The organism is Mesorhizobium sp. M9A.F.Ca.ET.002.03.1.2, from assembly GCF_003952365.1.
Classification (GTDB): Bacteria; Pseudomonadota; Alphaproteobacteria; order Rhizobiales; family Rhizobiaceae; genus Mesorhizobium.
This window is the reverse complement of record NZ_CP034443.1, coordinates 4,977,217-5,088,779: the sequence shown is the minus strand read 5'-3', so window position 1 is coordinate 5,088,779 and position 111,563 is coordinate 4,977,217. Positions and strand designations below refer to the sequence as shown.

At 62.2% G+C, this 111,563-nt stretch carries 112 protein-coding genes, 4 tRNA genes and 5 pseudogenes (2 of these 121 only partly in view); 86 read left to right on the top strand and 35 right to left on the bottom strand.

Features of this window, described 5'->3' with window-relative positions:
* On the bottom strand, window positions 1–604 hold the 5' portion of the coding sequence (gene panB / locus EJ066_RS24670; protein WP_126042560.1) for a 3-methyl-2-oxobutanoate hydroxymethyltransferase. The gene continues 239 nt to the left of window position 1, outside the view; only the first 604 of its 843 coding nucleotides appear in the window; its start codon is at window positions 602–604; the stop codon falls past the left edge of the window.
* 250 nt (window positions 605–854) lie between these two features.
* Between panB and EJ066_RS24665 the strand changes: the two genes are divergently transcribed.
* From EJ066_RS24665 to EJ066_RS24650, 3 genes are all read left to right on the top strand, one after another.
* Entirely contained in the window at window positions 855–1,253 is a 399-nt protein-coding gene (locus tag EJ066_RS24665; RefSeq protein ID WP_126042558.1) for an NADH:ubiquinone oxidoreductase subunit NDUFA12, read from the top strand.
* Between the two features lie 333 nt (window positions 1,254–1,586).
* Window positions 1,587–1,976: a DUF2155 domain-containing protein gene (locus EJ066_RS24655; protein WP_245455232.1), complete on the top strand. Its 390-nt coding sequence runs from the start codon at window positions 1,587–1,589 to the stop codon at window positions 1,974–1,976.
* Window positions 1,977–2,081: 105 nt separating this feature from the next.
* On the top strand, window positions 2,082–2,450 hold the full coding sequence (locus EJ066_RS24650; protein ID WP_126042556.1) for a hypothetical protein: 369 nt from the start codon (window positions 2,082–2,084) through the stop codon (window positions 2,448–2,450).
* A gap of 11 nt (window positions 2,451–2,461) precedes the next feature.
* On the opposite strand, the gene aat is transcribed toward EJ066_RS24650, so the two are convergent.
* The 6 genes from aat to EJ066_RS24620 all read right to left on the bottom strand — a co-directional run bounded on the left by aat (window position 2,462) and on the right by EJ066_RS24620 (window position 7,804).
* On the bottom strand, window positions 2,462–3,079 hold the full coding sequence (gene aat / locus EJ066_RS24645; protein WP_126042554.1) for a leucyl/phenylalanyl-tRNA--protein transferase: 618 nt from the start codon (window positions 3,077–3,079) through the stop codon (window positions 2,462–2,464).
* Window positions 3,080–3,108: 29 nt separating this feature from the next.
* Window positions 3,109–4,452: an acetyl-CoA carboxylase biotin carboxylase subunit gene (accC, locus tag EJ066_RS24640; RefSeq protein ID WP_126042552.1), complete on the bottom strand. Its 1,344-nt coding sequence runs from the start codon at window positions 4,450–4,452 to the stop codon at window positions 3,109–3,111.
* Window positions 4,453–4,471: 19 nt separating this feature from the next.
* Window positions 4,472–4,930, bottom strand: coding sequence for an acetyl-CoA carboxylase biotin carboxyl carrier protein (gene accB, locus EJ066_RS24635; RefSeq protein WP_126042550.1), 459 nt, complete (start codon window positions 4,928–4,930; stop codon window positions 4,472–4,474).
* Between the two features lie 26 nt (window positions 4,931–4,956).
* Window positions 4,957–5,391, bottom strand: coding sequence for a type II 3-dehydroquinate dehydratase (gene aroQ / locus EJ066_RS24630; protein ID WP_126042548.1), 435 nt, complete (start codon window positions 5,389–5,391; stop codon window positions 4,957–4,959).
* Window positions 5,392–5,533: 142 nt separating this feature from the next.
* Complete coding sequence (locus EJ066_RS24625) at window positions 5,534–6,337, bottom strand: DsbA family protein (RefSeq protein ID WP_126042546.1); 804 nt, start codon at window positions 6,335–6,337, stop codon at window positions 5,534–5,536.
* Between the two features lie 72 nt (window positions 6,338–6,409).
* Window positions 6,410–7,804, bottom strand: coding sequence for a M48 family metalloprotease (locus tag EJ066_RS24620; RefSeq protein ID WP_126042544.1), 1,395 nt, complete (start codon window positions 7,802–7,804; stop codon window positions 6,410–6,412).
* Between the two features lie 191 nt (window positions 7,805–7,995).
* On the opposite strand from EJ066_RS24620, the gene EJ066_RS24615 reads away from it, so the two are divergent.
* Together EJ066_RS24615 and EJ066_RS24610 are read left to right on the top strand one after the other, a co-directional pair.
* Entirely contained in the window at window positions 7,996–9,144 is a 1,149-nt protein-coding gene (locus tag EJ066_RS24615; protein ID WP_126042541.1) for an aminotransferase class I/II-fold pyridoxal phosphate-dependent enzyme, read from the top strand.
* A gap of 10 nt (window positions 9,145–9,154) precedes the next feature.
* Entirely contained in the window at window positions 9,155–10,084 is a 930-nt protein-coding gene (locus EJ066_RS24610) for a glutaminase (RefSeq protein ID WP_126042539.1), read from the top strand.
* Between the two features lie 76 nt (window positions 10,085–10,160).
* Here EJ066_RS24610 and rsgA read toward each other — a convergent pair whose 3' ends face one another.
* On the bottom strand, window positions 10,161–11,222 hold the full coding sequence (gene rsgA, locus EJ066_RS24605; protein WP_126042537.1) for a ribosome small subunit-dependent GTPase A: 1,062 nt from the start codon (window positions 11,220–11,222) through the stop codon (window positions 10,161–10,163).
* Between rsgA and EJ066_RS24600 the strand changes: the two genes are divergently transcribed.
* The gene (locus tag EJ066_RS24600; protein WP_126042535.1) at window positions 11,170–11,673 is read left to right on the top strand and encodes a hypothetical protein; all 504 of its coding nucleotides are present in this window, start codon (window positions 11,170–11,172) and stop codon (window positions 11,671–11,673) included. The genes rsgA and EJ066_RS24600 overlap by 53 nt on opposite strands.
* Before the next feature lie 165 nt (window positions 11,674–11,838).
* Here EJ066_RS24600 and EJ066_RS24595 read toward each other — a convergent pair.
* A pseudogene (locus tag EJ066_RS24595) lies at window positions 11,839–14,782 on the bottom strand (Rne/Rng family ribonuclease).
* Window positions 14,783–15,442: 660 nt separating this feature from the next.
* On the opposite strand from EJ066_RS24595, the gene EJ066_RS24590 reads away from it, so the two are divergent.
* The 6 genes from EJ066_RS24590 (at window position 15,443) to EJ066_RS24565 (ending at window position 23,032) form a co-directional block, all read left to right on the top strand.
* The gene (locus EJ066_RS24590) at window positions 15,443–16,750 is read left to right on the top strand and encodes an N-acetylmuramoyl-L-alanine amidase (RefSeq protein ID WP_126042533.1); all 1,308 of its coding nucleotides are present in this window, start codon (window positions 15,443–15,445) and stop codon (window positions 16,748–16,750) included.
* Between the two features lie 323 nt (window positions 16,751–17,073).
* A complete protein-coding gene (locus tag EJ066_RS24585; RefSeq protein ID WP_126042531.1) occupies window positions 17,074–19,530 on the top strand; it encodes a penicillin-binding protein 1A in 2,457 nt (818 codons plus the stop codon).
* 143 nt (window positions 19,531–19,673) lie between these two features.
* Window positions 19,674–20,805, top strand: a protein-coding gene (gene prfB, locus EJ066_RS24580; protein WP_126042529.1) for a peptide chain release factor 2 whose coding sequence is annotated in 2 segments (ribosomal slippage) — window positions 19,674–19,739 and window positions 19,741–20,805 — 1,131 coding nt in all. Because the reading frame shifts where the segments join, the coding sequence is not laid out codon by codon here.
* Window positions 20,806–21,249: 444 nt separating this feature from the next.
* Window positions 21,250–21,636, top strand: coding sequence for a hypothetical protein (locus EJ066_RS24575; RefSeq protein WP_126042527.1), 387 nt, complete (start codon window positions 21,250–21,252; stop codon window positions 21,634–21,636).
* A 196-nt stretch (window positions 21,637–21,832) separates the two neighbouring features.
* Complete coding sequence (locus EJ066_RS24570) at window positions 21,833–22,201, top strand: GFA family protein (protein ID WP_126042525.1); 369 nt, start codon at window positions 21,833–21,835, stop codon at window positions 22,199–22,201.
* A 180-nt stretch (window positions 22,202–22,381) separates the two neighbouring features.
* Complete coding sequence (locus EJ066_RS24565) at window positions 22,382–23,032, top strand: OmpA family protein (RefSeq protein WP_126042523.1); 651 nt, start codon at window positions 22,382–22,384, stop codon at window positions 23,030–23,032.
* Between the two features lie 63 nt (window positions 23,033–23,095).
* Here the strand turns inward: EJ066_RS24565 and EJ066_RS24560 are convergent, their stop codons facing one another.
* On the bottom strand, window positions 23,096–23,368 hold the full coding sequence (locus EJ066_RS24560; protein WP_126042521.1) for a DUF2798 domain-containing protein: 273 nt from the start codon (window positions 23,366–23,368) through the stop codon (window positions 23,096–23,098).
* Between the two features lie 33 nt (window positions 23,369–23,401).
* The gene (locus EJ066_RS24555) at window positions 23,402–24,283 is read right to left on the bottom strand and encodes an NmrA/HSCARG family protein (RefSeq protein ID WP_126042519.1); all 882 of its coding nucleotides are present in this window, start codon (window positions 24,281–24,283) and stop codon (window positions 23,402–23,404) included.
* A 125-nt stretch (window positions 24,284–24,408) separates the two neighbouring features.
* Here EJ066_RS24555 and EJ066_RS24550 point away from each other — a divergent pair, with 125 nt between their 5' ends.
* The 3 genes and pseudogenes from EJ066_RS24550 (at window position 24,409) to EJ066_RS24540 (ending at window position 26,296) form a co-directional block, all read left to right on the top strand.
* On the top strand, window positions 24,409–25,302 hold the full coding sequence (locus tag EJ066_RS24550) for a LysR family transcriptional regulator (RefSeq protein WP_126042517.1): 894 nt from the start codon (window positions 24,409–24,411) through the stop codon (window positions 25,300–25,302).
* Between the two features lie 24 nt (window positions 25,303–25,326).
* Window positions 25,327–25,443: pseudogene (locus tag EJ066_RS32190) on the top strand (cell envelope biogenesis protein OmpA); the annotation flags it as partial.
* Window positions 25,444–25,687: 244 nt separating this feature from the next.
* Complete coding sequence (locus EJ066_RS24540; protein WP_126042515.1) at window positions 25,688–26,296, top strand: hypothetical protein; 609 nt, start codon at window positions 25,688–25,690, stop codon at window positions 26,294–26,296.
* A 67-nt stretch (window positions 26,297–26,363) separates the two neighbouring features.
* Here EJ066_RS24540 and EJ066_RS24535 read toward each other — a convergent pair whose 3' ends face one another.
* Together EJ066_RS24535 and EJ066_RS24530 are read right to left on the bottom strand one after the other, a co-directional pair.
* Entirely contained in the window at window positions 26,364–27,962 is a 1,599-nt protein-coding gene (locus EJ066_RS24535) for a DEAD/DEAH box helicase (protein ID WP_189644357.1), read from the bottom strand.
* 191 nt (window positions 27,963–28,153) lie between these two features.
* Entirely contained in the window at window positions 28,154–28,927 is a 774-nt protein-coding gene (locus EJ066_RS24530) for an NAD kinase (protein WP_126042513.1), read from the bottom strand.
* A 284-nt stretch (window positions 28,928–29,211) separates the two neighbouring features.
* Here EJ066_RS24530 and EJ066_RS31515 point away from each other — a divergent pair, with 284 nt between their 5' ends.
* The gene (locus EJ066_RS31515) at window positions 29,212–29,361 is read left to right on the top strand and encodes a hypothetical protein (RefSeq protein WP_162457874.1); all 150 of its coding nucleotides are present in this window, start codon (window positions 29,212–29,214) and stop codon (window positions 29,359–29,361) included.
* Between the two features lie 52 nt (window positions 29,362–29,413).
* Here EJ066_RS31515 and EJ066_RS24525 read toward each other — a convergent pair whose 3' ends face one another.
* The 5 genes from EJ066_RS24525 to EJ066_RS24505 are packed head-to-tail and all read right to left on the bottom strand — an operon-like array spanning window position 29,414 to window position 33,960.
* Window positions 29,414–30,172 (bottom strand): MBL fold metallo-hydrolase, encoded by a 759-nt coding sequence (locus EJ066_RS24525; RefSeq protein WP_126042511.1) that lies wholly within the window; start codon window positions 30,170–30,172, stop codon window positions 29,414–29,416.
* A 3-nt stretch (window positions 30,173–30,175) separates the two neighbouring features.
* Window positions 30,176–31,183 (bottom strand): ABC transporter ATP-binding protein, encoded by a 1,008-nt coding sequence (locus tag EJ066_RS24520; RefSeq protein WP_245454972.1) that lies wholly within the window; start codon window positions 31,181–31,183, stop codon window positions 30,176–30,178.
* 52 nt (window positions 31,184–31,235) lie between these two features.
* Window positions 31,236–32,018, bottom strand: a complete 783-nt coding sequence (locus tag EJ066_RS24515; RefSeq protein WP_126042507.1) for an ABC transporter permease — start codon at window positions 32,016–32,018, stop codon at window positions 31,236–31,238.
* Between the two features lies 1 nt (window position 32,019).
* Window positions 32,020–32,865 carry an ABC transporter permease gene (locus EJ066_RS24510; protein WP_126042505.1) on the bottom strand — a complete coding sequence of 282 codons (846 nt, stop codon included), beginning with the start codon at window positions 32,863–32,865 and terminating at the stop codon, window positions 32,020–32,022.
* Window positions 32,866–32,871: 6 nt separating this feature from the next.
* A complete protein-coding gene (locus EJ066_RS24505) occupies window positions 32,872–33,960 on the bottom strand; it encodes a spermidine/putrescine ABC transporter substrate-binding protein (protein WP_126042503.1) in 1,089 nt (362 codons plus the stop codon).
* A gap of 91 nt (window positions 33,961–34,051) precedes the next feature.
* Here EJ066_RS24505 and EJ066_RS24500 point away from each other — a divergent pair, with 91 nt between their 5' ends.
* Complete coding sequence (locus tag EJ066_RS24500; RefSeq protein ID WP_126042501.1) at window positions 34,052–34,666, top strand: TetR/AcrR family transcriptional regulator; 615 nt, start codon at window positions 34,052–34,054, stop codon at window positions 34,664–34,666.
* A 133-nt stretch (window positions 34,667–34,799) separates the two neighbouring features.
* Window positions 34,800–35,366: a DUF2569 family protein gene (locus tag EJ066_RS24495; RefSeq protein ID WP_126042499.1), complete on the top strand. Its 567-nt coding sequence runs from the start codon at window positions 34,800–34,802 to the stop codon at window positions 35,364–35,366.
* A gap of 52 nt (window positions 35,367–35,418) precedes the next feature.
* On the opposite strand, the gene EJ066_RS24490 is transcribed toward EJ066_RS24495, so the two are convergent.
* From EJ066_RS24490 to EJ066_RS24475, 3 genes are all read right to left on the bottom strand, one after another.
* Window positions 35,419–36,057 (bottom strand): cupin domain-containing protein, encoded by a 639-nt coding sequence (locus EJ066_RS24490; RefSeq protein WP_126042497.1) that lies wholly within the window; start codon window positions 36,055–36,057, stop codon window positions 35,419–35,421.
* A 563-nt stretch (window positions 36,058–36,620) separates the two neighbouring features.
* Window positions 36,621–36,941, bottom strand: a complete 321-nt coding sequence (locus EJ066_RS24480) for a DUF2934 domain-containing protein (protein ID WP_126042495.1) — start codon at window positions 36,939–36,941, stop codon at window positions 36,621–36,623.
* A gap of 158 nt (window positions 36,942–37,099) precedes the next feature.
* Window positions 37,100–37,175, bottom strand: a tRNA-Thr gene (locus tag EJ066_RS24475).
* 156 nt (window positions 37,176–37,331) lie between these two features.
* On the opposite strand from EJ066_RS24475, the gene EJ066_RS24470 reads away from it, so the two are divergent.
* Window positions 37,332–37,499 carry a hypothetical protein gene (locus EJ066_RS24470; RefSeq protein WP_126042493.1) on the top strand — a complete coding sequence of 56 codons (168 nt, stop codon included), beginning with the start codon at window positions 37,332–37,334 and terminating at the stop codon, window positions 37,497–37,499.
* 194 nt (window positions 37,500–37,693) lie between these two features.
* Window positions 37,694–37,999 carry a BA14K family protein gene (locus tag EJ066_RS24465; RefSeq protein ID WP_126042490.1) on the top strand — a complete coding sequence of 102 codons (306 nt, stop codon included), beginning with the start codon at window positions 37,694–37,696 and terminating at the stop codon, window positions 37,997–37,999.
* A 195-nt stretch (window positions 38,000–38,194) separates the two neighbouring features.
* On the opposite strand, the gene bhcR is transcribed toward EJ066_RS24465, so the two are convergent.
* Window positions 38,195–39,013: an HTH-type transcriptional regulator BhcR gene (gene bhcR / locus EJ066_RS24460; protein ID WP_126042488.1), complete on the bottom strand. Its 819-nt coding sequence runs from the start codon at window positions 39,011–39,013 to the stop codon at window positions 38,195–38,197.
* Window positions 39,014–39,216: 203 nt separating this feature from the next.
* On the opposite strand from bhcR, the gene gcl reads away from it, so the two are divergent.
* The 3 genes from gcl to EJ066_RS24445 are packed head-to-tail and all read left to right on the top strand — an operon-like array spanning window position 39,217 to window position 42,730.
* Window positions 39,217–40,998 (top strand): glyoxylate carboligase, encoded by a 1,782-nt coding sequence (gene gcl / locus EJ066_RS24455; protein ID WP_126042486.1) that lies wholly within the window; start codon window positions 39,217–39,219, stop codon window positions 40,996–40,998.
* Window positions 40,999–41,020: 22 nt separating this feature from the next.
* Window positions 41,021–41,818, top strand: coding sequence for a hydroxypyruvate isomerase (gene hyi / locus EJ066_RS24450; RefSeq protein WP_126042484.1), 798 nt, complete (start codon window positions 41,021–41,023; stop codon window positions 41,816–41,818).
* Window positions 41,819–41,842: 24 nt separating this feature from the next.
* Window positions 41,843–42,730, top strand: a complete 888-nt coding sequence (locus tag EJ066_RS24445) for a 2-hydroxy-3-oxopropionate reductase (RefSeq protein ID WP_126042482.1) — start codon at window positions 41,843–41,845, stop codon at window positions 42,728–42,730.
* A gap of 83 nt (window positions 42,731–42,813) precedes the next feature.
* Here the strand turns inward: EJ066_RS24445 and EJ066_RS24440 are convergent, their stop codons facing one another.
* A complete protein-coding gene (locus EJ066_RS24440; RefSeq protein WP_126042480.1) occupies window positions 42,814–43,656 on the bottom strand; it encodes an RNA methyltransferase in 843 nt (280 codons plus the stop codon).
* Between the two features lie 200 nt (window positions 43,657–43,856).
* Here EJ066_RS24440 and EJ066_RS24435 point away from each other — a divergent pair.
* Together EJ066_RS24435 and EJ066_RS24430 are read left to right on the top strand one after the other, a co-directional pair.
* Window positions 43,857–43,941, top strand: a tRNA-Tyr gene (locus tag EJ066_RS24435).
* 88 nt (window positions 43,942–44,029) lie between these two features.
* A tRNA-Gly gene (locus EJ066_RS24430) sits at window positions 44,030–44,103 on the top strand.
* Between the two features lie 146 nt (window positions 44,104–44,249).
* Here the strand turns inward: EJ066_RS24430 and EJ066_RS24425 are convergent.
* On the bottom strand, window positions 44,250–44,723 hold the full coding sequence (locus EJ066_RS24425; RefSeq protein ID WP_126042478.1) for a YidB family protein: 474 nt from the start codon (window positions 44,721–44,723) through the stop codon (window positions 44,250–44,252).
* Between the two features lie 159 nt (window positions 44,724–44,882).
* On the opposite strand from EJ066_RS24425, the gene EJ066_RS24420 reads away from it, so the two are divergent.
* Window positions 44,883–45,128, top strand: a complete 246-nt coding sequence (locus tag EJ066_RS24420) for a GlsB/YeaQ/YmgE family stress response membrane protein (RefSeq protein ID WP_126042476.1) — start codon at window positions 44,883–44,885, stop codon at window positions 45,126–45,128.
* Window positions 45,129–45,365: 237 nt separating this feature from the next.
* On the opposite strand, the gene EJ066_RS24410 is transcribed toward EJ066_RS24420, so the two are convergent.
* Entirely contained in the window at window positions 45,366–46,001 is a 636-nt protein-coding gene (locus EJ066_RS24410; protein ID WP_245454971.1) for a peptidoglycan recognition family protein, read from the bottom strand.
* Between the two features lie 149 nt (window positions 46,002–46,150).
* Here EJ066_RS24410 and EJ066_RS24405 point away from each other — a divergent pair, with 149 nt between their 5' ends.
* Window positions 46,151–46,966, top strand: a complete 816-nt coding sequence (locus tag EJ066_RS24405) for a sulfotransferase family 2 domain-containing protein (RefSeq protein ID WP_126042472.1) — start codon at window positions 46,151–46,153, stop codon at window positions 46,964–46,966.
* Window positions 46,967–46,983: 17 nt separating this feature from the next.
* Here the strand turns inward: EJ066_RS24405 and EJ066_RS24400 are convergent, their stop codons facing one another.
* A complete protein-coding gene (locus EJ066_RS24400; RefSeq protein WP_189644355.1) occupies window positions 46,984–47,457 on the bottom strand; it encodes a GFA family protein in 474 nt (157 codons plus the stop codon).
* A 43-nt stretch (window positions 47,458–47,500) separates the two neighbouring features.
* Window positions 47,501–48,292, bottom strand: coding sequence for a DMT family transporter (locus EJ066_RS24395; RefSeq protein ID WP_245454970.1), 792 nt, complete (start codon window positions 48,290–48,292; stop codon window positions 47,501–47,503).
* 397 nt (window positions 48,293–48,689) lie between these two features.
* Between EJ066_RS24395 and tuf (EJ066_RS24390) the strand changes: the two genes are divergently transcribed.
* The 13 genes from tuf (EJ066_RS24390) to rpoC all read left to right on the top strand — a co-directional run bounded on the left by tuf (EJ066_RS24390) (window position 48,690) and on the right by rpoC (window position 65,563).
* Window positions 48,690–49,865 (top strand): elongation factor Tu, encoded by a 1,176-nt coding sequence (gene tuf / locus EJ066_RS24390; RefSeq protein ID WP_126042470.1) that lies wholly within the window; start codon window positions 48,690–48,692, stop codon window positions 49,863–49,865.
* 168 nt (window positions 49,866–50,033) lie between these two features.
* On the top strand, window positions 50,034–51,722 hold the full coding sequence (locus EJ066_RS24385) for a hypothetical protein (RefSeq protein WP_126042467.1): 1,689 nt from the start codon (window positions 50,034–50,036) through the stop codon (window positions 51,720–51,722).
* A 110-nt stretch (window positions 51,723–51,832) separates the two neighbouring features.
* Window positions 51,833–52,318 carry a group II truncated hemoglobin gene (locus tag EJ066_RS24380; RefSeq protein WP_126042465.1) on the top strand — a complete coding sequence of 162 codons (486 nt, stop codon included), beginning with the start codon at window positions 51,833–51,835 and terminating at the stop codon, window positions 52,316–52,318.
* A gap of 2 nt (window positions 52,319–52,320) precedes the next feature.
* The gene (locus EJ066_RS24375; RefSeq protein WP_126042463.1) at window positions 52,321–52,869 is read left to right on the top strand and encodes a putative glycolipid-binding domain-containing protein; all 549 of its coding nucleotides are present in this window, start codon (window positions 52,321–52,323) and stop codon (window positions 52,867–52,869) included.
* A 69-nt stretch (window positions 52,870–52,938) separates the two neighbouring features.
* Window positions 52,939–53,014: transfer RNA gene (locus EJ066_RS24370), tRNA-Trp, on the top strand.
* A gap of 372 nt (window positions 53,015–53,386) precedes the next feature.
* Window positions 53,387–53,590, top strand: coding sequence for a preprotein translocase subunit SecE (gene secE, locus EJ066_RS24365; RefSeq protein WP_126042461.1), 204 nt, complete (start codon window positions 53,387–53,389; stop codon window positions 53,588–53,590).
* A 27-nt stretch (window positions 53,591–53,617) separates the two neighbouring features.
* On the top strand, window positions 53,618–54,145 hold the full coding sequence (nusG, locus tag EJ066_RS24360; RefSeq protein ID WP_126042459.1) for a transcription termination/antitermination protein NusG: 528 nt from the start codon (window positions 53,618–53,620) through the stop codon (window positions 54,143–54,145).
* Window positions 54,146–54,317: 172 nt separating this feature from the next.
* Window positions 54,318–54,746, top strand: a complete 429-nt coding sequence (rplK, locus tag EJ066_RS24355) for a 50S ribosomal protein L11 (RefSeq protein ID WP_126042457.1) — start codon at window positions 54,318–54,320, stop codon at window positions 54,744–54,746.
* A gap of 4 nt (window positions 54,747–54,750) precedes the next feature.
* A complete protein-coding gene (gene rplA / locus EJ066_RS24350; protein ID WP_126042455.1) occupies window positions 54,751–55,449 on the top strand; it encodes a 50S ribosomal protein L1 in 699 nt (232 codons plus the stop codon).
* A gap of 388 nt (window positions 55,450–55,837) precedes the next feature.
* The gene (gene rplJ, locus EJ066_RS24345; RefSeq protein ID WP_126042453.1) at window positions 55,838–56,356 is read left to right on the top strand and encodes a 50S ribosomal protein L10; all 519 of its coding nucleotides are present in this window, start codon (window positions 55,838–55,840) and stop codon (window positions 56,354–56,356) included.
* 54 nt (window positions 56,357–56,410) lie between these two features.
* Window positions 56,411–56,788, top strand: a complete 378-nt coding sequence (gene rplL, locus EJ066_RS24340; protein ID WP_023680442.1) for a 50S ribosomal protein L7/L12 — start codon at window positions 56,411–56,413, stop codon at window positions 56,786–56,788.
* 248 nt (window positions 56,789–57,036) lie between these two features.
* Complete coding sequence (rpoB, locus tag EJ066_RS24335; RefSeq protein ID WP_126042451.1) at window positions 57,037–61,173, top strand: DNA-directed RNA polymerase subunit beta; 4,137 nt, start codon at window positions 57,037–57,039, stop codon at window positions 61,171–61,173.
* 193 nt (window positions 61,174–61,366) lie between these two features.
* Window positions 61,367–65,563, top strand: a complete 4,197-nt coding sequence (gene rpoC / locus EJ066_RS24330; RefSeq protein WP_126042449.1) for a DNA-directed RNA polymerase subunit beta' — start codon at window positions 61,367–61,369, stop codon at window positions 65,561–65,563.
* Between the two features lie 160 nt (window positions 65,564–65,723).
* Here rpoC and EJ066_RS24325 read toward each other — a convergent pair whose 3' ends face one another.
* Window positions 65,724–66,659, bottom strand: a complete 936-nt coding sequence (locus tag EJ066_RS24325) for a Gfo/Idh/MocA family oxidoreductase (protein ID WP_126042447.1) — start codon at window positions 66,657–66,659, stop codon at window positions 65,724–65,726.
* Window positions 66,660–66,809: 150 nt separating this feature from the next.
* Complete coding sequence (locus tag EJ066_RS24320) at window positions 66,810–67,091, bottom strand: transcriptional regulator (protein ID WP_126042445.1); 282 nt, start codon at window positions 67,089–67,091, stop codon at window positions 66,810–66,812.
* 463 nt (window positions 67,092–67,554) lie between these two features.
* Between EJ066_RS24320 and rpsL the strand changes: the two genes are divergently transcribed.
* The 41 genes and pseudogenes from rpsL (at window position 67,555) to EJ066_RS24115 (ending at window position 97,864) form a co-directional block, all read left to right on the top strand.
* Window positions 67,555–67,926, top strand: a complete 372-nt coding sequence (rpsL, locus tag EJ066_RS24315) for a 30S ribosomal protein S12 (protein WP_126042443.1) — start codon at window positions 67,555–67,557, stop codon at window positions 67,924–67,926.
* Between the two features lie 85 nt (window positions 67,927–68,011).
* The gene (gene rpsG / locus EJ066_RS24310) at window positions 68,012–68,482 is read left to right on the top strand and encodes a 30S ribosomal protein S7 (protein WP_008875664.1); all 471 of its coding nucleotides are present in this window, start codon (window positions 68,012–68,014) and stop codon (window positions 68,480–68,482) included.
* Between the two features lie 29 nt (window positions 68,483–68,511).
* A complete protein-coding gene (gene fusA, locus EJ066_RS24305) occupies window positions 68,512–70,602 on the top strand; it encodes an elongation factor G (protein ID WP_126042441.1) in 2,091 nt (696 codons plus the stop codon).
* A 66-nt stretch (window positions 70,603–70,668) separates the two neighbouring features.
* Window positions 70,669–71,840: pseudogene (gene tuf, locus EJ066_RS24300) on the top strand (elongation factor Tu).
* Window positions 71,841–71,906: 66 nt separating this feature from the next.
* Window positions 71,907–72,215: a 30S ribosomal protein S10 gene (gene rpsJ, locus EJ066_RS24295; RefSeq protein WP_006205468.1), complete on the top strand. Its 309-nt coding sequence runs from the start codon at window positions 71,907–71,909 to the stop codon at window positions 72,213–72,215.
* A gap of 94 nt (window positions 72,216–72,309) precedes the next feature.
* Complete coding sequence (rplC, locus tag EJ066_RS24290; RefSeq protein ID WP_126042439.1) at window positions 72,310–73,059, top strand: 50S ribosomal protein L3; 750 nt, start codon at window positions 72,310–72,312, stop codon at window positions 73,057–73,059.
* Window positions 73,059–73,679, top strand: coding sequence for a 50S ribosomal protein L4 (gene rplD, locus EJ066_RS24285; RefSeq protein ID WP_126042437.1), 621 nt, complete (start codon window positions 73,059–73,061; stop codon window positions 73,677–73,679). The genes rplC and rplD overlap by 1 nt, the downstream gene beginning before the upstream one ends.
* On the top strand, window positions 73,676–73,969 hold the full coding sequence (locus EJ066_RS24280) for a 50S ribosomal protein L23 (RefSeq protein WP_006205465.1): 294 nt from the start codon (window positions 73,676–73,678) through the stop codon (window positions 73,967–73,969). The genes rplD and EJ066_RS24280 overlap by 4 nt, the downstream gene beginning before the upstream one ends.
* 22 nt (window positions 73,970–73,991) lie before the next feature.
* A complete protein-coding gene (gene rplB, locus EJ066_RS24275) occupies window positions 73,992–74,825 on the top strand; it encodes a 50S ribosomal protein L2 (RefSeq protein WP_095488566.1) in 834 nt (277 codons plus the stop codon).
* 16 nt (window positions 74,826–74,841) lie between these two features.
* Window positions 74,842–75,120, top strand: a complete 279-nt coding sequence (gene rpsS / locus EJ066_RS24270) for a 30S ribosomal protein S19 (RefSeq protein WP_006205463.1) — start codon at window positions 74,842–74,844, stop codon at window positions 75,118–75,120.
* Between the two features lie 2 nt (window positions 75,121–75,122).
* Complete coding sequence (gene rplV / locus EJ066_RS24265; protein ID WP_006205462.1) at window positions 75,123–75,512, top strand: 50S ribosomal protein L22; 390 nt, start codon at window positions 75,123–75,125, stop codon at window positions 75,510–75,512.
* Complete coding sequence (gene rpsC / locus EJ066_RS24260; protein WP_126042435.1) at window positions 75,512–76,237, top strand: 30S ribosomal protein S3; 726 nt, start codon at window positions 75,512–75,514, stop codon at window positions 76,235–76,237. The genes rplV and rpsC overlap by 1 nt, the downstream gene beginning before the upstream one ends.
* Window positions 76,238–76,264: 27 nt before the next feature.
* Entirely contained in the window at window positions 76,265–76,678 is a 414-nt protein-coding gene (gene rplP, locus EJ066_RS24255) for a 50S ribosomal protein L16 (protein ID WP_023799290.1), read from the top strand.
* A gap of 13 nt (window positions 76,679–76,691) precedes the next feature.
* Window positions 76,692–76,892, top strand: a complete 201-nt coding sequence (gene rpmC, locus EJ066_RS24250) for a 50S ribosomal protein L29 (RefSeq protein ID WP_126042433.1) — start codon at window positions 76,692–76,694, stop codon at window positions 76,890–76,892.
* A gap of 11 nt (window positions 76,893–76,903) precedes the next feature.
* Window positions 76,904–77,143 (top strand): 30S ribosomal protein S17, encoded by a 240-nt coding sequence (gene rpsQ, locus EJ066_RS24245; RefSeq protein ID WP_023799288.1) that lies wholly within the window; start codon window positions 76,904–76,906, stop codon window positions 77,141–77,143.
* An 82-nt stretch (window positions 77,144–77,225) separates the two neighbouring features.
* Window positions 77,226–77,594 (top strand): 50S ribosomal protein L14, encoded by a 369-nt coding sequence (gene rplN, locus EJ066_RS24240; protein WP_006205457.1) that lies wholly within the window; start codon window positions 77,226–77,228, stop codon window positions 77,592–77,594.
* A gap of 12 nt (window positions 77,595–77,606) precedes the next feature.
* Window positions 77,607–77,921 (top strand): 50S ribosomal protein L24, encoded by a 315-nt coding sequence (gene rplX / locus EJ066_RS24235; RefSeq protein ID WP_013531428.1) that lies wholly within the window; start codon window positions 77,607–77,609, stop codon window positions 77,919–77,921.
* Complete coding sequence (rplE, locus tag EJ066_RS24230) at window positions 77,914–78,492, top strand: 50S ribosomal protein L5 (protein ID WP_126042431.1); 579 nt, start codon at window positions 77,914–77,916, stop codon at window positions 78,490–78,492. The genes rplX and rplE overlap by 8 nt, the downstream gene beginning before the upstream one ends.
* A gap of 27 nt (window positions 78,493–78,519) precedes the next feature.
* The gene (rpsN, locus tag EJ066_RS24225) at window positions 78,520–78,825 is read left to right on the top strand and encodes a 30S ribosomal protein S14 (protein ID WP_126042429.1); all 306 of its coding nucleotides are present in this window, start codon (window positions 78,520–78,522) and stop codon (window positions 78,823–78,825) included.
* 12 nt (window positions 78,826–78,837) lie between these two features.
* Window positions 78,838–79,236, top strand: coding sequence for a 30S ribosomal protein S8 (gene rpsH / locus EJ066_RS24220; protein ID WP_126042427.1), 399 nt, complete (start codon window positions 78,838–78,840; stop codon window positions 79,234–79,236).
* Window positions 79,237–79,277: 41 nt separating this feature from the next.
* Window positions 79,278–79,811: a 50S ribosomal protein L6 gene (gene rplF / locus EJ066_RS24215; RefSeq protein WP_126042425.1), complete on the top strand. Its 534-nt coding sequence runs from the start codon at window positions 79,278–79,280 to the stop codon at window positions 79,809–79,811.
* A gap of 85 nt (window positions 79,812–79,896) precedes the next feature.
* Window positions 79,897–80,256 carry a 50S ribosomal protein L18 gene (gene rplR, locus EJ066_RS24210; RefSeq protein ID WP_126042423.1) on the top strand — a complete coding sequence of 120 codons (360 nt, stop codon included), beginning with the start codon at window positions 79,897–79,899 and terminating at the stop codon, window positions 80,254–80,256.
* Window positions 80,257–80,331: 75 nt separating this feature from the next.
* Window positions 80,332–80,895 carry a 30S ribosomal protein S5 gene (rpsE, locus tag EJ066_RS24205; protein WP_126042420.1) on the top strand — a complete coding sequence of 188 codons (564 nt, stop codon included), beginning with the start codon at window positions 80,332–80,334 and terminating at the stop codon, window positions 80,893–80,895.
* Between the two features lie 25 nt (window positions 80,896–80,920).
* A complete protein-coding gene (gene rpmD / locus EJ066_RS24200; protein ID WP_006205449.1) occupies window positions 80,921–81,118 on the top strand; it encodes a 50S ribosomal protein L30 in 198 nt (65 codons plus the stop codon).
* A gap of 22 nt (window positions 81,119–81,140) precedes the next feature.
* Window positions 81,141–81,614: a 50S ribosomal protein L15 gene (rplO, locus tag EJ066_RS24195; RefSeq protein WP_126042418.1), complete on the top strand. Its 474-nt coding sequence runs from the start codon at window positions 81,141–81,143 to the stop codon at window positions 81,612–81,614.
* Window positions 81,615–81,805: 191 nt separating this feature from the next.
* A complete protein-coding gene (gene secY / locus EJ066_RS24190; RefSeq protein WP_126042416.1) occupies window positions 81,806–83,146 on the top strand; it encodes a preprotein translocase subunit SecY in 1,341 nt (446 codons plus the stop codon).
* Window positions 83,143–83,763 (top strand): adenylate kinase, encoded by a 621-nt coding sequence (locus EJ066_RS24185; protein ID WP_126042414.1) that lies wholly within the window; start codon window positions 83,143–83,145, stop codon window positions 83,761–83,763. The genes secY and EJ066_RS24185 overlap by 4 nt, the downstream gene beginning before the upstream one ends.
* Window positions 83,764–83,954: 191 nt before the next feature.
* The gene (gene rpsM / locus EJ066_RS24180; RefSeq protein WP_023799280.1) at window positions 83,955–84,323 is read left to right on the top strand and encodes a 30S ribosomal protein S13; all 369 of its coding nucleotides are present in this window, start codon (window positions 83,955–83,957) and stop codon (window positions 84,321–84,323) included.
* A 156-nt stretch (window positions 84,324–84,479) separates the two neighbouring features.
* A complete protein-coding gene (gene rpsK, locus EJ066_RS24175; protein ID WP_023799279.1) occupies window positions 84,480–84,869 on the top strand; it encodes a 30S ribosomal protein S11 in 390 nt (129 codons plus the stop codon).
* A 101-nt stretch (window positions 84,870–84,970) separates the two neighbouring features.
* Window positions 84,971–85,981 carry a DNA-directed RNA polymerase subunit alpha gene (locus tag EJ066_RS24170; RefSeq protein WP_006333400.1) on the top strand — a complete coding sequence of 337 codons (1,011 nt, stop codon included), beginning with the start codon at window positions 84,971–84,973 and terminating at the stop codon, window positions 85,979–85,981.
* A 116-nt stretch (window positions 85,982–86,097) separates the two neighbouring features.
* Window positions 86,098–86,529 (top strand): 50S ribosomal protein L17, encoded by a 432-nt coding sequence (gene rplQ / locus EJ066_RS24165; RefSeq protein WP_126042412.1) that lies wholly within the window; start codon window positions 86,098–86,100, stop codon window positions 86,527–86,529.
* A gap of 192 nt (window positions 86,530–86,721) precedes the next feature.
* Window positions 86,722–88,208 (top strand): annotated as a pseudogene (locus EJ066_RS24160) (DegQ family serine endoprotease).
* A 51-nt stretch (window positions 88,209–88,259) separates the two neighbouring features.
* The gene (locus EJ066_RS24155) at window positions 88,260–89,570 is read left to right on the top strand and encodes a replication-associated recombination protein A (RefSeq protein WP_126042410.1); all 1,311 of its coding nucleotides are present in this window, start codon (window positions 88,260–88,262) and stop codon (window positions 89,568–89,570) included.
* 152 nt (window positions 89,571–89,722) lie between these two features.
* Window positions 89,723–90,685, top strand: a complete 963-nt coding sequence (locus EJ066_RS24150) for a GAF domain-containing protein (protein WP_126042408.1) — start codon at window positions 89,723–89,725, stop codon at window positions 90,683–90,685.
* Window positions 90,686–90,826: 141 nt separating this feature from the next.
* Complete coding sequence (gene adh, locus EJ066_RS24145; protein ID WP_126042406.1) at window positions 90,827–92,344, top strand: aldehyde dehydrogenase; 1,518 nt, start codon at window positions 90,827–90,829, stop codon at window positions 92,342–92,344.
* Window positions 92,345–92,504: 160 nt separating this feature from the next.
* Window positions 92,505–92,630 (top strand): annotated as a pseudogene (locus tag EJ066_RS32180) (fluoride efflux transporter CrcB); the annotation flags it as partial.
* Window positions 92,631–92,766: 136 nt separating this feature from the next.
* Window positions 92,767–93,747 (top strand): RluA family pseudouridine synthase, encoded by a 981-nt coding sequence (locus tag EJ066_RS24135; RefSeq protein WP_126042404.1) that lies wholly within the window; start codon window positions 92,767–92,769, stop codon window positions 93,745–93,747.
* A 19-nt stretch (window positions 93,748–93,766) separates the two neighbouring features.
* Window positions 93,767–93,970 carry a hypothetical protein gene (locus EJ066_RS24130; protein WP_126042402.1) on the top strand — a complete coding sequence of 68 codons (204 nt, stop codon included), beginning with the start codon at window positions 93,767–93,769 and terminating at the stop codon, window positions 93,968–93,970.
* A complete protein-coding gene (locus EJ066_RS24125; RefSeq protein WP_126042400.1) occupies window positions 93,970–94,887 on the top strand; it encodes a DMT family transporter in 918 nt (305 codons plus the stop codon). The genes EJ066_RS24130 and EJ066_RS24125 overlap by 1 nt, the downstream gene beginning before the upstream one ends.
* Before the next feature lie 11 nt (window positions 94,888–94,898).
* Window positions 94,899–95,690: an ATP12 family chaperone protein gene (locus EJ066_RS24120; RefSeq protein ID WP_126042398.1), complete on the top strand. Its 792-nt coding sequence runs from the start codon at window positions 94,899–94,901 to the stop codon at window positions 95,688–95,690.
* Between the two features lie 287 nt (window positions 95,691–95,977).
* A complete protein-coding gene (locus tag EJ066_RS24115; protein WP_126042396.1) occupies window positions 95,978–97,864 on the top strand; it encodes an MFS transporter in 1,887 nt (628 codons plus the stop codon).
* 98 nt (window positions 97,865–97,962) lie between these two features.
* Here EJ066_RS24115 and EJ066_RS24110 read toward each other — a convergent pair whose 3' ends face one another.
* The gene (locus EJ066_RS24110; protein WP_126042394.1) at window positions 97,963–98,160 is read right to left on the bottom strand and encodes a DUF2735 domain-containing protein; all 198 of its coding nucleotides are present in this window, start codon (window positions 98,158–98,160) and stop codon (window positions 97,963–97,965) included.
* Window positions 98,161–98,481: 321 nt separating this feature from the next.
* Here EJ066_RS24110 and EJ066_RS24105 point away from each other — a divergent pair, with 321 nt between their 5' ends.
* A complete protein-coding gene (locus tag EJ066_RS24105) occupies window positions 98,482–99,519 on the top strand; it encodes a glutamine synthetase beta-grasp domain-containing protein (RefSeq protein ID WP_126042392.1) in 1,038 nt (345 codons plus the stop codon).
* 139 nt (window positions 99,520–99,658) lie between these two features.
* On the opposite strand, the gene glnA is transcribed toward EJ066_RS24105, so the two are convergent.
* Window positions 99,659–101,068, bottom strand: a complete 1,410-nt coding sequence (glnA, locus tag EJ066_RS24100) for a type I glutamate--ammonia ligase (protein WP_126042389.1) — start codon at window positions 101,066–101,068, stop codon at window positions 99,659–99,661.
* Between the two features lie 54 nt (window positions 101,069–101,122).
* Complete coding sequence (locus EJ066_RS24095; RefSeq protein ID WP_006205430.1) at window positions 101,123–101,461, bottom strand: P-II family nitrogen regulator; 339 nt, start codon at window positions 101,459–101,461, stop codon at window positions 101,123–101,125.
* A 380-nt stretch (window positions 101,462–101,841) separates the two neighbouring features.
* On the opposite strand from EJ066_RS24095, the gene EJ066_RS24090 reads away from it, so the two are divergent.
* Window positions 101,842–103,374 carry an NAD(P)H-hydrate dehydratase gene (locus EJ066_RS24090; RefSeq protein ID WP_126042387.1) on the top strand — a complete coding sequence of 511 codons (1,533 nt, stop codon included), beginning with the start codon at window positions 101,842–101,844 and terminating at the stop codon, window positions 103,372–103,374.
* Complete coding sequence (locus tag EJ066_RS24085) at window positions 103,371–105,374, top strand: hypothetical protein (protein ID WP_126042385.1); 2,004 nt, start codon at window positions 103,371–103,373, stop codon at window positions 105,372–105,374. The genes EJ066_RS24090 and EJ066_RS24085 overlap by 4 nt, the downstream gene beginning before the upstream one ends.
* A 32-nt stretch (window positions 105,375–105,406) precedes the next feature.
* On the opposite strand, the gene EJ066_RS24080 is transcribed toward EJ066_RS24085, so the two are convergent.
* A complete protein-coding gene (locus tag EJ066_RS24080; RefSeq protein WP_126042383.1) occupies window positions 105,407–106,939 on the bottom strand; it encodes an acyl-CoA carboxylase subunit beta in 1,533 nt (510 codons plus the stop codon).
* Between the two features lie 390 nt (window positions 106,940–107,329).
* Between EJ066_RS24080 and EJ066_RS24075 the strand changes: the two genes are divergently transcribed.
* Window positions 107,330–108,739 carry a DEAD/DEAH box helicase gene (locus EJ066_RS24075; protein WP_126042381.1) on the top strand — a complete coding sequence of 470 codons (1,410 nt, stop codon included), beginning with the start codon at window positions 107,330–107,332 and terminating at the stop codon, window positions 108,737–108,739.
* Between the two features lie 109 nt (window positions 108,740–108,848).
* Here EJ066_RS24075 and EJ066_RS24070 read toward each other — a convergent pair whose 3' ends face one another.
* Both EJ066_RS24070 and EJ066_RS24065 read right to left on the bottom strand, forming a co-directional pair.
* A complete protein-coding gene (locus EJ066_RS24070; protein WP_126042379.1) occupies window positions 108,849–109,823 on the bottom strand; it encodes an alpha/beta fold hydrolase in 975 nt (324 codons plus the stop codon).
* A 97-nt stretch (window positions 109,824–109,920) separates the two neighbouring features.
* Window positions 109,921–110,742: an SDR family oxidoreductase gene (locus tag EJ066_RS24065; protein ID WP_126042377.1), complete on the bottom strand. Its 822-nt coding sequence runs from the start codon at window positions 110,740–110,742 to the stop codon at window positions 109,921–109,923.
* Window positions 110,743–110,954: 212 nt separating this feature from the next.
* Between EJ066_RS24065 and EJ066_RS24060 the strand changes: the two genes are divergently transcribed.
* On the top strand, window positions 110,955–111,563 hold the 5' portion of the coding sequence (locus EJ066_RS24060) for a cysteine synthase A (protein ID WP_126042375.1). It continues 426 nt past the right edge of the window; only the first 609 of its 1,035 coding nucleotides appear in the window; it begins with the start codon at window positions 110,955–110,957; its stop codon lies off the right edge, out of view.

Below are 111,563 nucleotides of genomic sequence, written 5' to 3'. Positions count from 1 at the left end.
GCCGGGTGAGGTCGGCGGCGACGGCTTCGACCGTGCCTTCGATGACCACCGAAAACGCGCCGGCCTTTTCGACAGCGTCCGCGTCGCGAAAAAGGGCGGCCACATTCTCCTGCGTCCGGCCCTTGATCCTGTAGCCGCCGTCGCTCTCCACCGATTGCGGCTGCAAGCCGATATGCCCCATGACCGGAATGCCGGCAGCGACGATCGCCGCAATCTGCCGGGCGACTGCGACGCCGCCCTCCAGCTTGACGGCCTGGCAACCGGTCTCCTTGGCGATCCGACGTGCAGAGGCGACGGCTTGGCGCGCCGTATCCTCATAGCTTCCGGCCGGCATGTCGACCACCACGCAAGCCCTGGCCGAACCCCGCATCACCGCTTGTCCATGAGCGATCATCATCTCCAGCGAGGCGCCCAGCGTGGTCTTGTGGCCATGGAGGACCATGGCGACGCTGTCGCCGACCAGAAGCAGGTCGACGTGATCGTCCAGCAGGCGAGCGACAGGGTAGGTATAGGCGGTGAGGCAGACAATCGGCACGCCGCCCTTGCGCAGGCGAATGGAGTTGGCGCTGATCCGCAGTTCGGGGTCGGATGCGTCCGCGGCCATCTTTACCTCCCTCAACCGTCGCCAGGCTGGATACAGCACCGGGCGAGCAGAGCTTTAGAAAGACGAGGCAGCCTTGGCAAGGCATGCGCCGCCGCGAACGTGAAGGCTTGCATCGGTTTCACGTCAGCATTTGCGCGGCACTTGCGGCAAAACCCTTGCCTTCGCTATAGGCTGACGCCATAAGCAGGAAACAGGCGCCGCCGCTGCCGCTGCGCGAGACTTGCCACGAGGACTTGCCAAGAGGACTTGGATGAAAACTTTCCTGCTGCAGTTTTTCACATGGTGGAACAGCCAGACGCTGGGAACGCGCTTTCACACCTGGCGGCATGGCAAGAAGGTCGGACAGGACGAGGCTGGCAACGTCTATTACGAAGGTGGTGTCGATTCGGAAGGCCGCACCCGCCGCTGGGTCATTTATAGCAACTATTCGGAAGCTTCGATGATTCCGGCCGGCTGGCATGGCTGGATGCATCATCGCGTCGATGCCGCGCCGCCGAGCGACAACTACAAGCCACGCGAGTGGCAAAAGCCGCATCAGCCGAACCTTACCGGAAGTGCCGCCGCCTATCGCCCCAAGGGTTCCGTGCTGACCAATCAGCACCGCCCGCAGGTGACGGGCGACTACGACGCCTGGACGCCGGGGTCGTAGCCGCCGCTCGTCAAGGTGCGGATCGGTCCTTTATCGCCACAATTGGCGTTTAGTTGCTTGCCGATCTGACAGCAGCGACTAGCCTTGGGCGCGACAGAATCACCCGGGCGCAAACCACCGGACCCTTGCATGAGCATTTTCAGCCGAATCTCGATAGGCGGACTGACGGCGGCCGCCGCTTTTGCCGCTTGCAGCATGGCCGTTGCACAGGCGCAGGAGGCGCCAGCGGCACCGGAGGCATGGGAGGCGCCGGCGGCACCGGAGGCATGGGAGGCGCCGGCGGCACCGGAGGCATGGGAGGTGCCAGCGGCACCGGAGGCATCGGAGGCGCCAGTGGTACCGGAGGCATCGGAGGCGCCAGTAGCGCCGGCGGCACCGGAACGGATCACCAATCCCGTCGCCGAATTCGCCGGCATCGACAAGATCACCGGCCGCATCATCACCTTCGATGTCTATATCGACGAGACGGTGCAGTTCGGTGCTTTGCAGGTGACGCCGCGCATCTGCTATTCGCGGCCGCAAACCGAAGAGCCGAAGACCGATTCCTTCGTCGAGGTCGACGAGATCACGCTCGACCGGAAAATCCGCCGCATCTTCACCGGCTGGATGTTTGCCGAAAGCCCCGGCCTCAATGCCGTCGAGCACGCCGTCTATGACGTCTGGCTTAAGGCATGCAAACAGAAGTCGGATGTGCCGGCGCCCGACGCGGCCAAGGCCAATTAGAACGCCAGGCGCACGGGATCGGCTGTTCGGGATCGCACGCTGAGTCTTCTGGAACCGCCCTGTTGTCCGTGCGTTGGTAGTGGCTGGCGTGCGGAGGATGTCCCCATGATGGCCAACAAAGGCGAGCTTCTCGAGCTCGAAAAAGGGTTCTGGACGGGCGACGCTGCCTATTTTAAAGCCAATGCCGACACCGAATGCCTGGTGGCTTTCCCTCAGATGGCGCAGGCGATGAGCAACGCCGATCTGGCCGAAACCGCGACGGATCCGAACCGCTGGCGCGATCTCGATGTCGAGCTCAAGGGCATCATCGAGCCGGGCAGCGACATTGTCATGCTAACCTATGAGGCGCATGCCACTCGCGACAATGGCGAGCCTTATGCGGCGCTGGTCAGCACCGGCTATGTCCATCGCGCAGATGGCTGGAAGATGATGTTCCACGCGCAGACGCCTCTAGAGCCCGTCGCAAAAAACTGACCTGCCGCAGATCATGGGAAAAAGATCGCTTCGCCCTTCAGCGCGTCAGCCAGCATCTTTTCGTATCTGCCTCTCGGCACGTCGACCGCGCCGAAGCGTTTGAGGTGCTCGGTGGTGAACTGCGTGTCGAGCAGCGCGAAGCGCCGTTCCTTCAGGCGCTCGACCAGATGCACCAGGCAGACCTTCGACGCATCCGTTTCCCTGGCGAACATGCTTTCGCCGAAGAACACCCGGCCGAGCGATACGCCGTAGAGGCCACCAACGAGCCGACCCTCGCGCCAGGCTTCGACCGAATGGCAATGGCCCATCCGATGGAGCTCGACATAGGCTTCGCGGATCGGTGCATTGATCCAGGTCGACCGGCGTTCCTCGCGCCTCTCGGCGCAGCCGTCGATGGTCGCCTCGAAGTCGAAATCGAAACGGATGTCGAACAGGTTTTTCCGGATCACCTTCCTCAGGCTCTTGGGCGCGTGGAAACCGTCAAGCGGGATGATGCCGCGCGTTTCCGGCCTTACCCAGAACACTTCGGGATCGGTGGCGCTTTCGGCCATCGGAAAAACGCCCGAGGCATAGGCCTTGAGCAACAGGTCGGTCGGGATGCGATAGCCTGGCGCGTAGGGACGGGTCATCGCGTTATCATATTCTATAAGTTCACGCCCTAATCCTCTTCGGCCAGATATTTTTCCAGCCAGTGGATGTCATACTCGCCATTGGCAATATCGGCATTGCCGACGAGATCCCGGAACAGCGGCAGCGTCGTCTTGATGCCGTCGACGACGAATTCGTCAAGCGCCCGCCGCAGCCGCATCATGCATTCGACGCGGTTGCGGCCGTGCACGATCAGCTTGCCGATCAGGCTGTCGTAGTAGGGCGGGATCTTGTAGCCGGAGTAAACGCCGGAATCGACCCGGATGCCGAGCCCGCCCGGTGTGTGGAAATGGGTGATCGTGCCGGGCGAGGGGGTGAAGGTGCGCGGATCCTCGGCATTGATGCGGCATTCGATGGCGTGGCCCTGGAAGCGGATATCTTCCTGGCGCACCGAAAGCCCGCCGCCCGAGGCCACACGGATCTGCTCATGCACGAGGTCGATGCCGGTGATCGCCTCCGTCACCGGATGCTCGACCTGCAGGCGGGTGTTCATCTCGATGAAGTAGAATTCGCCGTTCTCGTAGAGGAATTCTATGGTGCCGGCGCCGGAGTAACCGAGATCGGCGATAGCCCTGGCACAGACGCCGCCGATATGCGCGCGCTCCTCGGCGTTGAGCGCCGGCGAGGGCGCTTCCTCCCAGACCTTCTGGTGGCGACGCTGCAGCGAGCAGTCGCGTTCGCCGAAATGAACGCCGCGGCCGGCACCGTCACCGAACACCTGCACCTCGATGTGGCGCGGTTTTTCCAGGTACTTCTCGATGTAGACGGCGTCGTCGCCGAACGCAGCACCGGCTTCCGAGCGCGCCGTCTGCAAGGCGACTTCAAGATCGGCCTCGCTGCGCGCCACCTTCATGCCGCGCCCGCCGCCGCCGGCCGATGCCTTGATGATCACGGGATAGCCGATCTCGGCGGCGATACGCTTTGCTTCCCTTTCCTCGGTGACCGCGCCGTCGGAGCCGGGCACCACCGGAATGCCGAGACGCTTTGCGGTGCGCTTGGCCTCGATCTTGTCGCCCATGACGCGGATGTGATCGCCGCTCGGGCCGATGAAGGTGATGTTGTGCGCGGCGAGGATATCGGCGAATTTGGCATTCTCCGACAGGAAGCCGTAGCCGGGATGCACCGCGTCGGCGCCGGTGATCTCGCAGGCGGCGACGATCTGGTGGATGTTGAGGTAGCTGTCGCGCGACGGCGGCGGGCCGATGCAGACGCTCTCGTCGGCGAGCCGCACATGCATTGCGTCGGCATCGGCGGTCGAATGCACCACCACGGTCTGGATGCCGAGCTCCTTGCAGGCGCGCAGCACCCTCAGGGCGATTTCGCCGCGATTGGCGATGAGGATTTTCTGGAACATTTTTCGCCTGTTCCCGGCTCTACTCGATCACGACGAGCGGCATGCCATATTCGACCGGCTGCGCATCTTCGAACAGGATCGCCGTCACCGTGCCGGCGCGGGGCGAGGGGATCTGGTTCATCGTCTTCATCGCCTCGATGATCAGCAGCGTCTGGCCTTCCTTGACCTGCTGGCCGACCTCGATGAACGCCTTGGCGTCGGGCGACGGCGCCAGGTAGGCGGTGCCGACCATGGGCGAGGCCACCGCATTCTTGGAGACGTCGGCCGCTGCCGGGACGACCGCGGCCGCCGGCTGCGCTGCCGGCGGCGCATAGGCGGGCGGCGAGGCGGCGACCGCATGGACGGCCGGCGCCTGTCGCGACACGCGCACCTTCAAGTCGCCCAGCTCGACCTCGATCTCGGTGAGGTTGGTGTCGTTCAGTATGCCCGCCAGATCGCGGATGAGCTGCTGGTCAACACCGTTTTTCTTTATCGACATTTTCGAGCCTTCTGTTTGTTGGCCGGTCATAGGCGTGCGGCAAGCGCCTGCAGCGCCAGCGTGTAGCCGAGCGGCCCGAACCCGCAGATCATGCCGACGGCGACCGGCGAGACCATGGAGACGTGGCGAAATGATTCCCGCGCATGGATGTTGGAAAGATGAACTTCGGCGACGGGCAATGGCGCGATGGAGCGGATGGCGTCGTGAATGGCGATCGAGGTGTGGCTGTAGGCGCCCGGATTGATGACGATGCCGACAGCCTTGTCGGCGGCTTCCTGTATCCAGTCGACGAGGTCGCCCTCATGGTTCGACTGACGGAAATCGATCTCGAGCCCAAGTGCCGCACCCGCCTGCTTGCAATCTTCGGCGATCGCGGCAAGCGTCTTGCCGCCATAGATGCCTGGCTCGCGCTTGCCGAGCGCGTTGAGATTGGGACCGTTCAGGACGAAAACCGTTTTCAAAATGCCGACCTTTCCCGGCGCCGGCATCAACTGGCGCACTGGGCCTCTATAATGGGCTTAAACGCCTGCGAAAAGAGCGCAAGTGGGTTCTTTCGCTGTCCACAACAGGTGGGAAATGGCCTGCGCCGAAGCCAGTGATCGATCAGAGTGCGGCCTTGGCAGCCTCGATCTTCTCCGCCAGCACTGCCTGCCCGAGCGCTCCGAACACCACCTCGTTGCCGACCACATAGGAGGGCGTTCCGGTGATGGCCAGCTTGTTGGCAAGGTCATAGGTCTTGGAGAGGGCCTCGGCGATCGACGGGTCCTTCATCTTCTCGCGCAGCTTTGCCTCGTCGGCGCCGAGCGAAAGCGCCACCTTGATGGCCGCCGCTTCGGTGGCGCGTCCCTGGCCGCCGAGCAGCGCGTTGTGGAACTCGCCGTATTTCTCCGGCATCATCAGGTGGAAGGCCATCGAGACGACGCTCGCCTTCTGCGAATCCGGGCCGAGGATCGGGAACTCCTTGAGCACGAAGCGCAGGTCCGGATCGGCTGTCGTCAGCGCCTGCATGTCATCGATGGCGCGTTTGCAGTAGCCGCAATTGTAGTCGTAGAACTCGACGATGGTGACCTTGCCGTTCGGATTGCCGACGACGCCGTCGAAGGTCGAGTTGAAGATCTCGTCCTTGGCATCCTTGATGACATTGAGGCTGGCAATCCTCTGCGCCTCTTTCTGCTTGGCCTCGAGCGCTTCCTGCGCCTCCAGCAGCACTTCCGGGTTCTTCAAGAGATAGTCGCGGATGATGCCCTCGACTTCCGTGCGGTCGACCTTGGTGTCGGCGGATGCCGCCTGGGCGATCTGCGCGGCATCGGCCCTTGCCGTCTGCGGATTTCCGGTCACGAACCCGAAACCCAGCATGGCGAGAGCGACCGCCGTTCCCGTGGTGCCCAGCAGAATTGCCTTGTTCATTGTCCCTAATCCTCTCGCCTGATTTCCGCACCGATTGGTCCGACTATATGTCACCGCGCACGGCCGGAAAGTTCACTTTTTCTTGCCTGATGGTGCATAGTTTATGATGTCCTGCGCGCGGACCCAGCCCGGCTCACCGCGCTTCATTTTCATCTGCGCACGCATAGCGAAGATTTTGGCATCCTTGTAGGCGCCGGAATAGAAATGGCCCTCAGCGGTTGCAAGATCCGCGGCCGGGATGTTGCCGAGCTCGCCATAGGCCTGCGCCAGATAGCGGTATCCCGCGGTGTTTTCCCGGTCTCGCCCGAGGCCTTTGTTGATCTGCACCACCGCTTTCTCCAGGGAATCGGGCGTGCCGGTGGCCATCAGTGCCTGGCCGTAAGAGACCAGCAGCAGTCCGGATCGCGCCGGATCGAGGTTGACGGCCTTGGCGAAGGCTTCCGCGGCATCCCTCGGTCTGTTCGCCTTCATCAGGATGTCGCCGCGCAATTCCTGGAAATAGGGATTCTTCGGTTGTTGCTTGATCAGCGCGTTGGTCCTGGCAAGCGCCTTGGCCAGATTGCCGTAAAGATAGGCCGTCTGCGCGTCGCCATATTGCGAGGCGAGGCTGCCCGGGTTCTTGCGCATCAGCCGCGATGCGGCGGCCTGGCCTCCCATATAGGCGGCGATCTTGATGCGCATCATGTCGTGCCGCTGCTGCAGCGCCGGCGAGTCGACCTTGTCGACGTAAGGGCTCTTCTTCACCAGCACTTCGAGATTGGAGATGCGGTCCCGCGGTATCGGATGGCTGATTCGATAGGGATCGACCTGCGCCCCCGACAGCGACAACGCGCTCTGGAAGCGGTCGAACGTCTTCAGCATGCCTATGCCGGACTGGCCGGTGGCATTGAGATAGGTTATCGCCGAGCGGTCGGCGGTCATCTCTTCGGTGCGCTGATAGGCGAGGATACTGCGCTGCGCCATCTCGCCGCCGCCAGCCGCAACACCCATGCCGGCGCCGGCGAGGCCCCGGCTGTTGGTGGTGGCGCCGGCGACCATCGCGCCAGCGCCAAGCAGCGTCGCGATGATGGCCATCGTCTTGGCGCGTTCGAGCTGGTTGCGCAATTTTTGCTGGTGCCCGCCGGCAATGTGGCCGGCTTCGTGCGCGATGACTCCGATGATCTCGTTGGGCGTCTCCGCCGTCATCAAGGCGCCGGTGTTGATGAACATGCGGCGCCCGGCAACGAAGGCGTTGAAGCTCTGATCGTTGACCAGCACGATGTTGACGCCGTCTTCCGGCAGGCCCGCCGCCTTGAAGATCGGCCGCGCGTAATCGCGCACCAGCGCTTCGATCTCGGCATCGCGCACCACCGGCACGTTTTGCGCGAAGGCGCTGACCGTGCCGGTCACAGCGACCGTCGCGGCAAGCGAAAGCGTCGCGAAGACGCGCGCTGCCCTGGCAATCGTCGATTTGGGTCGGCTCAACATGGCAGGTCCACTGGTAGACGAGCAGGCGAAGGATGAAAAGTCAGCACTGAAACTTTACTGAACTTGTGATCCTCACATCAATCGGGCATTTGTGCGGCGCGGGCGCCAAAGCTTAGGCGCTGGCAGTCGGCAAGGCCGACCCAGGGGCCGACCCGGGGGCCGACCCAAGGGCCGACAAGAAATGAGGTCAAATGGTTGTATCGCTTTCGCGTCGCGGTGAAGTCGAGCCGTTCCACGCCATGGACATTCTGGCTGAAGCGAATCGGCTGAAGGCCAAGGGCGTGCCGGTCGTTTCCATGGCCGTTGGCCAGCCGTCCGACCCGGCGCCGGCCGGGGTCAGGCAAGCGGCGGCGAACGCATTGAAGATGGGTCGCATCGGCTATACCGATGCGCTGGGTCTGGCCAGCCTGCGCAAGGCGATCGCCGAGCACTATGCGGACCACTACGGGCTCGATGTCCCGCCCAGCCGGATCGCCGTGACCACCGGATCCTCGGCCGCCTTCAACCTGGCGTTTCTGGCGATGTTCGATCCGGGCGACCGCGTCGCCATCGCCGCACCCGGTTATCCGGCCTATCGCAACATCATGGCCGCGCTCGGCATCGAGATCGTCGAGATCGAACTCGACGGCGATGCCTATCTCCACGCCGAACACCTGAAGGCCGCTCATCGCGACAAGAAGCTGAAGGGCGTGCTGTTCGCCAGCCCGGCCAATCCGACGGGTGCGGTGATCCCCGCCGACGAGCTGTCGGCGCTGGTGACGACGGCCGAGGAGCTCGGCATCGCCGTGATCTCCGACGAGATCTATCACCGGCTGGCTTACGCCGCGCCGGACACCACGGCGCTTGCCTGCGGCCCGGATGTGACGGTGATCAATTCCTTTTCGAAATATTACTGCATGACCGGTTGGCGCATCGGCTGGATGGTGCTGCCGGAACAATTGGTGCGGCCGGTCGAGCGCATCGCCCAGAGCCTCTACATCTCACCGCCGGAACTGTCCCAGATCGCCGCGATCGAGGCGTTCAAGGCGACCGGGGAATTGGAGGCGGTGAAAGCGCGCTATGCCTGGAACCGCGAGCTTTTGATGAAACGCCTGCCCGAACTCGGCTTTGCGCTGGCGGCCCCGATGGACGGGGCCTTCTATGCCTTCTGCGATGTCACCAGGCACACCAACGACAGCATGGCCTTCGCGCGCAGGATGCTGGCCGAGGCGCATGTGGCGGCGACGCCCGGCCGCGACTTCGATCCGCTTCAAGGCCATCGGACCATGCGCTTTTCCTATGCCGGCAGCCACGATGAGATGGTCGAGGCGATGGTGCGCATCGAACGCTGGCTCAAGTAACGGGACGCGAATGCCGGGACTCGAACAGGCTTTGACAGAAATTGCCGCCGAAATGGCGGAGCGCACGGATCGCGGCGACGTCGCGACCTACATTCCCCAACTCGGTAAGGTCGATCCGAAGAAGTTCGGCATTGCCGCCGTGACAAATGACGGTCGCGTGCTGGTGGCGGGCGACGCCGATGAGCCGTTTTCGATCCAGAGCATTTCGAAGGTGTTCACGCTGACATTGGCGCTCGGCAATGTCGGCGATGCGCTGTGGCAGCGTGTCGGGCGCGAGCCTTCGGGCAACCCGTTCAACTCGATCGTCCAACTCGAGCACGAGAACGGCATTCCGCGCAATCCGTTCATCAATGCCGGCGCCATCGTCATTTCCGACATCCTGCTCGCCGGCCACCAGCCGCGCGAGGCGATCGGCGAGATACTGCGCTTCATCCAGTTCCTGGCCGACGACGAGACCATCATAATCGACCGCGAGGTCGCGGCTTCGGAACGCGCCACCGGCTTTCGCAATCTGGCGCTTGCCAACTACATGAAATCCTTCGGCAATCTCAACCATGCGCCGGACCTGGCGCTGGGCGTCTATTTCCACCATTGCGCCATCGCCATGAGCTGCCGGCAACTGGCCTTGGCCGGCCGCTTCCTCGCCAATGGCGGCAAGAACCCGGCGACCGGCCATTCCGTGGTGTCGGCCGAGCGCGCGCGCCGCATTGGCGCGATGATGCTGACCTGCGGTCACTATGACGGCTCCGGCGATTTCGCCTTTCGCGTCGGCATTCCGGGCAAGAGTGGCGTCGGCGGCGGCATTTTGGGGATCGTGCCGGGCGTGGCCTCACTTGCCGTATGGTCGCCCGGCCTCAACGCCAACGGCAATTCCAGGCTGGGGTCGATCGCGCTGGAAAGACTGGCGAAGATGATGAACTGGTCGGTCTTCGCGCCGTAGAGCCTGTGATTCCAATTAGCCGAAATTGCCGCAGAGCTGACGAATGGCTGCGCGGGAGAATGGAACGCGCCGCCCGTCACTCCCTGCGGCGCGCACGTTTGTCGTTCATGGCGTTCCTGGTCATTTTGCCGAAAGCTTTGCTGCGGGCGCGCCGATCGGCAAGGCTTTCGCTGTTATAGGCCTCTTCCGCGGCGAGTTTTCGCCACCGCTTGACGCGGTCCGCTTCAAGCTCTCCCGTTGCGATCGCCGCCTGTATCGCGCAGCCGGGCTCCGCCTGGTGCCGGCAGTCGCTGAAGCGGCAGCCTTGCGCAACGGCGACAACGTCGGCGAACACGTCGTCGAGCCCCGACTTCAGGTCGGTGAGCTGAAGTTCGCGCATTCCCGGTGTATCCAGCAGCCAACCACCGGCCGGAAGCCGGTGCAGGGCACGGCTGGTCGTCGTGTGCCGTCCCTTGTTGTCGTCTTCGCGGATGCCCTGCGTGGCGATGCGGCCGTCGCCCGTCAGGGTGTTCACCAGCGTCGATTTGCCGACGCCGGACGAGCCGACCAGCGCGACCGTCTGGCCGCGTGCGCACCAGGGCAACAGGCAGGCTACGCTTTCCGGATCCCGTGCATCCACCAATTCGACCAGCAGCCCCGGCAGGAGCCTTGCCGCCGGGCGGACGAAATCCTGCGGATTGCCGGCCTGGTCGGCCTTGGTCAGCACGATCACCGGCGTCACTTCCGCCTCTCTCGCCAGCGCCAGATAGCGTTCCAGCCGCGCCGGGCTGAAATCCTGGTTGCAGGACGACACGATGAACAGCGTATCGACATTGGCGGCGATGAGCTGGAGCTTTCGCCCGGTTCCGGCGGCGCGCCGCTTGAACAGGCTGCGCCGCCACAGGAGGCGTCTCGGCCTGAGTGTTCCGACGTCGAGCAGCAGCCAGTCGCCGACCGTGGCGGTGGATTCCTCGTCGTCCGGCGTTTCCACGAATGGCGGGATCAGCGTGTCGATGGCCGGCCCGGCCACATGCATGCGGTCGCGATGGACCGCCATCACCCGCACGGGCAGGGCAGGGACGGAAGGGTCGAAGTCGAGTTGGGAGGTGAAAAAGGAATTCCAGCCGAAATCGGCCAGTTCGGATATCTGTGATGTCATTGTCTCGTACCAGTTTGTGTCGCCGAAGAGGGACACACCAAGAAAAACCTCTCCGCGCGCGGCAGAGGCGTCAGGGATTCGGCTGGTCCGAGAGAAAGAAGGGGCCGCCCGTCAGAAGGGTCGGCCTGAAGGCGTCATTGCGCCGCTATCCGGCTCTCCCAGCCGGTTGTTTCATAACGACAATCATAAAAGCCCTCCTTTTCGTCCCCTGCATTCGGGCGGCAGTATGCTTGCGGAACGCGGTCTAGTCCAGCACCGGCTCCGCATCAAGCTCGGTTCGATCGCGGTTGATGTCTTCCTTATCTCATCTATGTTTGCCGCGTTCGTCGAAGCGGCGCCCAACGTCCGTTGGAGTCCGTATTCCGCATTCTTCGATCCGGGCGTTGCCTGGCACACTCCGGAAATCGAGGAACCGCGCACCCCCACCTTCGCACCTCAGCAGACGGACTAACCACGGCCGACCCCCATGGATGGCGATGAGTCAGCTTGTGTGCGGCCGTGGCTCTCCCTCTGAAAAGGAGGCGATCATGACTAAATTAGGCAAGAAAATCCCGCGCCGCCTTTGGACAGCGCGGGATTCTTTTGATTATGAGATCAGGTTAAACCACTAAAAATATTAGAAGAAACCTTTCTTCTGCCACCAGCCGGCACGCTTCGGCTTCTCCTCGGTCTTTGCCTCGTCGGCAACAGTCGAGGACACGATCGGCACAACCGGAGCATCTACCGGTACAGGCTTGCGTCGCGACGGGCGGACCTTCGGCGTTTTTTCGACGGCGGCCGCGGCTGTTTCCTCCGAAACAGCCGCGAGAGGCTCCGCAGAGGCTTCCGGCTCGGCAACCGGCGCCTCGGCGACGATTTCCGCCGCAGCCTTCTTCGGCTTGGTGGCGCGACGCGGCTTCTTCGGCTTCTCGACGCTCGGCGTGTCGTCATTGGCCGGAGCAAGGGCCACAGGCTCTTCGACCGGCGTTGCTGCCACCTCCGGCTCGCTGGAGACGGCTACACCCTCCAGGACTTCGCTCTCGGAAGCGTCGGCCGACTCGGAAGCGTCGGCCGACTCGGCAGTGCCGGCATCGACCACGCCGTCGCCGTCTTCACGGCGATTGCGCTTGCCGCCGCGCTTGCCGCGCCGGCGCTTCTTGCCCTGACCGTCATCCGAAGCTTCCACCGCCTCAGTGACGCCGACCTGCGCCTCGTGGTCTGCTCCAGTGTCTTGCTCAGTCACAGCTTCGGCAACGCCATCCGCTGCCGCCGAGACATAAGCACCTTCCACAGGGGTGCCGTGTTCGCGGTCGCGATCCTTGCCGCCACGCCGTCTGCGGCGCTTGCGGCGCTTGCGGTCGCGGCCTTCGCCTTCCTCGCCGGATCTCGGCTGTTGCTGCGGCTGCTGGCCGGGGCGCGGCTGCTCCGTTTCTGCAGCGGCTTCGTCTTCCCTCCTCGGCGTTCCCTTCGGGCTCTTCCGCCGACATGCGTATCATCCGTGTCTCGACAAAGCCTTCCGGCTTTTCCGCCAGCGCGCCGCGGAAGATCGCATAATGCTGGGCGCCGACCGTGTCGTCGGCTTCGACGGTGACGGTCAGGCCGAAGCGGCTTTCGAGCTCCACCAGCGTGCCACGCTTGTGGTTGAGCACATAGAGCGCGGTCGCCGCCGGCGTCCGCACCGTGATGTGACTGCGCGAATCCTTGAGCAGGAATTCCTCGATCGCCCGCACCACCATCAGCGCGACAGACGAATCGGAGCGCACATGGCCGGTGCCGCCGCAATGCGGGCAAGGCTTCATCGTCGATTCCAGCACGCTGGCGCGGATGCGCTGGCGCGACATCTCCATCAGGCCGAAATGCGAGATGCGGCCGACCTGGATGCGGGCGCGATCGTTCTTGAGGTGATCCTTCAGCCGCTTCTCGACCGAGCGGTTGTTGCGGTTTTCCTCCATGTCGATGAAGTCGATGACGATCAGGCCGGCGAGATCGCGCAGCCTCAGCTGCCGTGCGACTTCCTCGGCCGCTTCCAGATTGGTGTGGAGCGCCGTGTCTTCAATCGAGTGCTCCTTGGTGGAGCGGCCCGAATTGACGTCGATGGCGACCAGCGCTTCGGTCTGGTTGATGATGATGTAGCCGCCGCTCTTCAGCGTCACCTGCGGCTGCAGCATGCGGTCGAGCTGCGCCTCGATGCCATTGCGCACGAAGATCGGCGTCGTGTCGCGGAACGGCTGCACGACCTTGGCGTGGCTCGGCATCAGCATGCGCATGAAGTCCTTGGCCTCGCGGTAGCCCTCTTCGCCGGAGACCAGGATCTCGTCGATGTCCTTGTTGTAGAGGTCGCGCACCGAGCGCTTGATCAGGCTGCCTTCCTCGTAGACCAGGGCAGGGGCCGTGGATTCCAGCGTCAGATTGCGGACGTTTTCCCAAAGCCGCATCAGGTATTCGTAGTCGCGCTTGATCTCGGCCTTGGTGCGGCTCTCGCCGGCCGTGCGCAGGATGACGCCCATGCCCTGCGGCACTTCGAGATCGGCGACGACCTCCTTCAGCCGCTTGCGGTCCTGTGCGTTGGTGATCTTGCGCGAAATGCCGCCGCCGCGCGCCGTGTTGGGCATCAGCACCGAATAGCGGCCGGCAAGCGACAGGTAGGTGGTGAGCGCCGCGCCCTTGTTGCCGCGCTCTTCCTTCACGACCTGCACCAGAAGGATCTGCCGGCGCTTGATCACTTCCTGGATCTTGTATTGGCGGCGCATCGGCTTGCGGCGGTTGCGCGCTTCTTCCAGCGCATCCTCGGCGCCGACCGATTCGACCTCATGGTCGTCGGAATGCGAGGACTGCACCTCTTCCAGCATGCCGCGATCATTGTCGGTGGACGTAGCGTCGCCGGCCTGCTCCGCCTGCGGCACCGCTTCGGAAATCACATCCGCATCGATGCTGGTGGCGATCGAATTGGGTCCGCCTTCGGAAGGCCCAGCCTCACCGTTATCAGTCTCGCCGTCACCGGTCTCATCGTTACTGGCAACATCCTCGTGGCTGGCGACATCCTCGCGACGTTCCGAAGTCTCGGCCGCCATGTCCACAGTTTCGGAAACGGCATCGACGCTCTCCGTGATCGCGTCCTCGCCGTTCTCGTTGTGTTCGCCGCCCTCATCGGATTCGGCAGAGTCGACCGCACCTGCATCGCGCTTGTGCTCGCCTCGATCGCGGCTCTTACCGCCGCGCCGGCGTCCGCGCCGCCCGCGATCGCGACTCTGGCGGTCGTCGCCTTCGCCGTCCTCGCCGTCCTCGTCTTCAGCTTCCTGCGCTTCCGCGCGCAGCAGCGCCTGACGGTCGGCGACCGGAATCTGGTAGTAGTCGGGGTGAATTTCACTGAAGGCGAGAAAACCGTGACGGTTGCCGCCATATTCGACAAAGGCTGCCTGAAGGGAGGGTTCGACGCGGGTTACGCGGGCGAGGTAGATATTTCCTTTGAGCTGCTTCTTGTCCTGGGATTCAAAGTCGAATTCTTCAATACGGTTACCGCGAACGACGACAACACGTGTCTCCTCCGGGTGGGAGGCGTCTATCAGCATCTTGTTGGGCATTATTTCGTTTCCCTCCGGCAGCCGTCATCGGTCGCAGCTTGCGGGGCAAGGCCCGCCGCTGCGGATGAACATGGGTGCCGGACATCTGAACGTCCGCCGGCCGCTGCCTGAGCGTCATGACGGTGCCGCCCGCAGCCATAATGGCGCGGTTTGCTGCGGACCTTTCCATGATTGCGCTTGAAGCCATCGTAACCAGCAGAACCTTTTGAACCAAAGCCCGGGAAAACCGGACCAGCTTGTTTGCTCGTACAGAGCCGGCGCGGGACAATCCCGGCCGTTTCCTCACGCAGGCGATTCCCCCGCCACGGGCTCGCACCTGCGAAAATCGTCGCGATCACCTGATACCTTTTTCGCCTGAGGCGAAAGGATCCGTCGTTCATCTGACCTGTAGCAGGAGGCTGCGGAGAAGGACGGTTCCAGGATTGCAGTGATCCACCATCGCTTTTATGATTTGGCGGGTTGGAAGGCAACCCCGATTCCGATGCCGGCAAAAAGCAGTTCCGCAACGGCAGCACAGCTTTAACCCTTGCGTGAAAAGGCTTGGTTAACCTTCTCTGGATACCAATCGTTAATCGAGTTCGCGGCCACTTCGGCAAGACGCCGACACTCCGACAAACAAGACTGGGCGCATGGCGCCAAACCCGGAGCGACTGGAATAGAATGGGACTGGCAGCCTTCACAGACAAGGGTGGTCGTGCCGGAGGTGCTTTCTTCCACGCTGCCAACTTCCGCGCTGCCAACTTTCGCGCTGCCAACTTTCGCGCTGCTTGTCTGCTTTTCCTGATTGCCGCTTGCCTGACCATTCCGCCGGTTTCCTTTGCTGCCGAAGCGCCGCTCGCCGCGACGGCTTACAAAATGGCGGGCGACGCCACCAAGATGCGCATCGTCATGAATTTCAACCGCGAGCCCGACGTCAGATGGTTCCTGCTGCGCGGCCCCCACCGTCTGGTGGTTGACCTGCCAAGCACCAAATTCGCCATCAATGCCAAGGATGTGAAGGCGCGCGGCCTGGTCAGGGGCGTGCGCTACGGCGACCTCGGCGAGGGGGTATCGCGGCTGATCCTGACCGGCAAGGGCCCGTTTGCCGTCGACAGGCTCGACGTGCTCAAGAATGATGACGGCAGCGGCTATCGCATCGCCATCGACATCTCGGCGGCATCCGCGCGGGAATTCGACGCCGCCCTAGCCAATCAGGCGCTGACCACCGGCTCGACGGTCTCCTCCGACAAGGGTGGCAGGGTCGGTACCGGGCCGATCTCCAATCCAGGCCATCGCTTCACCGTCGTCATCGATCCAGGCCATGGCGGCATCGACGGCGGCGCCGAGGGCCTGAACGGCACGGTCGAGAAGGACGTTACGCTCGCCTTCGCCAAGGAACTGCGCGACAGGCTTGCCGGAGCCGGCAAATACGACGTGTTCATGACGCGCGAGACGGACCAATTCCTGCGGCTCGACGACCGCGTGCGCATTGCCCGCCAGCACGAGGCCGATCTGCTCATTTCGATCCACGCCGACACGATCAGGCTCAAGGGCGTCCGTGGCGCAACCGTCTATACGGTCTCAGACAAGGCTTCCGACCCCGAAGCGCAGGCGCTGGCCGACCGTGAAAACCTTTCCGACCAATTCGCCGGCATGGAAATCAAGGACGACAACAAGGAAGTGACCGACATCCTGATCGACCTGATCCGCCGCGAGACGCACAGTTTCTCGATGAGTTTCGCCCACACTTTGGTCGGCAAGCTCTCCACCAGCGTCGGCCTCATCAACAATCCGCAGCGTTCGGCCAGCTTCAAGGTGTTGAAGGCGCCGGATGTCCCATCAGTGCTGGTCGAACTCGGTTATCTGTCGAACGCCAAGGACGAGGCGCAACTGCTCAGCGCCGATTGGCGCGGCAAGGCGGCCCAGAGTATAACGGATGCCATCGCCCTGTTCGTCTCAGCCAGGGCCGGAGCAGGAGCAGGAGGCTGAGATGCCCGCCGTTGCCCACGACCACAGGCAGGGGTTGCACGGCGACAACACCTTGTACTTTTATTTCCGCCATTCGAAGCCGAAATCCCACGCTGCCGTATTTTGCCCACATGGTGGCGACATGGGCGTTGGAGATCCCGAGCCAGGACTTGGCACGGCGACAACACCTTGTACTTTTATTTCCGCCATTCGAAGCCGAAATCCCACGCTGGCCGTATTTTGCCCACATGGTGGCGGACATGGGCGATTTTCCGATCGTCTCGAAAGCTTGCGCGAAAGGCGGCTTCCTTTAGGAGATTCCCGAACCAAGGACTGGAGCGGGCATGATTCGTCTCATTGGCTATTTCTTCGGCGTCGGCACCGCGCTGGCCCTTTTGGTCGCGGCGGGTGTGGCGATCTATGTCGGCCACTTGTCGAAGGATCTGCCCGACTACGAGGTCCTGGCCAAGTATGAGCCGCCGGTGACGACCCGCATTCATGCGTCCGACGGCGCGCTGATGGCCGAATATGCGCGCGAGCGGCGCCTGTATTTGCCGATCCAGGCGGTGCCGGATCGTGTCAAGGCGGCCTTCCTGTCTGCCGAGGACAAGAATTTCTACAATCACCCCGGTATCGATATGACCGGCCTTGGCCGTGCAATTATGGTCAATCTGCAGAATTTGGGCTCGGGCAAGCGCCAGGTCGGTGCCTCTACGATCACCCAGCAGGTGGCGAAGAACTTCCTGTTGTCCTCGGACCAGACCTACGAGCGCAAGATCAAGGAGATGATCCTCTCCTTCCGCATCGAGCAGGCCTATTCGAAGGATCGCATTCTCGAGCTCTACCTTAACGAGATTTTCTTCGGGCTTGGTGCCTATGGCGTCGCCGGCGCGGCACTCACCTATTTCGACAAGGCGGTGAACGAGCTCACCGTGTCGGAGGCCGCCTATCTGGCGGCTTTGCCGAAGGGCCCCTCCAATTATCATCCCTTCAAACATACCGACCGCGCCATCGAACGCCGCAACTGGGTCATCGATCAGATGGTCGACAACGGCTACGTCACGCATGAAGAAGGCGTTACGGCCAAGGCCGAGCCGCTCGGCGTCAAGCCGCGCCGCTCCGGCACCTATCTGTTCGCCGGCGAATACTTCACCGAGGAAGTGCGACGCCAGATCAGCGCGCGTTACGGCGAGAATGCGCTCTACGAGGGCGGCCTGTCCGTCCGTACGACGCTTGATCCCAATATGCAGCTCATCGCCCGCAAAGCCATGCAGAACGGCCTGATGAAGTTCGACACGCTGCGCGGCTATCGCGGGCCGGTGACGACCATCGACGTATCCGGCGACTGGGGCGTGCCATTGAGCGACGTCAAGGGACTGGACGACATGCCCGAATGGTCGCTCGCCGTCGTTCTCGACAGCTCAGCGAGCGGCCTGTCCATCGGCCTTCGTCCGACCCGGCAAATCTCGGGCGAACTCGTCAAGGATCGTGTCGAGGGCACCGTCAGCCGGGAGGACATGAGCTTCGCCATGCGTCATGTGGTCGACGGCAAGACGGTCAAGGCCAAATCGCCGACGGAGGTGCTGAAGCCGGGCGACGTCATCTTCGTACAGAAGAAAGAAGGCACTGACGGGGCCTATGTCCTGCGCCAGGTTCCCGAGGTGGGAGGCGGCATGATCGCCATGGATCCGCATACTGGCCGCGTTCTGGCCATGGTCGGCGGGTTCTCCTATGCGCAGTCCGAATTCAACCGTGCCACGCAGGCCATGCGGCAGCCGGGTTCGTCGTTCAAGCCGATCGTCTATGCGGCCGCTCTCGACAACGGCTATACTCCGGCTTCGGTGATCATGGACGGCCCGATCACCATCAAGAGCGGTAACACCACCTGGACGCCGAAGAACTACGACGGAAGGGCAGCAGGCCCGGCGACCTTGCGGTCCGGCATCGAGAGGTCGCGCAATCTGATGACGGTGCGCCTTGCCAACGACATGGGCATGAAGCTGGTTGCGGAATATGCCGAGCGCTTCGGCGTCTATGATCGTCTGGCGCCATATCTGCCGATGGCGCTGGGGTCGGGCGAGACGACGGTGATGCGCATGGTGTCGGCCTATTCGATCATGGCCAATGGCGGCAAGTCGATCAGGCCGACGCTGATCGACCGCATCCAGGATCGCTACGGCAAGACGGTGTTCAAGCAGGACGAACGCGGCTGCGAAAATTGCAACGCGGCTGAATGGCAAAACCAGCCTGAGCCGGAACTGGTCGACAATTCCGAGCAGGTGCTCGATCCGATGACCGCCTATCAGATCACTTCGATGATGGAGGGCGTCGTCGAGCGCGGCACCGGCGCCACCGTCGCCGAACTCGGCCGCCACATCGCCGGCAAGACCGGAACGACAAACGACGAGAAGGATACCTGGTTCATCGGCTACACGCCCAATCTCGTTGTCGGCCTGTATATGGGCTATGATCAGCCGAAAGGCCTTGGCAAAGGCGCGACCGGCGGCGGCCTCGCCGCGCCGATCTTCAAGGACTTCATGCGGGTGGCGCTGGACGGCACGCCCAATGTCGATTTCCAGGTTCCCGAAGGCATGAAGCTGATTGCCATCAATCGCAAGACCGGCATGCGGGCCAACCCGGACGACGCCGGCGCCTTTATCGAAGCCTTCAAGCCGGGCACCGGCCCCGCCGACAGCTATTGGGTGATCGGCATGGGCGCGGACGGCTCCAACGCCTCCGGGGGCGCGCTGTCGCCACAGGCCAACCAAGCCATCCAGTCTGGCGGCGGCGGGTTGTATTGACATAGGATAGGGTATTGCGGCCCGGCTTCCGAGCCGGCCCATTTCGCTTTACAGGCGGCGGTGCCGTCCCTATGTATCGCGCCAACCCCAAGCGCAATTTCAGTCATGGGGCACCATTTCAGCACGGGACAGAACAGCCAGCCATGCGCGCGGAAACGCAGAACATTGTCGACGAAATCAGGCAGGCGATAACCCTGCTGAGGAGGCATCTTTGACTGGGATCAGGCCATAAAGCGGCTTGAATACCTGAATGTGCGTGCCGAGGATTCGAGCCTCTGGAACGAGCCGCTGGAGGCGCAGAAGCTGATGCGCGAGCGCCAGGGTCTCGAGGAAGGCATCGCCGCGGTCAAAGGCCTAACCCAGGCACTGGAAGACAATATCGGCCTGATCGAGCTTGGCGAGGAAGAAGGCGACGAGAGCGTCGTCGCCGAGGCGGAAGCGGCCATCCGCTCGATGCGCGGCGAGGCAATGGCCCGCCAGATCGAGACCCTGCTTTCGGGCGAGGCCGACGCCAACGACACCTATCTCGAAGTCCATGCCGGCGCCGGTGGCACCGAAAGCCAGGACTGGGCCTCGATGCTTCTGCGCATGTACACGCGTTGGGCCGAGCGCCGCCGCTTCAAGGTCGAGGTGCTGGAAGTGCATGACGGCGAAGAGGCCGGCATCAAGTCGGCCACGCTGCTGGTCAAGGGCCACAACGCCTATGGTTGGCTGAAGACGGAATCCGGCGTCCACCGTCTTGTGCGTATTTCGCCCTATGACAGCAATGCGCGCCGTCACACGTCTTTCGCCAGCGTCTGGGTCTACCCCGTGATCGACGATACGATCGAGATCGACGTTTCGGAATCGGATGTCCGCATCGACACCTATCGCTCGTCCGGATCGGGCGGCCAGCACGTCAACACCACCGATTCGGCGGTCCGCATCACCCATCTCGCCACCGGCATCGCGGTCGCCTGCCAGGCCGAACGCTCCCAGCACAAGAACAAGGCGAAGGCATGGGAGATGCTGCGCTCGCGGCTCTACGAGGAAGAGCTTAAGAAGCGCGAGGCGGCGGCGAACGCCACCGAAGCGTCGAAGAGCGATATCGGCTGGGGTCACCAGATCCGCTCCTACGTTCTGCAGCCTTATCAGCTGGTGAAGGATCTGCGCACTGGCGTCGAGAGCACAAGCCCGTCGAGTGTACTGGACGGCGACCTCGACGATTTCATGGAGGCCTCGCTGTCGCAGCGCATCGAGGGCGGCGCCGGCGAAGTGGTGGCCGATATCGACTGAAGCGCCTACGCACCAAAGCAGCAGGAACATCACGCTAGAGTAACAGGCTCTCACGCTAATTGAGCAGCCGCTTTATAGCTTTGTTTTTCATCGAATTTTCGAGAACGATTTCTATCTCCGGGTCGGTGTGGCAGGCCCTGCGGGGCGCCTGGCCCGGAACCACGCGAGCTGAATCTCGTTATCCGCGAGCCCATCTGCCGGGGTTGATGAGGTCAGCCTCATCAGGCCCGGCAGGCTGGTTCCTGCCGCAGATGTCGGCGCGCCCGGTTTGCACAGCAATTTCTTGCGCCAACCAAGGAATCAGCCCAGCATCCGACGGCTGGGGGAAAAAGCATTTATGGCCGGACGCGGCGTATCTGCGACCTGACGATCCGGCCACTGGGAAGATGCGTTCCGGGAACGGGCAAGCGAAACGCTTGATACTCGTTGATAGGAACTGCGCCCATGCTTGCTCTCACAACCCGACCGGCCTCAGCCGTCCAGACGGCGCGCCGCCTCCTGAATTCGATCATCGCGGTGGTGGCTCTGACTGCCGCCGCCATCACATTTGCTGCGCCCGCTTTGGCACATGACGCCACGCCAACCGCGGCGAAACCGCAAGGCTGGAGTTACCCGTTCTCCTGTTGCTCGGGCTATGATTGCCGCGCGATCTCGCAGACGTCGATCAGCGAGCGCCCCGAGGGCTATGTCATCAAGGGGACAGGCGAGGTCGTGACCTACAGCGACACACGGATCAAGAATTCGCCCGATGGCGAATATCACTGGTGCTCGGTCGCCGGCGCCAATGATGGAAAGACCATCTGCCTGTTCGTGCCGCCGTCGTCGTTTTGATGCATGCCGCCCAAAAAAGCATGTCCTCGGGCCTGACCCGAGGGTGCGCAGCGGTTTGGGATAGCGACATGCATCAAAGAGATTGAAGCGCGCCACGCAGCTGACGCAGGCGAGTGAGTCTGCCGACAGGCGGTTGTCAGAAGCGTCTCTTTATGTTGCCTTGCCGCGCGGGCGGGCAATCGTAAGGAAGTCGTTCATGACCATAAAGGCAAGCTGCCACTGCAGGGCGACGACGTTCGAGGTCACGCAAGCGCCGCAAACCGTGACACAATGCACCTGCTCGTTCTGCTCGAAGCGCGGCTCGTTGTGGGCTTATTACACCCCCTCGCAATTCAAGCTCACCAGCCCGCTCAAGAATGTCTCGTTCTACCGGTGGGGGTCGAAAACGATCAAACACGGTTTCTGCGCCACCTGTGGCTGCGGCACCTTCACCGAAACGCCGGACTGGTCGACCGGCAAGCCGGATTTCGGCAATCCGAAGATCAGCGTGAATTCGCGCCTGTTCGACGATTTCGACCTCGACCAGGTCGAGGTTGTCGTCATCGACGGCAAGAATCTCTGGTAGCCGGTAATCTCTGGTAGCCGATCAAATCGCGCAATATGGCGGCCGTGGAATTGACCTGGGAAAAGCCCTATCCAGCCGCTTTTCCCGTTCCGCTTTTCGCCGCATTTCATGGTACAAGGAGCCGGAAGGGCTGATATGGCGCGCCGTCGGCGCGACCGCGGTTTGGAGAGGGACTACCGAATGAAAAAGACTGTGCTCGTCGTTGTGGCGACGGCTGTACTCGTGAGCGCCTGCACCACCACCGATCCGTATACCGGAGAGCAGAAGGTTTCCAACACTGCGGCCGGCGCCGGCCTCGGCGCGCTGGCGGGTGCGGGGCTCGGCCTGCTCGCTGGCGGCAACGATCGCCGTAATGCACTGATCGGCGCAGGCGTCGGCGCGCTCGCCGGCGGCGCGATCGGCGCCCATATGGACCAGAACGAGGCCGAACTGCGCCGGCAGCTTCAGGGCACCGGCGTCAGCGTCACCCGCACTGGCGACCAGATCATCCTCAACATGCCGTCCGACATCACCTTCAACGTCGACCAGGACGCGGTGAAGCCCGGCTTCTATCCGGTGCTGAATTCGGTCGCACTTGTGCTGAACAAGTTCCGGCAGACCACGGTCGATGTGTTCGGCCACACCGATTCGACCGGTGGCGATGAACACAATTTCGACCTGTCCCAGCGCCGCGCGCTGGCGGTCGCCAACTATCTGTCCGGGCAGGGCGTCGATTCCCGCCGCTTCGCCGTCACCGGCTTCGGCGAAACACGTCCGATCGCCTCCAACGGGTCGACGGACGGCCGCGCCCAGAACCGTCGCGTCGAGATCCAGCTTTCGCCGCTGACCTGAGCAAGCCGGCATCGAACATGAAGACGGCCCCGCAAAGGGCCGTTTCTGTTTGGGTGTTCTGGATTAGGGGTGGGCCGATTGATCGACAATTGCCGTAACGATCCGGCGCACGATCGGAAGGACGATCAGCAGGCTCGGAAAAGCGACCAGCCATGATATGCCCCATGCGTATGACCAGGTCGCTACGAAACCGTTAGTCCAGCCCGTGCCGATCGCCGTCGAAACCGCCGAGATAATGCAGGTCATGAGGATCGAAAGAACGAACGGCATTACCACTGCACTGTAGGAAGGTGGCAGTTTTCTCAGCTTCAATGTCTTTTGCGGTGATGCTTGCATGGAAATCTCCTAGTCAGAAATGCGTGAGCGCGATCAGGCGATCTGTGCTGTTTGCAGGGCCAGTTCCCGAATAAAGCTTCGCAACGAACGCGGCTCGCGGCCCAAGGCGCAACGCAATGTCAGGCTGTTTCCGCCGAGGCCATATTTGGCGTAATGGTCATGGACTTTAGCCAGCAACTGCATTTGGTGATCACTGTAGGGAAGAAGGGCATTCGCTGCCCACTCGCCGAAGGTCGGCTCGCCAGCAGAGATCGGGCGGCCAAGCTCCTCGCTCATCATTGAAACGATCTCTTCCCGGCTATGCATACCGGCGCACAGCTCCAGGGTCGCATAGGACAACCGCGCTTCGGTCAATGCGATCGCGGCCACTTCAGCGACATCGCGGTAATCGACACGCGCCAGCTTTTTTGTCTTTGGAAACGGTTCCGAGAAGACGCCATCCCTAACGACGGACGGCCAGGCTCCTGCGATATTCTGCATGAAATTGGCGGGATGCAGAATGGTGTATTCCATGTTCGTCGAGTAGAGAGCATCTTCGACCGGCACCTTGCTCGCATGGTTTTTTAGCCTCGTATTGGTCGGCTGGATGACCGACGAGAAGACAAATTTTTGAACGCCTGCTCGCATCGCCGCCTCGACCATTGCAACGCCCATGGCTGCTTCATCGGGAGCAAAGGCCGGTCCAATGTGAAAGACGCCGTCGACGCCCTCGACGGCATTTTCGAGGTCCCGAGGGCTGCGCAAATTTCCGGTCACGACCTCGGATGCCCCAAGGTTCCGGGCCTTTTCGGCGCTCGCGGAGTCGCGAATGAGTGCTCGAACAGTGGCATTGCGACGGACAAGTTCAGGCACGACAAGTCCGGCAAATCGGCCTGTTGCGCCCACGACCAGGATGGTTGGATTGGGTGATCGCATGACATTCCCTTCTACGAAGCTGCCCTTTCGGGATTTCTTCCAGGGAAATAAAAGATCGCGAACATCGTTACAATTGTTTGGCTTTGCGATAGTTTCTCTCGATTTTCGAGAGAAACGGAGGGACCATGAGCCGCATAGATGATTTTGAAGCTTTCATGGCGGTCGTTGAGCACGGAAGTTTGACGGCCGCCGCACGCCGGCTGGATCGCTCATTGCAATCGATCAGCCGGTCTTTGGCGGCGCTGGAGGAATCCGTCGGGGTCGAGCTTGTGCAGAGAACAACGCGACGTTCGAGCCCCAGCGAAGCCGGAGCGGCGTTTTTCCACCGCATCAAACCCGCCATCGACGAAATAAACGACGCAAGACTTCAAGCCGCCAACCGGAGATCGGAGCCATCAGGCATCCTGCGCGTGAGCGCTCCAGTTCTGTTCGGCCCGGACTTCCTTGTACCTGTCATCGCCGACTACATGCGGATGTATTCGCGGGTCGAGGTTGACCTTCAGCTCTCCGATGGATTTGTCGATCTTGGTGCCGAGGGCCTCGATCTGGCGATACGGATCGGCAATTTACCGGATTCCAGCTTGCGAGCCAGACGCTTGGGCGCGTTGCGGCGCGTCGTGTTTGGCGCGCCTTCCTACTTTGAACGCCACGGCCAACCGACCCATCCCTTTGAACTGAGCCATCACAGTTGCATTGTCCGAACCACCGACCCGCGGCCGGGTGAATGGGTGTTTCAGATTGAGGGGAAACCTCGGGTGGTGAAAGTGGCCGGCAGTTTTCGATCCAATTTGATGGCATCGATTTATGCAGCCGCAGTCCACGGATTGGGTTTGGGCTACTCGCCCCTTTGGCAGATAAGGCATTTGGTGGACGATGGCCGAGTAGAGCTGGTTTTAACCGATTTCGAGCCGATGCCGGTGCCGATGCATGCCGTGTGGCCGGAAGGGAGATCGTCTTCAGCCAAAGTTCGCGCGTTTCTAGATATGTTGCCGTCCCGCCTGGAATTCAAAAAGCTGTAGCTACCGGATCAGTGATAGAGCGCGGTCGAACGCTTCGCCGTCATCGGCTTCGGCGAAACACGTCCGATCGCCTCTAACGGGTCGGCGGACGGCCGCGCCCAGAACCGTCGCGCCGAGATCCAGCTTTCACCGCTCACCTGAGTCGGCACCAAACGCGAAAACGCACCCCGGGGGGCCGTTTTCGTTTGAGACGTCTGCGCCCTTCGGTCCAATCCGCCCGTCTTAGGAGTATGAGTTACCTCTAACGGACTGCTTTCCCGGAGCCGTGGGGAGGATTAGCATCGACGCTGTTCCAGAGGGGATGAGGCGGTACAACGGGCCGCGCAATCAGCATTACTGCCGCCTCGGTCTTGCACGGCCAGATCAGAAAATCTGGGAGGAATGCATGACAAGAATAGCACGCCTTGGGCGTTGCGGCGTCCTCGTTCTGACAGGTGTCATTGGCGCTTGGCTTGGCATGGCCACGGCCCAGGCCGAGGACGCCAACAAGGCCGATATCGATGCCTTGCGCAAATCGCTCGACAAGTATCAGGACTATACAGCCGCCATTCGCGACCTCTATCTATCGACCGTTGGCTGCGTCCACTACACCGGAGAAAAAATTCCCGGCGCGATGGATTACCCGAAGGGCGCCATGGGCATCCATTTCGTCAATGTCCCCAGCGTCGGCCAGAAGCTCGACCCGATGCGTCCAAACGTGTTGATCTACGAACCGACCAAGGAAGGCTTGCGCTTGGTGGCCGTGGAATGGCTGGTACCTCTGACGCCAGACACCAAGGAACCTCCGAAGCTCCTTGGCCAAACCTTCCAGGGACCGATGGAAGGGCACTATCCCCTTATCCCGAAAGAGTTCGTCCATTACGATCTTCATGCATGGCTGTTCAAGGAGAACCCGAACGGCATGTTCAGCCCGACAAACCCGACCGTGGAATGCAGCGAAGCCGAGTTCCCGATGCTGGAGAAACCGACCAAGATGATGCCGGGACCGATGTAACTGCGATCCGGTTGCAGCGTGGCGCGCCCGCCGGGCGCGCCAGGACGCACGAACCTCGATCGATTTATCAGACCTTGGCGACGATCCGCATGAAGGCGGGCATGTCGTCGCCGAAGCCGACGGTCGTGTCATTGTCTTCCTGGCGATGGCGGGCAGGGCGGTCGCGCTGCGGCCTGGTGTCGCCACGCTCCGGCGCACGCTGTTCACTGCGATTGGGCGAAGCCTTGCGTTCGGGTGAAGCTTGGCGCTCCGTGTTTTCCGAGCGGATCGGTTCCTTGCGCGCGCGCCGCTCACTGATATCGGCGACCGCGGTCTCGGCCACCACTGGCTTTTCCTCGCGCGCCACATCCGGTGCAGCATCTTCGCTTTGCTTGGCGTAGCGTTCGCGTGGCTTGCGTTCGCTCCTGTCCTTGCGGTCATCGTCCTTGCGGCCGGCGCGGCGCGGGGCGCCGCGGCCACGGCGGGGAGCATCGTCCTCTGCACCCTCGCTGGCGGCGACCGTCGACAGATCGCCGCCATGCCACTCGATCTTGGTGCCGATCAGCCGTTCGATCGCGTCGATGTATTTCGTGTCGGACTTGGTCGCGATGGTAAAGGATTTGCCTGAGCGTCCGGCGCGGCCGGTGCGGCCGATACGGTGGACATAATCCTCTGCATGGATAGGCACGTCGTAGTTGAAGACGTGGCTGACGTCGGGGATGTCGAGGCCGCGCGCGGCAACGTCCGAAGCAACGAGATAGCGCAGTTTGCCGTCGCGGAAATTGGCCAGCATCTGCATGCGCGCGCGCTGGTCCATGTCGCCATGCAGCGCGCCGGCGTCGAAATCATACTTCAGGAGAGAGCGGAAAAGCTCGGAGACTTCGACCTTGCGGTTGCAGAAGATGATGGCGTTCTTCAGCTCCGCATCCTCGGCCTTTATCAGATTGCGCAGCGTCTCGCGCTTGTCCCAGGGTTTCAAGCCGGATTTCACCAGCCGCTGGACGATGTTGGTGGCGGCGGACGCGGCCTTCGAAACCTCGACGCGCACTGGCGCGTGCAGGAATTTCTCGGTGAGCTTGGTAATCTCGGGCGGCATCGTCGCCGAGAAGAACAGCGTCTGCCTGGTGAACGGGATCATCTCGCAGATGCGCTCGATGTCGGGAATGAAGCCCATGTCGAGCATGCGGTCGGCCTCATCGATGACGAGGATCTCGACGCCGTTGAGCAGCAGTTTTCCGCGTTCGCGGTGATCGAGCAGGCGGCCGGGCGTCGCGATCAGCACGTCGGCGCCGCGCTCCAGCTTCTTGTCCTGCTCGTCGAAGGACACGCCGCCGATCAACAGCGCGATGTTGAGCTTGTGGTTCTTGCCGTATTTGACGAAGTTTTCCTCGACCTGCGCGGCAAGCTCGCGTGTCGGCTCCAGGATCAGCGTGCGCGGCATGCGGGCACGGGCCCGGCCCTTTTCAAGCCGGGTGAGCATCGGCAGCACGAACGAGGCCGTCTTGCCGGTGCCGGTTTGGGCGATGCCCAGCACGTCCTTGCCGAGCAAGGCGTGCGGAATGGCGCCGGCCTGGATCGGCGTCGGCTCGGTATAGCCGGCGTCGGTAACTGCGGAAAGAACCTTCGGCGACAGGCCGAGGTCTGCGAAAGTCAACGCTTCTTGAGCGATCTGGGTGTCTGAGGACAAGTTTGGCTGTCTTTGGCTGGTTCGGGGGCGCAACGTAAGCAGTCGCGGCAAGCGCCGCGCGCCTGCAAGATTGGTATTGCAGGTAGGCGCAAGTCCACGATTTGTCAACAGAAACGGGCGGGGGATGGTATGATTGTGAAGTCGTAACCTTAATCGCGATGCTTAATGCAGGCGCCTATCGCTGCGCCGGCTCAATAGCGGAACTGTTCGGCGAGAATGCGCTCGTTCCACGAATGGTTGGGATCGAACAGCAGCGTCGCCGTCGCCGTTGGCGATTCCCGCACCGTCACCGAGGCTACAGCCTTTACCTCGGTGTGGTCGGCGGCGGCGTTCACCGGCCGCTTTTCCGGCTCCAGAATGTCGAAACGAACGGTCGCCTTGTTGGAGAGCAGGGCGCCGCGCCAGCGGCGCGGGCGGAACGGGCTGACCGGGGTCAGCGCCAGCAGCGGCGCGTCGAGCGGAAGGATCGGCCCATGCGCGGACAGATTGTAGGCGGTCGAGCCGGCCGGCGTCGCGATCATCACACCGTCGCAGTTCAATTCCTCCAGCCGCTCCTGCCCGTCCACGGTGATGCGGATCTTGGCCGTCTGGTAGGATTGGCGCCACAGCGCAACCTCGTTGATCGCCAGCGCCGAGACCGTTTCGCCTTCATGCGTCACCGCCAGCATCTCCAGCGGACGGATCGTTTCGGCAGCCGCGGTCGCGATGCGCTCCGCCAGGCCGCTGGCGCGGTATTCGTTCATCAGGAAGCCGATGGTGCCACGGTTCATGCCGTAGACCTTTTTTCCCGTGCTCATCGTGTCGCGCAAGGTCTGCAGCAGGAAGCCGTCGCCACCGAGGGCCACGACGATCTCCGCATCCTCGATGGATGCCTGGCCATAGCGGTTGGACAGGCTCTGCAACGCCGCCTTGGCGTCGGCGGTATCGGACGAGACGAACGCGAAACGGCTGGCGGCTTTGCTCATGGTTCCCCGACGGCGACCGGTTGATGGCGACCGGTTGCTTGGGCCGCGCCAGCGCCGGGTTATCATGGGCGGGCAAATCTGCAAAGGGATGGCATGTGCTGCCCCTCGACACAGCGCCGGGAAGAGCGCCGGTCGGGCGCTCGCGCATCGTGTCGAGTGACAAGCGAATGTGATGGTTAAGACGGAGATTAAACTCTCGTAAAGCCGGATCGATCATGTTAGCCGGCAGGAGATGGGTGGCGTGGGGGCTAGCCAGTCGGACCGATCTGTTGCCGGTAACACGCATGATCATCATTGTCCTGATGCTGGGAAGTTTTGCCCTTGCCTTTGCCCAACTGGTGCGCCAGTCCGAAGAGACGAGTTTGAGACCCCAGCCCACGGCTTCACGCTGCGGCGACGCAGCGGGCACGCCGTGCCCGCAACGGGCGTTGTGAATTCGCCAGGCACTCCCAGGGGGCGTCTTCCCGCGATACGAGGAGCCTGTGCTTATCGCACCTGCAGATGGCAGCCGGCCTGCCGCTTTTGCGTGAGATATTCATCGATAAGCTGGCGGTAGCGCACCTTGCCGAAGCTCGGGAAGTGGCCGCCATGCACGACCGCGACATCGAGCTCGCGCATCCGCAACAGCGTTTCGACATAGTCGTCGACGGCGGAATGATAGACGTCGTCGATCAGCGGGCCGTCATAGACGATGTCGCCGGAAAGCAGGATGCGGGTCTTCTTCTCGTAAAGCGCGATGCCGCCCGGCGAATGGCCCGGCGTGTGGATCACCTCGAAGGTACGGTCGCCGAGATCGATGACGTCGCCCTGTTCGAGCAAGCGACCGGCCGGCGCCGGCAGGATCCGGTAGCGCGCGGCATCCCAGCCCTGCGGCAGGCCGTCGAACATCGCGTCGGTGGCATAGCGGTCGGCGACCGTCCATTCATTGCGGGGATCGGCGAGGATCGCCGCTTCGGCCGGGTGGACGCAACGGTCCGGAAATTCGTGATGGCAGCCGATATGGTCGAAATGCGTGTGGCTCGCCACGCAGGTGAGCTTTCGCTCCGTCACCAGCGGCACGTGGCGCCGCAGGCTGAAATGGCCGAGGCCGGTGTCGAACAGAAGGTCGCGGTCGCGACCGCGCACGTGCCAGATGTTGCAGCGGAAGAACGGCTTTATCCACGGCTCGTGGATCAGCGTCACGCCATCGCCCATGCGGATGGTTTCATACCAGTTCGGAGCGTCGATGACCGGAAGCGTGCCCATGGCTCAACCCGCCAGAAGGATGACGTCGCCAGCGTCGCACGAAACCGCAACGATGTCGCCCGGCTGGACGGCCGCAGCGGCGGGGACCCTGGCGATGAAGTGCAGCGCAGGGTCTTTTTCGGAGACAGCAAGCACGCGCTTGAAGCTGCCTTGAAACACAACGTCGCTTACCTTGGCTGTGCCGAGCCTCACAGCGCCGCTGGCCGGGCCGAGGACCAGATGCTCCGGACGGACGGCGAGGGCGACAGCCGTCCCAGTCGGCAATATGCCGGGCAGCGAGAACGATCCGGTCTGCGTCGCGACAGTGATTGTTCCGTCCTTCGCTGCTGTCACCGTTCCCGACATCAGCGTGCTTTCGCCCATGAAGGTCGCGGAAAAGCGCGTCGCCGGCCGCGCATAGACGCGCTCGGGCGGTCCTTCGTCCTCGATGCGCCCGTCATTCATCACCACGCAATGGTCGGCCAGCGCCATCGCCTCTTCCTGGTCATGGGTGACATGGATGAAGGCGGTGCCGACGCGTTTCTGGATCGCCTTCAGCTCGTCCTGCATCTGCCGGCGCAATTTGAGGTCGAGCGCGCCGAGCGGTTCGTCGAGCAAAAGCACCGCCGGTTCGACGACAAGCGCGCGGGCCAGCGCCACGCGCTGCCGCTGGCCGCCGGAAAGCTGATGCGGCTTTTTGTCGAAGGCCGTGGCCAGCCCGACCAGCGCCAGCGCCTCGCGCGCCCTAGCCGCCCGTGTCGCGGCATCGACGCCTTGCATGCGCAGGCCGAAGCCGACATTGCCGCCGACGCTCATATGCGGGAACAGCGCATAGTCCTGGAACACCGTGGTTGTCGGGCGCTTCGCCGGCGGCACCGTGGTGCAGTCCTCGCCGCGGATCAGCACCTTGCCTTCGCTAGGGCTGACGAAGCCGCCGAGAATGGACAAAAGCGTCGTTTTGCCCGAGCCGGAGGGGCCGAGCAGGATCGTGTAGCTGCCCGGCTCGATTTTCAGGGAGACGTTCTTCAGCACGGCCTGCTGGCCGAAACGATGCGTAACAGAGCTTATATCGACCAGGGGGTGGTCATGCCGGCTTCCTCCGCAACAGCATCAGCTCAAACAACACCACCAGCACGATGGAGACGGCGAAGACCAGTGAGCCGATGGCATTGGTCTTCGGGTTGAGACCGGAACGCAACAGGTTCCAGATCTCGACAGGCAGCGTCGTGTCGAAGCGCGTGAGCAGGAAAGAAATCACGAACTCGTCCCAGGAGAAGGTCATCGACAGGAAGAAACCGGCAAAGATGGCCGGCGCCATGACAGGCACGGTGATCAGCAACAGCACCTTCCATTCCGGCGCGCCGAGGTCGCGCGCGGCGCGCTCGATGTTGATCTGGTGATCGCCCATCTGGCTATAGATGATGGCAAAGCAAAGCGGCAGGTTGATCACCACATGACCGATGCCGGCCGACACCAGCGATTTCGATATGCCGGCCCAGTTGAACAGCACCAGCAGCCCCATGCCGATGATGAGGTAGCTCACCGTCAGCGGCAGCGTGATCAGCCCGCGCAACAGGGCCGAGCCGGGCAGCGTGAAGCGGGCAAAACCCCAAGCGGAGAGGAAGCCAAGCGTGACGGCGGCGAGCGAGGAGAGGACGGCGACGAGCAGCGAATTGACCAGCGCCGAGGTCAGCCGCGTGTCGGAAAGCACCGCGTCGTACCAGCGCAGCGACGGCCCGGTGAAGGGCGGGATCGGAAACGACGTCGCCTGCAGCGAAAACAGCACCAGCACGACGACCGGCAGGAAGATGAAGCCATAGACGGTTATGGCGTAGAGGGCGGACAGGATGCGGATGGCCTTGTGCATTTCAGGCCCGCTCGATCTTCAGCCAGCGGGCGCAGGCTAGATAGGCGACGGTGACCACAGCCATCAGGATGATCGATAGCGCCGAGGCGAGCGGAAAGTCGCCGCGCCGGCCGATCTGCATCATCACCAGCTGCGGCATCAGGAGCTCGTTGTTACCGCCGAGGATCTGCGGCGTGATGTAGTCGCCGATGCACAGCACGAAGGTCAGGAAGGCGCCGACCATGATGCCGGGCAAGGTCAGCGGCAGGACGACGTGCAGGAATGTCCGCACCGGCCCGGCGCCGAGATCGGCGGCGGCTTTGCGGTAGCTGGGGCTGAGCTGCTTCAGATTGGCGAAGATCGTCAGCGTCAAAAGCATGACGAAGAAATGCACGAAGCCGGTGATCGTGGCCAGCCGTGTGTTGGCCAGTTGCACCGGTTCGGCGAACAGGTCGGAGCCGGTGAGCGCGCGGTTGATCACGCCGTTCTGCGCCAGCACCAGCAGCCAGGAATAGGAGCGCACGACATAAGAAGTCCAGAACGGCAGCACCGCCAGCATCAGCGCCAGCCGCTGCCAGCGTTCCGGCACCTGTTCGGCCAGGATCCAGGCGAAGGGATAGGCGAGCAGCACCGAGATCAGGGTGACGATGGCGGTGACCTGCAGCGAGTTCACCATCGCCCGCCAATAGGCCGGATTGGCAAAGAATTGGCTGTAGTTGGACAGGGTGAAGCCGCCGCCCTCATGCGCCGTCAGGCTGGAGAACCCCATGGCCAGGAAAGGCAGCACGAAGAACAGCAGCGTCCAGCCGAGCGCCGGCGTGACCAGCGCCCAGGGCAGGGTCCGCCCGGCGTTCCCGTTAGCGCTCACGACCGGTCATTGCGCCTGCAGCATTTCGGTCCAGACGTCTTGCATCTTCTTGTCGAGATCGGCGTTCGGCGCCGGGTAGGACTGGGCGCGAGCGAGGAAATCGGGCTGCTCGTCGAAACGCAGGATTGTCTTCTGCTCGTCGCTCAGTGCCGCCTTGCTGTTGGCCGGCATACCCCAATAGCAGGATGAGGTGGCAAGCCGCGCCTGGCCTTCCGGGCTCATAATGTACTGGATGAACTTCAGCGCCATGTCCTTGTTTCCTGAATCCTTGAACATGGCCAGCGACTGCGACCAAAGCACCGCACCCTCCTTCGGGATCGAGAAGTCCAGTGCGGGGTTCTCCTTGGCCAGCCCGGCCGTCACCCATTCGCCGCCGCCGACCAGAATGTCGACCTCGCCGGTCGCCAGCGCCGTCTGGCTGGCGGTCACCTCGCCGACCAGCTTGGCATTGGCCTTCATCTTCAGGAGCTCGTCCTTGATGGCGGGAAGGTCGGCTTCGGTCAGCTCGGCGGTCTTCTTGCCGATCGCAAGTGCGGCCATGCCGATGACCGGCAGGTAATAGTCGTAGATGGCGATCTTGCCCTTGTATTTGTCGCCGATAAGCGCTGCCATCGACTGCATGTCGGCCGGATCGACCTTGGTCTTGTTGTAGCCGATCGTGTTGTAGCCGAACTTCTCGGTGATGCCGTAGCGCTTGCCGTCAACGACGGTAGAAGAATCCATCTTCACCTGGGGAAAGAGGTCGGCGAAAGGCAATTTGTCTTCCGGCAGCGGCTCGAACAGGCCTTTTTCGACGCCGCGCGGGATGTCGATGCTGTCGATCACCATCACATCCCAGTCGCCGGGCTGCGACTGCTCGACGATCGCCAGCCCGGCGCCGGTGCCCTCGAACTCCTTGACATTGACCTTGATGCCATTGGCCTCCTCGAAAGGCTGCAGCAGCGCCGGATCGGCGTGATCGCACCAGATCAGGGCGTTGAGATCCGCAGCCTGAGCGAGACTGCCCGTCGCCAGCAGCGCTGTCGCAGCACACGCGGCGCGGAAATGGCTCTTCAGAACCGAAAACGGATTCGTGGTCTTCATATTGATGGACATCGAGTGTTCTCCCTTGCCTTTTTGGCTTCTGGCAAAAAACTGAACCAATTCTAAAATTGAGTCAATTCCGTTTTTATGCCAGATAGCGTTCATGAGTGGATTGCGGGCAAGGCAAAAGGCGGATCGGCACCGTCGCATCATCGAGGCGGCGGCGGCGCTGTTCCGCGACGCCGGCTATGAAGGCGCCAAGATCGAGACCATCGCCGCGCAGGCCGAGGTCTCGATCGGCACGATCTACAATTACTACCAGAACAAGGGCGATATCCTCGGCGCCATCGTTTCGATGGAGGTCAATGAGGTGCTCAACGTCGGGCAGGGCGTCGTCGCCAACCCGCCGGCTAGTGTCGGCGACGCGCTGGACACGCTGCTCGGCATCTACATCGAACACTCGCTGCATTATCTCAGTAAGGAGATGTGGCGGCAGGCGATGGCGATCTCGACGCAGCTGCCCGACAGTCCGTTCGGCCAGGCCTATACCGCGCTCGACCGGGCACTGACCGAGCAGATCCGCGCGCTGATCGCCCGGCTGCAGGGGATCGGTCTGGTGCGCCGGGACATCGACGGGCAGGCCCTCGGCGAACTGGTGTTCAACAACATGAACATGATGTTCATCGAATTTGTGAAGCGCGACGAGGCGAGGATCGCGGAACTGCGCGCGGCGATACGGAGGCAGAACCGGATATTGGTGGCGGCGATTGCGGTGTGAAGCGGGGTAACCCTGTCAGGATTAATCGGGAGGAACAGATTTCTTGAACAAAGGGACTGATCCGCGTGAATTCCCCCTTGAGTTGTCATAAAAAGACGATACATCTTAAGGGTGTAAAAGGGGGAAGGGGTAAATGCATTTTTCGTTCTGGCACTGGGCAATAGTTTTGTTGCTGATTGGCGTGCCCGTCTTTTTCGCTGTTCGGTCTGCGATCAAGCCCTCGCAGAATCCAGCAGGCCTTGTGGGGTTTGGAGGCTGGCTGATGCTGCTCGCGATCGGGCAGGCTTTGTCTCCGCTGCGCACACTCGTCGCATTGGCTTCATCGAGTGATGGTTACCGGCAACTCATGACGCTCCCAAACGGCACCTTGGCGGTCTACGGCGAGGTTGCCCTCTTGCTGGCGTTTGTGGTGTTCCAGGTGATTGTGTTCATTGCAATGCTGCGGCGGAGTTACCGCTTCAAGCAGCTATTCCTGTATCAGTCGTTTGCAATACCCATAGTGTTCCTCTTGAACACGGTGTGGATTTCGGCGGTTCTTGGCATCCCGGTGAGCCAGGTGCTGACCGGAAATGCGCTGGTAGCACCCGTAATCTCTTTTGCCCTGACCGGGATTTGGGTCGCCTACGTCTACAAGTCAGTCAGGGTGAGGAACACGTTCACCAAGGAGGGCGCATCTGGTCAAGTTGCGAGTGCGTCATAGAGGCGCTAGCGATTGGCATCTACCTCGGAAACTTTGAGGAGCTACCTCGAAATCAGCTAGCAGGAAGGCCTGCCAGAACAAGGATTTCGGGGGCCGGTGTGAAGTGTGCGTGCGGCCTGCAGTAGCTCGGGTCGATCGCTCGATAGCCAAGCAGATTGGCGATAGGCGCAAGGATCCCCAGCGCCGCCCACTGAATCGCGGGAGGCGGCCGCGTGAAGACGATGACATCGGCAAATTCCCTGGCGATGACTGCCGCTTGAAGCGGCGAGGGTCTGCCTTTCTTGTCGACCTTGCCGGCATTGGCCAACCCGAAGAGCATGCCGATCAGCAGCTCGAAACGGTTCGGGTCGATGTGATCGGCGCCGGGCGCCCGTTCGATTTCGATCAGGATTTGCGCGTCATCGGTGTTGCTGCTGTTCCACCAATCGTGTGCAACGCCTGCTTCGACCGTGGCGGATTGGCCAGGCTCCAGAGAGAAAGTCTTCCCAGCGATGCGGGCGTCGAGCCGGCCGCGGACGAGGGTAAACCGTTCAATCATGTTCGGGTGGAAGTGCTCGCCCACCACCGCGGCCCCCGGACGGGCGGTTAGATGAACGATGCCTGGCCCTTGGCCACGGTCTTCGGTGCCACGCAGGATGACTGCATATTCGCCGGTCACCTTGTTCTCGTAGACATCTCCACAGCGTGACATGGGTCAGCTCGCAGTTTCAGAACACCGGCCTATCAAGGCAAAGGATTCCGGTGCCGCAGCTTTTTGCGAAGTCTATTTTAGCTTGTGTTCCAAAAAGCGTAAGGCGCGAACGCGCCACGCAATCCTGGGACGCAGGGGTTTCCCATCAGCATTTGGCGCGATTCTACCGAGCATGCCTGGGTGGCCGCGCACGCGGAAACGGCACGACCGTCAAGGGTGCCTTGCGGAATTCCGCGACGGCTATTTCTTCAATCAGGGAGTCGAGTGCCTCGCTGACGCGTTGGCTCGTTTCGTCCTTGCCGCAGAGCCGATTTTGGGCGCATTCCAAAAGCTCGCGCGCTGCGGCGAAGTCACTTCGCATCGCATCACCCAATGGTCTGAACCCGCCGTACAGATATTGTCAGCGCCCTAAATTGAGCGATCGCTAATATGCACAGGAGAATTTTAATCGAATGGCATTGACTGGGCTGAACTGGGATACATCGACCGGGAGCAAGGACCTTGCAGATCGTCGATGGCGGTCTCGCCCCGCTCCCTGGGCTCTTGGCGTCTGCGCTGAAAAACTAGCCGCCCGCCGCCTTGAGGCTCCGCGCCGCTTCCTCGATCGCTGCCCGGTCGTTGCCAAACTTGTCGATGAGATCCTGCGCCTGATCGCCGGTTATCCCTGTGCGCATCGCCAGTGCTTCGACGGTCAATAGATCGGAACTGGCAATCTCACGGGTTTCCGGAAGGGCATCGTCGGCCGTCAGAGGCAGCCCGGCCTCTCGATCAATCTCGGCCTCAGCCTGGTGCCAGTGTCGCTCGTGGTCGCCGTGTACGCTGCCTTCGCGTTCCCAAATTTGGTACGCGCGCTGCTGGATCTTTTCGTGCCGTTCGTCGCCCATTTCTGTTCCTCCGTACGTTTCCTTCTCAACGCAGCGCGCGTAAGAACGATCCGATGGAATTAAAGTTGAATGAGCGTTGACTTAGGGCATCCACCTGTTGCGGCGGCCTGCACGGCGGGGTCTGGTTTACAACCAACCGATTTTTCTTGCTGAAATGCTGGTGCCCCCGGACGGAATCGAACCGCCGACCTTCGGTTTACAAAACCGCTGCTCTACCAGCTGAGCTACAAGGGCACGGCGCTCCGGTTAGCATATTTGTTGCGCCAGTAAAGACAAAACTCCGTTTCGGTTGCCGGCGCACACGCGGAACGGCAGACGCGGGCATCCTGAAAACGGCCAGTTCGCTTCCTATATTGATCGAAGGTGCAATCGCATAGGCGAGGGTATCGCATGATCAGACTTGTCGTCATTGCCCTGATCGTCGTCGTGGCCTGGATTCTCCTTGTGAAGCTCATCAAGGATGTGAAGAGCGCCAATGTCGACTGGACCGGCGTCGCCACCATCATCGGCTTCATCGCGCTCGCCTTCTGGCTGCGCCATATCACCGGCATGGGCTGAGGCCTGCCGCCGGCGGACTGCCGACGGGCGCTCCTCGCCGGTCGGCATTGCGGCTGACTGCAAGCCCTGTGGTCAGATGGCCGCTTCTGCACTTTCGGAAAAACCAAAAAACCGTCGAACCTTTTTCCTTGCTGCGACGACTGATGGTCAAGAGGCGGATGGATCGCCTCTCTCAACGCAGCAAGGAGATCATCATGTTCAAGCGCACCATCGTTTCCGGCCTCATCGCCACCACTGTCGCCGCCGCCACGCTGGCCGGCACCGTTCAGCCTTCGGCCGCCCATCACAAGCACACTAACAAGCACATCGGCATCGGCATCGCCGCCGGCGTCGGCGGCTTCCTGCTCGGCAGCGCTCTCGCCCAGCCGCGCACCGTCTATGTCGAGGAACACGGCGGTTCGTGGCATGTTCGGCGCTGCCTCGAGCGCTATCAGAGCTACGATCCGTACTCCGACACCTATGTCGGCTACGACGGCTATCGCCACTACTGCCGGCTCTAGGAAGAACCGTTTCAGGCAACCGGAAAAAGGGGCGCGCACTGGCTCCTTTTTCTTTTGTCTGGAGGGTGAGGCTCTTGTTTGAATCGATCGGCTGGCGATGTCGGCGCGACCTCCCCTTGTTGTGGGGTATGACGGGGAGGTCGGATGACGCTTCGGCTTTCTCGCCAATCACCAACGCTGCCGAGCGCGTGGCCGTCAGGGCGTCCTGCCGCCGATCATCTTCGTCACCTCCGCTGCCGCATCGTGCACCAGCGGACCGATCTCGGCCAGCCGCTCCGGCGTCACTCGAACGGTCGGGCCGGAAACCGAAACCCCACCGATCGGCTCGCCGAATTCGTTGAAGATGGCGGCGGCCACGCAGCGCATGCCGGGGTGCCGCTCCTCGTCGTCGACCGACCAGCCGCGCAGCTTGATCGTCACTAGGTCACGGGCCAGAGCGGAGATGTCGGAAAGCGTCTTTTCGGTGAAGCGCTCCAGCCCGGCCCGGCGCAGGATAGCGCCGACGCGCTCCGGCTCGAGATGTGCCAGCACCGCCTTGCCGATGCCCGACGCATGGAAGGAACTGCGCGTGCCGGGCCGGAAGAAGGCGCGGATCGCCTGGTGCGTCTCGACCTGGCTGACGAAGACGACGCAATCATCCTCGGCGACACCGAGATTGGCGGTCTCGCCGGTCTTCTCCATCAGGTCCTGCATGACGATGCGGGCGCGGTCGACCAGCTTGCGGCGACGCAGGAACGCCGCGCCCATGCGATACGTCTCGACGCCGATCGACCAGAGCTGGTCGGTGCTGTCGAACTCGACCATGCCGTGGTTTTCCAGCGTCGTCAGCATACGGTAGGCGGTGGACGCCGCGAGGCCGCTCTGCGCGGCGATCTCGCTCAGCGACAGGCCGCTGCCTTCGGCAACGATCGCCAGAATACGCAGTGCCCGGTCGAGCGACTGCACCGAGGCGCCCTCGGGTGGGCCGTGGAAGGCGCGCGGCCGCCCACGCTGGCGTTTTTCGGTCGTTTCCATGGCGCCATTGTCGCTGATCTTGTCAAATCCGCAATGAAAAAGTTTTTCGCTGGCTTGCGCAAACCAGAATCTGAAAAACGGAAAACAGAATGAAATCAGATGGTAATTGCCGCTTTCTAGAAATGAAAAAATATTCTGAAAAAATTGAAAAATAGCTGGCACGCTGGCATTCTCGGCCATCAACAAATTCCGTGGAGGCTGAAATGGCCAGGATGCGCGCGGTCGACGCAGCGGTTCTCGTTCTCGAAAAGGAAGGCATCACCTCAGCCTTCGGCGTGCCGGGCGCGGCGATCAACCCGTTCTATTCGGCGCTGAAGGCGAGGGGCACGATCCGCCACATCCTCGCGCGTCATGTCGAGGCGGCTTCGCACATGGCCGAAGGCTATACCCGCGCCAAAGCGGGCAATATCGGTCTGTGCATCGGCACTTCGGGGCCGGCCGGTACAGACATGATCACCGGGCTCTATTCGGCCGCGGCCGATTCTATTCCCATCCTCTGCATCACCGGCCAGGCGCCGCGGGCGCGCCTCAACAAGGAGGATTTCCAGGCCGTCGACATCGCCGCCATCGCCGCACCCGTCGCCAAATGGGCGGTCACCGTCATGGAGCCCTATCTGGTGCCGATGGCGCTGCAGAAGGCGTTCCATCTGATGCGCTCGTCGCGGCCGGGGCCGGTTCTCGTCGACCTGCCGGTCGATGTGCAACTGGCCGAGATCGAGTTCGACATCGATGCCTATGAGCCGCTGGCCCCGTTCAAGCCGGCGATGACGCGCGGCCAGGCGGAGAAGGCGCTGGCGATGCTCAATGCGGCGGAAAAACCCGTCATCGTTGCCGGCGGCGGCATCATCAATGCCGATGCATCCGATCTGCTGATCGAGTTCGCGGAAGTCACCGGTGTGCCTGTGATCCCGACGCTGATGGGCTGGGGCGCGATCCCCGACGAACACCGGCTGATGGCCGGCATGTGCGGGCTGCAGACCTCGCATCGCTACGGCAATGCGACGATGCTCGAAGCCGACTTCGTCTTCGGCATCGGCAACCGCTGGGCCAATCGCCACACCGGCTCTGTTGACGTCTACACCAGGGGAAAAAAGTTCATCCATGTCGATATCGAGCCGACGCAAATCGGCCGTGTCTTCGCCCCGGATCTCGGAATCGTCTCGGATGCCGGTGCTGCGCTGAAAATGCTGCTCGACGTCGCCACCGAGTGGAAGACGGCGGGGAAACTGCGCGACTGGTCGGGCTGGGCCAGGCAATGCCAGGCCCGCAAGAAGACGATGAAGCGCAAGACCCATTTCGACCAGGTGCCGCTGAAGCCGCAGCGCGTCTACGAGGAGATGAACAAGGCCTTCGGCCGCGACACCACCTATGTCACCACGATCGGGCTTTCGCAGATCGCCGGCGCGCAGTTCCTGCATGTCTACAAGCCGCGCAACTGGATCAATTGCGGCCAGGCCGGCCCGCTCGGCTGGACATTGCCGGCGGCACTTGGCGTGCGCGCCGCCGATCCGGACCGCAACATCGTGGCGCTTTCCGGCGACTATGATTTCCAGTTCATGATCGAGGAGCTGGCGGCCGGCGCGCAGCACAGATTGCCCTATATCCATGTCGTCGTGAACAATGCCTATCTCGGCCTGATCCGCCAGGCGCAGCGCGGCTTTTCGATGGATTTCGAGGTCAGCCTCGCCTTCGAGAACGTCAACCGGAAAGACGATCCCGAGGCCGGCTATGGCGTCGATCATGTCGCGGTCGCCGAGGCCATGGGCTGCAAGGCGGTCCGGGTGCGCAAGCCGGAGGAATTCGCCGGCGCCTTCAGGCAAGCACAGCGCCTGATGAAGGAGCACCAGGTTCCGGTCGTGCTCGAGTTCATCCTCGAGCGCGTCACCAACATTTCGATGGGCACCGAAATCGACAAGATCACCGAATTCGAAGAGCTTGCCGAAAGCCATGAAGATGCGCCGACGGCGATCGTGATGCTCGACTAAGGCGGAGAAAAGGAGAAAAAAGATGCCGCGTTTTTCAGCCAATCTCTCGATGCTCTTTGGCGAGCATGATTTCCTCGATCGCTTCGATGCCGCCGCCCGCGCCGGCTTCAAGGGCGTCGAATATATCGGCCCCTACGACCATGCGCCCGATGTGGTCGCTGCCAGGCTGAAGAAGAACGGCTTGACACAAGTGCTGTTCAACCTGCCGGCCGGCGACTGGGCAAAGGGCGAGCGCGGCATCGCCGTGCTGCCGGACCGTGTGCCGGAATTCCGGCAAGGCGTTGCCAAGGCGATCACCTATGCGCATGCGCTGGGTTGCGAACAGGTCAACTGCCTCGCCGGCATCGCGCCGCAGGGCGTCGAGCGTTCGGTGCTGGAGGATGTCTTCGCCGAAAACCTGGCTTTCGCCGCCGAGAATCTGGAGCAGGCCGGCATCAAGCTGTTGATTGAGCCGATCAACACCCGCGATATTCCGGGCTTCTTCCTGAACTGTTCGGACCAGGCCCTGGCGCTCATCGACCGCGTCGGCTCGAAGAACCTGTTCCTGCAATACGACATCTATCACATGCAGATCATGGAGGGGGATCTCGCCCGCACCATCGAGGCAAACCTCGGCCGCATCGCGCATATCCAGCTTGCGGACAATCCCGGCCGTCATGAGCCGGGGACGGGCGAGATCAATTTTCCTTTTCTGTACAACCACATCGACCGGATTGGTTATGCGGGCTGGGTGGGCGCTGAGTATAAGCCCGAGGCGGGAACGGAAGCTGGATTTGGATGGTTCAGGGAATTTGCAGGAAAGGGCAGCGCCGCTGCTTAATTGCTAAGGGTTTCGGAGAACCACATGGAAACCATCGGTTTCATCGGCCTCGGCATCATGGGCGCGCCGATGGCGGGGCATCTGCTTGACGCCGGCTACACAGTTGTCGCCAGCAACCACCGCTCGAAACCACCGGCTGATCTCGTCGCCAAAGGTTTGAAGACCGTCACCGGCCATCACGCCGTGGCGAAAATGGCTGACATCGTCATCACCATGGTGCCTGATACGCTGCAGGTGGCTGATGTGCTGTTCGGCGAGAAGGGCGTCGCCTCGGGTCTGTCGAAGGGCAAGCTGGTCATCGACATGAGCTCGATCTCGCCGATCGAGACCAAGGTTTTTGCCAAAAAGATCAACGACCTCGGCTGCGACTATCTCGACGCCCCGGTGTCGGGCGGCGAGGTCGGGGCCAAGGCCGCGTCGCTGACCATCATGGTCGGCGGCGAGGAAAAGGCCTTCGAGCGTGCCAGGCCGGTGTTCGAGAGGATGGGCAAGAACATCACCCTTGTCGGGCCGAACGGCGTCGGCCAGACCACCAAGGTCGCCAATCAGATCGTCGTCGCGCTGACCATTGAAGCGGTCGCCGAAGCCCTTGTTTTTGCTTCCAAAGCGGGCGCCAATCCAGCCAAGGTCCGGCAGGCGCTGATGGGCGGGCTGGCCGCCTCGCGCATCCTCGAAGTGCATGGTGAGCGCATGGTCAAGCGCAGCTTCGCGCCGGGCTTCCGCATCGAACTGCACCAGAAGGATCTCAACCTGGCGCTGGAGGGTGCGAAAGCACTTGGCGTCGCGCTGCCCAACACCTCGACCACGCAGCAGCTGTTCAACTCCTGCGCGGCCAATGGCGGGGCGAAGGAGGATCACTCGGCGCTGGTCAGGGCGCTGGAGCGGATGGCGGGGCATAGTTTAGGGGAGTAAGGGAGTAAGGGAGTAGGGCAGTAAGGCAGTAGGGAAGGCAGGTTGCGGCTGACTATCCCCTAATGCCCTATTCCCCTACTCCCTTACCCCAGAAATTTCCTCGCCGCATAAAGGCTCACCGCCGCGGCGTTCGACACGTTGAGCGAGCGGATGGCGCCGGGCATGTCGAGCCGGGCGAGCGTGGTCACCGTCTCGCGCGTCTTCTGGCGCAGGCCCTTGCCTTCGGCGCCCAGCACCAGCGCGATCTTTTGCCCGGCAAAGCTCTTCTCGAGTTCCGCCGGTCCGTCCGAATCGAGGCCGATGGTCTGGAAGCCAGCATCGTGCAACTGGCCGAGCGCATCGGCGAGGTTCTTCACCTCGATCTGGTCGATATGCTCCAGCGCGCCGGAGGCCGATTTCGCCAGCACGCCCGATTCCTGCGGGCTGTGGCGCGCCGTGGTGATCAGCGCGCCGGCGCCGAAGGCGACGGCCGAGCGCAGGATCGCGCCGACATTGTGCGGGTCGGTGACCTGGTCGAGCACCAGCACCAGCCTTGTGTCGCCGAGCGCATCGAGGCGCTTGGCCTTCAGCGGCTCGACCTCGATCAGCACGCCTTGATGCACGGCATCGGAGCCGGTGACCTTGTCGATATCCTTCGGCTCCACCATCTCTGCGTTGAAGGGCAGGGCTGCGAGGTCGGTGATATCAAGCCGCTCGGCCGCGTTGCGCGTCACCAACATCTTCTTGATCCGCCGGCGCGGATTGTCGAGTGCGGCCCGCACCGTGTGCAGGCCGTAAAGCCGCACCAGCCCGTCGGCGGCGTTCTCGCCGGGCGGCACTGGCTGGCGCGGCCGGAACGCCGGCGCGCCGCCGGCTTTCTCGTCGCGATGGGCGCGGCGCAGCTTGGCATAGTGGGTATCTTTGGGTGTGCCTGACTTATTGCTCATGGCTGGCTTCTATAACCGCCTCCTTCGGCTAAGGATACGGCACGTCGCGGCGGATATCGAACAACAACGAAAAAGCCTGGCTGCGCGGTTGACACCCAATGACCTTGCCGCCATAAGGCGCTTCGCTGATTTCGGACAAAACCAGAGGTTTCGACCCTGATCGGCGAGAATGCCTCGTTGCAAGGCTTCGACGGCAGGCTGGAGAGGTGCCCGAGTGGTTAAAGGGGACGGACTGTAAATCCGTTGGCTTAGCCTACGTTGGTTCGAATCCAACCCTCTCCACCACTGCCAGCCTGGAAGCCTTGAAACGGAAAGCATCGGACCGAAAAGTGCATAGCGGTTTTCGGGTGAATCCGATGCTTAACTGAAAGGCGCGGGTATAGCTCAGTGGTAGAGCAGCAGCCTTCCAAGCTGAATATGCGGGTTCGATTCCCGCTACCCGCTCCAAATTTCCATCCTCTGCCCCGGCAGGTCTGACGCATGATCCCAAGCCAAGGGCCAGCGCAAGGTCGAAACGCTTTGCGGACGGGACCGTCCGCAATTGAAATTCAAGATGTTGGAGCTTCGTGGCGCGTCCAACGGGGCCCGGCGGGCTAGCTGGCGAATTTGCTGAATATCGACGCGACCTGATGCTGCTGCGGGACTTGGCCGTTCGGCGTCAGCTGGTCGACGATACCCGGCAAGGCCGCGGACAATTGCTTGAGCAAGTCCTGCTCGTTCAGTCCTGTCCTTTGCGCGATCTCGCGAATGACCTGTGGGCCTAGCGCATTGCCCAGATCGTTGGCCTGGATCGGCCGGTTCTGCCCAGTGCCGACCCACGAATCGGCGGTATTGCCGTGGCCGGCGTCTTTCAGTCTGTCGAGCAGGCCACCAAGTCCGCCGAGCAGGCCGCCATCGGCGGATGTGGCCGTTCCCGATGGGGAAGGGGCGGGGGCGGGGCTTTGAGCCTGGTCCGTCTGGTCGGCACTTTTGCCGCTCAGCATTTTTCCAACCAGCAACGCACCGAGCGCGATCATCAGCGGCTTGGCGACGTTGCCGCCGGGAACGGCATTGTCAAACAGTCCCATTGCGGATCTCCATGTCAATGTTGCCCATCCCATCCCCACAATGACCCATTCGGGCTGAATTTCAAGTTGGCCGGAGCTTTCCGCAATCACGAATTTCAAGTTGGCTTGAGCTTTGCTTGATGATGTGGAAGTAATTGAGGGCGGGGAATGGAGAGGAAAATGTCAATATTAAGCTGGATCATCCTAGGCGTCATCGCCGGTTTTCTTGGCAGCAAGATCGTCAACAAGAGCGGGCAGGGCCTTGTGCTCGATATCGTGCTCGGGATCGTGGGCGCGCTGATCTTCAGCGCCTTTGGCGCATCAGGCGTTACCGGCCTCAACATCTACAGCCTGATCGTCGCCGTGATCGGTGCAGTGGTTGTTCTTTGGGCCTATCACCAGTTCACCGGGAAGCGGGCTCTTTAATGCATGTCGCGCAAAAGTGTGCAGCGGTTTTGCGATAACGACATGCATAAAAACAAAGATCTAAAGCGCGTCGCCGTTCAAACGCGACGCGCTTTAGAAATCGGAAGCCGGCAAAGCGGAACCGCTTCGGCGGGCTGCGTGACGTATTCTCCCGTATTCAATATCGCGGCTTTCCGCTCTGGGAAGCCGTGACTCTCGTGTCCAATTTGCCTGTGCGGCAGTGGGTACTGAAACGCCCTACCTGATCCGTTTGAGGACCTCCCGGATCAGCGTGTTGAGGCCGGCTTCGAGCCCTCTGGCCAGGATTGGCCACAATTCGTCGAGCAGACGCCTGAAGGCTGTTTCAAGAGTTGCGTCACGGCCGTTTCTGACCGGCAGATCGGGCATCGCTCCCATTGCCGCCATGACCTGCTGGCGCAGCCGGTCGCCGCAGGCCCTCGCGCCGACGACCGTCGGGTCAAAGGGCAGGTGGGTAAAATCCCACTTTCCGTGTTGCTCGATGCCGAGATTGCTCTCGACCTCGGCGTGGGAAAGGACCGTTTTCGGCGTAACCTTGATGCGATAGTATTTGCAAAGCTCGGCAACGACGACGATCAGCGCATCCCACTGCGTTCTCGTCATCGGGTATTGGCCGGCAACGAAAGGCCGTTCCTCCGCCCCGGCCATGCAGCACACAGAAACCCCGATCGAGCCGCTGTTGCCGTTGAGGGTGTGAGCCGCGTATCCCGATTTCACCCTGCCGGAATTGAGCATGATGGAAGGCCGGCCCCTGACGAGGCTGCCATTCCCCTCGACCAGGATGTGGTAGGCGTCCTTGTCGGTGTCGCCTGCCGAATGCGAGCCAGCCGTCCAATGGCAAATGACCCGCTTCATCGGAACGTTGGGCATCCAGTCCGGCGGCAATGCCACAGAAAGTCCCCGCAACAAATATAGCGAACGCAATCACTATAATTTCTTTGACAGAGAATGCGAAAACGAAACGATAACTTGGTTGAGCGTTTCTAACATGGCGCAGGTCGGCAATGGCGATTGAAATAAAACAGCTCGCAATCACCTATTATCCCATTCCCAAGAGCGGCAGCAGCAGCGTCAAATATGCGCTCCTAGCGCTCGACGGAAAGGAAGGCTCGCTCTCCGGGTTCGACCCCGACAATGACGTTCACGGGCATTTGGCGACAAACTACGTCGATCCTTTCTTTCCCACGTATGACGGACACAAGGGTCGGTTCACGATCGTCCGCGATCCTCTGGAGCGGCTTCTCTCCGCCTATTCCAGCAGAATCTCCGACACTCGGGTTCTGAGCAGGCCGGACGTGGACAAGGAGAAGCTTGAAAGGCTCGGCATTCCGGTCGACCCGGATTTCGATACCTTCATTTTCAACATCGAGAAATACTGCGCATGTTCGTGGGAGATCCAGTTCCACGTGGCGTCGCCGCGCTATTTTACCGGGTGCAGCCTGTTCCTCTTCGAACATGTCTTCAAATTCGAGCAGATGGACAAAGTGGAGGCGTTTTTGTCCTCCGCGGGCGGACGGCCATTCGACCTGCCCCGGCTGCAGGTCGGCGGCAGGAAAATCAGCCCTTCGGATCTGTCATCGGCGGCGTTGGCCAAGGCGATGCGGTTTTGCCGCTACGACTATGGTTTTCTCGTCGACCACTACGATCCGCAAAAATGGGGAGGCATTCCTGAAGGCGATGCCGCGGATCCCTCAACGCTGCATGTTTTCGGCGATCCGGCAGCCTTGCGCGATGGCCGGATAGTCTATCCCCGAACGCCGCGCAATCTCTTCCACTTCATGTCCAAACGCTCGCTTGTTGAGCCGAGGATAATTTTTTAGCTGCCGTTCGGTGCCGGTTATCCGTCAGCACCTCGGGTGATCACCACATGCTCTTCATATTGGGGTAGGTCATCGGTGATTGTGAACCACTTCGCCTTGGAGCCGACAAAGATGTGCTGCGTCGGACGGATGGTCGGCTCGTCGACGAGGGTTCCCATGGCGACGTGCACGAAGGCGCCGTCGCGGACGACCGAATAGAGCAATGAGCCGCAGGTCTTGCAGTGTGTGTCATGGCCAGCCTCTTCGCCAAAAATCAGGAGGTTGTCCTCGCCTTTGGTCAGGTTCAGTCTCTCGCGCTGGATGCCGGCAAACGGCTTGAAGGCTGAACCGGTGGTGCGCCGGCAGTTCGAGCAGTGGCAGTTGGCGGCGTAGATGAACTCATCGGCCACCGCGTATTGCACGGCGCCGCACAGGCATCTTCCGGCAAGCATGCGGTTGCTGGCATTCTGGTTGCTTACGTTCTGGTTGCTTACATTTTCTTGGCTTGCCATGAGTTTCTCCATCAGCCGACCGTTCCTAGGGCAGTTTCCAGGTCTAGGCCACCACGGTCAGCCGGCGCCTGCGCTCATCGAGCGACACGATGGTCAGCCCGCTGGCGACCACCAGCAGGATGCCGCCGATCGCCAGCGCGTTCGGGAATTCCTGGAACACCACCAGACCCGAAATGACCGCCCAGACGGTGAAGCAGTAGTAGAACGGCGCCACGACGCCGGTCGGCCCGACGCGATAGGCCATGAAGATAAAAAAGTGGCCGAAGATCAGGAACAATCCGGCCCCGGCCATCAGCAGCAAATGATGCGTCTCGGGCATCACCCAGCGCTCGGACATCAGATGTGCGACGCCTGAGCCGACCAGTACCACCACCACCGCGGAAATTGCGACGATCATTCCAGGCACATTGGCGGCGACCCGCCGCCCGGCCAGATCGCGCGCGGCGGCGAATGCCGCGTTGCCGAGCGCCAGCAAGGCGTAGATCGAGATTCCCTGCATGGTCGGCTGCGCCACCATCACCGCTCCGATGAAGCCGAGCCCGATCAGCGCCATGCGCAGCCCGCCAATCCGCTCGCGGAAGATGACGGAGGAGCCGACCAGCACGAGCAGGGGAGTGATCTGCCCAAGGGCGGTCGAATCGGCAATCTGCATATTGGCGAGCGCCACCACGTAGCAAAGGATTGCCGCCAGCTCGAGCAGGTTTCTCTGTAACACTCTCCTGTCGAGGATCAGCGGGATCTGCCTGGCGTAGCCCAGCGAAAACAGCAGCGGGATGCCCCACAGCGTTGCCGCCGTCCCGCGCAGAAGCAGCACCTCATAGGGTGGCAATCCCACCGTCGCGAGCTTCTCATCGTGTCGTTGACGACATCGGTCGAGAGGATCATGAACAGCGGGCCGCGGATGGCGATCGGGATGAAATGCATCCGGTCAGGAGATCAGAGCGGCGCCACACCGGCAATGGGCCAGATCCGACTGTAAATCCGGCAAGGCAGACAGGCGGAAGCGGGCGATATCCATCCGCTGAATGCCGATCTCAGCGGAACCTATCTTCGCCCATTCCATTTCTTCCTACGCGTTCCTATATCCGCGCCACATCCCCGAAAACCGGATTACGGGTTCAGACTGGGTGAGCGTGCGCTCGGCCACAAGGCACTTGTGTTTTTCGGCTGTAGTCGCTAATCGCCCCGCATTCGACTGAACTGAAGGTCCCGGCCGTCCAAGGAAAGAGACTATGGCAAAAGGTAAATTCGAGCGTACAAAGCCTCATGTGAACATCGGCACGATTGGCCACGTTGATCATGGCAAGACGTCGCTGACGGCGGCGATCACGAAGTATTTTGGCGAATACAAGCGCTACGACCAGATTGATGCGGCGCCTGAGGAGAAGGCTCGCGGCATCACGATTTCGACGGCGCATGTCGAATACGAGACGGAGAACCGCCACTACGCGCATGTCGACTGCCCCGGGCACGCCGACTATGTGAAGAACATGATCACCGGTGCCGCGCAGATGGACGGGGCGATCCTGGTTGTATCGGCGGCCGACGGCCCGATGCCGCAGACGCGCGAGCACATCCTCTTGGCCCGTCAGGTCGGCGTGCCGTCGATCGTGGTGTTTTTGAACAAGGTCGACCAGGTCGACGACGCCGAGCTTCTGGAGCTGGTCGAGCTCGAGGTGCGCGAGCTTTTGACCAAGAACGAGTTCCCCGGCGACGACATTCCGATCGTCAAGGGTTCGGCGCTTGCGGCTTTGGAGGATTCGGACAAGACGATCGGCGAGGACGCGATCCGCGAACTGATGGCGCAGGTCGACGCCTACATCCCGACGCCGGTTCGTCCGCTGGACAAGCCGTTCCTGATGCCGATCGAGGACGTGTTCTCGATCTCTGGCCGCGGCACGGTTGTGACCGGTCGCGTCGAGCGCGGCGTGGTCAAGGTTGGCGAGGAGCTTGAGATCGTCGGCATCCGTCCGACGACCAAGACGACCTGCACGGGCGTCGAGATGTTCCGCAAGCTGCTCGACCAGGGCCAGGCCGGCGACAACATCGGCGCGCTCTTGCGCGGTGTCGACCGCGAAGGTGTCGAGCGCGGCCAGGTTCTGGCCAAGCCGGGCACGGTCAAGCCGCACAAGAAGTTCGTGGCTGAAGCCTACATCCTGACCAAGGATGAGGGTGGCCGTCACACGCCGTTCTTCACCAACTACCGTCCGCAGTTCTATTTCCGCACGACCGACGTGACCGGCATCGTGTCGCTGCCGGAAGGCACCGAGATGGTGATGCCTGGCGACAACATCACGGTCGATGTCGAGCTGATCGTGCCGATCGCCATGGAAGAGAAGCTGCGCTTCGCCATCCGTGAAGGCGGCCGCACCGTCGGTGCCGGCATCGTCGTCACCATCAAAGAGTAATCGACACCGGCATTTGCCGGTTAGATCGAGTACAAAAGGGCAGTCCTCGGGCTGCCCTTTTTGCATTTTTAGGTGCAGCCGACGTGCGCCCGCGGCGTCGTCGCAAAACTCTGTTGCAAGCGTCCAAACCTCGACTAGTATAAAGTTGCATAGCGGGGGCTTGCTCGAATGGTTCCGTGGCACCGTTTGAATGGCCAGACATGGTGGTCGCTCGGGCTGATCGGCCTGGCGTCGTTCCTTGTCATGGGACACGTTGCCTTCGCGGCGAATGCAAAAAAATCCGCGCCGGATCTTGGCCCGACGATGCGGTTTGTCATCGTCCGCAGCAGCGCGCCCGGTTGCGAACCGACCTGCCCGGAATGGATATCGGCTGAAGGCTCGCTAGAAGCCGGCACGCCGGCCCTTTTCAAGCGCGCCCTCAAGGCTCTCGGCGGCCGAAAACTGCCGCTTGTCGTGGATTCTCCCGGCGGCAACGTCGATGCGGCGCTGGCGCTGGGCCGTCTGATCCGCAAGAACAAGCTCGACATCGCGGTCGGCAAGACCCAGTTCGTCGGCTGCCTGCCCGACGTGAAGAACTGCAAGGAAAACGACGGCAAGGGCGCCCGTTATTTCGGCAGTCCCTATGCTGGCGGCGCCATCTGCAATTCCGCTTGCCCGCTGATGTTTGCCGGCGGCATCAGGCGTGTGGTCGGGCAATGGGCCTATCTCGGCGTCCATCAGATCACCACGACCTATATCCGGACGAGATTGCAGTACCGGACCACGTATCGCGTGGTGAGAGGCAAGAAGAAGGTCCTCAGCAAGAAGATCGTCAGCCGCAAGAACGCCGGCAGCTACAAGACCTACGAGATGAGCAAGGCGACGGAGAAAAGACTGGCGGCCTATCTGAAGGAAATGGGCGTCGGCCGCGACGTGCTCGAGACAATGAAGAACACGCCGGCCAGCAGTATCCAGCAACTGGCTCCTTACGACATGCTGCAGGCGAAGCTCGTCACCAGCCTGGATGCTGTCGACCTGCTGACCGCGGCAAGCCTGTGCAAAACCGATCCGGTGGCCGCGAACTGCAGGGAGATACCGCCGCCGGCGGATAAAGCCACGAAGCCGGCCGGCGACGTGATGGCGTACGCCAGGCCCGCTCCCGCCGCGCCGGGCGAACCCGAAGCCGTGCGGCGGAGCGACGTCGCAGATATGCGCTTCGTTCTGGTTCGAGGCAGAAGTTTCCTCTGCGATCCCAATTGTCCCGAATGGATCTCCGCGGAAGGCACCATCAGCGCTCAAACGCCGGGGCGGCTGCGCCAGTTGCTTGACACGATCGGCGATCGGCGCCTGCCCGTGGTGGTCAACTCGCCGGGAGGTGACGTGCTCGGCGCTCTGGCCACTGGAAGGTTGATTAGAGAACGCAAGCTCGACGTGGCCGTTGCACGGACGGACTTCATTGGATGCGAGCCGGACAAGGCGGATTGCACCGCCGAAGAAGGCGTCTATGTCGGGCTCACGATCGATGCGAGCGGCGAGTGTGGCGCAGCCTGTCCGATCATGCTCGCCGGCGGCGTCAGGCGCCTTGTCGGTCCTCGTGCGCAGGTGACCGTGCATTCGATGGGGCTGGAGCAACAGGTCAAATCCTATCTCAGGGACATGGCGATCGGACCCGGTCTGCTGGCGGCGATGCGGTCGGTGCCGGGCGCGCGCCATCGGCAGCTCGAGCCCGCCATGATGCTGAAAGTCGGGCTGACGACCGGGCTTGAATCGGTCGATGAATTTACCGGTCCGACCATCTGCAAATCGGAGCCGATGCCGGAGAATTGCCGCGTGATGTCGACGTCAGAAGCTCAAACCGACGCGCCCGTCAAGCTGTAAGGTGCAGGCACCGCAGCCGGCCCAAACTGGCCATCGAGGCAGGTTGAGCAATGTTCGATAGTTCCGCTATCGTCCGAGGCAATTGACAGTCCAGCCAGCCGGGGATCGCGATGAACCAGGATATTCCGACATTGTTCGAATGGGCCGGCGGCACCGAGGCGCTGAACCGCCTTACGCAGACTTTTTACGACAAAGTGGCGTTGGACCCGGTCGTCGGCCCGGTGTTCAAAAACATGTCGCCGGATCATCCTGCCCATGTCGCGGCCTTCATCGGTGAGGTCTTTGGCGGGCCGAAGACCTACAGTGAAAGCCACGGCGGCCACCGCGAGATGGTGATGCATCATCTCGGCAAGCATCTGACCGAGGAACAGCGCCGTCGCTGGATCAACCTTCTCGTCGATGCCGCCGATGAGACCGGGCTGCCGGACGATCCGGAATTCCGTTCGGCTTTCACTGCCTATGTCGAATGGGGATCGCGGCTGGCCAAGATGAATTCCAGCCTCGGCGAGACCTGCGACCCGGAGACGGAACCGATGCCGGCCTGGGGGTGGGGCGTGCCCGGCGGGCCGTACAGGCCACCGGCCGGGAAGTCGTGACCATGTTGGAAGGGAGCAGCATCATTCGCTGGCAGCAATGGGAAGGGCCCGGCATCGAACATCTCGTTCTGAGGCAAGGTGCGGACGGCATACTAGCCGATGCCGTGGTCATCTCGGCCGATACCGAGCCCTTCGCCGTGCACTACCGCATTGCCTGCGGCCCTGACTGGCGCACGAGGGAGGTCGAGGTCAATCTCGTCGGCGGCGCTACGGTCATGCTTGCCGCGGACGGCTTGGGCAACTGGTCGAGGGACGGCGTGCCGGCCGCCGAGCTGGCGGGAGCGCTCGATCCCGATCTCAACGTTACGCCGTTTACCAACACGCTGCCGATCCGGCGGCTACATCTCAAGCGCGGTGAAAGCGTAGAGATCGCCGCCGCCTTCATCGAGCTTCCAGAGCTCAGCATCGTCAAAAGTCCCCAGCGCTATACATGCCTCGAAGAGGGAAGGCGCTATCTATACGAGTCGCTTGTCAGCGGCTTTCGCCGGGAAATCGAGGTTGATGAGCAAGGGCTGGTCACCACCTATCCGGATTTCTGGCAAAGGATGTGAAAGCGCGGCACGCCACTCTTTACAGCGCGCCCGGAAGCTTTTAGGAAGCGCCTGCGCCGAAACGCGCGTACGGGCATAGCTCAGTTGGTAGAGCGGCGGTCTCCAAAACCGCAGGTCGTAGGTTCGAGCCCTGCTGCCCGTGCCATTTTTTCGAAATGGCAATTTTCTCGAAAAAGCCTGGTTCCCCACGCGCCGGCCTTTGAAATCGGCTGGTGACTTGCCATATAGGCTGAGTTGAGGCATAAGGCCTCCATAGCCGGGACGGGACGACTGGATGGTTCCGAGGCGGCGTTTGGTCATAAAGCGGACACTTGCCACTTGCGTGGATCAAGAATCGGTTTTATGTAGAGGAAACAGACACGCGACGCGTGGAGCTGGGAAGCCGGCTTTACGCGTCCGATTTGCATGGGCGAAATGATTGCGCTGATTCGGCGCGGCCAAAGGCTCAGGCGGCACGTCCCGGCCAGCGGGATCATCCAGGAGATCCGGTCAACGGGTCTTGAAGACAGAGCGGCACATGGCTTCGAAAACCACAAATCCTTTCGTCTTTCTCCAGCAGGTTCGCTCGGAGACCGCCAAGGTGACTTGGCCCTCCCGGCGCGAAACGATGATCTCGACGGTGATGGTCCTGGCGTTCGCTGTGATCGCGATGATCTTTTTCTTTACCGCCGATCAGCTCATGGGCCTTGGGGTCGAGCAGATTCTGGGCATTGGACGCTAAGTCCGGCGATTACGGAGAAGTCTTGATATGACTGCGCGGTGGTACATCGTCCACGCCTATTCGAACTTTGAAAAAAAGGTCGCCGAGGATATTGAGCACAAGGCCAAGCAGAAAGGCCTGTCCGCTGAAATCGAGCAGATCGTGGTGCCGACCGAGAAGGTCGTCGAGATACGCCGCGGCCGCAAGGTCGATGCCGAGCGCAAGTTCTTCCCGGGTTACGTGCTCCTGAAAGCCAACCTGACCGACGCGGTGTTCTCGCTCGTGAAGAATACGCCGAAGGTCACCGGCTTCCTGGGTGACTCGAAGCCGGTGCCGATCACCGAGGCCGAGGCCCAGCGTATCCTGAACCAGGTGCAGGAAGGCGTCGAGCGGCCGAAGCCGTCGGTCACTTTCGAGATCGGCGAGGCGATCCGCGTCTCGGACGGTCCGTTCGCGTCGTTCAACGGCTTCGTCCAGGAAGTGGACGAGGAGCGGGCGCGGCTCAAGGTGGAAGTTTCGATCTTCGGGCGCGCCGTGCCGGTCGATCTTGAATTCGGACAGGTCGAAAAGGGCTGATCCGGAATCCTTGTCGCCCATTCGGCGGTGAGGGGAGGCGGCGTGGAAATCGCGCGGCCAAAACGGTGGGAGGCGAATGCGGCTTTAGCCGGCCGCGGGAACCGCACCACCAGACTGCAACCGCCGGTGTTTCCCCGATAGTGGGGCCGGCATGAGATAAAGGCAGGAAGAGATGGCTAAGAAAATTGCAGGCCAGCTCAAGCTCCAGGTTTCCGCGGGCTCGGCTACGCCGTCGCCCCCGATCGGACCGGCGCTTGGTCAGCGCGGCATCAACATCATGGAGTTCTGCAAGGCGTTCAACGCGCAGACCCAGGAAATGGAAAAGGGGTCCCCGATCCCGGTCGTGATCACCTACTACCAGGACAAGTCGTTCACCTTCGTCATGAAGACGCCGCCGGTGAGCTACTTCCTGAAGAAGGCCGCGAACCTGAAGTCGGGCTCGAAGGAGCCGGGCAAGGTCAGGGCCGGCACGATCGGCCGCGACAAGGTGCGCGCCATCGCCGAGCAGAAGATGAAGGATCTGAACGCAAACGATATCGAGGGGGCCATGCGCATGGTCGAGGGCTCCGCCCGCTCGATGGGTCTGGAAGTGGTGGGCTGAGATCATGGCAAAGATTGCAAAGCGTGTATCGAAGACCCGCGAAGGCATCGATCCCAACAAGGCCTATGCCTTGGGTGATGCGCTGAAGCTGCTCAAGGATCGGTCCTCGGTGAAGTTCGACGAGACCGTTGAAGTCGCGATGAACCTGGGTGTCGACCCGCGCCATGCCGACCAGATGGTCCGTGGCGTGGTCAATCTGCCGAACGGCACCGGCCGTACCGTCCGCGTCGCCGTTTTCGCGCGTGGCGACAAGGCCGACGAAGCCAAGGCGGCCGGCGCCGATATCGTTGGCGCCGAGGATCTGGTCGAAATCGTCCAGAAGGGCACGATCGACTTCGATCGCTGCATCGCCACGCCGGACATGATGCCGCTGGTCGGCCGTCTGGGCAAGGTGCTCGGCCCGCGCGGCATGATGCCGAACCCGAAAGTCGGCACCGTCACCACCGACGTTGCCGCCGCCGTCAAGGCGTCGAAGGGCGGCGCCGTCGAGTTTCGCGTCGAGAAGGCCGGCATCGTTCATGGCGGCGTCGGCAAGATTTCGTTCGACGTCAAGGCGCTGGAAGAGAACGTCCGCGCCTTCGCTGATGCGGTGAACAAGGCGAAACCGGCTGGCGCCAAGGGCAACTACGTCAAGAAGGTGTCGGTCACCTCGACGATGGGCCCGGGCCTCAAGCTCGACGTCTCGACGCTGGCAGCGTCCTGATACGAACGATTTGGATTGGCCGCTAAAGGGCCGATCCGCAAACAGAATTCCGGGCCTCCGATTTATCTTGGCGGCCCGGTACCGGAAGTCGGAAGGCTTCCGGACATCCTGTCCGAGATTGCAGGCGGCCTTAATTCAAAAGGGGCCTTAATTCATGTGGGCCTGCATGAGACGGGTGAAGACCGGACAACGGAGCGACTGCTCCAATGAAAGGTTCGAACCGTGTTTGCCTTTTGTCTGCGCACCATTCGGCTTGCCGGCTGGTGTGGCGAAAGGGGGCAGGATCCTCGAGCGTCGTTCGGGAGATCCGTTACTGGATGGCCCGGCCGGCAAAAGGCAACCCGACGCCTGTCCCCGTGATGGGGCAGGGGTCAACTGGAGATAGGCAGTGGACAGAGCGGAAAAACGCGAACTCGTCACGGGCCTGAATGATGCGTTCTCAAGCGCTGGTTCAGTCGTCGTGGCCCACTACGCCGGTATCACCGTCGCGCAAATGAACGACCTTAGGTCGAAAATGCGCGTCGCCGGTGGCACCGTCAAAGTCGCGAAGAACCGTCTCGCCAAAATCGCTCTTCAGGGCACGGACTCCGCATCGATCATCGACCTGTTCAAGGGACAGACGCTGATCGCTTATTCGGAGGATCCGGTTACGGCGCCGAAGGTCGCGTCCGATTTCGCCAAGGGAAATGACAAGCTGGTCATTCTCGGCGGCGCAATGGGCACCACCTCGCTCAACGCCGACGGTGTGAAGGCACTCGCCGCACTTCCGTCGCTCGATGAGCTGCGCGGCAGGCTGGTTGGCATGATCGCCACGCCGGCAACCCGGATCGCCCAGATCGTCAATGCGCCTGCGGCTTCGGTCGCGCGCGTTATCGGCGCTTACGCCCGGAAGGACGAGGCGGCATGAGGCCGTTCCTCGCTATCACAAACACACGTTCGAACCTTATGAAGGAATATTGCAATGGCTGATCTGGCAAAGATCGTAGACGACCTTTCGAAGCTGACCGTCCTCGAGGCGGCCGAGCTGTCGAAGCTTCTGGAAGAAAAGTGGGGCGTTTCCGCTGCTGCTCCGGTGGCGGTTGCCGCCGCTGGCGGTGCTGCGGCCGCTGCTGCTCCGGTCGAGGAAAAGACGGAATTCGACGTCGTCCTCACCGAGGCGGGCGCCCAGAAGATCAACGTCATCAAGGAAGTTCGCGCCATCACCGGCCTTGGCCTCAAGGAAGCCAAGGACCTGGTCGAGGCGGCTCCGAAGCCGGTCAAGGAAGCCGTTTCCAAGGCCGACGCGGACAAGTTCAAGGCCCAGCTGGAAGCAGCCGGCGCCAAGGTCGAACTGAAGTAAGCGTTTGATATCGGCGGGCGGCTTCGCGCCGTCCGCCACTCCCTCGGCGCGAAGGGAGGCTGCGTAACGCGAAGTACGAAAACCTCTTTCCCGAGGGCCGTGAACCGGCCTTCAGGAAACGGGTTTTCTCCCGTTTTGGCCGGCCACCGACAGATGGCGGGTGAACAAATAGAAGGCCGCCCAGGTGGCCGAGAATGCAAGGCGAGCCGCGGCGAGGCTCGCCCCGAGAATCGAGCTAAGGAGCGACGATGGCCCAGACACAGACTTTCAATGGCCGCAGACGCGTACGCAAGTTCTTCGGAAAGATCCCGGAAGTTGCGGAGATGCCGAACCTGATCGAGGTTCAGAAGGCATCCTATGACCAGTTCCTGATGGTGGAAGAGCCCAAGGGCGGGCGTCCTGATGAGGGACTGCAGGCGGTTTTCAAGTCGGTCTTCCCGATCTCCGACTTTTCCGGCTCCTCGATGCTGGAATTTGTGAAGTACGAGTTCGAAGGACCGAAATTCGACGTTGACGAATGCCGTCAGCGCGACCTGACCTATGCCGCGCCACTGAAGGTGACGCTGCGCCTCATCGTGTTCGATATCGACGAGGATACCGGCGCCAAGTCGATCAAGGACATCAAGGAGCAGGACGTCTACATGGGCGACATGCCGCTCATGACCTTGAACGGCACCTTCATCGTCAACGGCACCGAGCGCGTCATCGTCTCGCAGATGCACCGTTCGCCGGGCGTCTTCTTCGATCATGACAAGGGCAAGTCGCACTCGTCGGGCAAGCTGCTGTTTGCCGCGCGCGTCATCCCCTATCGCGGCTCGTGGCTCGACATCGAGTTCGACTCGAAGGACGTCGTGCATGCCCGCATCGACCGCCGCCGCAAGATTCCGGTGACGTCGCTGTTGATGGCGCTCGGAATGGACGGCGAGGAGATACTGTCGACCTTCTACAACAAGATCACCTACAAGCGCGCCGGCGACCATTGGCGCATCCCGTTCAACGTCGAGCGTTTCCGCGGCCTCAAGGCCGTTGGCGACCTGGTGGACGCCGATACCGGCGAAGTCGTCGTCGAGGCCGGCAAGAAGATCACCGCACGCCAGGCCCGTCAGCTCGGCGAAAAGGGTCTCAAGGCGATCAAGGCGACCGACGAGGATCTGCTCGGCAACTATCTTGCCGAGGACATCGTCAACTATGCGACCGGCGAGATCTTCCTCGAAGCCGGCGACGAGATCGACGAGAAGACGCTGAAGGTGCTTCTCAGCGCCGGCGATGACGAGATCAAGGTTCTCGACATCGACCACGTCAATGTCGGCGCCTACATCCGCAACACGCTCAGCGTCGACAAGAACGAGAGCCGCCAGGACGCGCTGTTCGACATCTACCGCGTCATGCGCCCCGGTGAGCCGCCGACGCTTGAGACCGCCGAAGCCATGTTCAACTCGCTATTCTTCGACAGCGAGCGCTATGACCTGTCGGCCGTCGGCCGCGTCAAGATGAACATGCGCCTCGAGCTCAAGGCCGAGGATACCGTGCGCGTGCTGCGCAAGGACGACATCCTGGCCGTGGTCAAGACGCTGGTCGAACTGCGCGACGGCAAGGGCGAAATCGACGACATCGACAATCTCGGCAATCGCCGCGTGCGCTCGGTCGGCGAGCTGATGGAGAACCAGTACCGCGTCGGCCTGCTGCGCATGGAGCGCGCGATCAAGGAACGCATGTCCTCGATCGAGATCGATACGGTGATGCCGCAGGACCTGATCAACGCCAAGCCGGCGGCTGCCGCAGTGCGCGAGTTCTTCGGTTCCTCGCAGCTGTCGCAGTTCATGGACCAGACCAACCCGCTGTCGGAGATCACCCACAAGCGCCGCCTCTCGGCGCTTGGACCCGGTGGTCTGACCCGCGAGCGCGCCGGCTTCGAGGTGCGTGACGTGCACCCGACGCATTACGGCCGCATCTGCCCGATCGAGACGCCGGAAGGCCCGAACATCGGTCTGATCAACTCGCTGGCCACCTTCGCGCGCGTCAACAAGTACGGCTTCATCGAGAGCCCGTACCGCAAGATCGTCAACGGCAAGCTGACCAATGAGGTTGTCTACCTCTCCGCGATGGAAGAGGCCAAGCACCACGTTGCGCAGGCCAATGCCGAGCTCGACAAGAATGGTGGGTTCGTCGACGAATTCGTCATTTGCCGCAACGCCGGCGAAGTGATGATGGCGCCGCGCGAAAACGTCGATCTGATGGACGTGTCGCCGAAGCAGATGGTGTCGGTGGCCGCGGCCCTTATCCCGTTCCTCGAGAACGACGACGCTAACCGCGCGCTGATGGGCTCGAACATGCAGCGTCAGGCCGTGCCGCTGGTGCGCGCCGAAGCGCCGTTCGTCGGCACCGGCATGGAGCCGGTCGTCGCCCGTGACTCGGGCGCTGCTATCGGCGCCCGCCGCGGCGGCATCGTCGACCAGGTGGACGCGACGCGTATCGTCATCCGCGCCACGGAAGACCTCGATCCCGGCAAGTCCGGCGTCGATATCTACCGGCTGATGAAGTTCCAGCGTTCGAACCAGAACACCTGCATCAACCAGCGTCCGCTGGTGCGCATGGGCGACCGGGTCAACAAGGGCGACATCATCGCCGACGGCCCGTCGACCGAGCTCGGCGATCTGGCGCTCGGCCGCAACGTGCTGGTCGCGTTCATGCCGTGGAATGGCTACAACTACGAGGACTCGATCCTCTTGTCCGAGCGCATCGTCGCCGACGACGTCTTCACCTCGATCCACATCGAGGAGTTCGAGGTCATGGCGCGCGACACCAAGCTCGGGCCGGAGGAAATCACGCGCGACATTCCCAACGTCTCGGAAGAAGCGCTGAAGAACCTCGACGAGGCCGGCATCGTCTATATCGGTGCGGAAGTGCAGCCGGGCGACATCCTGGTCGGCAAGATCACGCCGAAGGGTGAAAGCCCGATGACGCCGGAAGAGAAGCTTCTGCGCGCCATCTTCGGCGAAAAGGCATCGGACGTGCGTGACACCTCCATGCGCATGCCGCCCGGAACCTTCGGCACCGTCGTCGAAGTGCGCGTCTTCAACCGCCATGGCGTGGAGAAGGATGAGCGCGCCATGGCGATCGAGCGCGAGGAGATCGAACGCCTCGCCAAGGACCGCGACGACGAGCAGGCGATCCTCGACCGCAACGTCTATTCGCGCCTTTCCGACGTTCTCGTCGGCAAGGAAGCGATTGCCGGACCGAAGGGCTTCAAGAAGGGCTCGAAGCTGTCGAAGGACATGCTCGACGAGTATCCGCGTTCGCAGTGGTGGCAGTTTGCGGTGGAGAACGAAAAGCTCCAGAGCGAACTGGAAGCCCTGCGCGGCCAGTACGACGATTCCAAGAAGGCGCTCGAACAGCGCTTCATGGACAAGGTCGAGAAGGTGCAGCGCGGCGATGAGATGCCTCCCGGCGTCATGAAGATGGTCAAGGTCTTCGTGGCCGTGAAGCGCAAGATGCAGCCCGGCGACAAGATGGCCGGCCGGCACGGCAACAAGGGTGTCGTGTCGCGGATCGTTCCGGTCGAGGACATGCCGTTCCTCGAGGACGGCACGCATGCCGATATCGTGCTCAACCCGCTGGGTGTGCCGAGCCGCATGAATGTCGGTCAGATCCTGGAGACGCATCTGGGCTGGGCTTGCGCCGGAATGGGCAGGAAGATCGGCGAGCTGATCGACGCCTACAAGACGGGCGGCGACATCAAGCCGCTGCGCAAGACGCTCGAGAGCTTCATGCCCGCCAACGACCGCAACGAGCCGATCCGCGACTATGACGACGAGAGTGTCGTTCGCCTCAGCGAGCAGATGCGCCGCGGCGTCGCCATCGCGACACCGGTGTTCGACGGCGCGCATGAGGGCGACATCAACATCATGCTGGAGCAGGCGGGCCTGCACACCAGCGGTCAGTCGCAGCTCTATGACGGGCGCACCGGCGAGCCGTTCGATCGCAAAGTGACGATGGGCTACATATATATGCTCAAGCTTCACCATCTTGTGGACGACAAGATCCACGCGCGTTCGATCGGGCCTTACTCGCTCGTTACCCAGCAGCCGCTGGGCGGCAAGGCGCAGTTCGGTGGCCAGCGCTTCGGCGAGATGGAGGTCTGGGCGCTCGAAGCGTACGGCGCCGCCTACACGCTGCAGGAGATGCTGACGGTGAAGTCGGATGACGTCGCCGGCCGCACCAAGGTCTACGAGGCGATCGTCAGAGGCGACGACACGTTCGAGGCCGGCATTCCCGAGAGCTTCAACGTTCTGGTCAAGGAAATGCGGTCTCTGGGCCTCAATGTCGAGCTGGAGAACACCAAGCTCGACGACACCCCTGTCCGGCTGCCCGACGCGGCCGAATAAGCAAGCCATCCTCTCGCGGGAGCGCTCTTCCGCGAGAGGATGCCGAGCATGATCCCGAAAAGTGGCTACCGGTTTTCGGCCAAGGTCATGCTCAAACAAGAAAGTTTCTTCGGCCGGTGGCCGACCAAGTCGGCGGGCGTTTGGCCCGCGCTAGATGCAAGGGGTTTTCGAGGACCCCGAAAAGGAGAACGGCATGAACCAAGAGGTCATGAATCTCTTCAACCCCCAGGCGCCTGCGCAGGTGTTCGATTCCATCCGGATCTCGCTCGCCAGCCCTGAGAAGATTCTGTCCTGGTCGTTCGGCGAGATCAAGAAGCCGGAGACCATCAACTACCGCACCTTCAAGCCTGAGCGCGACGGCCTGTTCTGTGCGCGCATTTTCGGTCCGATCAAGGACTACGAATGCCTGTGCGGCAAGTACAAGCGCATGAAGTACAAGGGCGTCATCTGCGAGAAGTGCGGCGTCGAAGTCACGCTGTCGCGTGTCCGCCGCGAGCGCATGGGTCATATCGAGCTGGCTGCGCCCGTTGCCCATATCTGGTTCCTGAAGTCGCTGCCGTCGCGTATCGGCACGTTGCTCGACATGACGCTGAAGGACATCGAGCGCGTTCTCTACTTCGAGAACTATATCGTCACCGAGCCTGGCCTCACCGCGCTGAAGGAGCACCAGCTTCTCAGTGAGGAAGAGTACATGATCGCCGTCGACGAATATGGCGAGGATAGTTTCACCGCCATGATCGGCGCCGAGGCCATCCACGATCTCCTGGCCGGCATGGACCTCGAAAAGATCGCCGGTGACCTGCGTTCGGAGCTGGCTTCGACCACGTCCGAGCTCAAGCAGAAGAAGTACCTGAAGCGGCTCAAGGTCGTCGAGAACTTCATGGAATCCGGCAACCGTCCCGAATGGATGATCATGAAGGTGGTTCCGGTGATCCCGCCGGACCTGCGCCCGCTGGTTCCTCTTGATGGCGGGCGCTTCGCCACATCCGACCTCAACGATCTCTATCGCCGCGTCATCAACCGCAATAACCGCCTGAAGCGGCTGATCGAGCTGCGTGCGCCCGGCATCATCGTGCGCAATGAAAAGCGCATGCTGCAGGAAGCCGTCGACGCGCTGTTCGACAACGGCCGCCGCGGCCGCGTCATCACCGGCGCCAACAAGCGTCCGCTGAAGTCGCTGTCCGACATGCTCAAGGGCAAGCAGGGCAGGTTCCGCCAGAACCTGCTCGGCAAGCGCGTCGACTATTCCGGCCGCTCGGTCATCGTGACCGGCCCGGAGCTCAAGCTGCACCAGTGCGGCCTGCCGAAGAAGATGGCGCTCGAACTGTTTAAGCCCTTCATCTACGCCCGTCTTGACGCCAAGGGTTATTCCTCGACCGTCAAGCAGGCGAAGAAGCTGGTCGAGAAGGAGCGTCCGGAGGTCTGGGATATCCTCGACGAGGTCATCCGCGAGCATCCGGTGCTGTTGAACCGTGCGCCGACGCTGCACCGCCTCGGCATCCAGGCGTTCGAGCCGATCCTGATCGAAGGCAAGGCGATCCAGCTTCATCCGCTGGTCTGCACGGCCTTCAACGCCGACTTCGACGGCGACCAGATGGCGGTTCATGTGCCGCTGTCGCTGGAAGCACAGCTTGAAGCCCGCGTGCTGATGATGTCGACCAACAACATCCTGCACCCGGCTTCCGGCGCGCCGATCATCGTGCCCTCGCAGGACATGGTTCTCGGCCTCTACTATCTCTCGATCGTCAACCAGAACGAGCCGGGTGAGGGCATGGTGTTTGCCGACATGGGTGAACTCCAGCACGCGCTCGAGACCAAGGCGGTGACGCTGCACGCCAAGATCAAGGGCCGCTTCCGCTCGGTCGACGCCGAAGGCAACGTCGTGTCGAAGATCTACGACACCACGCCCGGCCGCATGATCATCGGCGAGCTTCTGCCGAAGAACGTCAACGTGCCTTACGAGACCGCCAACCAGGAGATGACCAAGAAGAACATCTCCAAGATGATCGACACCGTCTACCGCCATTGCGGTCAGAAGGAGACGGTCATCTTCTGCGACCGCATCATGGCCCTCGGCTTCAGCCACGCCTGCCGCGCCGGCATCTCGTTCGGCAAGGACGACATGCTGATCCCGGATGCCAAGATCAAGCTGGTCTCCGACACCGAGGCTTTGGCCAAGGAATACGAGCAGCAGTACAATGACGGCCTGATCACGCAGGGCGAGAAGTACAACAAGGTCGTCGACGCCTGGGCCAAGTGCTCGGAAAAGGTCGCCGACGAGATGATGGCCCGCATCAAGGCGGTCGAGTTCGAGGACAATGGCCGTCAAAAGCCGATGAACTCGATCTACATGATGTCGCACTCCGGTGCGCGCGGCTCGCCCACCCAGATGCGCCAGCTTGCCGGCATGCGCGGCCTGATGGCCAAGCCTAGCGGTGAGATCATCGAGACGCCGATCATCTCGAACTTCAAGGAAGGCCTGACCGTGCTCGAGTACTTCAACTCGACCCACGGCGCCCGCAAGGGCCTGGCGGACACCGCCTTGAAGACGGCGAACTCGGGCTACCTCACCCGTCGTCTGGTCGACGTGGCGCAGGACTGCATCGTCAACTCCGTCGACTGCGGCACCGACAAGGGCCTTACCATGCAGCCGATCGTCGATGCCGGCCAGGTGGTCGCTTCCGTCGGCCAGCGCGTCCTCGGCCGCACCGCGCTCGACGACATCACCCATCCGGTGTCGGGCGAGGTTCTGGTCAAGGCCGGAACGCTGATGGACGAACGCGACGTGGAGCAGATCGAAAAGGCCGGCGTCCAGTCGGTCCGCATCCGCTCGGCGCTGACCTGCGACGTCAGGGTCGGTGTCTGCGCGGTCTGCTACGGGCGCGATCTGGCCCGCGGCACGCCGGTCAACCAGGGCGAGGCTGTCGGCGTCATCGCGGCGCAGTCGATCGGCGAGCCGGGCACCCAGCTCACCATGCGTACTTTCCACATGGGCGGTACGGCGCAGGTGGTGGATAGTTCGTTCCTTGAAGCCTCCTATGAGGGCAAGGTCGAGATCCGCAACCGCAACGTGGTGCGCAACTCCGACGGCCAGCAGATGGTCATGGGCCGCAACATGGCGGTGCTGATCCTCGACGAGGCCGGCAAGGAGCGCGCCACGCACCGTGTCACCTATGGTTCGCGCATCTTCGTGGACGATGGCGACAAGGTGAAGCGCGGCCAGCGCATCGCCGAGTGGGATCCTTATACCCGCCCGATCCTCACCGAAATCGAGGGTAGGGTGCAGTTCGAGGATCTGGTCGACGGCATTTCCGTTCAGGAAACGGCCGACGAATCGACCGGCATCACCAAGCGCGAGGTCATCGACTGGCGTTCGACCCCACGCGGCAACGACCTCAAGCCGGCGATGATCGTCCAGGACGCCAAGGGCAAGGTCGGCAAGCTGTCGAAGGGCGGCGACGCCCGCTTCCTGCTCTCGGTCGAGGCCATTCTATCGGTCGAGCCGGGTGCGCATGTGAAGCCCGGCGACGTGCTGGCGCGTATCCCCCTGGAAAGCGCCAAGACCAAGGACATCACCGGCGGTCTGCCGCGTGTTGCCGAGCTGTTCGAGGCACGCCGTCCGAAGGATCACGCCATCATCGCCGAGATCGACGGCACGATCCGCTTTGGCCGCGACTACAAGAACAAGCGCCGCATTATCATCGAGCCGCATGACTCGACGCTTGAGCCGGTCGAATACCTGATCCCGAAGGGCAAGCCGTTCCATCTCCAGGACGGCGACGTCATCGAGAAGGGCGACTACATCCTCGACGGCAATCCGGCGCCGCACGACATCCTGGCGATCAAGGGCGTGGAGGCACTTGCCTCATACCTCGTCAACGAGATCCAGGAGGTCTACCGCCTGCAGGGCGTGTCGATCAACGACAAGCACATCGAGGTGATCGTTCGCCAGATGCTGCAGAAGGTCGAGATCACCGCGCAGGGCGACTCGACCTACATTCCGGGCGATCACGTCGACATGATCGAGCTGGAAGAGGTCAACGAGCGCCTGGTCGAGGACGGCAAGAAGCCGGCCGAAGGCCAGCCGGTGCTCTTGGGCATCACCAAGGCCTCGCTGCAGACGCCGTCCTTCATCTCGGCCGCCTCCTTCCAGGAGACGACAAGGGTGCTGACCGAAGCGGCTGTTGCCGGCAAGACCGACATGCTGCAGGGGCTGAAGGAAAACGTCATCGTCGGCCGACTGATCCCGGCCGGCACCGGCGGCACGATGAGCCAGATCCGGCGCATCGCCACTTCGCGCGACGAGCTGATCATCGACGAGCGCCGCAAGGCGTCGGGCGTCGAGGTCGCCGAACCGATGCTGACCGACATGGTTTCCGCCGCGCAGTAGGCGCGGCGGTACAGATCTCAGGCAACGAAGCCGTCGGGGCAACCCGGCGGCTTTTTCTTTGCTGTATTGAAGTGCGAGCCGGCGAAGCTGCCGATCTTCGCGCTTGCGGGGGAGATTGGACGTCGCTTCGCCTTTCGCCAATCACCAACGCTGTACGGCTTCAGTCGAAAAACGCGTCCACAACATTGCGCTTGCCGAGCATGAAGGCGTCGGCGACATGCTGAAGCGGGGCGAGATCGACGTCCGACACGCCGGCGCGCACGATTTCGGCAAAGCGCCTGTAGAGCATCGGATATTCCGCTTCCGGCTCGTCGTGGACAATGCTGCCGTCGACCGCGAGTTTTGACCCGCCGCCCGAAAGCACCATCGCGCCCTTGTCTGTCTCGGCCAGGATGTCCCAGCTTTGCGGGCCGGTCTGGAGCCAGTCGAGTTCCATCGTCACCGGCAAGCCGTTCGAGGTGCGGAAGACGACATGGGCCGCGACCGGGGACGCGCGGTTTTCGGGAAAGTCGAGGACTGCCGAGGTGATGAACATCGCCGGCAGGATATGGGTCGCGATCGACAGCGCGTTGATGCCGGGATCGAACACGCCGAAGCCGCCTGGCGCCCAGATCCAGTCCTGGTTCGGGTGCCAGCGACGGACGTCTTCCTTCCAGTTGATGGCGGCCGATCTGATCCGGGTCGAGCCGAGGAATGCGCGCGCGGCTTCCACCGCCGGCGCATAGCGCGAATGCCAGCTGGCGAACAGAGAGACGCCGTTTGCCGCCGCCAGCGCTTTCAGGTCCTCGACCTCGCTGACCGTGGCGCCGGGCGGCTTTTCCAGGAAGACATGTTTTTTCGCTTCCAGCGCTGTCCGCGCGGCGTCGTAGCGGAACTGCGGCGGCATGCAGAGCGACACCGCCTCGAGCTCCGGAACCGCATCGAGCATTGCTTCGATCGTTGGAAAGTTCGCGATGCCGTCCACCTTGCCGTGCCGGCTGGCGGCGGCGACGAGGCGGTAGTCCAGGTCCTTCGCCAGGGCCGGCAGGTGCTGGTCGCGGACGATCTTTCCCACCCCCACGATGCCGAGTTTGATGGGGTCGCTATTCCTGGACATGGGGAGACTCCGCCGATTGGAAATGCACTGCTCCTGGCAGCGATTGGTTCTTAGCAGAGAACCGATGCCGGGCAAGCCGCGAGAGGCTTGGCGGCGACCCGCCAAGATCGGCCTCGTTTCAGAAGCGCCCCGATTCGGACCGGCCCTGCTTCAGATTGCAACGTCGAAGGTGACGATCGACACTTCACCTTCGAGCGCGCCCTGATAGGCCGACAGGTGTGGCTCTTCGTCGGGCACGCCGTCCAGGTCGCCGATCTGGTCGAGCTCCGCCTCGGCATAGCCTTCGGCCGCCAGTGATTCGAGCGCCCGGCGCACCGCCGAATCGTCGTCAGGCGCGACCAGCATGACGTGGACGCCTTCCGGCTTGCCATCTTTCCTCTTCCACACCCGGCCGGTGATGATGGTGACCGGGCGCTCATCATTGTCGTTCACGGGCCGATTCCTCCGGGAGAGGGGACTTGCGCTGTTCATGCCGCCTTTTTCGCATGAAGCCTGGCTGTACAACAGCCGGAAGCCGGTCACTTTCTTCCTTCCTCTTGCAAAATGGCGAAAGAAAATTACATGCGCTTTCCGCATGGCTGCCAAGCCTCGGTTTCAGCGCAATATTTGGCGCTCCGGGGTTGACGGGAAACAGGCTTGCGAGTAGAAGCCGCCCAGTCAGAACCGATGTGAGGCTCTCCCTTCCGAAGCGACACGCTTTGGAGTTTGCTTCAAACAGGGTTCGTTTTACGAGCGAAAAGACATTTCCGGCGTGCATGAAGCGGCTTCCGCTTCCTCTGCCATTTGTTCGGGCAAGACCGCGAGGCGCGGTTTGTGGCCCGAATTCGCGTATGGAAATGACGCTTTGAGCGGCCCTGACCGGGCGAGACACGGAATTGAGAGACAAGAGGGTTTAATGCCTACCGTCAACCAGCTGATCCGCAAGCCGCGCATTGCGCCGGTGAAGCGCAACAAGGTCCCGGCCATGGAGCAGAATCCGCAGAAGCGGGGCGTCTGCACGCGCGTCTACACAACGACGCCGAAGAAGCCGAACTCGGCGCTGCGCAAGGTGGCCAAGATCCGCCTGACCAATGGTTTTGAAGTGATCGGTTACATCCCCGGCGAAGGTCACAACCTTCAGGAGCACTCCGTGGTGATGATCCGCGGCGGCCGCGTCAAGGATCTTCCCGGCGTCCGCTATCATATCATTCGTGGCGTGCTCGACACCCAGGGTGTGAAGAACCGCAAGCAGCGCCGTTCGAAATACGGCGCCAAGCGTCCGAAGTGACCGAAGCGTAGCGAAGGTCATCCCGGGCGCAGCGAAGCGACGATCCGGGATTGAGGCCACCACGCAGAATTGAGGCAGAGAAAAAATGTCCCGTCGTCACAGTGCAGAAAAGCGTGAGATCAATCCGGACCCGAAGTTCGGCGATCTGATCGTCACCAAGTTCATGAACGCCGTCATGTATGATGGCAAGAAGTCGGTTGCCGAGACCATCGTCTACGGCGCGCTGGACCAGGTCCAGTCCAAGACCAAGCAGGAGCCGGTCACCGTCTTCCATCAGGCGCTCGACAATGTCGCGCCGCATGTGGAAGTGCGTTCGCGCCGCGTCGGTGGCGCCACCTACCAGGTTCCGGTCGACGTGCGCCCTGAGCGCCGTCAGGCGCTGGCCATCCGTTGGCTGATCGCCGCCGCCCGCAACCGCAACGAGACAACCATGGTCGACCGCCTCTCCGGCGAGCTGATGGATGCGGCCAACAACCGCGGCACCGCCGTCAAGAAGCGTGAAGACACCCACAAGATGGCGGAAGCCAACCGCGCCTTCGCGCACTACCGCTGGTAAAGCGCGAACGAGACTGAGAGGCACCTCCCATGGCCCGCGAATATAAAATCGAAGACTACCGCAATTTCGGTATCATGGCGCATATCGACGCCGGCAAGACGACGACCACCGAGCGCGTCCTCTACTACACGGGCAAGTCGCACAAGATCGGCGAAGTCCACGACGGCGCTGCCACCATGGACTGGATGGAGCAGGAGCAGGAACGCGGCATCACCATTACGTCGGCCGCGACCACGACCTTCTGGAAGGGTCGTGACGGCAAGATGCGTCGGTTCAACATCATCGACACCCCCGGCCACGTCGACTTCACCATCGAGGTCGAGCGTTCGCTGCGCGTGCTCGACGGCGCCATCGCGCTGCTTGACGCCAATGCCGGTGTCGAGCCGCAGACGGAGACCGTCTGGCGCCAGGCCGACAAGTACCGCGTGCCGCGCATGATCTTCTGCAACAAGATGGACAAGATCGGCGCCGATTTTTACCGCTCGGTCGAGATGATCGGCTCGCGCCTCGGCGCGCATGCCGTCGTCATGCAGTTGCCGATCGGCGCCGAGACCGAGTTCAAGGGCGTCGTCGACCTCGTCGAGATGAACGCGCTGGTCTGGCGCGACGAAACGCTGGGCGCAGCCTGGGACGTCGTCGAGATCCCGGACGATCTCAAGGCTCGTGCCGAAGAATACCGCGAGAAGATGATCGAGGCCGCCGTCGAAATGGACGAGACGGCGCTTGAGAATTACCTCGAAGGCAAGATGCCGAGCAATGACGAGATCCGCGCGCTGATCCGCAAGGGCACCATTGCGGTGAAATTCTACCCGATGTTCTGCGGCTCTGCCTTCAAGAACAAGGGCGTGCAGCCGCTGCTCGACGCCGTCGTCGAGTATCTGCCGTCGCCGGCCGACGTGCCGGCCATCAAGGGCGTCGACGCCAAGACCGACGCCGAGATCGAGCGTCACGCCGACGACAGCGAGCCGCTGTCGATGCTCGCCTTCAAGATCATGAACGATCCGTTCGTCGGTTCGCTCACCTTCGCCCGCATCTATTCCGGCAAGCTCGCCAAAGGCGCTTCGCTGGACAACACGGTCAAGGGCAAGAAGGAGCGCATCGGCCGCATGCTGCAGATGCATGCGAACTCGCGCGCCGACGTCGAAGAGGCCTTCGCTGGCGACATCGTCGCCTTGGCTGGCCTCAAGGACACGACCACGGGCGATACGCTCTGCGATCCGCTGCATCCGGTGATTCTCGAGCGTATGGAATTCCCCGATCCGGTCATCCAGATCGCGATCGAGCCGAAGACCAAGAACGATCAGGAAAAGATGGGCCTTGCGCTGCATCGCCTGGCTGCCGAGGATCCGTCCTTCCGCGTCAAGACCGACGAGGAATCAGGCCAGACGATCATTTCCGGGATGGGCGAACTCCACCTCGACATCATCGTCGACCGCATGCGCCGCGAGTTCAAGGTCGAGGCCAATGTCGGCGCGCCGCAGGTGGCTTATCGCGAGACGATCACCCGCAGCCAGGAGCAGGACTACACCCACAAGAAGCAGACCGGCGGCACGGGTCAGTTCGCCCGCGTCAAGATCCTTTTCGAGCCAAATCCGGAAAGCAGCGAATTCCTGTTCGAATCCAAGATCGTCGGCGGCGCTGTGCCGAAGGAATACATCCCCGGTGTCGAAAAGGGCATCAACAGCGTCATGACGTCGGGTCCTTTCGCCGGCTTCCCGATGATCGGCGTCAAGGCGACGCTGATCGACGGCGCCTACCACGACGTGGACTCCAGCGTTCTGGCCTTCGAAATCGCTGGCCGTGCCTGCTTCCGTGAAGCGGCGCCCAGGCTCGGCGTGCAGTTGCTCGAGCCGATCATGAAGGTCGAAGTGGTGACGCCGGAAGATTATGTCGGCAGCGTCATTGGTGATCTGAACGGCCGTCGCGGCCAGATCCAGGGCCAGGAAGCCCGCGGCGTGGCGGTGGTTATCAACGCGATGGTGCCGCTCGCCAACATGTTCAAATACGTCGACAACCTGCGCTCGATGAGCCAGGGCCGCGCGGCCTATACGATGCAGTTCGATCACTACGAGCCGGTGCCGACCGCGGTCGCTCAGGAAGTCCAGAAGAAATACGCGTAACTCGAACGGGTTGCAGCGCTAACTTAATTCAAAGCCCGCACGGGCGAGCAGGAATGGAGAGATCACATGGCAAAAGGTAAATTCGAGCGTACAAAGCCTCATGTGAACATCGGCACGATTGGCCACGTTGATCATGGCAAGACGTCGCTGACGGCGGCGATCACGAAGTATTTTGGCGAATACAAGCGCTACGACCAGATCGATGCGGCGCCTGAGGAGAAGGCTCGCGGCATCACGATTTCGACGGCGCATGTCGAATACGAGACGGAGAACCGCCACTACGCGCATGTCGACTGCCCCGGGCACGCCGACTATGTGAAGAACATGATCACCGGTGCCGCGCAGATGGACGGGGCGATCCTGGTTGTATCGGCGGCCGACGGCCCGATGCCGCAGACGCGCGAGCACATCCTCTTGGCCCGTCAGGTCGGCGTGCCGTCGATCGTGGTGTTTTTGAACAAGGTCGACCAGGTCGACGACGCCGAGCTTCTGGAGCTGGTCGAGCTCGAGGTGCGTGAGCTTTTGACCAAGAACGAGTTCCCCGGCGACGACATTCCGATCGTCAAGGGTTCGGCGCTTGCGGCTTTGGAGGATTCGGACAAGACGATCGGCGAGGACGCGATCCGCGAACTGATGGCGCAGACGCCTATATCCCGACGCCGGTTCGTCCGCTGGACAAGCCGTTCCTGATGCCGATCGAGGACGTGTTCTCGATCTCGGGCCGCGGCACGGTTGTGACCGGGCGCGTCGAGCGCGGCGTGGTCAAGGTTGGCGAGGAGCTTGAGATCGTCGGCATCCGTCCGACGACCAAGACGACCTGCACGGGCGTCGAGATGTTCCGCAAGCTGCTCGACCAGGGCCAGGCCGGCGACAACATCGGCGCGCTCTTGCGCGGTGTCGACCGTGAAGGCGTCGAGCGCGGCCAGGTTCTGGCCAAGCCGGGCACGGTCAAGCCGCACAAGAAGTTCGTGGCCGAAGCCTACATCCTGACCAAGGACGAGGGTGGCCGTCACACGCCGTTCTTCACCAACTACCGTCCGCAGTTCTATTTCCGCACGACCGACGTGACCGGCATCGTGTCGCTGCCGGAAGGCACCGAGATGGTGATGCCTGGCGACAACATCACGGTCGATGTCGAGCTGATCGTGCCGATCGCCATGGAAGAGAAGCTGCGCTTCGCCATCCGTGAAGGCGGCCGCACCGTCGGTGCCGGCATCGTCGTCACCATCAAAGAGTAATTGGACTTAAACCGATCTGTCGCGGGCGCGGGATGCCCGCGCCGCGCCAGAACAAGGAAGTGACGAATGAACGGTCAGAATATCCGCATCCGCCTCAAGGCGTTTGATCACCGGGTGCTTGACGCCTCGACGCGGGAAATCGTGTCGACGGCCAAGCGCACCGGCGCCAACGTCCGCGGCCCCATTCCGCTGCCGACGCGGATCGAAAAGTTCACGGTCAACCGGTCGCCTCACGTCGACAAGAAGAGCCGCGAGCAGTTCGAGATGCGCACGCACAAGCGTCTGCTCGATATCGTCGACCCGACCCCCCAGACGGTCGACGCGTTGATGAAGCTCGATCTTGCCGCCGGTGTCGACGTCGAGATCAAGCTCTAAGGAACCAGAAGTGCGGGGCGACCCGGAACTCTGAAGAAACAAGAGGCGTGGAGGGGCGGCAGCCCCGACAGGGAACTCTAAAGGAATTGAACCGATGCGTTCAGGTGTGATTGCAAAGAAGGTGGGAATGACCCGCATCTATAACGATGCCGGGGAACATGTTCCCGTCACTGTTCTCCAGATGGAGAACTGCCAGGTCGTGGCGCAGCGCACGCAGGAGAAGAACGGCTACACCGCCGTCCAGCTCGGCGTTGGCCTTGCCAAGGTGAAGAACACGTCGAAGGCGATGCGCGGCCATTTCGCGACCGCTTCCGTCGAGCCGAAGGCCAAGGTTGCCGAATTCCGCGTCTCCGCTGACAATATGATCGATGTCGGCGCCGAGATCACCGTCGAGCATTTCGTCGTTGGCCAGAAGGTCGATGTGACGGGAACCACGATCGGCAAGGGTTTCCAGGGCGTCATCAAGCGGCACAATATGGGCGGTGGCCGCGCGACCCACGGCAACTCGGTCTCGCACCGTACGCACGGCTCGACCGGCCAGCGCCAGGACCCGGGCAAGGTGTTCAAGGGCAAGCATATGGCTGGCCACATGGGGGACACCCGCGTCACCACGCAGAATGTCGAGGTCGTCTCGACCGACGCCGATCGCGGTCTGATCCTGATCCGCGGCGCGGTTCCGGGTTCGAAGGGCGCCTGGATTCTGGTCCGCGACGCCGCCAAGGTTGCGTTGCCGGCCAATGCGCCGAAGCCTGCCGCAATCCGCGCCATCGCAACCAATGACAGCGCCAAGAACGATGCCCCTGCCACAGTGAACGATGCCCCGGCCACAGAGGGAGCGGAATAATGGACCTCAAGATCACAACGCTCGGCGGCAAGGACGCCGGCAAGGTGAAACTCTCCGAGGAGATTTTCGGCCTTGATCCGCGTGAGGACATCCTGCAGCGCGTCGTGCGCTGGCAGCTTGCCAAGAAGCAGCAGGGCACGCACAAGACCAAGGGTCGCGCCGAGATCGCCCGCACCGGCGCCAAGATGTACAAGCAGAAGGGTACGGGCCGCGCCCGCCACCATTCGGCCCGCGCTCCGCAGTTCCGCGGCGGCGGCAAGGCCCACGGCCCGGTCGTCCGCAGCCACGAGCACGACCTGCCGAAGAAGGTGCGCGCGCTGGGCCTCAAGCATGCCCTCTCGGCCAAGGCCAAGAGCGCGTCGCTCATCATCATCGACGAGCTGAAGCTGACCGAGGCCAAAACCAAGGCGCTGATCGCGAATTTCGCAACGCTGGGCCTGTCCAACGCCCTGGTGATCGGCGGCGCCGAGCTTGACAAGAACTTCAAGCTTGCGGCGACGAACATCCCGAACATCGACGTGCTGCCCATCCAGGGCATCAACGTCTACGACATTCTGCGCCGCGGCACGCTGGTCCTTTCGAAGGCCGCCGTCGAGGCTCTCGAGGAGCGCTTCAAATGACCGACCTTCGTCACTACGACGTGATCGTCTCGCCGGCGATCACCGAAAAGTCGACCATGGCTTCCGAGCAGAACCAGGTCGTCTTCAACGTCGCCAAGAAGGCGTCGAAGCCGGAAATCAAGGCTGCCGTCGAAGCGCTGTTCGGCGTCAAGGTGATGGCCGTGAACACGCTTGTCCGCAAGGGCAAGATCAAGCGCTTCCGCGGCACGATCGGCCGCCAGAGCGACGTCAAGAAGGCGGTTGTGACGCTGGCCGACGGCCAGTCGATCGACGTCGCGACGGGTCTCTGAGCAAGACCGCGAGGACAGAAACATGGCACTGAAAAAATTCAACCCGATAACGCCGAGCACCCGCCAGCTGGTCATCGTCGATCGCTCGGGCCTCTACAAGGGCAAGCCTGTCAAGGGCTTGACCGAAGGCCTGACCAAGTCGGGCGGCCGCAACAATTACGGTCGCATCACGGCCCGCTTCATCGGCGGCGGTCACAAGCGCACGTACCGTATCATCGACTTCAAGCGCCGCAAGTTCGACGTCGTCGGCACGGTCGAGCGTATCGAATACGATCCGAACCGCAGCGCCTTCATCGCGCTGATCAAGTATGACGACGGCGAACTGTCCTACATCATCGCCCCGCAGCGCCTCGCTGCCGGCGACAAGATTGTGGCCGGCGAAGCGGTCGACGTGAAGCCGGGCAATGCGATGCCGCTGGCCTCGATGCCGGTCGGCACGATCGTCCACAACATCGAGCTGAAGCCGGGCAAGGGCGCCCAGGTTGCCCGTTCGGCTGGCGGCTATGCCCAGCTCGTCGGCCGTGACCAGGGCATGGCGATCCTGCGCCTGAACTCGGGCGAGCAGCGTGTCGTCCACGGCTCCTGCATGGCCACTGTCGGTGCCGTGTCCAACCCGGACCACGGCAACATCAATGACGGCAAGGCAGGCCGCACGGTGTGGCGGGGAAAACGTCCGCACAACCGCGGCGTGACCATGAACCCGGTCGACCATCCGCATGGCGGCGGCGAAGGCCGCACCTCGGGTGGCCGCCATCCGGTTTCGCCCTGGGGCAAGCCGACCAAGGGCAAGAAGACGCGGTCCAACAAGGCGACCGACAAGTTCATCCTGCGCTCGCGCCATCAGCGCAAGAGCTAAGAAGAGGTAACGCCAAGTGACTCGTTCGATTTGGAAAGGCCCCTTCATCGACGGCTACCTTCTCAAGAAGGTGGACAAGGTTCGTGAAGGTGGTCGCAATGAGGTGATCAAGATGTGGAGCCGCCGCTCCACCATCCTGCCGCAGTTCGTCGGCTTCACCTTCGGTGTCTACAACGGCCAGAAGCATGTTCCCGTTTCGGTGAACGAGGACATGGTCGGTCACAAGTTCGGTGAATTCGCTCCGACCCGGACCTATTACGGTCACGGCGCGGATAAGAAGGCGAAGAGGAAATAATCATGGGCAAGGCCAAAGCTCCGCGCAGGCTTGCTGACAACGAAGCGCGCGCCGTGTTGCGCACGATCCGTATCAGCCCGCAGAAGCTGAACCTGGTTGCCGCGCTGATCCGCGGCAAGAAGGTCGCGACAGCGCTTTCCGATCTCGAATTCTCGGCCAAGCGGATTTCCGGCACGGTCAAGAAGACGCTGGAATCGGCGATCGCCAACGCGGAAAACAATCACGACCTCGACGTCGATGCGCTGATCGTGGCGGAAGCCTATGTCGGCAAGTCGATCGTCATGAAGCGGTTCCATGCCCGTGGCCGTGGTCGCGCCAGCCGTATCGAGAAGCCGTTCTCGCACCTCACGATCGTCGTTCGTGAAGTCGAAGAAAAAGGGGAGGCCGCATAATGGGCCAGAAAATCAATCCGATCGGTCTGCGTCTCGGCATCAACCGCACTTGGGATTCGCGCTGGTTCGCGAATACCGGCGAGTACGGCAAGCTGCTGCATGAGGACATCAAGATCCGCAAGTATCTTGAGAAGGAACTCAAGCAGGCTGCGATTTCGAAGGTCGTGATCGAGCGTCCGCACAAGAAGTGCCGCGTCACCATCCATGCGGCGCGTCCGGGCCTGATCATCGGCAAGAAGGGCGCCGACATCGAGAAGCTTCGCAGGAAGCTGATGGAGATGACGAAGTCCGAGACGCATTTGAACATCGTCGAGGTGCGCAAGCCCGAGATCGACGCGACGCTGGTCGCCCAGTCGATCGCCCAGCAGCTTGAGCGCCGCATCGCGTTCCGCCGCGCCATGAAGCGCGCCGTGCAGTCGGCGATGCGCCTCGGCGCCGAAGGCATCCGCATCAACTGCGCCGGCCGTCTCGGCGGCGCCGAGATCGCGCGCATGGAATGGTACCGCGAAGGTCGCGTGCCGCTGCATACGCTGCGCGCCGACGTCGACTACGGCACGGCCGAAGCACACACCGCCTACGGCATCTGCGGCGTCAAGGTCTGGGTGTTCAAGGGCGAAATCCTCGAGCACGACCCGATGGCTTCGGAGCGTCGCGCCTCCGAGGGCGATCATGCGCATGGCGGTGGTGGTGAGCGCGAACGCGGTCGCCGTCGCGAAAACGCCTGAGACAGTTGAGAATTTGGAGTTAGAACGATGCTGCAGCCAAAGCGCACAAAGTTCCGCAAGCAGTTCAAGGGTCGTATCCATGGTGCCGCCAAGGGCGGCACCAATCTGGATTTCGGCGGTTTCGGGCTGAAGGCGCTTGAGCCGAACCGCGTCACCGCGCGTGAGATCGAGGCGGCCCGCCGCGCAATCACCCGCGAAATGAAGCGCGCCGGCCGCGTCTGGATCCGTATTTTCCCTGATGTGCCGGTGACGTCGAAGCCGACCGAAGTCCGCATGGGCAAGGGCAAGGGCGCGGTCGATTACTGGGCGGCGCGCGTGAAGCCGGGCCGTATCATGTTCGAGATCGACGGCGTCAATGAGGAAACCGCCCGTGAGGCGCTGCGTCTCGGCGCGGCCAAGCTCTCGGTCAGGACGCGCTTCGTACAGCGCATCGCAGAATAAGGACGGGCTGATCATGAAAGCCGAAGACATCCGGACCAAGACTCAGGACCAGCTGACCGACGACCTGGCCAGCCTGAAGAAGGAGCAGTTCAACCTGCGCTTCCAGAAGGCCACGGGCCAGCTCGAGAAGACCGCGCGCGTGAAGCAGGTCCGTAGGGACATTGCGCGTATCAAGACCATCGCTGCGGAAAAGTCCGCGGCCAAGAAGGCTTAAGGACGAAAATCATGCCAAAGCGCATTCTGCAGGGCACCGTCGTCAGCGACAAGAACGAGAAGACGGTTGTCGTCAAGGTCGAACGGCGCTTCACGCATCCCGTGATGAAGAAGACCGTGCGCATGACCAAGAAGTACAAGGCGCACGACGAGAACAACGCCCACAAGGTCGGCGATCAGGTGTTCATCCAGGAATCGAAGCCGATTTCCAAGGACAAGCGCTGGACCGTTGTATCTTCGGACCAGGCCTGATCAGGGCAAACGAAACGAATTTTGGACAGACCGGGGGAGGGTGAACAACCCGTCCCGTTAGAAGAGAAGAAGGCGGCCAGTCATGATTCAGATGCAAACAAACCTCGACGTCGCGGATAATTCCGGCGCCCGTCGTGTCATGTGCATCAAGGTGCTGGGCGGCTCGAAGCGGAAATACGCTTCCGTGGGCGACATCATCGTGGTGTCGATCAAGGAAGCCATCCCGCGCGGCCGCGTCAAGAAGGGCGATGTGATGAAGGCGGTTGTGGTTCGCACGGCCAAGGACATCCGCCGCCCGGACGGCAGCGTGATCCGTTTCGACAAGAACGCGGCCGTTCTCGTCGACAACAAGAAAGAGCCGATCGGCACGCGTATCTTCGGGCCGGTTCCGCGCGAACTGCGCGCCAAGAACCACATGAAGATCATCTCGCTCGCGCCTGAAGTGCTGTAAGGAGCCGGACCAATGCAGAAGATTAGAAAAGGCGACAAGGTCGTCGTGCTGGCCGGCAAGGACAAGGGCCGTTCGGGCGAAGTCCTCTCGGTGCAGCCGAAGGAAGACACCGCGCTGGTGCGCGGCGTCAACATGATCCGCCGTCACCAGAAGCAGTCCCAGTCCCAAGAGGGCGGGATCATCACCAAGGAAGCGCCGATCCAGCTGTCGAACATCGCGCTGGCCGACCCCAAGGATGGCAAGCCGACCCGCGTCGGTTTCATTTTCCAGAAGGACGGCAAGAAGGTGCGCGTCGCCAAGCGCTCGGGAGAAGTCATCAATGGCTAAGGCTCAAACCAAGCAGGCGGCGGCCCAGAATACGCCGCGCCTCAAGCAGGTCTACAACGAGACCATCCGCAAGGCGCTGCAGGAGCAGTTCGGCTACGAGAACGAGATGCAGGTTCCGCGCATCGACAAGATCGTGCTGAACATGGGCGTCGGCGAAGCGACCGGCGATTCGAAGAAGCCTTCGATCGCGGCGGAGGATCTTGCACTGATCGCCGGCCAGAAGGCCGTCGTCACCCGCGCCCGCAACTCGATCGCCGGCTTCAAGGTCCGCGAAAAGATGCCGATCGGCGCCAAGGTCACGCTGCGCAAGGAACGCATGTACGAGTTCCTCGATCGTCTCGTGAACATCGCGCTGCCGCGCGTCCGCGACTTCCGCGGGCTCAATCCGAAGAGCTTCGATGGCCGTGGCAACTATGCCATGGGCATCAAGGAACACATCGTGTTCCCGGAGATCAACTACGACAAGGTTGATCAGATCTGGGGCATGGACGTCATCGTTTGTACGACTGCGAAGACGGACGACGAAGCCAGGGCATTGCTCAAGGCCTTCAACTTCCCCTTCCGCCAGTAACGGCAGCGAGAAAAGGAAAAATCTGAAATGGCAAAGACCAGCTCAGTCGAGAAGAACAACAGGCGCCGCAAGCTTGCGGACCAGTACGCTGCCAAGCGTAAGGTCCTCAAGGCGATCATCATGGATCAGTCCAAGCCGATGGAAGAGCGTTTCCGCGCCCAGTTGAAACTTGCGGCACTGCCGCGCAACTCGGCCAAGACCCGCATCCGCAACCGCTGCGAAGTCACGGGACGTCCGCGTGCCTACTATCGCAAGCTCAAAGTATCGCGCATCGCGCTTCGTGATCTCGGCAACAACGGCCAGATCCCGGGCCTGGTCAAGTCGAGCTGGTAAGGAGGACATAACATGTCATTGAGCGATCCTCTCGGCGATATGCTGACGCGCATCCGCAACGCCTATGGCCGCAAGAAGTCGAGCGTTTCCACGCCGGCCTCGCGCCTGCGTGCCCGCGTCCTCGACGTGCTGAAGGCGGAAGGCTATATCCGCGACTACAGCCAGACCGACTTCGACAACGGCAAGTCCGAAATCGAAATCGAGCTGAAGTATTTCGACGGGGCGCCGGTCGTGCGCGAAATCGCCCGTGTCTCGAAGCCGGGCCGCCGCGTGTATGTTTCGGCGAAGTCGATCCCGCACGTCGCCAACGGCCTCGGCATCGCCATTCTTTCGACGCCGAAGGGCGTGATGGCCGACCACGAAGCGCGTGAACAGAATGTCGGCGGGGAAATCCTCTGCCAGATCTTCTGATTTGGCTGACCTGAAACAAGAGAAGTGACGAGGACAACCAAATGTCTCGTATTGGAAAGAAACCCGTTTCGCTGCCGCAGGGCGTGACCGCGACCGTCGACGGCCAGACCGTGACGGCGAAGGGCCCCAAGGGTGAGCTGAAGTTCGTGGTGAACGACGAAGTGCTGGTCAAGATGGAGGGCAGCGAGATCGCGGTCCAGCCACGCGACCAGAGCAAGACCGCCCGCTCCAAATGGGGCATGTCGCGCACGCAGATCGTCAACATCCTGCAGGGCGTCAAGGACGGTTTCGAAAAGAAGCTCGAGATCACCGGCGTCGGCTATCGCGCCGCCATGCAGGGCAAGAACCTGCAGCTGGCGCTCGGCTTCAGCCATGATGTCGTCTACGAAACGCCGCAGGACATCACGATCACCGTGCCGAAGCCGACGGAAATCACCGTGACCGGCATCGACAAGCAGAAGGTCGGTCAGGTTGCCGCCGAGATCCGCGAATATCGCGGTCCCGAGCCGTACAAGGGCAAGGGCGTCCGCTACGCTGGCGAGAAGATCGTCCGCAAGGAAGGCAAGAAGAAGTAATTTCAACGCCGCGGGGAGCGGTCGCGGGAGGCATGTCCTACCGCACAGGGTTGCCCCCGTTTTTTGAAGGCAAGGAACTGATATCATGGGCTCGAAAGAATCCACACAACGCCGCGCTCAGCGCGTCCGTCGCCAGATCAAGAAGGTCGCGGGGGAGCGTCCGCGCCTGTCGGTCCATCGCACGTCGAAGAACATCTACGTCCAGCTCATCGACGACGCCAAGGGCCACACCATCGCTGCCGCCTCGACGCTGGAGAAGGACCTCAAGGGTTCGCTCAAGACCGGTGCCGACACTGCCGCCGCCGTGGCCATCGGCAAGCTGATTGCCGAGCGCGCCTCGAAGGCCGGCGTCAAGGAAGTCGTCTTCGACCGGGGACCGTACATCTATCACGGCCGCGTCAAGGCGCTGGCCGAGGCTGCCCGTGAAGGCGGTTTGAGCTTCTAATTCCGCCCCGGCAATCCGCAGAGGTGCCGGATATCATCATCAACCGTGCTTCCGGAAAAAAACAAGGAACAGGATATGGCACAGGAACGTAGGGATGGCGGCCGCGGCCGTGATCGCGAAGAGCGCGACGACGGCATCGTCGACAAGCTCGTCCACATCAACCGCGTCGCAAAGGTCGTCAAGGGCGGCCGGCGCTTCGGCTTTGCAGCACTCGTCGTCGTCGGCGACCAGAAGGGCCGCGTCGGCTTTGGTCACGGCAAGGCGCGCGAAGTGCCTGAGGCGATCCGCAAGGCGACCGAATCGGCCAAGCGCGACATGATCTTCGTGCCGCTGCGTTCGGGCCGTACACTGCACCACGACGTCGAGGGACGCTGGGGTGCCGGACGTGTTCTGCTGCGCGCCGCCAAGCAGGGTACCGGCATCATCGCCGGCGGCCCGATGCGTGCCGTCTTCGAGACGCTCGGCATGCATGACGTGGTTGCCAAGTCGATGGGTTCATCGAACCCGTACAACATGGTTCGCGCCACTTTCGACGCGCTGAAGAGTCAGATGCATCCCAAGGATGTGGCTGCTGCGCGCGGCATCAAGTATTCGACCCTTCAGGCCCGCCGCGGCACCGCTGTCGCGGCCGAAGAATAGCCTGATCTGACCAGGGATTTTGACCATGGCCAAGAAAGCAACCAAGACCATCACCGTTGAGCAGATCGGTTCGCCGATCCGCCGGCCGAAGGAGCAGCGCGCGACGCTGGTCGGCCTCGGCCTCAACAAGATGCACAAGCAGCGCACGCTGGAGGATACGCCCTCCGTGCGCGGCATGATCGCTGCCGTCCAGCATCTCGTCCGCGTCGTGGACGAGGGCTGAACCAGAGCGCAGGAGAACCCAGATGAAACTCAACGATCTGCGTGACAAGGACGGCGCGACGCACTCCAAGAAGCGCCTCGGCCGCGGCATCGGTTCCGGCTCGGGCAAGACCGGTGGTCGCGGCGTCAAGGGCCAGAAGTCGCGCTCCGGCGTCGCTGTTAACGGCTTCGAGGGCGGCCAGATGCCGCTCTACCGGCGCCTGCCGAAGCGTGGCTTCAACAACATCTTCGCCAAGAGCTTCACCGTTGTGTCGCTGGCCCGCATCCAGGCCGCGCTCGACGCCAAGAAGCTCGACGCCAAGACGACCGTGACGGCCGAAGCGCTGGTCGCGGCCGGCGTCATCCGCCGCGCCAAGGACGGCGTGCGTATCCTCTCCGATGGCGACATCAAGTCGAAGCTCGCCTTCGACGTGGCCGGCGCCTCCAAGGCTGCCATCGAGAAGATCGAAAAGGCCGGTGGGTCGGTGAAGCTGCCGGAAAAGGCAACAGCCGAGTAACGTCGATTTGAAGCGCGGTCGGCAAAAGTGGGAACCATTTCGCTTTCGATTGCGCTTTGATCCAACCAATATGGCGGCCGCGTCAACGCGGCCGCTTGCATGTTTGCAGTCCGGAGCTTATCTCGTGAGCTTCGGTGACACGCGCCGCCTGAGCTGCGGGCCATCGAGCGTGACCAAGCGGAGAATCAGGCATGGCTTCGGCTGCTGAACAACTAGCCTCGAATCTGAATTTCTCGGCCTTCGCCAAGGCGGAGGATCTGAAGAAGCGCATCTGGTTCACCGTCGGCGCGCTGCTCGTCTATCGCCTCGGCACCTATATACCGCTGCCCGGCATCAATCCCGACGCTTTCGCCCAGGCCTTCTCGTCGCAGAGCAAGGGCGTGCTTGGCATGTTCAACATGTTCGCCGGCGGCGCCGTGGAGCGCATGGCGATCTTCGCCCTCGGCATCATGCCCTATATCTCCGCCTCCATCATCATGCAGCTGATGACGTCGGTCATCCCGTCGCTGGAAGCGCTGAAGAAGGAAGGCGAGCAGGGCCGCAAGGTCATCAACCAGTACACGCGCTACGGCACCGTGCTTTTGGCGCTGGTCCAAGCCTACGGCATCTCGGTCGGACTGGAAGGCGGCAACGGTATCGTCAGCGATCCCGGCATGTTCTTCCGCATCTCGACCGTCATCACGCTGGTCGGCGGCACCATGTTCCTGATGTGGCTCGGCGAGCAGATCACGGCGCGGGGCATCGGCAACGGCATTTCGCTGATCATCTTTTCCGGCATCGTCGCCGGCCTGCCGCAAGCCATCTCCGGTACGCTGGAACTTGGCCGCACCGGCGCGCTGTCGACCGGCTTGATCCTGGCGATCATCGTTCTCGCCGTTGTCGTCATCGCGCTGATCGTGTTCTTCGAGCGCGCCCAGCGTCGCTTGCTGATCCAGTATCCGAAGCGCCAGGTCGGCAACCGCATGTTCCAGGGCGACACCTCGCACCTGCCGCTCAAGCTCAACACGGCCGGCGTCATTCCGCCGATCTTCGCCTCTTCGCTGCTGTTGCTGCCGGCGACGGTCGCCGGCTTCTCGCAGACGACCAACATGCCTGCCTGGGCCAGCACCGTCCTGGCGGCGCTCGGCCATGGCCAGCCGCTCTACATGGCGTTCTACGCGGCGATGATCGTGTTCTTCGCCTTCTTCTACACGGCGATCGTCTTCAACCCGAAGGACACCGCCGACCAGCTCAAGAAGCATTCGGGGTTCATTCCGGGCTACCGTCCGGGCGAGCGCACCGCCGATTACATCGACTATGTTCTCACCCGCATCACCGTCGTCGGCGCCATCTATCTGGTGCTGGTGTGTCTGCTGCCCGAATTCCTGATTTCAGCGACTGGCGTACCGTTCTACCTCGGTGGCACATCGCTTCTGATCGTGGTCAGTGTAACGCTCGATACGGTGGCGCAGATTCAGGGCCACCTGATCGCGCACCAGTATGAGGGCCTGATCAAGAAGTCGAAGCTGCGCGGGGGGAAGAAAGCCAGATGAGGTTGATATTGCTTGGGCCGCCAGGGGCGGGCAAGGGGACGCAAGCACAAAGACTGGTAGAAAAACACGGCATACCCCAACTCTCCACGGGCGATATGCTGCGGGCTGCCGTCCAGGCCGGCACCGAAGTCGGCAAGCGCGCCAAGGCTGTGATGGACGCCGGCGAACTGGTCTCCGACGCCATCGTCAATGCCATCGTGGCCGAGCGTATCGATCAGCCCGATTGCGCAAAGGGTTTCATCCTTGACGGATACCCGCGAACCCTGGTGCAAGCGGACGCGGTCGAATCGATGCTCTCGGATCGCGGCCTGAACCTCAACGCCGTCATCGAACTTGTCGTCGACGACAAGGCTCTGGTTGGTCGTATAGTCAAGCGCGCCGAAGAGACCAAGGCCGCGGGCCTGCCGGTACGCAAGGACGACAATCCGGCGGTGTTCGAAGAGCGCCTGAGGGAGTACTACAAGAAAACGTCGCCGCTGATCGGCTACTATTATGCCAAGGGCAAGCTGAGGGGTGTCGACGGCATGGCCGACATCGATGCGGTGACGCAACAGATCGAAGTGGTGCTCACGGCCGCGACCCGAGGGGCGGCCCAAGGGTCTGCGCACGGAAAATAGACGATTGCGCTTGACTGGAGCGGTTCGCTGAGGTATGGCGGCCCGTCTTCCTATCAGGCATGAGGTTTGCTTGCCCGCAAGGGCAAGGCAGCCGCTTTGAACTGGAAACTCCCGCATGGGCCGGCCTCCACCGGACGCGGGGCAACTTTGATAGCGCCGGCTTGCCCGGCCCACATGGAGAAGAGAAGAACATGGCTCGTATAGCCGGCGTCAACATTCCGACCAACAAGCGCGTCGTCATTGCGCTTCAGTACATTCACGGCATTGGCAAGAGCTTCGCCCAGGAGATCGTCGACAAGGTCGGCATCCCGGCCGAGCGCCGCGTCAACCAGCTGACCGACGCGGAAGTGCTGCAGATCCGCGAGACGATCGACCGCGACTATCAGGTCGAGGGCGATCTGCGCCGCGAAGTCTCGATGAACATCAAGCGGCTCATGGACCTCGGCTGCTATCGCGGCCTGCGTCATCGCCGCTCGCTGCCGGTTCGCGGCCAGCGCACGCATACCAATGCGCGCACCCGCAAGGGCCCGGCCAAGTCGATCGCCGGCAAGAAGAAGTAATTTAGGGGAATAAGGGAGTAAGGCAGTAGGGCAGTATGTAAGACGGCGCGGTCATCCGCGACCAAACATACTCCCCTACTGCCTTATTACCCTACTCCCTTACCAGGTGGAGCCGCTGGCATTACGGCGGTGTAGAGATCAACTGAAAGGACCATCATGGCCAAGGAAGCCACTCGTGTTCGCCGTCGCGAACGCAAGAATATCTCGTCGGGCGTTGCCCACGTCAATTCGACCTTCAACAACACGATGATCACCATCACCGACGCGCAGGGCAATTCGATTGCCTGGTCGTCGGCGGGAGCCCAGGGCTTCAAGGGGTCTCGCAAGTCGACGCCGTTCGCTGCCCAGATGGCTGCCGAGGACGTTGCCAAGAAGGCCCAGGAACATGGCATGCGCATGCTCGAGGTTGAGGTCTGCGGACCCGGCTCCGGTCGTGAGTCGGCGCTGCGCGCGCTGCAGGCAGCCGGCTTCACCATCACCTCGATCCGTGACGTGACGCCGATCCCGCACAATGGCTGCCGCCCGCGCAAGAAGCGCCGCGTCTAAGGAATTACCGAACGCCGCGCGAACGCCAGTAGCGTTCCTCCACGGCATTCCAGGTCGCCCGCCACGATTGGATGGTGGCGGGTCAACGGAAGGAAAGCAACATGATCCAGAAAAATTGGCAAGAACTGATCAAGCCGAACAAGATCGAGTTTTCGTCGAAGAAGAAGACGCTGACCACGCTGGTCGCCGAGCCGCTCGAGCGCGGCTTTGGCCTCACCCTCGGCAATGCGCTGCGTCGCGTGCTTCTGTCTTCGCTGCGTGGCGCGGCTGTGACCGCCGTGCAGATCGACGGCGTTCTGCATGAATTCTCGTCCATCGCCGGCGTGCGCGAGGACGTGACCGACATCGTCTTGAACATCAAGGAAATCGCCATCCGCATGGAAGGCGACGGCCCCAAGCGCATGGTCGTGCGCAAGCAGGGGCCGGGCGCCGTCCTCGCCGGCGACATCCAGACGGTCGGCGACGTCGAGATCCTCAATCCCGACCACGTCATCTGCACGCTGGACGAAGGCGCTGAGATCCGCATGGAGTTCACCGTCGATACCGGCAAGGGCTACGTGCCGGCCGAGCGCAATCGCGCCGAAGACGCGCCGATCGGCCTTATCCCGGTCGACAGCCTCTACTCGCCGGTCAAGAAGGTCTCCTACAAGGTCGAGAACACCCGCGAGGGCCAGGTCCTCGACTATGACAAGCTGACCATGACGATCGATACCGACGGTTCGATCTCCGGCGAGGACGCGGTGGCTTTCGCCGCTCGCATCCTGCAGGACCAGCTTGGCCTGTTCGTCAATTTCGACGAGCCGCAGAAGGAAGTCGCCGCCGAGCAGGTGACCGAGCTCGCCTTCAACCCGGCGTTGCTCAAGAAGGTCGACGAGCTCGAGCTTTCGGTGCGTTCGGCCAACTGCCTGAAGAACGACAACATCGTCTATATCGGCGACCTGATCCAGAAGACCGAAGCCGAGATGCTGCGCACCCCGAACTTCGGCCGCAAGTCGCTGAACGAGATCAAGGAAGTCCTGGCGGCGATGGGCCTGCACCTCGGCATGGAAGTGCCGGATTGGCCGCCGGAAAACATCGAAGACCTCGCCAAGCGTTACGAAGATCAATACTAAGCTTGATCCCGAACCGAAGGTCAGCTCAGCAAAAAGTTGCAGACTTTTCGGATAAGATCATGCGGCTAACCAATTGAGGCTTAAGCCTCTTGAACCCGGAATGAAGGAGAAGAGCCATGCGCCACGGATTTAAAGGCCGCCGGTTCGCCCGCAGCATAAGCCATCGCAAGTCGATGTTTGCCAACCTTGCCGTGTCGCTCATCGAGCACGAGCAGATCGTCACCACATTGCCGAAGGCGAAGGATCTGCGTCCGATCGTCGAGAAGCTGGTGACGCTCGGCAAGCGCGGCGATCTGCATGCCCGCCGCCAGGTGATTGCCCAGATCGGCAATGAAGGCGTCGTCAAGCGCTTGTTCGACACGATCGCGCCGCGTTACGCCACCCGCAATGGCGGCTATCTGCGCATCATGAAGGCGGGCTTCCGCCACGGTGACAATGCCGCCATGGCGGTCATTGAATTCGTCGATCGCGACACCTCGGCCAAGGGCGCCGGCGACCGTGCCCGCATCGAGGCCGAAGGCACCGACGAGGAAGTCGCGGCCGCATAAGGCTCGGCTTTTCCTGAAAGATTTCAAAGGGGCCTGCGGGCCCCTTTTTGCATTTCGGCAACGCCAGGGAGCGTTTGCGGCGATTTTCCCGGCTCGGCTCATGCCTTTTCGGGAAATAATTCGATTTCATCGCCTTAGCCTTTCATTTTGCACAATCGTCGGGACAATGGCGCCCGACCTGGAGGATTCGGAATGCGCGTCAAACGGCTGTCCCTTGTTCTACTCTGCGCCTTGACGGCGCTGGCAGTCGTGCCGGCGGCCAGGCAGGCGCTGGCTCAGGACACCCAGACCGATCCCGGTCTGTCCGATGTGCTGACCGACATGCTGCGCGGCGCCGAAGGCGAAAACGCCACCTCCGGTCCAGACAAGCGCGTGCCGTTCGGCCGCGAGGAGGTGCAACTGTCCTTCGCGCCGCTGGTCAAGGAGACGGCGCCGGCCGTGGTCAATGTTTATGCCTCGCAGACGGCCACGGTGAGGTCGCCGTTCGACGGCGATCCGTTCTTCGAAGAGTTCTTCGGCCGTTCGCAGCCGCGTGCGCAGTCCTCGCTCGGCTCCGGTGTGCTGGTCGATCCGACAGGCATCGTGGTCACCAATTTTCACGTGGTCAAGGACGCCGACCAGGTCAAGGTCGCGACTGCGGACGGGCGTGAATTCGACTCAAAGGTGCTGCTCAAGGACGAGACGCTTGACCTCGCTGTGCTCAAGATTTCCGCCGACAAGCCTTTTCCGGTCATCGCTATCGGCGATTCCGACGCGCTCGAGGTTGGCGACCTGGTACTGGCCATCGGCAACCCGTTCGGTGTCGGCCAGACCACCACCAGCGGCATCGTTTCGGCGGTTGCCCGCAGCCACATCGGCGTTTCCGATTCGAGTTTCTTCATCCAGACCGACGCCGCGATCAATCCCGGCAATTCCGGCGGCGCGCTGATCAACATGGGGGCCAACTGGTCGGCATCAACACGGCGATCTACAGCCGCAGCGGCGGCTCGATCGGCATCGGATTTGCCATTCCCTCCAACATGGTTCGCGCATTTGCCGATGCGGCCAAGGCCGGGCGCGATTTCTTCGAGCGGCCCTATATCGGCGCCGAATTCGAGCGCATGACGCCGCAGATCGCCGAATCGCTCGGCATGGAAACCTCGACCGGCGCGCTGGTCTCGTCCGTCGAAGAAGCAGGGCCGGCGGCCACGGCGGGACTCAAGGCCGGCGACGTCGTGCTGTCACTCAACGGCACGCCGGTCGAGAGTATCGAGGCGCTGGATTACCGGATGGCGACGCTGTCGATCGGCACCAATGCCAGCTTCGCCGTCCTGAGCAAGGGCGAGCAATCGACATTGGATATCGCGCTGGAGCGCGCGCCGGAAGGTACAAAACTCGCGGAAGTGACGCTGCGCGGGCGCAGCCCGTTTTCCGGTGCCAAGGTTGCGGACCTGTCGCCCCGGCTCGCCCAGCGGCTCGGCATCCGCACGGACATCAAAGGTGTTACCGTGGTCGACATCAATCGCGGTTCGCCCGCAGCCGGCTTCGGCTTCCAGCCGGGCGACATCGTTCGCGAGGTCAATGGTTTAACCATCGACACCGCCGCGACCCTGGAAGAGGCGGCCAGGCAGGAAACGCGCTGGTGGCGCTTTACCGTCGAGCGAGGCGGGCAGATACTGCGCCAGGTGTTGCGGTATTGAGCCCGAGCCTCGATCTTCGGACGGGATCGAGCTCCAACGAAATAGAAGTGCATGGCCGATCTGTTCAGTGTCGATGAACCGGAAAAGGCGCCGCCCGGCAGGCCGCTGGCCGATCGGCTGCGCCCGAAGAACCTTGGCGAGGTCGTTGGCCAGGAGCATCTGACCGGACCCGACGGCGCACTGACGCGACTGATCGGCTCCGGCTCGCTCGGCTCGATGATCTTCTGGGGGCCGCCGGGCACGGGAAAGACCACGGTCGCGCGGCTGCTTGCCGGCGAAACCAGCCTTGCCTTCGAACAGATATCGGCGGTGTTTTCCGGCGTCGCCGATCTGAAGAAAGTGTTCGAGGCGGCGAAGCTGCGCCGCTCCAATGGCCGTCAGACGCTGCTCTTCGTCGACGAGATCCATCGCTTCAACCGCGCCCAGCAGGACAGTTTTCTGCCTGTGATGGAAGACGGCACTGTCGTGCTGGTTGGCGCGACGACTGAGAATCCCTCTTTCGAGCTGAATGCCGCGCTTCTATCCCGCGCGCGCGTGCTGGTCTTCCACTCGCTCGGTGAGGACAGCATCGCAAAACTGCTGGCGCGGGCGGAGGAGTCCGAGGGCAGGGCGCTGCCGCTCGACGACGAGGCGAGGGCGATGCTTATCCGCATGAGCGATGGCGATGGCCGCGCGGCGCTGACGCTGTCCGAAGAGGTCTGGCGCGCCGCCAAATCAGGCGAGGTGTTCGGCGCCGAGGGCCTGCAGCGCATCGTCCAGCGCCGCGCGCCGATCTATGACAAGGGCCAGGACGGCCACTACAATCTGATCTCGGCGCTACACAAATCGGTGCGCGGTTCCGACCCCGACGCGGCCCTCTATTATCTCGCCCGCATGTTCGACGCCGGCGAGGATCCGCTCTATCTCGGCCGCCGGCTGGTGCGCATGGCGATGGAGGACATCGGGCTGGCCGACCCGCAGGCACTGGTCATCGCCAACGCCGCCAAGGATGCCTACGATTATCTGGGTTCGCCGGAGGGCGAACTCGCCTTCGCCGAGGCTACTGTCTATCTCGCCAGCGCGCCCAAATCCAATGCCGTCTACACCGCCTTCAAGGCCGCTACGCAGGCAGCGAAGGAGTTCGGCTCGCTGCTACCGCCCAAACACATCCTCAATGCGCCGACCAAGCTGATGAAAGAAGAAGATTACGGCGCGGGCTACCGTTATGACCACGACGAGCCGGACGCTTTTTCCGGCCAGGATTACTTCCCGGAAAAGATGGGCCGCCACACGTTCTACGATCCGCCCGAGCGCGGCTTCGAACGCGATATCAGGAAACGGCTCGACTATTGGGCGAAGCTGCGCGGCGAGCGGGGAAAGTAGGCTTGCCGAGCTCTTGAGTTTCGATACGAAAGATCCTCGGGGCACTCTTCAACCATCGTCCTATAGCAGCATCGGCCAGCAATCCCGTAAAACGCAATGCGAGCAATGCTGCCGGGAGGTTGAAGCAGCAGCGTCGTGCTTCGGGAGGATGAGTGAGCGGACAGCCCGCCCATCATGCGGATGTTGTACAGGCGGCCATTGCCACCAGCGATGCCGCCCGCTCGGCGCTGGTCGCTTCCTGGAGGCGCTCGCTTACATTGCATGGGCTCGATCCCGCCGAGCGAAAAGCGCCGAGACGCCTGACTGAGGGTGAACTCAGGCAGGCGCGGCAACGAATGGAGCCACTGCTTCGTGCAGCGGATGCCAGCCTCGATCGCCTCTATCTGGCGGTTGGCGGCATCGGATGCTGCGTGATGCTTGCCGATCGCGACGGTATTCCGGTCGAACGCCGAGGGGCTTCCGCGGATGACGACACGTTCGACGAATGGGGCCTGTGGACAGGCACGGTGTGGAGTGAGGACAGCGAAGGCACCAACGGGATCGGTACTTGCCTTGCCGATCAGCGCCCCCTCACCATTCACCGCGACCAGCACTTCTTCTCGCGCAACACGCTTCTCAGTTGCACGACCGCGCCGGTCTACGATCACGAAGGCAAACTGGCGGCTGCGCTCGATGTGTCGTCATGCAGGTCGGATCTGACCGAAGACTTCGTCAACCTGATCTCGGTGGCGGTGGGCGATGCTGCCCGGCGCATCGAGGCGGATAATTTTCGTCGGGCCTTTTCGAATGCCCGCGTTCTGCTGGCGCCGGTGAGCGAGTGGAGTGCCAGCGCGCTGATAGCTGTCGATGCCGATGATCTCGTGGTCGGTGCGACGCGTTCGGCGCGACTGGCTCTCGGCATCACTCAACAGATCCTGACGAAAGGGCTGCCGGCCGCCGACACCCTCTGCGACTCCAACGCCGCTGAAGAACTGGGCGAAGCAGAGCGCGGCGTGGTCCAGCGGGCGATCACGCGCGCCGGTGGCAACGTCTCGGTGGCCGCACACAATCTCGGCATTTCGCGCGCCACGCTCCATCGCAAGCTTGCCCGGTTCGGCATTCGGCGACCGCACTGAGTTTTCAGGCGCGAACCTGTCGCAAAACTGCGACAGTCAGCGCCCGCAACTGGTTGGCCAGGGCTGACAAACCCCGGGTCATCGGCAACTCTTCCTCGTGATGCGACACATTCCGTGGCGCCGTTTCCTGGGAGGAAGACAATGAACAAGGTGGAATTTTCCCGCACGGCCAAGGTTCCCTTCGCCAAGCGTTACGACAACTACATCGGCGGCAACTGGGTCGCCCCGAAATCCGGAAGATATTTCGACAACATCTCGCCGGTGAACGGTCGTCCGCTGTGCGAGATTGCTCGCTCCGACGCCGCCGACATCGAGGCCGCGCTCGACGCCGCACACACGGCAAAAGATGCCTGGGGTAAGACGGATGTCGCCGCCCGTGCGCTGATCCTCAACCGCATCGCCGACCGCATGGAGGAAAACCTCGACCTCCTCGCGCTGGCCGAAACCTGGGACAATGGCAAGCCGATTCGTGAAACGACGGCGGCCGACCTGCCGCTCGCCATCGACCATTTCCGCTATTTCGCCGGTGCATTGCGCGGCCAGGAAGGCAGCCTCTCGCAGATCGACGACGATACCGTCGCCTATCATTTCCACGAGCCGCTCGGCGTGGTCGGCCAGATCATACCCTGGAACTTCCCGCTGCTGATGGCCTGCTGGAAACTGGCGCCGGCACTCGCCGCCGGCAACTGCGTGGTGTTGAAACCTGCCGAACAAACGCCTGCCGCGATTATGTTGTGGGTCGACCTGATCGGCGACCTTCTGCCGGAAGGCGTGCTCAACATCGTCAACGGCTTTGGCCTCGAGGCCGGCAAGCCGCTCGCGTCGTCGAACCGCATCGCCAAGATCGCCTTTACCGGCGAGACCTCGACCGGCCGGCTGATCATGCAGTATGCCAGCCAGAACCTGATCCCGGTCACTCTGGAACTCGGCGGCAAATCGCCCAACATCTTTTTCAAGGACGTGACAGCCGAGGACGACGACTTCTTCGACAAGGCGATAGAAGGCTTTGTCATGTTCGCGCTCAACCAAGGCGAGGTCTGCACCTGCCCGAGCCGTGCGCTGGTGCATGAGAAGATCTACGACCAGTTCATGGAGCGCGCGCTGAAGCGCGTCGAGGCGATTGTTCAGGGCGACCCACTCGATCCCGCGACCATGATCGGAGCGCAGGCGTCGTCTGAACAGCTGGCGAAGATCCTGTCCTATTTCGACATCGGCCGACAGGAAGGTGCCGAAGTCCTGACCGGCGGTTCGCAGAACCATCTACCCGGCGATCTGGCCGGCGGCTACTATGTCCAGCCGACGGTGTTCAAGGGCCACAACAAGATGCGCATCTTCCAGGAAGAGATCTTCGGGCCGGTGGTTTCGGTCACCACCTTCAAGGATGATGATGAGGCGCTGTCGATCGCCAACGACACGCTCTATGGGCTGGGGGCTGGCATCTGGAGCCGTGATGCGAACCGCTGCTACCGCTTCGGCCGCGCCATCGAGGCAGGTCGCGTGTGGACCAACTGCTACCATGCCTATCCGGCGCATGCGGCGTTCGGCGGGTACAAGCAGTCCGGCATCGGCCGCGAGACCCACAAGATGATGCTCGATCACTATCAGCAGACCAAGAACATGCTGGTCAGCTACAGCCCGAAGAAGCTCGGCTTCTTCTGATCGATTCCCACGCTGGAGTGCGTGGCTCTTTCAGACAGATCATGCGCGATCCTTGAAAGGGCGCGGCTGCAATGGCCGCGCCCCGATCATTTCTAGGATGTCAGCACGCTTGACGAAGTTTCGTCGGGGAAGGTCTCTTCGCGATTTTCTCGGCCTTTTGCTCGATTTCGCGACGCTATGGGAGCGTGGCGCGACGCTGCCGGCGTTCGGATACGCCATGGCCAGCCTCATTGGCGCGATCATCGCCTTGTTTCTGGGTCTTTGGCTCGCAACAAGCCTGCCTTAATGCTATTGCCCCGCTAACAGCGCCGCGCATCGCTTAGGACGCGCAAAGGAGGCTGTAGCACTTTGATTTTGCGCATGACCCTTTCCGAGGGCGATTTCGTTTCAGGTCATGCGCTGGAAACGGGTAAAACGAGACAATGGCAGGCGTTGAACAGATCACGGTGGAGGCCGGCGAGGCGGGCATGCGGCTCGACCGCTGGTTCAAGACCCATTTTCCGGGTCTTGGCTTCGGCCATCTGCAGAAGCTGCTGCGCTCCGGCCAGATCCGTGTCGATGGTGGCAGGGCGAAGGCCGATACCCGCGTCGAGCCGGGTCAGATGGTCCGCATTCCGCCGCTCGAAGTGGACAAAAAGGGCGAGAGCCCGCTTACCGGTCACTCGATCCGCAACCAGGGCGACGCCGACGTCCTGGCCAAGATGCTGATTTATGAAGATCCGAAAGTGTTTGTCTTCAACAAGCCGGCCGGCCTTGCCGTCCAGGGTGGCTCGGGTGTCACCCGCAACGTCGACGACATGCTGGAAGCCTGGCGCAGCCAGAAAGGCGAGAAACCGCGGCTGGTGCACCGGCTCGACCGCGACACGTCGGGCGTGTTGGTCGTCGCCCGCACAAGGCTCGCCGCGATGAAGCTTTCCGAAGCATTCCGGGCGCGCGAAACCAAGAAGACCTACTGGGCGCTGGTCAAGGGCGTGCCGCCCAAGCGCGAGGACAAGATCTCGACCTGGCTGATCAAGGAGCCGACGCCCGACGGCGACCGCGTGCGCGTCGCCAAACATGGCGAAAAGGGCGCCGACCACGCGGTGTCCTACTACCGGGTCGTCGAGCAGGCGGCGCAAGCCCTGTCCTGGCTGGAGATGGAGCCCTACACCGGTCGCACCCACCAGCTTCGCGTCCATGCCGCTCACATCGGCTGCCCGATCATCGGCGATCCCAAATATTTCGAGGCCGACACCAATTGGGATTTTCCCGGCGGCATGCAGAACCGCTTGCATTTGCACGCGCGCCGTATCGTCATCCCGCATCCCGACAAGGGTTTTATCGACGTCACCGCGCCGATGCCGCCGCATATGCGCCAGAGCTGGAATCTGCTTGGCTTCGACGAGCAGAGCGCGGAGGACTAAATGGAAAGAGGAGAAAACTATGGATGACCCGTCGCTCGTTCCTCAGTTGGTGGGCTGGTTGCCGTTCATCCTGATCGTCCTTGTCTGGTTTGTTTACATGCGCCGCGTCGCTGCCCGGCAGGGGTCGATGGCCGAAGTCGGCCGTGAGAACACCGAAGCGGTGAGGCAAAATACCGAAGTGCTGAAAGCGCTGCTCGCGAAGCTAGAGAGTCAGGCGAAGTAATGACCACAGCAACTGCAATGGACCACCGCAGTTCCATTGACGCTGCGGCCGCCGCCATCATGGTCGGACTGACCTTTTCCTGGGGGCTGAACTACGTCGCCGCCAAGGTATCCTATGCCGGCTATGACCCTGTTTTCCTGTCGATCGCGCGGTCGGTCATTGGCGGGCTGTGCGTTGTCGTCTGGTGCCGCTGGCGCGGCATTGCGCTGCTCACCCCCGACGGAACGCTTGGCGCCGGCATTCTTGCAGGTGCGCTGTTTGGCTTCGAATTCCTGTTTCTTTATGTCGGGCTCGAGCAGACGACCGTCGCGCGCAACACCTTGCTGGTCAACACCATGCCGTTCTGGGTTCTGGTCGGCGGGCATTTCCTGCTGGGCGAACGCATCACCGCACGCCGGCTCGTCGGCCTTCTGCTCGCTTTCGCCGGACTGGTCGCGGTGTTCTCTGACAAGCTGAGCGCCGACAATGGCGCGACACTGACCGGAGATCTGCTCAGCCTCGGCGCCGGCATTCTCTGGGCCTTGACCTACATCGTCATCAAGCGGACGAAACTGGCGGAAACGAGCGCCGAGAAATTGCTGCTCTACCAACTGGCCGGCGCTGCCGTGGTCGGCGCCTTGGTGCTGCCTTTCGCCGGGCCGCCCGTTCGCAACTTCGCCGCTTTGCCGACCCTGGCTCTGCTTTTCCAGGCTGTCTATATCGTCGCCTTCACCTACGTACTGTGGTTCTGGCTGCTGCGGCGCTATCCGGCATCGGGCCTGTCGAGCTTCACCTTCCTGTCGCCGGTGTTCGGCGTGCTGTGCGGCGCTATGTTCCTGGGCGAGGCGCTGACCATCCGTATTTTCCTGGCACTCGGCCTCATCGCAGCCGGCTTGATCATCGTGAACCGGCCGGCCCGAAAACAGATCCCCGGATGAAAGGCTCCGGCATGCGCGATATCCTCAACGATCTCGAAGCGGGAAAGCAGCTTTCCGATCCGGATCCGGTACGCCGTGCCCAGATCCAGATGAAGACGCACCTGCCGAAACGCTTCTACAAGGCCGTCTCGGTCGCACCCACCGACGATGGTTTTGCCGTTCATCTCGATGGCAAGCCGGTCCGCACGCCGGGTAAGGCGCTGCTGGTCCTGCCGACCGAAAAAGCCGCCGCTCTGGTCGCCGACGAGTTCGCCGCGCAAGGTGAGACCATCGACCCGGTAACGATGCCGGTCATGCGTCTGGTCAACACCGCCATCGACGGTGTCGCCAGCGACCCGCAAGCGGTGCTGGAGGACATCCTGCGTTTCGCCTCGTCCGATCTGCTCTGCTATCGCGCCGACACCCCACAAGGGCTGGTCGACCGGCAGAACGAACATTGGGATCCCATCATCGACTGGGCACGAAGCGAGCTCGGCGCCCGGTTTCATCTCGCCGAAGGGGTGATCCATGTCGAGCAGCCGCGCGAGAGCATCGCGGTGCTCGGCGTTCATCTTGCTCAGCGTGCCGACCCGCTGCGGCTGGCGGCCATTCATGTCATGACGTCGCTGACGGGATCGGCTCTGCTGGCACTAGCCGTCGATTTCGGTGAGCTTGACGGCGACGCAGCCTGGACTGCCGGCCATGTCGACGAGGACTGGCAAGCCGAGCACTGGGGCCATGACGCGGAGGCTGTCGCACGCCGCTCGGCCCGCAAGCGCGACATGATGGCCGCCGTCGGTCTTCTCGAGGCGCTCAAAGCCTGACCGCAATCGCCGCCCTCATTCATTTCTGCATTGCGCATTAGAGCGACGCGCGTCCAGTTGAACTCATAAAGTACGCTTTACTACTTTGAATCCATGCATCGTGCTTTCCGAAGATTGATTCCGATCTTCGGGCCGATGCATTGGACCAAAGTCATAATCCCAAAGGCGGCCTGCCACTGGGCGGCGCTTTCTGTCATTTCTTGCGGCGATAGCTGCCCGAGTTCGTGTCCATAGGGACGACACCGCGCAGCATCTAGGACAGCGAGATATGACGGGAGGACGAATTCATGACAATGGCAATAACCGCAGGCAAAGCAAGCCGCGGCATGACTCGGGAAGAGAAGAAAGTCATCTTCGCTTCCTCACTCGGCACCGTTTTCGAATGGTACGATTTCTACCTCTATGGCTCATTGGCAGCCTTCATCGGCGCCACCTTCTTCAGCCAGTATCCGGAAGCGACGCGCAATATCTTCGCGCTGCTGGCTTTCGCGGCAGGTTTCCTTGTGCGCCCGTTCGGCGCGCTGGTGTTTGGCCGCATCGGCGATCTCGTCGGTCGCAAATACACCTTTCTCGTCACCATCCTGATCATGGGTAGCTCGACATTCCTGGTTGGCCTGCTTCCTGGCTCCGCGAGCTGGGGCCTTGCAGCACCGGTCATCCTGATTGCCTTGCGCATGCTGCAGGGCCTGGCGCTCGGCGGCGAATATGGCGGTGCGGCGACCTACGTCGCTGAACACGCACCCGATGACCGCCGCGGTTTCTACACCTCATGGATTCAGACGACGGCGACGCTCGGTCTGTTCCTGTCGCTGATCATCATCCTTGGCGTCCAGGGAGCGATGAGCAAGGAAACCTTTGCCGCCTGGGGTTGGCGTATTCCGTTCCTCGTCTCGGTCATTTTGCTCGGCGTATCGGTCTGGATTCGCCTGTCGCTGAATGAATCGCCGACCTTCCAGCGCATGAAGGAGGAGGGCAAGGGATCGAAAGCACCGCTTTCGGAAGCTTTCGGACAGTGGAAGAACGCCAAGATCGCCATTCTGGCCCTTCTCGGCCTCACCGCCGGCCAGGCCGTGGTCTGGTATTCGGGCCAGTTCTACGCGCTGTTCTTCCTGCAGAACGTTCTCAAGGTCGACCTGCAGACGGTCAACATCCTGATTGCCATCGCTCTGGCGCTCGGCTCTATCTTCTTCGTCGTGTTCGGCTGGCTGTCCGACAAGATCGGCCGCAAACCGATCATCATGGCGGGACTCGCTCTGGCGATCGTCACCTACTTCCCGCTGTTCAAGGCACTGACCTGGGCCGCCAATCCGACGCTGGCTGCAGCGCAGCAGAACACGCGCGCCACGGTTACCGTGGCGCCCGGCGACTGCAAGTTCCAGTTCAACCCGGTCGGCACGGCGAAGTTCACCACGTCGTGCGACATCGCCACGTCTTTCCTGGCCAAGAGCTCCGTGCCTTATGACATCGTCACAAGCGCGGTGCCCGGGACCCCGGCAACGGTCAAGATCGGCAATGAGACGGTCGAATCCTACGACGCCACCGCTGCCGGCGATCAGGCCAAGGCCAAGGACGCTGCCTTTACCAAGGCGGTCAGCATGGCACTTAAGGATGGCGGCTATCCGCTGAAGCGCGCTGCTTCCAAGGTGGCCGACCAGAAGCTCGACGCTTTCGTCGCGGCCAATCCCGAACTGAAGCTCGACGCTGCGGCTATCCGTGCCGGCGAGAAGACGGCGGTTCCGGTCGACCAGGCGGTCAAGGACAAGGTGCTGACGGCCGACGAAGCCGCCGGCGCCACGGAGGTGACTGTCTACAGCGTTCCGGCATCCGGCCCGTTCTCGATGTTTGCCGACCCGGCTCAGGTGAACTGGACAAAGATCGTCGGCATCCTGTTCATCCTGGTCCTTTATGTGACCATGGTCTACGGGCCGATCGCGGCGATCCTCGTCGAGATGTTCCCGACCCGCATCCGTTATACCGGCATGTCGCTGCCCTACCATATCGGCAATGGCTGGTTCGGCGGCCTGCTCCCAGCGACGGTCTTCGCCTTGAGCGCGGCGAGGGGCGATATCTACTACGGTCTCTGGTACCCGATCGTGATCTCGGCGATGTCGCTGATCATCGGCGTCATCTTCGTCAGGGATACGCTGGGAACGGACTTGCACGCCAAGGATTAGCCTGCAATTGCGCAAACATCAGAAAACCCGGCGCGAGAGATCGCGCCGGGTTTTCATCTTCATTCAACGTTCGCAACGACGTGGCGGGAAGGGAGGGCTCAGCTCTTGCGGGCCTGCTCCGCTTCCTCAATGGCTGCGTCATGATACCAGCCGCTGCCGAAATCCGTGGTGACATTACGCAAGGAGGCAAGTTCTGCCGCGAACTTAGCCTTTCCGCTTAAATTTGAGGCAGAAGCACGCGCTGCCACCGGGAACATCAGGATCTTGGCCGACTGACGGGTGGAAATGATTTCCATTGTCTGTCTCCTTTCGTATGCCGCGCCCTACCGATTCAACTTTTCACCAAGATTAGGTTCTGCAATCCATTTAAGCAACATGCTTACGAAAAGATCAGTACTTGCTCAATGTTTGTGCAATATCTGCTTTTGATTGATCTTGGCGCATTGCTTAGACGGCTTGGCGGGTTTGCCGGGTTGTCGGGTCATTTTTGCCGCACCTCTCAATTCGAGAATGGCACACGATTTGCATTTTAATGAACCGGCAGGTCGGCTGCTGGGTGGTTCGGCGTGCGCCGGCATCATCCAGAAGTTCGGTTTATCAAGCAACGAGAGGTCAGAATGACGAAGTACAAGCTCGAGTATATTTGGCTCGATGGATACACCCCGGTTCCCAACCTTCGGGGCAAGACCCAGATCAAGGAATTCGTCGAGTTCCCGACGCTTGAGCAGCTTCCGCTGTGGGGCTTCGATGGTTCTTCGACGATGCAGGCCGAGGGCCACAGCTCCGACTGCGTCTTGAAGCCGGTCGCCGTCTATCCGGATCCGGCCCGCACCAACGGCGTGCTCGTCATGTGCGAGGTGATGATGCCGGATGGCGTGACGCCGCATGCGTCCAACAAGCGCGCCACCATCCTCGACGATGACGGCGCCTGGTTCGGCTTCGAGCAGGAATATTTCTTCTACAAGGACGGCCGCCCGCTCGGCTTCCCCGAGAGCGGTTACCCTGCGCCGCAAGGTCCGTACTACACCGGCGTCGGCTACTCGAACGTCGGCAGCGTTGCCAGGCAGATCGTCGAGGAGCATCTCGACCAGTGCCTTGCCGCCGGCATCAATCATGAAGGCATCAACGCCGAGGTGGCCAAGGGCCAGTGGGAATTCCAGATTTTCGGCAAGGGCTCGAAGAAGGCCGCCGACCAGATGTGGATGGCTCGCTACCTGATGCAGCGCCTCACTGAGAAATACGGCATCGACATCGAGTATCACTGCAAGCCGCTCGGCGACACCGACTGGAATGGCTCCGGCATGCACGCCAACTTCTCGACCGCCTATATGCGCGAAGTCGGCGGCAAGGACTATTTCGAGGCGCTGATGGCGGCCTTCGACAAAAACCTGATGGACCACATCGCCGTCTACGGCCCGGACAACGACAAGCGTTTGACCGGCAAGCATGAGACCGCGCCATGGAACAGGTTCAGCTATGGCATCGCCGATCGCGGCGCCTCGATCCGCGTGCCGCATTCCTTCATCAACAATGGCTACAAGGGCTATCTCGAGGATCGCCGCCCGAACTCGCAGGGCGACCCCTACCAGATCGCTTCGCAGATCCTGAAGACGATTGCGTCGGTGGAAACGGACGAGAAGCAGGCTGCTGCCTGAGCATTCGTCACGGCGCAGGCGCCAGCGTCTGCGCCGTGGTCTGTCATGTCGGCGGTGCCGATGGCTTGGCCCTTACGACAAATGATATGAAAAAACCCCGGCGTCTCCGCCGGGGTTTTTGTTTGATCCCTTTGGTCAATCAGACCGAATAATACATGTCGTATTCGACTGGATGCGGGGTCATTTCGAAGCGCATCACCTCGGCCATCTTGAGCTCGATGTAGCTGTCGATCTGGTCGTCGTCGAACACCCCGCCGGCCTTCAGGAAGCCACGGTCCTTATCAAGGCTCTGCAAGGCCTCGCGCAGCGAGCCGCAGACGGTCGGGATCTTCTTCAGTTCCTTCGGCGGCAGGTCGTAGAGGTCCTTGTCCATCGGCTGGCCCGGATGGATCTTGTTCTTGATGCCGTCGAGGCCGGCCATCAGCATGGCGGCGAAGGCGAGGTAGGGGTTCGCGCCCGGATCGGGGAAGCGGACCTCGACGCGCTTGGACTTCGGCGACGAGCCGAATGGAATGCGGCAGGAGGCAGAGCGGTTGCGGGCCGAATAGGCGAGCAGAACCGGCGCTTCATAGCCCGGCACCAGACGCTTGTAGGAGTTGGTCAGCGGGTTGGTGAAGGCGTTGATGGCCTTGGCGTGCTTGATGATGCCGCCGATATAGAACAGGCAGCTTTCCGAAAGACCGGCATATTCATTGCCGGCGAAGGTCGGCTTGCCGCCCTTCCAGATCGACTGGTGGACATGCATGCCCGAGCCGTTGTCGCCGAAGACCGGCTTCGGCATGAAGGTGGCCGTCTTGCCATAGGCGTTGGCGACCTGGTGCACGACATACTTGTAGATCAGCATCTTGTCGGCGTTGCGGACCAGCGTGTCGAACTTGATACCGAGTTCGTGCTGGGCAGCAGCCACTTCGTGGTGATGCTTTTCGACACGCACGCCCATTTCGGCGAGCACGGTCAGCATTTCCGAGCGCATATCCTGCGCCGAGTCGATCGGCGGTACCGGGAAATAGCCGCCCTTCGTCCGCGGACGGTGGCCGAGGTTGCCGGTCTCGTAGTCGGTGTCGTCGTTGGACGGCAGTTCGGTGGAGTCGAGCCTGAAGCCGGTGTTGTACGGATCGGCCTTGTACTTGACGTCGTCGAACACGAAGAACTCGGCTTCCGGGCCGACGAAGATCTGATCGCCGATGCCCTCCGCCTTCATGTAGGCTTCGGCCTTCTTGGCGGTGCCGCGCGGGTCGCGGTTGTAGGATTCTCCGGAAATCGGATCGAGAATGTCGCACAGGATGACCATGGTGGACTGTGCGAAGAACGGGTCCATATGCACCGTCTCGGTATCGGGCATCAGCACCATGTCGGACTCGTTGATCGCCTTCCAGCCGGCGATGGAAGATCCGTCGAACATGACGCCGTCAGCAAACATGTCTTCCTCGACCTCGACGACGTCCATCGTCACGTGCTGCAGCTTGCCCTTCGGGTCTGTGAAGCGCAGGTCGACGAATTTCACGTCGTTGTCCTTGATCTGCTTCATGATGTCTTTGGCTGTCGTCATGTCATGTATCCCTGTGTGATGACGTTTCGAGGAGATGATCTGAAATCAGAAACCTCAGACCGCGTCCATCCCTGTTTCGCCGGTGCGGATGCGCACGACTTCCTCGATGTTGGAGACGAAGATCTTGCCGTCGCCGATGCGACCGGTCTGAGCCGCCTTGCGGATGGCTTCGATCGCCCCTTCGACCGCGTCGTCGCCGAGCACGACCTCGATTTTCACCTTGGGCAAAAAATCGACGACATATTCGGCGCCGCGATAGAGTTCGGTATGGCCCTTCTGGCGGCCAAAACCCTTGGCTTCCGTAACGGTGATGCCTTGCAGCCCGGCCTCCTGAAGCGCTTCCTTCACTTCGTCTAGCTTGAACGGCTTGATGATCGCTTCGATCTTTTTCATGTAAAAAGTGGCCTCCACTGCCAAAAAAGACGGGTTGTGAGCCCCGCTTGCGCCTCCTTCAAGCACGAATTGTGCCAATTTGAGGGGGATTCGAAGCGGTATCACGCGATTTCGATGCCATGCCGCGTTGGGACGTAAATTCGCGTCATTCGCTGCGTTGGATGCGTCATGGGCGTTGGGAACCTACACATTGTCAGCCCGTTCGTCCGCACAATAATTAGGCAAACAGCGCACTTCGCAGGCAATTGCGCGTCGGCGATGCCATTGTCCCAACGATGTGCTCGCAGGTTGCGCCATCTCGTCACCGTTTGCTTCGAACCGAAAACTGGACGATGTTTGACCACAAGGGTCAGGCTTGAGCCAATGCGGATCGGCAATCCATGAGCAATGAACTTCTATCTCCGGCCGAAATGGGCGAGGCTGATCGGCTGACAATCGCCACTGGCCCGCTGGCCGGTATAGACCTTATGCGCAATGCCGGTGCGGCGGTCGCGTCGGTGGTGCTCAGCCGTTATCCGGCGGCACCTGTCCACGTGCTTTGTGGTCCCGGCAACAATGGCGGCGACGGCTACGTCGTGGCCAGCTTGCTGCATGACAGCGGCGTCGACGTAACCGTGTGGGCGTCCGGCTCGCCCAGGGCCGGCAGCGATGCGGCGCTCGCTGCTTCGGAGTGCCGGGTCAGGCCTCGGCCGCTGTCGGAGTTTGTTGCCGAGACAGGCGCGATCGTGGTCGACGCGCTTTATGGGGCAGGGCTATCCAAGCCGCTGTCCGGCGATGCCGCCAGGGCGGTCGCTGTTGCTGCTGAACTGAACCTGCCTGTCGTCGCGGTCGATCTGCCCTCAGGCGTGTCGGGCGAGAGCGGCCAGAGCCTCGGCCAGGCATTCCGCGCCCGGATCACGGTGACGTTCGCGCGAAAAAAGCCCGGCCATCTGCTGTTGCCGGGGCGCGCAATGTGCGGCGAACTCTTGCTCGCCGATATCGGCATCGGCGACGGCATCATTGCGCGGCTTGAACCGCGAACCTTCGAGAACACCCCGCCGCTTTGGATAGAAAACTTCCCGGTTCCGGCCGTCGACGCGCATAAATACAGGCGCGGCCATGTCGGCGTCTTTTCCGGCGGGCCATCGGCGACGGGTGCTGCACGGCTGTCGGCGCTTGCCGCGGCCAGAAGCGGGGCAGGGGCGGTGACCGTGCTGTCGCCGGCGAACGGGCTGCAGGTGAATGCCGCGCATCTGACCTCGATCATGCTGCGCAAGGCCGACAGCATGGCGGATGTACAGGAATTCATCGGCGGCCGCCGGCCGTCGTCCTTCGTCCTCGGACCCGGATTTGGCGTCGGTGAAAAAGCCCGCGACTTTGGCCTCGCTGTGCTGGGTGCCGGACGGCAAGGTGCCGCCGGCGGGATCGACGGACTGGTGCTCGATGCCGACGGCATCACATCGTTTCGCGATATGCCGAACGTTTTGTTCGAAGCCGCCCGTCGTCTAAACGCGCCGGCGCTGGTGCTGACGCCGCATGAGGGCGAATTCGCCAGGCTGTTTCCAGACATCGCCGGAGACAAGAACCTGTCCAAGCTGGCCAAGGCGCGCACTGCCGCAAAGCGCGCCAGCGCAACGATCGTCTACAAGGGCGCGGACACGGTGATCGCGGCACCCGATGGCAGGGCGGCGATCAACGGCAATGGCGCGCCATGGCTGGCAACTGCCGGTTCGGGCGACGTGCTGTCGGGCATCGCGGCCGGGCTGCTGGCGCAAGGCATGCCGGCTTTCGAAGCTGCCTGCGCGGCGGTCTGGATCCATGCCGAGGCCGGCAGCCGTTTCGGGCCAGGGCTGATCGCCGAGGACCTGCCGCTGGTGCTGGTGCCGGTGCTGCGCGAGCTTGCCGAGACCCGTAACGGGGCGGCCCCTCGATGAACCGCCGGTTCGCGCTGCTTGCTGCAATCTTCGTCGCCGTTTTCATGGCGCATACCGCGCGCGCCGAAGGTCCGGTGACCATCGTCGACGATCCGGCCGTGCTCGCCGCCCTCGACGCTAAGGGTTTTGGCTTCGCCGGCATTTTCGGCGTCGATGGCAAGGGCGATCTGAAGACGCTCTATGACAAGGCGCCTGCTTATCACCAGATCGTCGAAACGGTTGCCGGCGATGTCGCCGCGCTGCGGGCGGAGATGAAGGCCGGCGGGCGGCCGCTCTACGAGGTCACCGACGGCAATGTCGGCCGCATCATGGACATGCGCTGGCTGAAGACCGACGCCGCGCGCTTCCGGCTGGTCGGTGTCGTCAACCGGCTCGACCGGCGCGATTTCACCGATGCGCGCGGCGACGAGCGCTGCGGCGAGGTACGGTTCATCTATCGCCTTGCCTACAGCTTCAAGAAAAACGGCAAGGTTCTGGCCTCACGCCTGCCGTTCAATTTCAATGCCGTCTACAGCGCCGCGGCGGACGCCGATGGCGGCTGCGTCGGCGTTGCCGGGCGCTGGACGCCGCAGATCGACGAGACCGTCGATACCGGCTGGCTCATCGGCGGGCCGTTGGAAAAGGCTGGGCTGAGCTTCAAGCAGCTCGAGCTCAACGCCCAGGTGGTGCGCTTTCCCTCCGGCCAGGAAACCGAATTCGGCGGGCAGGCTGCCTATCTCATGCGGATTTTCGGTATCGACGGCGCGGCGGTCCGCGAGAAGCCGCTGGAAAACACACCCGACACGGCGCGGCTTGCCGAAGACACCGCGCTGAAAGCGAAACTCGCCGGCTATATCAGCGCCAACCTCGCAGCGGTCGACCTCGGCGTCTATGAAATCCCTGACCAATTCCTGGCGAAGAAGGTCCTTTCTTGGTCGACCTTCGGCAGCGCAAGGCAGGCCAATCACCCGTTCACGCCGCTGTTCCAGCCCGCGGATTTTGCCGGGTTCGACTATTCGGCTTTGAAGCTGGTGCGCACGCCGGAAGCACTGGTCGAGCGGCTGGACAATGGCGCCTGCCAGGGCTGTCATCAGGCAGGTTCGACCGCCGGTTTCCATTTCATCGGCCTCGACGACAAGACGACTTCGCCTTTGAACCGCATCGAGGTCGGCATTTCGCCGCATCTCCATGCCGAGATTCCGCGCCGCCAGGCTTGGCTGCGCGCCACGGCCGAGGGCAAAGAGCCGAACCGCTTCCGCCCGCTCTCCTTCGCGCCGCCGGCAGCCTGGAAGGATGCCGGCGATGTCGACTACGTGCCGGCCGGTATGGCGATGCCGTGCTTGCTGCCGGAGGACGCGGCGCGCTTTGGTTCAACTTGGCACTGCGGGGGCGGCACCGTCTGCACACCACTAGCCGCCGCTTCGGGCGTGCGGACGAAACTGGCGCAATGCCTGCTGCCCAAGGACAGCGCGAAAATCTTCTCCGGCCATCCCTGCCTGACCGGTTCGATCGCCAGCAACCGGGCGCAGCCTTTCAATGACCGCTACAGCATATCAGGCCAGTTCGCAGCCTTCGCGCCAGGCATTTCGCGCACCGACTACACCTGCCGGCCGCCAAAGATCGGCGTGCCGGCCGGCATTGCCTATCGCGGCTGCGACGACAAGGACCGCACCTTTGCCGCCTTCAAGCCGGGCAAGCCGATGCCGAGCGAGATCTGCGGGCTGGTCGGCGGCAAGAAGTTCGACACTTGCGTGGCGACCAATAATTTCGACCAGTGTCTTGGCGTCGCCGTCAACCGCGGCAACCGGCCAACTTGCTCGGCCGATCGTTTCTGCCGCGAGGACTATATGTGCCAGTCGCTGCCATCAGACACGCCGGGCATTGGCAAAGTGAAAGGTATCGGCTTCTGCTCGCCGACCTACTTCATTTTCCAGATGCGCATAGACAACCATGCGACACCCTGGGCGGGCACCGTCCGCGCGACGATGGGGGCGGGGTTCGGGGCGGCGGAAGCGGAGTGAGCTTTTGCAGCGGCCGCTTTCGCGCTGCGCTGTCACAGCGGAATGTTGTCGTGCTTCTTCCAGGGGTTCTGCATATCCTTGTTGCGCAGCATGCGGAGCGCGCGCGCAATTCGCCGACGGGTCGAATGCGGCATGATCACCTCATCGACATAGCCGCGCTCGGCGGCGACAAAGGGCGACAGGAAGCGATCCTCATAAGCCTTTGTATGCGCTGCGATTTTCTCCGCATCACCGATGTCTTTCCGATAGATGATCTCGACCGCGCCCCTGGCGCCCATCACCGCGATCTGCGCCGTCGGCCAGGCATAGTTCATGTCGCCGCGCAGATGCTTTGACGCCATCACGTCATAGGCGCCGCCATAGGCCTTTCGGGTGATGACGGTGATCTTCGGAACGGTCGCCTCGGCATAGGCGAACAAAAGCTTGGCGCCATGCTTGATCAGCCCGCCATATTCCTGCGCGGTGCCGGGCAGGAAGCCCGGAACGTCGACGAAGGTGACGATCGGAATCGAGAAACAGTCGCAGAAGCGCACGAACCGCGCCGCCTTGCGGCTGGCGTCGGAGTCCAGCACGCCGGCCAGCACCATCGGCTGGTTGGCGACGAAGCCGACCGTGCGGCCTTCGACGCGCCCGAAACCGGTGACGATGTTTTTCGCAAAATTCTGCTGGATCTCGAAAAAATCACCCTCGTCGGCAACTTTAAGGATCAACTCCTTGATATCGTAGGGTTTGTTGGCGTTGTCGGGGATCAGCCGGTCGAGCGACAGATCGTGATCGGTGACCGACTGGTAGCATTCGATCTCGGGAATTTCAGCCGTGTTGGAGGCAGGCAGCAGATCGACCAGCCGGCGCATCTGTAAGAGCGCCTCGACGTCATTGTCGTAGGCGCCGTCGGCGATCGAGGACTTCGTCGTGTGGACGGAGGCGCCGCCGAGGCTCTCGGCGGTGACTGTCTCATTGGTGACGGTCTTCACCACGTCAGGCCCGGTGACGAACATGTAGGAGGTGTCGCGCACCATGAAGATGAAGTCGGTCATGGCAGGCGAATAGACGTCGCCGCCGGCGCAGGGGCCCATGATCAGCGAAATCTGCGGGATGACGCCGGAGGCCAGCACATTGCGTTGAAAGATCTCGGCATAGCCGCCGAGCGCTGCCACGCCTTCCTGGATGCGGGCGCCGCCGGCGTCGTAGAGGCCGATGATCGGCGCGCGGTTGCGCAGCGCCATCTCCTGCACCTTGACCACCTTTTCGGCGTGCGCCTCGGACAGCGAGCCGCCGAACACGGTAAAATCCTTGGCGAAGACATAGATCGGGCGACCGTTGACGGTGCCCCAGCCGGTGACGACGCCGTCGCCGGCGATCTTGGTCTTCTCCATGCCGAAATCGGTCGAGCGGTGCTCGACATACATGTCGAACTCCTCGAACGAGCCCTCGTCGAGAAAGACGTCGATGCGTTCGCGCGCGGTCAGCTTGCCCTTCTTGTGTTGAGCGTCGATGCGGGCCTGGCCGCCGCCCATGCGCGCCATGTCGCGGCGGCGCTCGAGTTCCTTCAGCACGTCCTTCATCGGTTGGTCCCCAAAACGGAAAGCTGTATTTGGTGGTAATCATGCCGGCAAGGGAGCGCAAGCGCCGCTTCGCCCCGGCTTTTGCTGCATTGCAACATGGCGCCCCTTGCATTCCGCAGCGAACTGGGCCATATGCGGCGGCATAGGCGCTTGGGCCGGGAGTATCCGGCCTTCTCGATGAATGAGACCGGTTGCGTCTGTTTTCCCTCTTTCCGACATATCGGCGAGGCGGCGAAAAAGCCCCGCGGCATGATGCCTGCGGGCACGACAGCGCAGCCGTGCGGACGACAACGTCCGCCGCCTTGTCGTTTCATGACAGTTTTTTCGACGGCAGGTTGCGCCCTGCCGCGATGATGTTTGCGGCCAGGAGCCGCGTGAAAGAAGAATATTTTGACCAACGAAAACACTTTACTCGATACAGACGCTGGGGAACTCTCCGGTTTCGCAGCACTTGGAATTACGGGCGCGCTGCTCAAGGCCACCAATGCCGCCGGCTTCACCGATCCGAAGCCGATCCAGGCCCAGGCGATCCCGCCGCAGCTCGAAGGCCGTGACATTTTCGGCATCGCCCAGACTGGTTCCGGCAAGACCGCGGCGTTCGCGCTGCCGATCCTGTCGAAGATCATCGGGCTCGGCACCAAGCGCCGGCCAAAGACCGCCCGTGCGCTGATCCTGGCGCCGACGCGCGAACTCGCCGTGCAGATCGAAGAGACGATCAAGCTGCTCGCCAAGGGCGCGCATGTCTCGACAGCACTCGTGCTCGGCGGCGTCTCGCGCTTCAGCCAGGTGAAGAAGATCGCTCCCGGCGTCGACGTCCTTATCGCCACGCCCGGCCGGCTGACCGACCTGGTGCGTGAGGGCGATCTCGTGCTTGCCGACACCAAATGGCTGGTGCTGGACGAAGGCGACCGCATGCTCGACATGGGCTTCATCAACGACGTCAAGCGCATCGCCAGGGCGACCGCGCCGGACCGGCAGACGGTGCTGTTCTCGGCGACCATGCCGGCCGAGATCGCAGAATTGGCCAAGGGCCTGCTGAAGAACCCGATTCGTGTCGAAGTGGCGCCTCACAGCACCGCGGCGGCCGAGATCGTGCAGGGCGTCGTCCTTGCCCGCACCAAGCAGAAGCGGCAGGTGCTATCCAAGATGCTTGCCGATGAGGCGATGAAGTCCGTCATCATCTTTTCGCGCACCAAGCATGGCGCCGACAGGGTGACCAAGGACCTCGATCGCGACGGCTTCAAGGCCGCCGTCATCCACGGCAACAAGTCGCAGAACGCCCGCCAGAAGGCACTGAACGACTTCCGCGATGGCTCGGTGCGCATTCTTGTGGCGACGGATATCGCGGCGCGCGGCATCGACGTGCCGGGCATCAGCCATGTGGTGAATTTCGACCTGCCGGATGAGGCGGAGAGCTATGTCCACCGCATCGGCCGCACTGGCCGCAACGGCATGGACGGCATCGCGATCACGCTTTGCGATCCTTCCGAAAACAGCAAGCTGCGCCAGGTCGAGCGCATCATCCGCACCAAGCTGCCTGTTGTTGCCGACCATCTCGGCAGCCCCGATCCCCAGCGCAATCCGGCCGAAAAGAACGAACGCTTCGAACCAGCTAATGATCGCAACGACCGCAATGGCCGTCGCGACGGCAGGCGGCCCGGCGGCCAGAACAACGGCAAGAAGCGTTTCGGCGACAAGCCGGCCTTTGCCGGCGAGCGCAAGCCGGAAGGCGCAAAGCCCTTCAAGGGCAACAACAAACGACGCTTCGGCGGCAAGCGGCCGGCGGCACGGGCTGCGTAACCACACCATTGTGTCCGGCCGAGCCTGTTGAGCTTGGCCGTGGCTGACATAGGGCAGGGCGATCGAAGCGATGCTTCGGTCGCCCTTTTCCTTTCGTGGCACGCGCCTGCTATTCCGTGAGCGCCTTGATCCACACCACGATCCGCTGCGCGAGGAAAGCTGTGGTCGCCGGCGACAGCGCGTCGCCGGCGATGACGTGGTTGTCCCGATCGCCGGTATCGTCGACCGGCACCAGCTCGTGTGCGGCCCCCCAGCGTCCGGCGATTTCGCGGGTGCGGTCCGGCCGCACGATCTTGTCCGAATCCGAAAAGATGAATAGGGCAGGCATGCTCACCTTTTCCACCGGCGCGCCGTAGGCAAGCTCGGTCAGCGCCACCATCGGAAGCGTCGCCGCGATCGGATAGCGATAGGTCCAGAATTTCTCATGCAGCGCATTGCGCGGCACGAAGCTGCGCTCCTTGCCAGCGACCAACTCCGCGATCTCTCGGCCCCAAGGCATGGTCAGGAGTTCGGCGCCGGAAGCCTTGACGCCGAAATTCGGCGAGATAAACGCGATTGCCGCCACCCCGTTCGACCCGCCCGGTTGCGTCGCCGCCCATGCCGCCAGTGAGCCGCCGGTGGAAGTAGCGATGACGATCACCTTGTCGCCGATCGCCCGGCCGATGGCGAGCGCTTCCTCATAGTCGTTGATCCAGGCATTGACGCTGCCTTGCGCCATCGCGGCACCGTCCTGTCCGTGGCCGGTGAGGCGGGTGTAGAAGAGATTGGCGTCGAGTTGGTCGGCCACCTCGTCGGGCAGCGGACGAACTTCGCCTTTCGACGCCGAGAAGCCGTGGATGTAGACGATCGCGAGCGGCTTCCTGGCATGGACCATCGGATTGGCCCAGATGATTTCCTTCTCCAGCCCGTCGTGGATGCCAGGTACGGCAGCCTCCTTGCGGGCGAGATAGGCTTGCGGGTCATCGCCGATCACGGAAGGATCGAAACGGATCGTGGTGTCGGCCTGGACGCGCGGACCAAGCACGAAGCCCAGGATAAGAATGACGGCGAGACCCAGTACCGCAAGCACGATCCGTCGCCCCATCACAGACTCCACGCAACAATTCTCAACCTATGGCCGCAACGGCAAACAGGCAACGGGCGTCCCTCCGGCGACGAGCTTGCCAACTTTGATGGCCGGCCTATTCGCTCGGCGGTTTGCGATCGAAATTCAGCGGACGTGCCCTCCAGCGGGTCGCGGTGCTGATGACCCATCGGCAGAACGGTCTCGGCAGGATACCGAGCAGCTTCAGGCCCCAGCTCAAGCGGCGCGGGAAAGTGACTTCGAAGCCGCCGGATTTGATGCCGCGCGCCATGCGGCGCGAGGCGCGGCTGGCGGGCATCAGCCCTGGCATCGGCAGCAAATTCTTCTCGGTCAGCGGCGTGTCGACGAAGCCCGGATTCATCACCTGGATGCGGACGTTCATCTTGTCGAAATCGTATTTCAGCGATTCCGCCAATATGTTGATCGCCGCTTTGGTGCCGCCATAGGCTGCCGTGGTCGGCCAGCCGAAATAGGCGGTCACCGAACCGACCAGGACGATATGGCCGCGTCCGCGGATGCGCATGCGCTCGATGACCGGCACCAAGCCGTTGATGATGCCGAAATAATTGACATCGAAGGACTGGCGAAACCCGCGGACGGTAAGGTCTTCGCCGGCGGTCGCAATATAGTTTCCGGCATTGAAGACAGCCAAGACGATCGGGCCGAGATCCTTCTCGATCGCCGCGACCGTCTTTGCCATGCGCTTCTCGTCGGTGACGTCGCAAGGATAGGCCGCGACATGGCCAGGCATCTGCGCCGTCTCGACAATAAGCGTGTCGATCGGATCGTCGTCGAGTGCCGTCACCGCGACGGCATAGCCTTGAGCCGCAAGATCCTTGGCCAGTGAACGGCCGATGCCGCTGCTGCCGCCCGTGATCCAGGCGACGCCGTGCTTCGGGTTGGCCCGATAGAGTGTCATGCTATGCCCTGCCACTTTTTCTTAGCTGTGCTCTAACGATGAAGAAATCGAATGAAAAGAGCACTTTTCAGCGCAAGCATCCCAATGAATGCCGGAACGCAACTCTGTTTCAGGATTGCACCCCAGAAATGCCGCTGGACCAGACAAATTCTTGCCTTGAAACCGAAGCTTCGGGTTTCTAGGGTTTGGCCGCACCGCATAAAGGAATCTCCATGCCCCGTTCTGTGATCGACGTGATCGGCAACACGCCCCTGATCCGCCTCAACAAAGCCTCGGAAGAGACCGGCTGTGAGATTCTGGGCAAGGCCGAATTCATGAATCCGGGCCAGTCGGTCAAGGACCGCGCCGGCCTGTTCATCATCCGCGACGCCGAGCAGCGCGGGCTCCTGAAGCCGGGCGGGGTCATCGTCGAGGGAACGGCCGGCAACACCGGCATCGGATTGACGCTGGTCGCCAAGGCACTTGGCTACCGCACTGTGATCGTCATTCCCGAGACGCAGAGCCAGGAGAAGAAGGACACGATCAAATTGCTCGGCGCAGAGCTGATCGAGGTTCCGGCAGTCCCTTACAAGAACCCCAACAATTATGTGAAACTGTCGGGCCGTCTCGCTGAGCAGATGGCGCGGTCCGAGCCGAACGGCGCGATCTGGGCCAATCAGTTCGACAACGTCGCCAACCGTGACGGCCATATCCGCACCACGGCGGAAGAAATCTGGGCCCAGACTGGCGGCAAGGTCGACGGTTTCGTCTCGGCGGTCGGCTCCGGCGGAACGCTGGCCGGCGTCGCCTTCGGGCTGAAAGCCAGGAGCAGGAACGTCAAG

Excerpts from the sequence above, each read along its gene's own strand:
- EJ066_RS24665 (WP_126042558.1), top strand. The coding sequence starts at position 855 with ATGAAAACTTTCCTGCTGCAGTTTTTCACATGGTGGAACAGCCAGACG.
- EJ066_RS24650 (WP_126042556.1), top strand. The coding sequence starts at position 2,082 with ATGATGGCCAACAAAGGCGAGCTTCTCGAGCTCGAAAAAGGGTTCTGG.
- aat (WP_126042554.1), bottom strand. The coding sequence starts at position 3,079 with ATGACCCGTCCCTACGCGCCAGGCTATCGCATCCCGACCGACCTGTTG.
- accC (WP_126042552.1), bottom strand. The coding sequence starts at position 4,452 with ATGTTCCAGAAAATCCTCATCGCCAATCGCGGCGAAATCGCCCTGAGG.
- accB (WP_126042550.1), bottom strand. The coding sequence starts at position 4,930 with ATGTCGATAAAGAAAAACGGTGTTGACCAGCAGCTCATCCGCGATCTG.
- EJ066_RS24625 (WP_126042546.1), bottom strand. The coding sequence starts at position 6,337 with ATGAACAAGGCAATTCTGCTGGGCACCACGGGAACGGCGGTCGCTCTC.
- EJ066_RS24620 (WP_126042544.1), bottom strand. The coding sequence starts at position 7,804 with ATGTTGAGCCGACCCAAATCGACGATTGCCAGGGCAGCGCGCGTCTTC.
- EJ066_RS24615 (WP_126042541.1), top strand. The coding sequence starts at position 7,996 with ATGGTTGTATCGCTTTCGCGTCGCGGTGAAGTCGAGCCGTTCCACGCC.
- EJ066_RS24610 (WP_126042539.1), top strand. The coding sequence starts at position 9,155 with ATGCCGGGACTCGAACAGGCTTTGACAGAAATTGCCGCCGAAATGGCG.
- rsgA (WP_126042537.1), bottom strand. The coding sequence starts at position 11,222 with ATGACATCACAGATATCCGAACTGGCCGATTTCGGCTGGAATTCCTTT.
- EJ066_RS24590 (WP_126042533.1), top strand. The coding sequence starts at position 15,443 with ATGGGACTGGCAGCCTTCACAGACAAGGGTGGTCGTGCCGGAGGTGCT.
- EJ066_RS24585 (WP_126042531.1), top strand. The coding sequence starts at position 17,074 with ATGATTCGTCTCATTGGCTATTTCTTCGGCGTCGGCACCGCGCTGGCC.
- EJ066_RS24575 (WP_126042527.1), top strand. The coding sequence starts at position 21,250 with ATGCTTGCTCTCACAACCCGACCGGCCTCAGCCGTCCAGACGGCGCGC.
- EJ066_RS24570 (WP_126042525.1), top strand. The coding sequence starts at position 21,833 with ATGACCATAAAGGCAAGCTGCCACTGCAGGGCGACGACGTTCGAGGTC.
- EJ066_RS24565 (WP_126042523.1), top strand. The coding sequence starts at position 22,382 with ATGAAAAAGACTGTGCTCGTCGTTGTGGCGACGGCTGTACTCGTGAGC.
- EJ066_RS24560 (WP_126042521.1), bottom strand. The coding sequence starts at position 23,368 with ATGCAAGCATCACCGCAAAAGACATTGAAGCTGAGAAAACTGCCACCT.
- EJ066_RS24555 (WP_126042519.1), bottom strand. The coding sequence starts at position 24,283 with ATGCGATCACCCAATCCAACCATCCTGGTCGTGGGCGCAACAGGCCGA.
- EJ066_RS24550 (WP_126042517.1), top strand. The coding sequence starts at position 24,409 with ATGAGCCGCATAGATGATTTTGAAGCTTTCATGGCGGTCGTTGAGCAC.
- EJ066_RS24540 (WP_126042515.1), top strand. The coding sequence starts at position 25,688 with ATGACAAGAATAGCACGCCTTGGGCGTTGCGGCGTCCTCGTTCTGACA.
- EJ066_RS24530 (WP_126042513.1), bottom strand. The coding sequence starts at position 28,927 with ATGAGCAAAGCCGCCAGCCGTTTCGCGTTCGTCTCGTCCGATACCGCC.
- EJ066_RS31515 (WP_162457874.1), top strand. The coding sequence starts at position 29,212 with ATGATCATCATTGTCCTGATGCTGGGAAGTTTTGCCCTTGCCTTTGCC.
- EJ066_RS24525 (WP_126042511.1), bottom strand. The coding sequence starts at position 30,172 with ATGGGCACGCTTCCGGTCATCGACGCTCCGAACTGGTATGAAACCATC.
- EJ066_RS24515 (WP_126042507.1), bottom strand. The coding sequence starts at position 32,018 with ATGCACAAGGCCATCCGCATCCTGTCCGCCCTCTACGCCATAACCGTC.
- EJ066_RS24505 (WP_126042503.1), bottom strand. The coding sequence starts at position 33,960 with ATGTCCATCAATATGAAGACCACGAATCCGTTTTCGGTTCTGAAGAGC.
- EJ066_RS24500 (WP_126042501.1), top strand. The coding sequence starts at position 34,052 with ATGAGTGGATTGCGGGCAAGGCAAAAGGCGGATCGGCACCGTCGCATC.
- EJ066_RS24495 (WP_126042499.1), top strand. The coding sequence starts at position 34,800 with ATGCATTTTTCGTTCTGGCACTGGGCAATAGTTTTGTTGCTGATTGGC.
- EJ066_RS24490 (WP_126042497.1), bottom strand. The coding sequence starts at position 36,057 with ATGTCACGCTGTGGAGATGTCTACGAGAACAAGGTGACCGGCGAATAT.
- EJ066_RS24480 (WP_126042495.1), bottom strand. The coding sequence starts at position 36,941 with ATGGGCGACGAACGGCACGAAAAGATCCAGCAGCGCGCGTACCAAATT.
- EJ066_RS24470 (WP_126042493.1), top strand. The coding sequence starts at position 37,332 with ATGATCAGACTTGTCGTCATTGCCCTGATCGTCGTCGTGGCCTGGATT.
- EJ066_RS24465 (WP_126042490.1), top strand. The coding sequence starts at position 37,694 with ATGTTCAAGCGCACCATCGTTTCCGGCCTCATCGCCACCACTGTCGCC.
- bhcR (WP_126042488.1), bottom strand. The coding sequence starts at position 39,013 with ATGGAAACGACCGAAAAACGCCAGCGTGGGCGGCCGCGCGCCTTCCAC.
- gcl (WP_126042486.1), top strand. The coding sequence starts at position 39,217 with ATGGCCAGGATGCGCGCGGTCGACGCAGCGGTTCTCGTTCTCGAAAAG.
- hyi (WP_126042484.1), top strand. The coding sequence starts at position 41,021 with ATGCCGCGTTTTTCAGCCAATCTCTCGATGCTCTTTGGCGAGCATGAT.
- EJ066_RS24445 (WP_126042482.1), top strand. The coding sequence starts at position 41,843 with ATGGAAACCATCGGTTTCATCGGCCTCGGCATCATGGGCGCGCCGATG.
- EJ066_RS24440 (WP_126042480.1), bottom strand. The coding sequence starts at position 43,656 with ATGAGCAATAAGTCAGGCACACCCAAAGATACCCACTATGCCAAGCTG.
- EJ066_RS24425 (WP_126042478.1), bottom strand. The coding sequence starts at position 44,723 with ATGGGACTGTTTGACAATGCCGTTCCCGGCGGCAACGTCGCCAAGCCG.
- EJ066_RS24420 (WP_126042476.1), top strand. The coding sequence starts at position 44,883 with ATGTCAATATTAAGCTGGATCATCCTAGGCGTCATCGCCGGTTTTCTT.
- EJ066_RS24410 (WP_245454971.1), bottom strand. The coding sequence starts at position 46,001 with ATGAAGCGGGTCATTTGCCATTGGACGGCTGGCTCGCATTCGGCAGGC.
- EJ066_RS24405 (WP_126042472.1), top strand. The coding sequence starts at position 46,151 with ATGGCGATTGAAATAAAACAGCTCGCAATCACCTATTATCCCATTCCC.
- EJ066_RS24400 (WP_189644355.1), bottom strand. The coding sequence starts at position 47,457 with ATGGCAAGCCAAGAAAATGTAAGCAACCAGAACGTAAGCAACCAGAAT.
- tuf (WP_126042470.1), top strand. The coding sequence starts at position 48,690 with ATGGCAAAAGGTAAATTCGAGCGTACAAAGCCTCATGTGAACATCGGC.
- EJ066_RS24385 (WP_126042467.1), top strand. The coding sequence starts at position 50,034 with ATGGTTCCGTGGCACCGTTTGAATGGCCAGACATGGTGGTCGCTCGGG.
- EJ066_RS24380 (WP_126042465.1), top strand. The coding sequence starts at position 51,833 with ATGAACCAGGATATTCCGACATTGTTCGAATGGGCCGGCGGCACCGAG.
- EJ066_RS24375 (WP_126042463.1), top strand. The coding sequence starts at position 52,321 with ATGTTGGAAGGGAGCAGCATCATTCGCTGGCAGCAATGGGAAGGGCCC.
- secE (WP_126042461.1), top strand. The coding sequence starts at position 53,387 with ATGGCTTCGAAAACCACAAATCCTTTCGTCTTTCTCCAGCAGGTTCGC.
- nusG (WP_126042459.1), top strand. The coding sequence starts at position 53,618 with ATGACTGCGCGGTGGTACATCGTCCACGCCTATTCGAACTTTGAAAAA.
- rplK (WP_126042457.1), top strand. The coding sequence starts at position 54,318 with ATGGCTAAGAAAATTGCAGGCCAGCTCAAGCTCCAGGTTTCCGCGGGC.
- rplA (WP_126042455.1), top strand. The coding sequence starts at position 54,751 with ATGGCAAAGATTGCAAAGCGTGTATCGAAGACCCGCGAAGGCATCGAT.
- rplL (WP_023680442.1), top strand. The coding sequence starts at position 56,411 with ATGGCTGATCTGGCAAAGATCGTAGACGACCTTTCGAAGCTGACCGTC.
- rpoB (WP_126042451.1), top strand. The coding sequence starts at position 57,037 with ATGGCCCAGACACAGACTTTCAATGGCCGCAGACGCGTACGCAAGTTC.
- rpoC (WP_126042449.1), top strand. The coding sequence starts at position 61,367 with ATGAACCAAGAGGTCATGAATCTCTTCAACCCCCAGGCGCCTGCGCAG.
- EJ066_RS24325 (WP_126042447.1), bottom strand. The coding sequence starts at position 66,659 with ATGTCCAGGAATAGCGACCCCATCAAACTCGGCATCGTGGGGGTGGGA.
- rpsL (WP_126042443.1), top strand. The coding sequence starts at position 67,555 with ATGCCTACCGTCAACCAGCTGATCCGCAAGCCGCGCATTGCGCCGGTG.
- rpsG (WP_008875664.1), top strand. The coding sequence starts at position 68,012 with ATGTCCCGTCGTCACAGTGCAGAAAAGCGTGAGATCAATCCGGACCCG.
- fusA (WP_126042441.1), top strand. The coding sequence starts at position 68,512 with ATGGCCCGCGAATATAAAATCGAAGACTACCGCAATTTCGGTATCATG.
- rpsJ (WP_006205468.1), top strand. The coding sequence starts at position 71,907 with ATGAACGGTCAGAATATCCGCATCCGCCTCAAGGCGTTTGATCACCGG.
- rplC (WP_126042439.1), top strand. The coding sequence starts at position 72,310 with ATGCGTTCAGGTGTGATTGCAAAGAAGGTGGGAATGACCCGCATCTAT.
- rplD (WP_126042437.1), top strand. The coding sequence starts at position 73,059 with ATGGACCTCAAGATCACAACGCTCGGCGGCAAGGACGCCGGCAAGGTG.
- EJ066_RS24280 (WP_006205465.1), top strand. The coding sequence starts at position 73,676 with ATGACCGACCTTCGTCACTACGACGTGATCGTCTCGCCGGCGATCACC.
- rplB (WP_095488566.1), top strand. The coding sequence starts at position 73,992 with ATGGCACTGAAAAAATTCAACCCGATAACGCCGAGCACCCGCCAGCTG.
- rplV (WP_006205462.1), top strand. The coding sequence starts at position 75,123 with ATGGGCAAGGCCAAAGCTCCGCGCAGGCTTGCTGACAACGAAGCGCGC.
- rpsC (WP_126042435.1), top strand. The coding sequence starts at position 75,512 with ATGGGCCAGAAAATCAATCCGATCGGTCTGCGTCTCGGCATCAACCGC.
- rplP (WP_023799290.1), top strand. The coding sequence starts at position 76,265 with ATGCTGCAGCCAAAGCGCACAAAGTTCCGCAAGCAGTTCAAGGGTCGT.
- rpmC (WP_126042433.1), top strand. The coding sequence starts at position 76,692 with ATGAAAGCCGAAGACATCCGGACCAAGACTCAGGACCAGCTGACCGAC.
- rpsQ (WP_023799288.1), top strand. The coding sequence starts at position 76,904 with ATGCCAAAGCGCATTCTGCAGGGCACCGTCGTCAGCGACAAGAACGAG.
- rplN (WP_006205457.1), top strand. The coding sequence starts at position 77,226 with ATGATTCAGATGCAAACAAACCTCGACGTCGCGGATAATTCCGGCGCC.
- rplX (WP_013531428.1), top strand. The coding sequence starts at position 77,607 with ATGCAGAAGATTAGAAAAGGCGACAAGGTCGTCGTGCTGGCCGGCAAG.
- rplE (WP_126042431.1), top strand. The coding sequence starts at position 77,914 with ATGGCTAAGGCTCAAACCAAGCAGGCGGCGGCCCAGAATACGCCGCGC.
- rpsN (WP_126042429.1), top strand. The coding sequence starts at position 78,520 with ATGGCAAAGACCAGCTCAGTCGAGAAGAACAACAGGCGCCGCAAGCTT.
- rpsH (WP_126042427.1), top strand. The coding sequence starts at position 78,838 with ATGTCATTGAGCGATCCTCTCGGCGATATGCTGACGCGCATCCGCAAC.
- rplF (WP_126042425.1), top strand. The coding sequence starts at position 79,278 with ATGTCTCGTATTGGAAAGAAACCCGTTTCGCTGCCGCAGGGCGTGACC.
- rplR (WP_126042423.1), top strand. The coding sequence starts at position 79,897 with ATGGGCTCGAAAGAATCCACACAACGCCGCGCTCAGCGCGTCCGTCGC.
- rpsE (WP_126042420.1), top strand. The coding sequence starts at position 80,332 with ATGGCACAGGAACGTAGGGATGGCGGCCGCGGCCGTGATCGCGAAGAG.
- rpmD (WP_006205449.1), top strand. The coding sequence starts at position 80,921 with ATGGCCAAGAAAGCAACCAAGACCATCACCGTTGAGCAGATCGGTTCG.
- rplO (WP_126042418.1), top strand. The coding sequence starts at position 81,141 with ATGAAACTCAACGATCTGCGTGACAAGGACGGCGCGACGCACTCCAAG.
- secY (WP_126042416.1), top strand. The coding sequence starts at position 81,806 with ATGGCTTCGGCTGCTGAACAACTAGCCTCGAATCTGAATTTCTCGGCC.
- EJ066_RS24185 (WP_126042414.1), top strand. The coding sequence starts at position 83,143 with ATGAGGTTGATATTGCTTGGGCCGCCAGGGGCGGGCAAGGGGACGCAA.
- rpsM (WP_023799280.1), top strand. The coding sequence starts at position 83,955 with ATGGCTCGTATAGCCGGCGTCAACATTCCGACCAACAAGCGCGTCGTC.
- rpsK (WP_023799279.1), top strand. The coding sequence starts at position 84,480 with ATGGCCAAGGAAGCCACTCGTGTTCGCCGTCGCGAACGCAAGAATATC.
- EJ066_RS24170 (WP_006333400.1), top strand. The coding sequence starts at position 84,971 with ATGATCCAGAAAAATTGGCAAGAACTGATCAAGCCGAACAAGATCGAG.
- rplQ (WP_126042412.1), top strand. The coding sequence starts at position 86,098 with ATGCGCCACGGATTTAAAGGCCGCCGGTTCGCCCGCAGCATAAGCCAT.
- EJ066_RS24155 (WP_126042410.1), top strand. The coding sequence starts at position 88,260 with ATGGCCGATCTGTTCAGTGTCGATGAACCGGAAAAGGCGCCGCCCGGC.
- adh (WP_126042406.1), top strand. The coding sequence starts at position 90,827 with ATGAACAAGGTGGAATTTTCCCGCACGGCCAAGGTTCCCTTCGCCAAG.
- EJ066_RS24135 (WP_126042404.1), top strand. The coding sequence starts at position 92,767 with ATGGCAGGCGTTGAACAGATCACGGTGGAGGCCGGCGAGGCGGGCATG.
- EJ066_RS24130 (WP_126042402.1), top strand. The coding sequence starts at position 93,767 with ATGGATGACCCGTCGCTCGTTCCTCAGTTGGTGGGCTGGTTGCCGTTC.
- EJ066_RS24125 (WP_126042400.1), top strand. The coding sequence starts at position 93,970 with ATGACCACAGCAACTGCAATGGACCACCGCAGTTCCATTGACGCTGCG.
- EJ066_RS24120 (WP_126042398.1), top strand. The coding sequence starts at position 94,899 with ATGCGCGATATCCTCAACGATCTCGAAGCGGGAAAGCAGCTTTCCGAT.
- EJ066_RS24115 (WP_126042396.1), top strand. The coding sequence starts at position 95,978 with ATGACAATGGCAATAACCGCAGGCAAAGCAAGCCGCGGCATGACTCGG.
- EJ066_RS24110 (WP_126042394.1), bottom strand. The coding sequence starts at position 98,160 with ATGGAAATCATTTCCACCCGTCAGTCGGCCAAGATCCTGATGTTCCCG.
- EJ066_RS24105 (WP_126042392.1), top strand. The coding sequence starts at position 98,482 with ATGACGAAGTACAAGCTCGAGTATATTTGGCTCGATGGATACACCCCG.
- glnA (WP_126042389.1), bottom strand. The coding sequence starts at position 101,068 with ATGACGACAGCCAAAGACATCATGAAGCAGATCAAGGACAACGACGTG.
- EJ066_RS24095 (WP_006205430.1), bottom strand. The coding sequence starts at position 101,461 with ATGAAAAAGATCGAAGCGATCATCAAGCCGTTCAAGCTAGACGAAGTG.
- EJ066_RS24090 (WP_126042387.1), top strand. The coding sequence starts at position 101,842 with ATGAGCAATGAACTTCTATCTCCGGCCGAAATGGGCGAGGCTGATCGG.
- EJ066_RS24085 (WP_126042385.1), top strand. The coding sequence starts at position 103,371 with ATGAACCGCCGGTTCGCGCTGCTTGCTGCAATCTTCGTCGCCGTTTTC.
- EJ066_RS24080 (WP_126042383.1), bottom strand. The coding sequence starts at position 106,939 with ATGAAGGACGTGCTGAAGGAACTCGAGCGCCGCCGCGACATGGCGCGC.
- EJ066_RS24070 (WP_126042379.1), bottom strand. The coding sequence starts at position 109,823 with ATGGGGCGACGGATCGTGCTTGCGGTACTGGGTCTCGCCGTCATTCTT.
- EJ066_RS24065 (WP_126042377.1), bottom strand. The coding sequence starts at position 110,742 with ATGACACTCTATCGGGCCAACCCGAAGCACGGCGTCGCCTGGATCACG.